Origin of the sequence: Brevundimonas goettingensis, assembly GCF_017487405.1 — a bacterium.
In the GTDB taxonomy this organism is placed as follows: domain Bacteria; phylum Pseudomonadota; class Alphaproteobacteria; order Caulobacterales; family Caulobacteraceae; genus Brevundimonas; species Brevundimonas goettingensis.
Genome location: NZ_CP062222.1, coordinates 1,383,167 through 1,495,257, shown reverse-complemented (window position 1 = coordinate 1,495,257; position 112,091 = coordinate 1,383,167). Strand labels below are relative to the sequence as shown.

Annotated in this window: 106 protein-coding genes, 3 tRNA genes, 1 other RNA gene and 3 pseudogenes (2 of these 113 running past the window's edge); 61 read left to right on the top strand and 52 right to left on the bottom strand. The window is 68.2% G+C overall.

Features of this window, described 5'->3' with window-relative positions; all coding sequences use genetic code 11:
- Together IFJ75_RS07430 and fumC are read right to left on the bottom strand one after the other, a co-directional pair.
- Positions 1-71, bottom strand: the start of a protein-coding gene (locus IFJ75_RS07430) for a type II toxin-antitoxin system CcdA family antitoxin (protein WP_207931960.1). Its footprint begins 178 nt before the window's first position; only the first 71 of its 249 coding nucleotides appear in the window; it begins with the start codon at positions 69-71; the stop codon falls past the left edge of the window.
- Between the two features lie 77 nt (positions 72-148).
- A complete protein-coding gene (fumC, locus tag IFJ75_RS07425) occupies positions 149-1,540 on the bottom strand; it encodes a class II fumarate hydratase (protein WP_207931959.1) in 1,392 nt (463 codons plus the stop codon).
- A gap of 98 nt (positions 1,541-1,638) precedes the next feature.
- Between fumC and IFJ75_RS07420 the strand changes: the two genes are divergently transcribed.
- The 5 genes from IFJ75_RS07420 to IFJ75_RS07400 all read left to right on the top strand — a co-directional run bounded on the left by IFJ75_RS07420 (position 1,639) and on the right by IFJ75_RS07400 (position 4,658).
- On the top strand, positions 1,639-2,244 hold the full coding sequence (locus tag IFJ75_RS07420; RefSeq protein WP_207931958.1) for a peptidylprolyl isomerase: 606 nt from the start codon (positions 1,639-1,641) through the stop codon (positions 2,242-2,244).
- Between the two features lie 45 nt (positions 2,245-2,289).
- Entirely contained in the window at positions 2,290-2,556 is a 267-nt protein-coding gene (locus IFJ75_RS07415) for a type II toxin-antitoxin system Phd/YefM family antitoxin (protein ID WP_207931957.1), read from the top strand.
- A gap of 13 nt (positions 2,557-2,569) precedes the next feature.
- Positions 2,570-2,983 (top strand): type II toxin-antitoxin system VapC family toxin, encoded by a 414-nt coding sequence (locus IFJ75_RS07410; protein ID WP_207931956.1) that lies wholly within the window; start codon positions 2,570-2,572, stop codon positions 2,981-2,983.
- Positions 2,980-3,336 carry a RusA family crossover junction endodeoxyribonuclease gene (locus tag IFJ75_RS07405; RefSeq protein ID WP_207931955.1) on the top strand — a complete coding sequence of 119 codons (357 nt, stop codon included), beginning with the start codon at positions 2,980-2,982 and terminating at the stop codon, positions 3,334-3,336. The genes IFJ75_RS07410 and IFJ75_RS07405 overlap by 4 nt, the downstream gene beginning before the upstream one ends.
- A gap of 80 nt (positions 3,337-3,416) precedes the next feature.
- On the top strand, positions 3,417-4,658 hold the full coding sequence (locus tag IFJ75_RS07400; RefSeq protein ID WP_207931954.1) for a sensor histidine kinase: 1,242 nt from the start codon (positions 3,417-3,419) through the stop codon (positions 4,656-4,658).
- Between the two features lie 76 nt (positions 4,659-4,734).
- On the opposite strand, the gene IFJ75_RS07395 is transcribed toward IFJ75_RS07400, so the two are convergent.
- The 5 genes from IFJ75_RS07395 to IFJ75_RS07375 form a co-directional block, all read right to left on the bottom strand.
- Positions 4,735-6,015 carry a hypothetical protein gene (locus tag IFJ75_RS07395; RefSeq protein ID WP_207931953.1) on the bottom strand — a complete coding sequence of 427 codons (1,281 nt, stop codon included), beginning with the start codon at positions 6,013-6,015 and terminating at the stop codon, positions 4,735-4,737.
- A 52-nt stretch (positions 6,016-6,067) separates the two neighbouring features.
- On the bottom strand, positions 6,068-6,865 hold the full coding sequence (locus IFJ75_RS07390) for a C13 family peptidase (RefSeq protein ID WP_207931952.1): 798 nt from the start codon (positions 6,863-6,865) through the stop codon (positions 6,068-6,070).
- Between the two features lie 111 nt (positions 6,866-6,976).
- Complete coding sequence (locus IFJ75_RS07385) at positions 6,977-7,471, bottom strand: SspB family protein (protein WP_207931951.1); 495 nt, start codon at positions 7,469-7,471, stop codon at positions 6,977-6,979.
- 108 nt (positions 7,472-7,579) lie between these two features.
- Positions 7,580-7,942, bottom strand: a transfer-messenger RNA (tmRNA) gene (ssrA, locus tag IFJ75_RS07380).
- Positions 7,943-7,944: 2 nt separating this feature from the next.
- Complete coding sequence (locus tag IFJ75_RS07375; RefSeq protein ID WP_207931950.1) at positions 7,945-9,195, bottom strand: hypothetical protein; 1,251 nt, start codon at positions 9,193-9,195, stop codon at positions 7,945-7,947.
- A 144-nt stretch (positions 9,196-9,339) separates the two neighbouring features.
- Between IFJ75_RS07375 and IFJ75_RS07370 the strand changes: the two genes are divergently transcribed.
- Both IFJ75_RS07370 and IFJ75_RS07365 read left to right on the top strand, forming a co-directional pair.
- The gene (locus IFJ75_RS07370; RefSeq protein ID WP_207931949.1) at positions 9,340-9,747 is read left to right on the top strand and encodes a BlaI/MecI/CopY family transcriptional regulator; all 408 of its coding nucleotides are present in this window, start codon (positions 9,340-9,342) and stop codon (positions 9,745-9,747) included.
- Complete coding sequence (locus IFJ75_RS07365) at positions 9,734-11,197, top strand: M56 family metallopeptidase (protein WP_207931948.1); 1,464 nt, start codon at positions 9,734-9,736, stop codon at positions 11,195-11,197. Before IFJ75_RS07370 ends, IFJ75_RS07365 begins: the two co-directional genes overlap by 14 nt.
- Positions 11,198-11,282: 85 nt before the next feature.
- Here IFJ75_RS07365 and IFJ75_RS07360 read toward each other — a convergent pair whose 3' ends face one another.
- The gene (locus IFJ75_RS07360; RefSeq protein WP_207931947.1) at positions 11,283-11,573 is read right to left on the bottom strand and encodes a hypothetical protein; all 291 of its coding nucleotides are present in this window, start codon (positions 11,571-11,573) and stop codon (positions 11,283-11,285) included.
- Between the two features lie 562 nt (positions 11,574-12,135).
- On the opposite strand from IFJ75_RS07360, the pseudogene IFJ75_RS07355 reads away from it, so the two are divergent.
- Positions 12,136-13,649 (top strand): annotated as a pseudogene (locus tag IFJ75_RS07355) (methyl-accepting chemotaxis protein).
- Between the two features lie 4 nt (positions 13,650-13,653).
- On the opposite strand, the gene miaA reads toward IFJ75_RS07355, so the two are convergent.
- The gene (gene miaA, locus IFJ75_RS07350) at positions 13,654-14,523 is read right to left on the bottom strand and encodes a tRNA (adenosine(37)-N6)-dimethylallyltransferase MiaA (protein ID WP_207931946.1); all 870 of its coding nucleotides are present in this window, start codon (positions 14,521-14,523) and stop codon (positions 13,654-13,656) included.
- Positions 14,524-14,595: 72 nt separating this feature from the next.
- On the opposite strand from miaA, the gene IFJ75_RS07345 reads away from it, so the two are divergent.
- From IFJ75_RS07345 to IFJ75_RS07335, 3 genes are all read left to right on the top strand, one after another.
- Entirely contained in the window at positions 14,596-15,666 is a 1,071-nt protein-coding gene (locus IFJ75_RS07345; protein ID WP_207931945.1) for an Mrp/NBP35 family ATP-binding protein, read from the top strand.
- A gap of 235 nt (positions 15,667-15,901) precedes the next feature.
- Complete coding sequence (locus IFJ75_RS07340) at positions 15,902-16,999, top strand: NADH:flavin oxidoreductase (RefSeq protein WP_207931944.1); 1,098 nt, start codon at positions 15,902-15,904, stop codon at positions 16,997-16,999.
- Positions 17,000-17,121: 122 nt separating this feature from the next.
- Positions 17,122-17,850, top strand: coding sequence for a sterol desaturase family protein (locus tag IFJ75_RS07335; protein WP_207931943.1), 729 nt, complete (start codon positions 17,122-17,124; stop codon positions 17,848-17,850).
- Here IFJ75_RS07335 and IFJ75_RS07330 read toward each other — a convergent pair.
- From IFJ75_RS07330 to IFJ75_RS07305, 6 genes are all read right to left on the bottom strand, one after another.
- Entirely contained in the window at positions 17,847-18,167 is a 321-nt protein-coding gene (locus tag IFJ75_RS07330) for a YbjQ family protein (protein WP_207931942.1), read from the bottom strand. The genes IFJ75_RS07335 and IFJ75_RS07330 overlap by 4 nt on opposite strands.
- 12 nt (positions 18,168-18,179) lie before the next feature.
- Positions 18,180-18,707 carry a dihydrofolate reductase gene (locus IFJ75_RS07325; RefSeq protein WP_207931941.1) on the bottom strand — a complete coding sequence of 176 codons (528 nt, stop codon included), beginning with the start codon at positions 18,705-18,707 and terminating at the stop codon, positions 18,180-18,182.
- A gap of 49 nt (positions 18,708-18,756) precedes the next feature.
- Entirely contained in the window at positions 18,757-19,425 is a 669-nt protein-coding gene (locus IFJ75_RS07320; RefSeq protein WP_207931940.1) for an aquaporin, read from the bottom strand.
- A gap of 95 nt (positions 19,426-19,520) precedes the next feature.
- Complete coding sequence (locus IFJ75_RS07315) at positions 19,521-19,832, bottom strand: nucleoside triphosphate pyrophosphohydrolase family protein (protein ID WP_207931939.1); 312 nt, start codon at positions 19,830-19,832, stop codon at positions 19,521-19,523.
- Positions 19,832-20,689 (bottom strand): alpha/beta hydrolase, encoded by an 858-nt coding sequence (locus tag IFJ75_RS07310; protein WP_207931938.1) that lies wholly within the window; start codon positions 20,687-20,689, stop codon positions 19,832-19,834. Before IFJ75_RS07310 ends, IFJ75_RS07315 begins: the two co-directional genes overlap by 1 nt.
- A gap of 31 nt (positions 20,690-20,720) precedes the next feature.
- Positions 20,721-21,572, bottom strand: a complete 852-nt coding sequence (locus tag IFJ75_RS07305; RefSeq protein WP_207931937.1) for a thymidylate synthase — start codon at positions 21,570-21,572, stop codon at positions 20,721-20,723.
- 227 nt (positions 21,573-21,799) lie between these two features.
- On the opposite strand from IFJ75_RS07305, the gene IFJ75_RS07300 reads away from it, so the two are divergent.
- Complete coding sequence (locus IFJ75_RS07300) at positions 21,800-22,654, top strand: hypothetical protein (protein ID WP_207931936.1); 855 nt, start codon at positions 21,800-21,802, stop codon at positions 22,652-22,654.
- A 26-nt stretch (positions 22,655-22,680) separates the two neighbouring features.
- Here IFJ75_RS07300 and IFJ75_RS07295 read toward each other — a convergent pair whose 3' ends face one another.
- A complete protein-coding gene (locus IFJ75_RS07295) occupies positions 22,681-23,238 on the bottom strand; it encodes a DUF924 family protein (RefSeq protein ID WP_207931935.1) in 558 nt (185 codons plus the stop codon).
- Here IFJ75_RS07295 and ilvC point away from each other — a divergent pair.
- The gene (ilvC, locus tag IFJ75_RS07290; RefSeq protein ID WP_207931934.1) at positions 23,237-24,253 is read left to right on the top strand and encodes a ketol-acid reductoisomerase; all 1,017 of its coding nucleotides are present in this window, start codon (positions 23,237-23,239) and stop codon (positions 24,251-24,253) included. The two genes, IFJ75_RS07295 and ilvC, sit on opposite strands and share 2 nt — an antisense overlap.
- Positions 24,254-24,378: 125 nt before the next feature.
- On the opposite strand, the gene IFJ75_RS07285 is transcribed toward ilvC, so the two are convergent.
- Positions 24,379-24,455, bottom strand: a tRNA-Pro gene (locus IFJ75_RS07285).
- A 270-nt stretch (positions 24,456-24,725) separates the two neighbouring features.
- On the opposite strand from IFJ75_RS07285, the gene IFJ75_RS07280 reads away from it, so the two are divergent.
- Positions 24,726-24,799, top strand: a tRNA-Gln gene (locus tag IFJ75_RS07280).
- An 87-nt stretch (positions 24,800-24,886) separates the two neighbouring features.
- Here the strand turns inward: IFJ75_RS07280 and IFJ75_RS07275 are convergent.
- Positions 24,887-25,108 (bottom strand): hypothetical protein, encoded by a 222-nt coding sequence (locus tag IFJ75_RS07275; protein ID WP_207931933.1) that lies wholly within the window; start codon positions 25,106-25,108, stop codon positions 24,887-24,889.
- A gap of 242 nt (positions 25,109-25,350) precedes the next feature.
- Positions 25,351-25,953, bottom strand: coding sequence for a sensor histidine kinase (locus tag IFJ75_RS07270; protein ID WP_207931932.1), 603 nt, complete (start codon positions 25,951-25,953; stop codon positions 25,351-25,353).
- Positions 25,954-26,088: 135 nt separating this feature from the next.
- On the opposite strand from IFJ75_RS07270, the gene IFJ75_RS07265 reads away from it, so the two are divergent.
- A complete protein-coding gene (locus tag IFJ75_RS07265) occupies positions 26,089-26,544 on the top strand; it encodes a response regulator (protein WP_207931931.1) in 456 nt (151 codons plus the stop codon).
- Positions 26,545-26,560: 16 nt separating this feature from the next.
- Here the strand turns inward: IFJ75_RS07265 and IFJ75_RS07260 are convergent, their stop codons facing one another.
- Both IFJ75_RS07260 and IFJ75_RS07255 read right to left on the bottom strand, forming a co-directional pair.
- Entirely contained in the window at positions 26,561-27,115 is a 555-nt protein-coding gene (locus tag IFJ75_RS07260; protein ID WP_207931930.1) for a GNAT family N-acetyltransferase, read from the bottom strand.
- Positions 27,112-29,334, bottom strand: a complete 2,223-nt coding sequence (locus tag IFJ75_RS07255) for a prolyl oligopeptidase family serine peptidase (protein ID WP_207931929.1) — start codon at positions 29,332-29,334, stop codon at positions 27,112-27,114. The genes IFJ75_RS07260 and IFJ75_RS07255 overlap by 4 nt, the downstream gene beginning before the upstream one ends.
- Before the next feature lie 79 nt (positions 29,335-29,413).
- Here IFJ75_RS07255 and IFJ75_RS07250 point away from each other — a divergent pair, with 79 nt between their 5' ends.
- Positions 29,414-30,229: a trypsin-like serine peptidase gene (locus IFJ75_RS07250; protein WP_207931928.1), complete on the top strand. Its 816-nt coding sequence runs from the start codon at positions 29,414-29,416 to the stop codon at positions 30,227-30,229.
- Positions 30,230-30,416: 187 nt separating this feature from the next.
- Here IFJ75_RS07250 and IFJ75_RS07245 read toward each other — a convergent pair whose 3' ends face one another.
- Positions 30,417-32,201 carry an acyl-CoA dehydrogenase gene (locus IFJ75_RS07245; RefSeq protein ID WP_207931927.1) on the bottom strand — a complete coding sequence of 595 codons (1,785 nt, stop codon included), beginning with the start codon at positions 32,199-32,201 and terminating at the stop codon, positions 30,417-30,419.
- A 125-nt stretch (positions 32,202-32,326) separates the two neighbouring features.
- Between IFJ75_RS07245 and IFJ75_RS07240 the strand changes: the two genes are divergently transcribed.
- From IFJ75_RS07240 to IFJ75_RS07225, 4 genes are read left to right on the top strand one after another with little or no spacing between them, the layout of a single operon-like run.
- Positions 32,327-32,875 (top strand): cytochrome b, encoded by a 549-nt coding sequence (locus IFJ75_RS07240; protein WP_207931926.1) that lies wholly within the window; start codon positions 32,327-32,329, stop codon positions 32,873-32,875.
- 17 nt (positions 32,876-32,892) lie between these two features.
- Positions 32,893-33,441: a YceI family protein gene (locus tag IFJ75_RS07235; protein WP_207931925.1), complete on the top strand. Its 549-nt coding sequence runs from the start codon at positions 32,893-32,895 to the stop codon at positions 33,439-33,441.
- On the top strand, positions 33,438-34,355 hold the full coding sequence (locus IFJ75_RS07230) for an L-threonylcarbamoyladenylate synthase (protein ID WP_225897096.1): 918 nt from the start codon (positions 33,438-33,440) through the stop codon (positions 34,353-34,355). Before IFJ75_RS07235 ends, IFJ75_RS07230 begins: the two co-directional genes overlap by 4 nt.
- 51 nt (positions 34,356-34,406) lie before the next feature.
- Positions 34,407-34,670, top strand: coding sequence for a hypothetical protein (locus IFJ75_RS07225; protein ID WP_207931923.1), 264 nt, complete (start codon positions 34,407-34,409; stop codon positions 34,668-34,670).
- A 1-nt stretch (position 34,671) separates the two neighbouring features.
- Here the strand turns inward: IFJ75_RS07225 and IFJ75_RS07220 are convergent, their stop codons facing one another.
- The 8 genes and pseudogenes from IFJ75_RS07220 to IFJ75_RS07190 all read right to left on the bottom strand — a co-directional run bounded on the left by IFJ75_RS07220 (position 34,672) and on the right by IFJ75_RS07190 (position 43,526).
- Positions 34,672-34,893: a hypothetical protein gene (locus IFJ75_RS07220; RefSeq protein WP_207931922.1), complete on the bottom strand. Its 222-nt coding sequence runs from the start codon at positions 34,891-34,893 to the stop codon at positions 34,672-34,674.
- 54 nt (positions 34,894-34,947) lie between these two features.
- Positions 34,948-35,355, bottom strand: a complete 408-nt coding sequence (locus IFJ75_RS07215; protein WP_207931921.1) for a DUF1801 domain-containing protein — start codon at positions 35,353-35,355, stop codon at positions 34,948-34,950.
- A 13-nt stretch (positions 35,356-35,368) separates the two neighbouring features.
- The gene (locus tag IFJ75_RS07210; protein ID WP_207931920.1) at positions 35,369-36,460 is read right to left on the bottom strand and encodes a patatin-like phospholipase family protein; all 1,092 of its coding nucleotides are present in this window, start codon (positions 36,458-36,460) and stop codon (positions 35,369-35,371) included.
- A gap of 18 nt (positions 36,461-36,478) precedes the next feature.
- Complete coding sequence (locus IFJ75_RS07205) at positions 36,479-37,297, bottom strand: 3-hydroxybutyrate dehydrogenase (RefSeq protein ID WP_207931919.1); 819 nt, start codon at positions 37,295-37,297, stop codon at positions 36,479-36,481.
- A 103-nt stretch (positions 37,298-37,400) separates the two neighbouring features.
- Positions 37,401-38,174 carry a peroxide stress protein YaaA gene (yaaA, locus tag IFJ75_RS07200; RefSeq protein WP_207931918.1) on the bottom strand — a complete coding sequence of 258 codons (774 nt, stop codon included), beginning with the start codon at positions 38,172-38,174 and terminating at the stop codon, positions 37,401-37,403.
- A gap of 74 nt (positions 38,175-38,248) precedes the next feature.
- Positions 38,249-40,300, bottom strand: a pseudogene (locus IFJ75_RS20255) (ATP-binding protein); the annotation flags it as partial.
- An 18-nt stretch (positions 40,301-40,318) separates the two neighbouring features.
- Positions 40,319-41,602, bottom strand: a pseudogene (locus tag IFJ75_RS20250) (PAS domain-containing protein); the annotation flags it as partial.
- Between the two features lie 505 nt (positions 41,603-42,107).
- Positions 42,108-43,526, bottom strand: coding sequence for an FAD-binding oxidoreductase (locus IFJ75_RS07190; RefSeq protein ID WP_207931916.1), 1,419 nt, complete (start codon positions 43,524-43,526; stop codon positions 42,108-42,110).
- Between the two features lie 55 nt (positions 43,527-43,581).
- Here IFJ75_RS07190 and IFJ75_RS07185 point away from each other — a divergent pair, with 55 nt between their 5' ends.
- The 4 genes from IFJ75_RS07185 to IFJ75_RS07170 all read left to right on the top strand — a co-directional run bounded on the left by IFJ75_RS07185 (position 43,582) and on the right by IFJ75_RS07170 (position 46,122).
- Positions 43,582-44,013, top strand: a complete 432-nt coding sequence (locus tag IFJ75_RS07185) for an NUDIX hydrolase (RefSeq protein ID WP_207931915.1) — start codon at positions 43,582-43,584, stop codon at positions 44,011-44,013.
- Positions 44,014-44,164: 151 nt separating this feature from the next.
- On the top strand, positions 44,165-44,530 hold the full coding sequence (locus tag IFJ75_RS07180) for a hypothetical protein (protein WP_207931914.1): 366 nt from the start codon (positions 44,165-44,167) through the stop codon (positions 44,528-44,530).
- A 151-nt stretch (positions 44,531-44,681) separates the two neighbouring features.
- On the top strand, positions 44,682-45,659 hold the full coding sequence (locus IFJ75_RS07175) for an SPFH domain-containing protein (RefSeq protein WP_207931913.1): 978 nt from the start codon (positions 44,682-44,684) through the stop codon (positions 45,657-45,659).
- A 4-nt stretch (positions 45,660-45,663) separates the two neighbouring features.
- Positions 45,664-46,122 (top strand): NfeD family protein, encoded by a 459-nt coding sequence (locus tag IFJ75_RS07170; protein WP_207931912.1) that lies wholly within the window; start codon positions 45,664-45,666, stop codon positions 46,120-46,122.
- A 10-nt stretch (positions 46,123-46,132) separates the two neighbouring features.
- Here IFJ75_RS07170 and rnhA read toward each other — a convergent pair whose 3' ends face one another.
- Positions 46,133-46,600, bottom strand: coding sequence for a ribonuclease HI (gene rnhA / locus IFJ75_RS07165; RefSeq protein ID WP_207931911.1), 468 nt, complete (start codon positions 46,598-46,600; stop codon positions 46,133-46,135).
- A 105-nt stretch (positions 46,601-46,705) separates the two neighbouring features.
- Between rnhA and IFJ75_RS07160 the strand changes: the two genes are divergently transcribed.
- The 4 genes from IFJ75_RS07160 (at position 46,706) to IFJ75_RS07145 (ending at position 50,101) form a co-directional block, all read left to right on the top strand.
- On the top strand, positions 46,706-46,924 hold the full coding sequence (locus IFJ75_RS07160; protein ID WP_207931910.1) for a twin-arginine translocase TatA/TatE family subunit: 219 nt from the start codon (positions 46,706-46,708) through the stop codon (positions 46,922-46,924).
- A 28-nt stretch (positions 46,925-46,952) separates the two neighbouring features.
- A complete protein-coding gene (tatB, locus tag IFJ75_RS07155; protein WP_404822079.1) occupies positions 46,953-47,549 on the top strand; it encodes a Sec-independent protein translocase protein TatB in 597 nt (198 codons plus the stop codon).
- Positions 47,546-48,433 carry a twin-arginine translocase subunit TatC gene (tatC, locus tag IFJ75_RS07150; protein ID WP_207931909.1) on the top strand — a complete coding sequence of 296 codons (888 nt, stop codon included), beginning with the start codon at positions 47,546-47,548 and terminating at the stop codon, positions 48,431-48,433. The genes tatB and tatC overlap by 4 nt, the downstream gene beginning before the upstream one ends.
- A gap of 129 nt (positions 48,434-48,562) precedes the next feature.
- On the top strand, positions 48,563-50,101 hold the full coding sequence (locus tag IFJ75_RS07145; RefSeq protein ID WP_207931908.1) for a putative bifunctional diguanylate cyclase/phosphodiesterase: 1,539 nt from the start codon (positions 48,563-48,565) through the stop codon (positions 50,099-50,101).
- Between the two features lie 74 nt (positions 50,102-50,175).
- On the opposite strand, the gene glnA is transcribed toward IFJ75_RS07145, so the two are convergent.
- Together glnA and IFJ75_RS07135 are read right to left on the bottom strand one after the other, a co-directional pair.
- A complete protein-coding gene (gene glnA, locus IFJ75_RS07140; RefSeq protein WP_207931907.1) occupies positions 50,176-51,585 on the bottom strand; it encodes a type I glutamate--ammonia ligase in 1,410 nt (469 codons plus the stop codon).
- A gap of 72 nt (positions 51,586-51,657) precedes the next feature.
- A complete protein-coding gene (locus IFJ75_RS07135) occupies positions 51,658-51,996 on the bottom strand; it encodes a P-II family nitrogen regulator (RefSeq protein ID WP_207931906.1) in 339 nt (112 codons plus the stop codon).
- Positions 51,997-52,110: 114 nt separating this feature from the next.
- On the opposite strand from IFJ75_RS07135, the gene IFJ75_RS07130 reads away from it, so the two are divergent.
- The 3 genes from IFJ75_RS07130 (at position 52,111) to IFJ75_RS07120 (ending at position 53,467) form a co-directional block, all read left to right on the top strand.
- Positions 52,111-52,929 carry an NAD(P)H-hydrate dehydratase gene (locus tag IFJ75_RS07130; protein WP_207931905.1) on the top strand — a complete coding sequence of 273 codons (819 nt, stop codon included), beginning with the start codon at positions 52,111-52,113 and terminating at the stop codon, positions 52,927-52,929.
- Positions 52,930-53,036: 107 nt separating this feature from the next.
- Positions 53,037-53,342: a hypothetical protein gene (locus IFJ75_RS07125; protein ID WP_207931904.1), complete on the top strand. Its 306-nt coding sequence runs from the start codon at positions 53,037-53,039 to the stop codon at positions 53,340-53,342.
- Between the two features lie 40 nt (positions 53,343-53,382).
- Positions 53,383-53,467 (top strand) — tRNA-Leu (locus tag IFJ75_RS07120).
- Positions 53,468-53,647: 180 nt separating this feature from the next.
- Here IFJ75_RS07120 and IFJ75_RS07115 read toward each other — a convergent pair.
- Entirely contained in the window at positions 53,648-55,216 is a 1,569-nt protein-coding gene (locus IFJ75_RS07115; RefSeq protein ID WP_207931903.1) for an amino acid permease, read from the bottom strand.
- A gap of 147 nt (positions 55,217-55,363) precedes the next feature.
- On the opposite strand from IFJ75_RS07115, the gene hrpB reads away from it, so the two are divergent.
- From hrpB to IFJ75_RS07095, 4 genes are all read left to right on the top strand, one after another.
- On the top strand, positions 55,364-57,796 hold the full coding sequence (hrpB, locus tag IFJ75_RS07110) for an ATP-dependent helicase HrpB (RefSeq protein WP_207931902.1): 2,433 nt from the start codon (positions 55,364-55,366) through the stop codon (positions 57,794-57,796).
- An 88-nt stretch (positions 57,797-57,884) separates the two neighbouring features.
- Positions 57,885-58,697 (top strand): DUF3667 domain-containing protein, encoded by an 813-nt coding sequence (locus IFJ75_RS07105; protein WP_225897039.1) that lies wholly within the window; start codon positions 57,885-57,887, stop codon positions 58,695-58,697.
- An 80-nt stretch (positions 58,698-58,777) separates the two neighbouring features.
- On the top strand, positions 58,778-59,782 hold the full coding sequence (locus tag IFJ75_RS07100; RefSeq protein WP_207931901.1) for a bile acid:sodium symporter family protein: 1,005 nt from the start codon (positions 58,778-58,780) through the stop codon (positions 59,780-59,782).
- A 54-nt stretch (positions 59,783-59,836) separates the two neighbouring features.
- Positions 59,837-61,138 carry an MFS transporter gene (locus IFJ75_RS07095; protein ID WP_207931900.1) on the top strand — a complete coding sequence of 434 codons (1,302 nt, stop codon included), beginning with the start codon at positions 59,837-59,839 and terminating at the stop codon, positions 61,136-61,138.
- Here the strand turns inward: IFJ75_RS07095 and IFJ75_RS07090 are convergent, their stop codons facing one another.
- The 3 genes from IFJ75_RS07090 to IFJ75_RS07080 form a co-directional block, all read right to left on the bottom strand.
- Complete coding sequence (locus IFJ75_RS07090; RefSeq protein WP_207931899.1) at positions 61,139-61,939, bottom strand: TrmH family RNA methyltransferase; 801 nt, start codon at positions 61,937-61,939, stop codon at positions 61,139-61,141.
- Positions 61,936-62,883 carry a class I SAM-dependent methyltransferase gene (locus IFJ75_RS07085; RefSeq protein WP_207931898.1) on the bottom strand — a complete coding sequence of 316 codons (948 nt, stop codon included), beginning with the start codon at positions 62,881-62,883 and terminating at the stop codon, positions 61,936-61,938. The genes IFJ75_RS07090 and IFJ75_RS07085 overlap by 4 nt, the downstream gene beginning before the upstream one ends.
- Positions 62,884-62,975: 92 nt before the next feature.
- Positions 62,976-64,424 (bottom strand): glycosyltransferase family 2 protein, encoded by a 1,449-nt coding sequence (locus IFJ75_RS07080; protein WP_207931897.1) that lies wholly within the window; start codon positions 64,422-64,424, stop codon positions 62,976-62,978.
- Between the two features lie 108 nt (positions 64,425-64,532).
- Between IFJ75_RS07080 and IFJ75_RS07075 the strand changes: the two genes are divergently transcribed.
- Positions 64,533-65,189: a TetR/AcrR family transcriptional regulator gene (locus tag IFJ75_RS07075; protein WP_225897038.1), complete on the top strand. Its 657-nt coding sequence runs from the start codon at positions 64,533-64,535 to the stop codon at positions 65,187-65,189.
- Positions 65,190-65,196: 7 nt separating this feature from the next.
- Here IFJ75_RS07075 and IFJ75_RS07070 read toward each other — a convergent pair whose 3' ends face one another.
- Positions 65,197-67,263, bottom strand: coding sequence for a lytic transglycosylase domain-containing protein (locus IFJ75_RS07070; RefSeq protein ID WP_207931896.1), 2,067 nt, complete (start codon positions 67,261-67,263; stop codon positions 65,197-65,199).
- A 112-nt stretch (positions 67,264-67,375) separates the two neighbouring features.
- On the opposite strand from IFJ75_RS07070, the gene dapA reads away from it, so the two are divergent.
- Together dapA and smpB are read left to right on the top strand one after the other, a co-directional pair.
- On the top strand, positions 67,376-68,269 hold the full coding sequence (dapA, locus tag IFJ75_RS07065) for a 4-hydroxy-tetrahydrodipicolinate synthase (protein ID WP_207931895.1): 894 nt from the start codon (positions 67,376-67,378) through the stop codon (positions 68,267-68,269).
- The gene (smpB, locus tag IFJ75_RS07060) at positions 68,269-68,754 is read left to right on the top strand and encodes an SsrA-binding protein SmpB (RefSeq protein WP_207931894.1); all 486 of its coding nucleotides are present in this window, start codon (positions 68,269-68,271) and stop codon (positions 68,752-68,754) included. Before dapA ends, smpB begins: the two co-directional genes overlap by 1 nt.
- 51 nt (positions 68,755-68,805) lie before the next feature.
- Here the strand turns inward: smpB and IFJ75_RS19665 are convergent, their stop codons facing one another.
- Positions 68,806-68,922 (bottom strand): hypothetical protein, encoded by a 117-nt coding sequence (locus IFJ75_RS19665; RefSeq protein WP_225897037.1) that lies wholly within the window; start codon positions 68,920-68,922, stop codon positions 68,806-68,808.
- A 248-nt stretch (positions 68,923-69,170) separates the two neighbouring features.
- Between IFJ75_RS19665 and dnaE the strand changes: the two genes are divergently transcribed.
- The 3 genes from dnaE to IFJ75_RS07045 all read left to right on the top strand — a co-directional run bounded on the left by dnaE (position 69,171) and on the right by IFJ75_RS07045 (position 73,925).
- Complete coding sequence (gene dnaE, locus IFJ75_RS07055) at positions 69,171-72,668, top strand: DNA polymerase III subunit alpha (RefSeq protein ID WP_207931893.1); 3,498 nt, start codon at positions 69,171-69,173, stop codon at positions 72,666-72,668.
- Positions 72,668-73,231, top strand: a complete 564-nt coding sequence (locus tag IFJ75_RS07050) for a DUF3224 domain-containing protein (protein ID WP_225897036.1) — start codon at positions 72,668-72,670, stop codon at positions 73,229-73,231. Before dnaE ends, IFJ75_RS07050 begins: the two co-directional genes overlap by 1 nt.
- 82 nt (positions 73,232-73,313) lie before the next feature.
- Positions 73,314-73,925: a DUF4142 domain-containing protein gene (locus IFJ75_RS07045; RefSeq protein WP_207931892.1), complete on the top strand. Its 612-nt coding sequence runs from the start codon at positions 73,314-73,316 to the stop codon at positions 73,923-73,925.
- 82 nt (positions 73,926-74,007) lie between these two features.
- On the opposite strand, the gene IFJ75_RS07040 is transcribed toward IFJ75_RS07045, so the two are convergent.
- Together IFJ75_RS07040 and IFJ75_RS07035 are read right to left on the bottom strand one after the other, a co-directional pair.
- A complete protein-coding gene (locus tag IFJ75_RS07040) occupies positions 74,008-75,234 on the bottom strand; it encodes a S41 family peptidase (RefSeq protein ID WP_225897035.1) in 1,227 nt (408 codons plus the stop codon).
- Positions 75,235-76,116: 882 nt separating this feature from the next.
- On the bottom strand, positions 76,117-76,494 hold the full coding sequence (locus IFJ75_RS07035) for an EF-hand domain-containing protein (protein WP_207931891.1): 378 nt from the start codon (positions 76,492-76,494) through the stop codon (positions 76,117-76,119).
- A 482-nt stretch (positions 76,495-76,976) separates the two neighbouring features.
- On the opposite strand from IFJ75_RS07035, the gene rpsB reads away from it, so the two are divergent.
- The 16 genes from rpsB to lpxB all read left to right on the top strand — a co-directional run bounded on the left by rpsB (position 76,977) and on the right by lpxB (position 93,670).
- Positions 76,977-77,867 (top strand): 30S ribosomal protein S2, encoded by an 891-nt coding sequence (rpsB, locus tag IFJ75_RS07030; RefSeq protein WP_207931890.1) that lies wholly within the window; start codon positions 76,977-76,979, stop codon positions 77,865-77,867.
- 104 nt (positions 77,868-77,971) lie between these two features.
- The gene (tsf, locus tag IFJ75_RS07025; RefSeq protein WP_207931889.1) at positions 77,972-78,910 is read left to right on the top strand and encodes a translation elongation factor Ts; all 939 of its coding nucleotides are present in this window, start codon (positions 77,972-77,974) and stop codon (positions 78,908-78,910) included.
- A gap of 161 nt (positions 78,911-79,071) precedes the next feature.
- On the top strand, positions 79,072-80,688 hold the full coding sequence (locus IFJ75_RS07020) for a M20/M25/M40 family metallo-hydrolase (protein ID WP_207931888.1): 1,617 nt from the start codon (positions 79,072-79,074) through the stop codon (positions 80,686-80,688).
- Between the two features lie 106 nt (positions 80,689-80,794).
- The gene (gene pyrH / locus IFJ75_RS07015; RefSeq protein ID WP_207931887.1) at positions 80,795-81,538 is read left to right on the top strand and encodes a UMP kinase; all 744 of its coding nucleotides are present in this window, start codon (positions 80,795-80,797) and stop codon (positions 81,536-81,538) included.
- 42 nt (positions 81,539-81,580) lie between these two features.
- A complete protein-coding gene (gene frr, locus IFJ75_RS07010) occupies positions 81,581-82,138 on the top strand; it encodes a ribosome recycling factor (protein WP_207931886.1) in 558 nt (185 codons plus the stop codon).
- A gap of 34 nt (positions 82,139-82,172) precedes the next feature.
- Positions 82,173-82,928, top strand: coding sequence for a polyprenyl diphosphate synthase (gene uppS, locus IFJ75_RS07005; RefSeq protein ID WP_207931885.1), 756 nt, complete (start codon positions 82,173-82,175; stop codon positions 82,926-82,928).
- Positions 82,928-83,746, top strand: a complete 819-nt coding sequence (locus IFJ75_RS07000; RefSeq protein WP_207931884.1) for a phosphatidate cytidylyltransferase — start codon at positions 82,928-82,930, stop codon at positions 83,744-83,746. The genes uppS and IFJ75_RS07000 overlap by 1 nt, the downstream gene beginning before the upstream one ends.
- Positions 83,743-84,939, top strand: coding sequence for a 1-deoxy-D-xylulose-5-phosphate reductoisomerase (gene dxr, locus IFJ75_RS06995; protein ID WP_207931883.1), 1,197 nt, complete (start codon positions 83,743-83,745; stop codon positions 84,937-84,939). The genes IFJ75_RS07000 and dxr overlap by 4 nt, the downstream gene beginning before the upstream one ends.
- A gap of 62 nt (positions 84,940-85,001) precedes the next feature.
- Positions 85,002-86,219 carry a M50 family metallopeptidase gene (locus IFJ75_RS06990; RefSeq protein ID WP_207931882.1) on the top strand — a complete coding sequence of 406 codons (1,218 nt, stop codon included), beginning with the start codon at positions 85,002-85,004 and terminating at the stop codon, positions 86,217-86,219.
- A gap of 29 nt (positions 86,220-86,248) precedes the next feature.
- Entirely contained in the window at positions 86,249-88,735 is a 2,487-nt protein-coding gene (gene bamA / locus IFJ75_RS06985) for an outer membrane protein assembly factor BamA (protein ID WP_404822078.1), read from the top strand.
- A gap of 37 nt (positions 88,736-88,772) precedes the next feature.
- On the top strand, positions 88,773-89,360 hold the full coding sequence (locus tag IFJ75_RS06980) for an OmpH family outer membrane protein (protein WP_207931880.1): 588 nt from the start codon (positions 88,773-88,775) through the stop codon (positions 89,358-89,360).
- A 16-nt stretch (positions 89,361-89,376) separates the two neighbouring features.
- Positions 89,377-90,396, top strand: coding sequence for a UDP-3-O-(3-hydroxymyristoyl)glucosamine N-acyltransferase (gene lpxD / locus IFJ75_RS06975; RefSeq protein WP_207931879.1), 1,020 nt, complete (start codon positions 89,377-89,379; stop codon positions 90,394-90,396).
- Positions 90,393-90,878: a 3-hydroxyacyl-ACP dehydratase FabZ gene (fabZ, locus tag IFJ75_RS06970; protein ID WP_207931878.1), complete on the top strand. Its 486-nt coding sequence runs from the start codon at positions 90,393-90,395 to the stop codon at positions 90,876-90,878. Before lpxD ends, fabZ begins: the two co-directional genes overlap by 4 nt.
- Positions 90,879-90,880: 2 nt before the next feature.
- Positions 90,881-91,669: an acyl-ACP--UDP-N-acetylglucosamine O-acyltransferase gene (lpxA, locus tag IFJ75_RS06965; protein ID WP_207931877.1), complete on the top strand. Its 789-nt coding sequence runs from the start codon at positions 90,881-90,883 to the stop codon at positions 91,667-91,669.
- 4 nt (positions 91,670-91,673) lie between these two features.
- Positions 91,674-92,525 carry a UDP-2,3-diacylglucosamine diphosphatase gene (lpxI, locus tag IFJ75_RS06960; RefSeq protein ID WP_225897034.1) on the top strand — a complete coding sequence of 284 codons (852 nt, stop codon included), beginning with the start codon at positions 91,674-91,676 and terminating at the stop codon, positions 92,523-92,525.
- Positions 92,522-93,670, top strand: a complete 1,149-nt coding sequence (gene lpxB, locus IFJ75_RS06955) for a lipid-A-disaccharide synthase (RefSeq protein WP_207931875.1) — start codon at positions 92,522-92,524, stop codon at positions 93,668-93,670. Before lpxI ends, lpxB begins: the two co-directional genes overlap by 4 nt.
- Here the strand turns inward: lpxB and IFJ75_RS06950 are convergent.
- Positions 93,667-94,743, bottom strand: coding sequence for a hypothetical protein (locus IFJ75_RS06950; RefSeq protein ID WP_207931874.1), 1,077 nt, complete (start codon positions 94,741-94,743; stop codon positions 93,667-93,669). The two genes, lpxB and IFJ75_RS06950, sit on opposite strands and share 4 nt — an antisense overlap.
- A 203-nt stretch (positions 94,744-94,946) precedes the next feature.
- Between IFJ75_RS06950 and IFJ75_RS06945 the strand changes: the two genes are divergently transcribed.
- The gene (locus IFJ75_RS06945; RefSeq protein ID WP_207931873.1) at positions 94,947-95,816 is read left to right on the top strand and encodes an aldo/keto reductase family oxidoreductase; all 870 of its coding nucleotides are present in this window, start codon (positions 94,947-94,949) and stop codon (positions 95,814-95,816) included.
- Positions 95,817-95,893: 77 nt separating this feature from the next.
- Here the strand turns inward: IFJ75_RS06945 and gltA are convergent, their stop codons facing one another.
- Complete coding sequence (gene gltA / locus IFJ75_RS06940) at positions 95,894-97,186, bottom strand: citrate synthase (RefSeq protein WP_207931872.1); 1,293 nt, start codon at positions 97,184-97,186, stop codon at positions 95,894-95,896.
- Between the two features lie 64 nt (positions 97,187-97,250).
- Positions 97,251-98,666, bottom strand: a complete 1,416-nt coding sequence (gene gltX, locus IFJ75_RS06935) for a glutamate--tRNA ligase (RefSeq protein WP_207931871.1) — start codon at positions 98,664-98,666, stop codon at positions 97,251-97,253.
- Between the two features lie 79 nt (positions 98,667-98,745).
- Here gltX and IFJ75_RS06930 point away from each other — a divergent pair, with 79 nt between their 5' ends.
- Positions 98,746-100,833, top strand: a complete 2,088-nt coding sequence (locus IFJ75_RS06930; RefSeq protein WP_225897033.1) for a ComEC/Rec2 family competence protein — start codon at positions 98,746-98,748, stop codon at positions 100,831-100,833.
- A 148-nt stretch (positions 100,834-100,981) separates the two neighbouring features.
- Here IFJ75_RS06930 and lexA read toward each other — a convergent pair whose 3' ends face one another.
- From lexA to IFJ75_RS06910, 4 genes are all read right to left on the bottom strand, one after another.
- Positions 100,982-101,677 (bottom strand): transcriptional repressor LexA, encoded by a 696-nt coding sequence (gene lexA, locus IFJ75_RS06925; RefSeq protein ID WP_207931869.1) that lies wholly within the window; start codon positions 101,675-101,677, stop codon positions 100,982-100,984.
- Between the two features lie 252 nt (positions 101,678-101,929).
- On the bottom strand, positions 101,930-102,733 hold the full coding sequence (gene trpC, locus IFJ75_RS06920) for an indole-3-glycerol phosphate synthase TrpC (RefSeq protein WP_207931868.1): 804 nt from the start codon (positions 102,731-102,733) through the stop codon (positions 101,930-101,932).
- Positions 102,730-103,770 carry an anthranilate phosphoribosyltransferase gene (gene trpD, locus IFJ75_RS06915; RefSeq protein WP_225897032.1) on the bottom strand — a complete coding sequence of 347 codons (1,041 nt, stop codon included), beginning with the start codon at positions 103,768-103,770 and terminating at the stop codon, positions 102,730-102,732. Before trpD ends, trpC begins: the two co-directional genes overlap by 4 nt.
- 4 nt (positions 103,771-103,774) lie before the next feature.
- Positions 103,775-104,365, bottom strand: a complete 591-nt coding sequence (locus IFJ75_RS06910) for an anthranilate synthase component II (RefSeq protein WP_207931866.1) — start codon at positions 104,363-104,365, stop codon at positions 103,775-103,777.
- Between the two features lie 121 nt (positions 104,366-104,486).
- Here IFJ75_RS06910 and IFJ75_RS06905 point away from each other — a divergent pair, with 121 nt between their 5' ends.
- On the top strand, positions 104,487-104,681 hold the full coding sequence (locus IFJ75_RS06905) for a peptidoglycan-binding protein (protein ID WP_207931865.1): 195 nt from the start codon (positions 104,487-104,489) through the stop codon (positions 104,679-104,681).
- On the opposite strand, the gene IFJ75_RS06900 is transcribed toward IFJ75_RS06905, so the two are convergent.
- The 4 genes from IFJ75_RS06900 to IFJ75_RS06885 all read right to left on the bottom strand — a co-directional run bounded on the left by IFJ75_RS06900 (position 104,678) and on the right by IFJ75_RS06885 (position 111,380).
- Entirely contained in the window at positions 104,678-104,848 is a 171-nt protein-coding gene (locus tag IFJ75_RS06900; RefSeq protein WP_207931864.1) for a hypothetical protein, read from the bottom strand. The genes IFJ75_RS06905 and IFJ75_RS06900 overlap by 4 nt on opposite strands.
- 86 nt (positions 104,849-104,934) lie before the next feature.
- On the bottom strand, positions 104,935-107,841 hold the full coding sequence (locus IFJ75_RS06895; RefSeq protein WP_207931863.1) for an ankyrin repeat domain-containing protein: 2,907 nt from the start codon (positions 107,839-107,841) through the stop codon (positions 104,935-104,937).
- A 66-nt stretch (positions 107,842-107,907) separates the two neighbouring features.
- A complete protein-coding gene (trpE, locus tag IFJ75_RS06890; RefSeq protein WP_225897031.1) occupies positions 107,908-109,443 on the bottom strand; it encodes an anthranilate synthase component I in 1,536 nt (511 codons plus the stop codon).
- On the bottom strand, positions 109,440-111,380 hold the full coding sequence (locus IFJ75_RS06885; protein ID WP_207931862.1) for a peptidylprolyl isomerase: 1,941 nt from the start codon (positions 111,378-111,380) through the stop codon (positions 109,440-109,442). Before IFJ75_RS06885 ends, trpE begins: the two co-directional genes overlap by 4 nt.
- Positions 111,381-111,563: 183 nt before the next feature.
- Between IFJ75_RS06885 and tpiA the strand changes: the two genes are divergently transcribed.
- Positions 111,564-112,091: the 5' portion of a triose-phosphate isomerase gene (tpiA, locus tag IFJ75_RS06880; protein ID WP_207931861.1), read on the top strand. It continues 222 nt past the right edge of the window; only the first 528 of its 750 coding nucleotides appear in the window; it begins with the start codon at positions 111,564-111,566; its stop codon lies beyond the right edge, outside the window.

Here is a 112,091-nt window from a genome sequence, read left to right as displayed (position 1 = left end):
GAGATGCCCAGCCGCCCGGCCTGTTCGACCAGCTCCGGATCGATCCCGATGTTCAGCTCGACCTTGCCCATGCCGATAGCCTAACGCGAAACGGGGACCGCGCCAAATCGGCCGATCCCCGTCAAGGTCGTCAGAATATGGCCTCGCCTCAGCCCGGCGAGATCATCTTCTCGGGGCGCACGGCCTCGTCGAACTCGGCGTCGGTCAGGTAGCCGCCCCCGACGGCTTCCTGGCGCAGGGTCGTGCCGTTCTTGTGCGCCGTCTTGGCGATCTTGGCGCAGATGTCATAGCCCAGCTTGCCGTTCAGGGCGGTGACCAGCATCAGCGAGTTGTTCAGGCCGCGCGCGATATTGTCCTCGCGCGCCTCGATCCCGACCACGCAGTTGTCGGTGAAGCTGATCGCCGCATCGGCCATCAGACGCACCGACTGCAGGAAGTTATAGGCCATCACCGGGTTGTAGACGTTCAGCTCGAAGTGGCCTTGCGAACCCGCAAAGGTCAGCGCCGCGTTGTTGCCGAAGATCTGCACGCAGACCTGCGTCAGGGCCTCGCACTGGGTCGGATTGACCTTGCCCGGCATGATCGACGAACCCGGCTCGTTCTCCGGCAGGGCCAGTTCGCCCAGACCCGAACGCGGACCGGAGCCCAGGAAGCGGATGTCGTTGGCGATCTTGAACAGGCTCGCGGCCACCGTGTTGATCGCGCCGTGCGAGAAGACCATGGCGTCATGGGCGGCCAGGGCCTCGAACTTGTTCGGGGCGGTCGTGAAGGGCAAGCCGGTGATGGCGGCGATCTGGGCGGCGACCTTTTCGGCGAAACCGATCGGGGCGTTCAGGCCGGTGCCGACCGCGGTGCCGCCCTGGGCGAGCTCCATCAGGGCCGGCAGGGTTTGTTCGATGCGCTTGATGCCGTTCTCGACCTGCTGGGCATAGCCGCCGAACTCCTGACCGAGCGTCAGCGGCGTGGCGTCCTGGGTGTGGGTCCGGCCGATCTTGATGATGTGGGCCCAAGCCTCCGACTTGGCCTTCAGCGCGGCGTGCAGATGCTTCAGGGCCGGCAGCAGCTCCTTGACCACCTGTTCGGCGCAGGCGACGTGCATCGCCGTGGGATAGGTGTCGTTGGACGACTGGCTCATGTTGACGTGGTCGTTCGGGTGGACCGGCTTCTTGGTCCCCATCTCGCCGCCCAGCATCTCGATGGCGCGGTTCGAGATCACCTCATTGGCGTTCATGTTCGACTGGGTGCCCGACCCCGTCTGCCAGACGACCAGCGGGAAGTGGTCATCGAGCTTGCCCTCGATCACTTCATTGGCGGCGGCGATGATGGCCTCGGCCAGCTTCGGGTCCAGCTTGCCCAGCGCCTGGTTGGTCTCGGCGGCGGCGCGCTTGACGATGCCCAGGGCGCGCACGACGGGCAGGGGCTGCTTCTCCCAGCCGATCTTGAAATTGCCCAGCGAGCGCTGCGCCTGGGCGCCCCAGTATTTCGAATTATCGACTTCGATCGGGCCGAAGGTGTCGGTTTCGGTGCGGAAGCTGGTCATGCGCGGACAAGGCTCTCAGGCGTGGCGAAAAATGGGGCGGGAAGATGCCGGGGGGTGTAGCACGGGCAGGCGAGGGGGCAAGGACGGAGCGATTCCTCATGCTGACGGCGATCATCCTGACCGGGCTTCTGGCCCAGACGGCCCCGGGTCCGGCCCCGGTTCCCGCCGAGGCCCGCGCCGTCATCCACACCGACCGCGGCGACATCGCCCTGACGCTGGACGCGGCCCGGGCGCCCGTCACCAGCTGCAACTTCCTGCGTTATGTCGAGGCAGGCCGGTATCGCGACGCCCGCTTCTTCCGCACCGTGGTCGCCTCGACAAACGCCAATCCCCACCCCATCGACGTCATCCAGGCCGAGACCACCGGCGGCAGCGACGACCCCGGCTTCGGCCCCATCGCCCTCGAACGCACCCGCGACACCGGCCTCAGCCACCTCGCCGGGACCATCTCGATGGCGCGCGGCGGTCCGGACAGCGCGACCTCCAGCTTCTTCATCGTGACGCAGGATACCCCCGCGCTCGACTTCGGCGGCGGCCGCAACGCCGACGGCCAAGGCTTCGCCGCCTTCGGCCGCGTCACCTCCGGCCTCGACATCGCCCGCGCCATCCAGGCCTCGCCCGCCGAGGCCGAACAGCTGACGCCACCGGTGAAGATCGGTTCCGTCGAGATGATCGGCCAAGCGCCCGCCGTATGTCGTAGCTGAGCGCTTCGATGGCGGGCTCATCCATTTCGTGATATGGCTAGACTTATGGCTACAAATTCCTCGATGCAGGTGGGAGTTCTGGAGGCGCGCAATCGCTTCTCCGAGCTTGTGCGCCGCGTGGCCTCCGGCGCCACGGTGACGGTGACGCGGCATGGTCAACCCATCGCCCGTCTGGTCCCCGCCGCACCCGAGGTGACCGAAGGCGAGGTCGAAGCCTTGATGGCCGACGCGCGGGCTCTTCGGAGTACGGCTGCCTTCAAGACGAACTGGCGCGAGAACAGGCGCGACCGCGACGAGGGACGCCGCTTCTGATGGGGCGTGACGCATGATCGTCATCGACGCCTCGATCATGCTCGCCTGGCTCTTGCCGGACGAGGATTCGGAAGCGGCCGAGCCCGTGATCGTTCTGGCCAGGACAGCCGGCGCGGTCGCCCCTGCGGTCTTTCCGCTCGAGGTCGCCAACGCCATGCGCACCAACATTCTGCGTCGTCGGATCGATAATGCCTACCGCGACAAGGCTATCAGCCAGTTCGAACGGGTGGGCGTAGCCCGCGATCTTGAAGCGTTCGAGCCTGAGGTTCTGGCCGAAACCATTCGCCTGTCGGATCTGCATGGCCTGACGATTTACGACGCCGCCTATCTGGAACTGGCGCGCAGGATCGATTGCCCCATCGGCAGCTTCGATACCGACCTGCGAAAGGCGGCCCAGGCGGAAAACGTGCCGGTCTATCCGCAATGAACGACGGCTGGATCGGGACCGGCAAGGTCCGCGCGCGCGAGACGGGCGAGGTGGTCGAGATCACCATCGACGGCCTGACCACCCAGGCGAAATACTACAAGCCCCTGGTCTACGAGTTCATGCGCAAGGAGTGGGCCTCACGCCCTTCCTACGGCGACTATGTCGTCGAGATCGCCATGGAGCATGTCGGCGACCCGCCTTGGATGGACCTCGACAACCTCGCCAAGGCCCTGCTGGACGCCATCAAGGGCTATCTGTTCCACGATGACTCACAGGTCGCGCGCTTGCTGGTCGAACGCCGCGAGGGCGAGCGCGAACGCATCACCATCCGCAGCTTCCCCCGAAAGGGGTAGCGATAAGTCAGACCTTAAGGATTGCAACCGAATCCTGCATACAACCTTGGGGCAAGGTCTGATGAACGGGGCGGCTGGATATGCAGGATGAGCGGTTTCGGGGCCTGATCGAGCTCCAGGCCAGCGTCAAGGACGCAGGAGCGGACCTGACCGCCATCATGCGCGCCATCGTCTCGGAATATTCCGTGATGCCCCAGGCCAACGGCATCGTGGTCGAACTCAGGGATACGGATCAGGTCTATTACGCGGCGGCCAGCGGCACTTCCGAGCATCTCGTCGGCCTGCGCCTGCCTGTGAACGGCAGCCTCTCCGGCCTGTGCATCCTGACCGGTCGCCCGCTCTCGTGCGAGGACAGCGAAACGGACGCCCGGGTCAACCGCGCCGCCTGTCGGCGGGTGAACCTTCGGTCCATGATCGTCGTCCCGATCCCGCATCAGGGCCAGACGGTCGGGGTCCTGAAATACTATTCCGCGGACCCGGCCGCCTTCAGCGACGAAGACATGATGCTGGCCCATCTTCTGGTCGGGCCGATCGCCGTCGGCTTCAGCAGCGTCGCCGAGTCCGACGCCCACCGGATCACCGACGAACTTCGTCGGCTCATCGAGATGAAGCAGGATTTCGTCGCCCGGGTGACGCATGAACTGCGCACGCCGCTGACCGCCATCAACGGCGCTCTGGGTCTGGTGGTCTCCGGCGCCGGAGGCGTGCTTCCGCCCCAGGCCGAGAACATCGTCGGGATCGCGGCGCGCAACGCCGGTCGCATGAAGCGGCTGGTCGACGATCTCCTGACCTTCGAGAAGGTCAGCGCCGGCCCGCTCGAGTTCGATTTCCAGCCCGTCAACGTCGCCCTGGCCCTGAGGGAGACCGTCGAGGACAATCAGGCCTATGCCGAACAGCACACGGTCGATATCCGGCTTGAAGCTCCGGACGACCCGCTCTGGGTCGTCGCCGACGCGCATCGGCTGACCCAGTGCGTCACCAATCTCCTGTCCAACGCCATCAAATTCTCGCCGCCGAACGCAGAGGTCCGGGTCAATCTGGCTCAGGCAGGCGACGAAATCCTGATCGCGATCACCGATCAGGGGCCGGGCGTCTCGCCCGCGTTCCGCGATCGGCTGTTCCAGCCCTTCGCCCAGGACAGTTCGGTCGTCCCCGTCGTCAGCACCCCGAGCACGGGCTTGGGCCTGGCCATCACCAGGACCATGATCGACCAGATGGGCGGGACCGTCTCTCTCGGCGACACTTCGGACCGGGGCGCGACCTTCGTCATCGCGCTCCCGCGAACGGAACCGCCGGTCGTGCTCAGCAAGGCCTCGGCGTGACCGTTTGAGGCGGCGATGACCTCGCGCGGGCGCTTCCCGGGAGGAGAGATAGGGCGCCGACGTCTGCCCAGCGACCCTACGGCGCGTCCCGTGCCCCCAGCACGCTGGACGCCGACAGTTCCGGCGCGACGACGGCGAGGTCATAGCCGCGAATGAGACCGCGCCACTCCGGCGTCAGGGCTTCCAGATCGGCGCCGCGCAGCCGGCGCAAATCCACCACGATCCAGTCGCCCGGCGGCGTGTCCGACGGGCGGGCCAGCACGACATCCTTCACCCAGTCGGCGTCCTCGCCCGTGGTGGAATCGAACGCGTGCACGGCCACCTGCCGGCCGACCCCGTTGTATCCGCCCAGCGCGCCTCTCGCGCCGGCGACGATCATGTTGAGGGAGGCCACGCCCGCGCCATCGGCGTGCTCGGCGACGAAATTGCCGACGTCGCGCTGCCCGAGTGGGTTGTAGCCCTTGTACAGATGATAGGCGCCGAACTTCATCAGCACTCGCGCCTGCGGAGCCTCGGCGAAATGCGCCGCCAGCGTCCGCTTCATCAGCCGCGCCCGGCGGCCGTTGGAATCGCCGGTACGGGCCATCGAGGACTGATAGATGGCGCGGGTTTCGCGCAAGGCCGCGAACAGCGCTTTGGCCCGGTCCCCGCCGTCCCGTGCGATGGCCGCCCCCGCCTCGTCCAGAGCCGCATCCGTCGCCTTGAACAGGAACATGTCCATGGGCGAGCCGGAGGTCAGCGCCGCCTGGGTCGCCGTCCGCTCCTGTTCGGCCAGGGCCTCGATCCGGGCGCGGGCGATCGGCCCCGGGCTGGCCGCCAGCATCTGTTCGAACAGATAGCCGCTGACGCCGAAGAACTCCTGGTCCAGTCCCCACAGCGCGAAGTCCGGCCCGGCGGCGGCGGCGCAATCAGCCGCTGTCTGATTTTCATCGCGGCCGCTCAGGAAGGCCATGGCGTCGGGATGGGCGCGCATGAAGTTGGACATCCGCTGTTCGCGGTCCGGCGCTCTCAGTCCGGCGTTGACCACCGCGGCGGCCTCCGGCCCCGTCTCGACGACCATGGCCGTCAGCCCGCCGGGCGCCATCAAGCGGCAGACGTTGGCGGTGAAGGCTGGGATCTCGCGGGAAAAATGACTCTCGCCGATCATGACGTACCGGCTGGCGTCCACCGCCTCCGAGAGGATCACGGCGCCCGGACCGGAGAAGCCTTGCGGCCCGACCGTCAGGGGCGACCCGGCCTGCGCCAGACGCTCGGCGAAGGTAGGGGGCGTGACGGTCTGGGCCCCGGTCTGGGCATGGGCGGAGGCCGCCCAAAGGCCCGCGAGCGCCACGGCGGACGCCATCGATCTCAGATTCATATCAAGCCCCTGCAACTCTACGGAGCGTCCTTGGGGTGATTCCTGCTCCGCTTCACCCCGCCGGACGCGCTGTGGCCGCGGCCACAGCCACAGGCGGCCCGCCTGGTGGCGCTTGCGGTGTGAACCTCAGCGTCGGCAGCAGGAACTGCATCGTCGAGCCGATCGAGACCTGGGGCTCGGAGCCCGGCGTCAGCGCCTCCGCCTCCTCGCGCCTCTTCACGCACGCACGCGTGGCGTTGGCCAGGGCGATAAAGTCCGAGGCCGTCGGCAGGCTGTCGATGATACAACCGTCGAAATAGGGATAGGTCGCGTCGGCGCCACAGCCGAACGACGTCCGGTCGCGGCGCGCGGCGGTGATGATCATCCGGTTCGGCGCCGCCAGTCCATCGACGAAGATGCCGGAGAAACAGGCCGAGACCACCAGCACCGTCGGCCGGTCCGGGCACCAGTTGCGCACCAGCTGGGCCATCATGGTGGGACTGATCTGCCGGTTGGGTCCGAACACCATCCCCTCGGGGGCACCGTGCGAGGTGAAATAGATCAGGCAGCCGCGCGTCGCCCGCGCCGTCGTCGCCGCGATAGCCTCGACCGCCGCGGCCGCCGTGACCGGATCGGGCACGTCGGGCCTCAGGGTGGCGTCATACATGTCGGCGCGGCTGAACCCGGCCTTGAGGAATCCGGCGACCAGATCGCGGCGGGCGTTGTCGAAGGCCTGGATCGGCTCGGTATGGCTGCGCCAGTCGCCGGCGACTATGACCGAGGCCCAGCCGGCGAACCGGCTGGCCGGGGCGGGTGTCGCGGTCTGCGCGGCGCAGGGCAGGGCGACCGCCAGCAGGGTGAGCCCGATCATCGCTGTCAGAAGGCGCCGCATGCTCAAGGACCCGTCCCCCAAGAAGGCTCGAACGGGTTCAGAGTATCGGCGTTATCGCGTCTGGAAAGCCCCGCCAGCGGGGTTCACGGACTATTTTTTGCGGAACTGGTCCAGGGAGACGACCTTGGGACCCGAATCGTCGCCCTCGGGCGGGACGGTCGCGGGGCGGGTCGGTTCCGGCGTCATGATGGCCACGGGCTCAGCCACCGTCTCCGGGGCCTCGAACTGCAGCAGGAACTGCACGCTCGGGTCGTAGAAGCGGGTCACGGCGTTGTACGGCACGGTCAGCACCTTGGGCATGCCGCCGAACTTCAGCATCACCGAGAACAGGTCGTGCTCGACGGCCAGGTCCCAGTACTGGTGCTGCAGGACGATGGTCATCTCGTCGGGATATTTGGCCAGGACGTCCGGCGGCACGCTGACGCCGCGGCCGCGCGTCTTGAAGGTGATGTAGAAATGGTGCTCGCCCGGGATGCCCGACGGGCTGGCGGCGCGTTCGAGCGCGGACCGGATCACGCCACGCAGCGCGTCCTGGGCCAATGCCTCATAGTGCATTTCGTCGACCGGGGGGGTGTCTTCCGCCATCTGATCCTCAGCGTCTGTGACGTGTCTGATAACCGCGCAGGTCGACGGGCGAAAGACGGGAAACAGGTTAAGCGCCGGGTTTCTGTTGGCGGGCGCTCGGGAGATAAGCGCCGGGGATTCTGTTGGCAGGCTCCCCGACAGGCCCCGCCCAGGGATCTGAACCCCTAGGACTTAAGATTCGAAATCAACCGAACCGCATTACGCGGCGAGGCGGACTTCTCCAGCGAAGTTATCGTTCGCAGTTAGAAAATGGCCCGATACGGTGGGCCAGGACGAGCGAAAGCAGTCTTCTTTACACGTCCGTCGATGCTAGTCGGCCCCGCATCTCCCACCGATAACGGGGAGCGATTGGTGGAGCCGCCGGGAATCGCACCCGGGTCCGGTCCGCTTATTACAAGCGCGTTTATCGCCATAGTCCGGGCGAACCCGGACGAAACCTATATAGGCCCAACCCGCCCCGCTTCCAAGGCCGCTCAGGCGACGGCGCCCGAATTGGGCTCCGGCTGGGCCTGCGGGTCAGGGTGAGGATCAGTGTCCAGAACGGCGTCATAGACCCGCGCAGCATAGGTGGTTCCGGCGATCAGGGCTCCGAATCCGGTCGCGGCCGTTCCAAGGAAGAAGACGCCTGTCCACGGGTTGAGCGCACCGAGGTTCAGGCTCCACTGCAACAGATCGATCGCACACCCGGCCGCGGTGAAGGGCAGAAGGGCCAGGATCATTCCCAGCGGCAAGCCCGGCCACAAGGCGCGCGTCCGGGACAGGGCCGCACCCTGATCGAAGGTCCGGTCGCCGAGCGCCAGGGCGATCAGTCTGAGGGCAAGGGCGGTCGCCAGGGCGATGAGGACGACGTCGATGCAGTGCCCGACCAGAAAGCCGACGACCTGCGGCGATCCGCCCAGTCTCGCGGCGATGGCCGAGGCCTGGAATGACAACAGCTCGTCCACCGCGCCGAACACGCTGAAGGCGACCCAAAGCCGCCAACCCACGCTCAGTGCCGCGCGGTCGGGCAGGGCGATCCAGTGTCGGGGCCGCTCGCCCCGCACCGTCCAGCGCGCCCAGGCCACGAGAACCGTCGGCGCAGAGATCACCAGCAGGAGAGCCAGCGGAAGCGCCAACAGGGCCATGACGGGCAGGGACCGCCCGGGCCACTCCGAACCGCTGTTGGCGGCGGTCACCGCGATCAGACCCGAAACGACCAGCAGCAGCACCCATGGGCCTACGATATGGAAGACGGCGCCGGCGTTGCGGATGACGGAGGCCGTGGCCCCCAATCCTTCCGACAGGCTGTCAAAGGGGCGGGCTTCGGCGCCGGCGTCCGGCCCGGCCCCGTCCCCGGCCTGACGGTCGGCCTCCGCGCGGACGGCGTCGACGTCCTTCAGCAGTTGCGGCAGTCTCGCGGTCATGAAGCCGGTTAGGGACAGGCTGGTGGCGACATAGAGGATCAGGCCGAAGCGGCCCGCCGGATAGGGGTAGAAGGGGGCGACGACCACGATCGCCACGCCAAGGACGACCAAAGCCCCGCCGATCGCCCTGATTGCGCGCCCGTGGCGTCCGACGAAGGCGATGCTGGCGGGGGAGGCGTTCAGTGCCGAAACCGCACAGATCAGGACCAGAGCCACGGCGGCAATCCCGGCGACGACCCCCTGTCCGGCCGGCAGCCAGAAGGCGAGGGCGGCCGCGATCACGGCGCCGCCCAGCATCACGAGGGCTGCTCTGGTTTTCACGGCATTCCCCCCTCGCCAGGTGGTCAGCGCCACCACCAGAGCGGGATCAACCGGCCCTGTCAAATCGCTTCGGGGTTGCTTTTGGCGACGGTTGACGTTCGAGAGCGACAATTGTAGCGTTAGCGCGACAAAGAGAGATTTCGCATGACGCAGGCCGCTCAGCTCAACCCGACGGACGCCGAACTCGAGGTGCTCAAATGCTTCTGGCGCGACGGCGACCTGTCCTCGCGTGAGGTGCACGACCGCGTCGCCGCCCAGCAGGACTGGACCCCGTCGACGACCCGGACGGTGCTGGAACGGATGCGGGCCAAGGGGCTCCTCTCGCGCCGCAACGTGCACGGGGTCGCCGTCTATTCCCAGACCCGGCCCAAGGTCGAGGTCCTGACCGGGCTGATGCGCCGCTTCTCCGCCTTGCTCGACATGGACAAGGCGCTGCCCGCCACCGCCTTCACCGGCAGCCAGTGGCTCGACGACGCCGATATCGCGGAACTCGAAACCCTGCTGAACGCCCCGATGGCCGAGACGGGGAGCGAAGACGATGGCCAACACTGAGCTGCTTGCCCTCTCTCTCGGACTGTCGCTCGGCCTTGCGGCGGCGACCCGGGCTCTGATGGGCCTGTTCGAGCGCAGCCCGTCCGATCCGGCCCTTCGCGAACGGGGCTGGGCCCTGGCCCTCTATCTGCCTGCCCTGCCCATCCTTCTGGTCGGCATCGCCGTGCTTCTGCCGCCGCTGGCCGTCCCCTTGCCTCCGGCGCCACAGATCCCTTCGGGACAGGCCGCTCTGGTGGTCGATGTCATCGTCCATCGCGGCGTGCTCTGGCTCCAGCCACAGACGCTGGCCCTGGCCGCTCTGGGTCTGGCGGGTCTGCTGTGCGCGGTGCGCGCGGGACAACTCGCCCTGCGCACCCTGGGCCTGCGCCGCTTCCTGCGCTCGACCCATCCGGCGCCCGCCGGGGTCCTTGCCGGGGTGGCGGAGATCGCCCGCCGCGCGGCCGTGCCGACGCCTGTCGTCCGCATCGCCGACGATGGCGCCGAGGCCATGATCGCCGGCCTGTTCCGACCCGCCCTGATCCTGCCCGCCGCCCTTGTCTCCGGGCCTGCGCTGGAGGCCGTCTGCGCCCATGAGATGGCGCATCTGCGCCGCGGCGATCATCGCGCCCTCTGGGCCGAAGAAATCCTGCTCGTCCTCATGGCTTTCAACCCCTTCCTCGGCCCGATCCGCGCCCGGCGCGCGGCGGCCCGGGAAGAGGCCTGCGACGCCGAGGCCCTCAGTCAGGCCAGCGAGGCCGCCCGCCGCGCCTACGCCCGCTCTCTTCTCGACGCGCTTCGCGTCTCGCCTAACGGCGACGCCGCGCCCGCACTCACGTTCACCAGCAGCAGAAGGATACTCGTCATGCGTCGCCTGAAAGCCATCCTGTCTCCGGTTCCCGTCTCGGGCGCCCGCCATCGCCGGACCCTGTTCGGCGCGGGCCTGACCCTCGCGGCGGTCGCCGGCGCCGGCTCCTTCGCCCTGGCGGGCCAGCGCGCGCCGGAGCCTCAGGCCCGTCCGGCCGCCGCCCCCGCGGCGCGGCCTCTCCCGGTCGCCCGGCCCGTCGCTCAACCCGCAACGTTCGTCTCGGCCCTGCCTGCCCCGGCTCCGGCGCCCGCCTCGGCCCTCGCGCCCAGGGCCGCGTTCGTCACCGCTCTGACGCCCGCTGAAACGCCCACCAACACGACCGAGGCGGCGCCCCTCACCAATCCGTCCTGGGCCCAGTCTCCGCGTCCGACCTGGCCCCAGGCCGCGGGCGCCGACGTGACCAGCGGCAGCGCGGTCGTGTCCTGCACCGCCCAGGCCGACGGCCATCTGACGGACTGCTCCGTCCTCAGCGAGGAGCCGGTCGGCGCGGGCTTCGGCCCCGTTGCCGTCGAGGCGGCTGAACAGGCCCGGCTCTCGCCCTCGATGATCGACGCGGGCTGGGCGGGCAAGACCATACGGTTCTCGGTCCGCTTCCGCCTCGGCTGATCGACGACCGATCAACAGCAACGCGGATGACAAAACGGCGGGGCCTGATCATCAGGCCCCGCCGTCGCATTTTCGGATCGGCTGTTTACTTGCCCCCGCCGTCGCGCTGGTTGCTGCTCGCGGTGTCGCGGTTGTTGCGGGCGTTGTCGCGGATCATGTCCCATTCCGCCCTGGTGTGGCAGACCCGTTCCGAGCGGCGCGAGCCGGGAATGGCCTGGCGGCGACAGATCTGCTCTTCCGGCTCCGCGGTGGCCACAGGCGCCTGGCCGGTGACGGTTGTCGCCGGCGCTTGCGCGGGGACGGGGGCAGGGGTCGCAGCAGGCGCGGCCTGCTGGCCGGAGGTGAGGGCGAAGGCGGCGAGGACGGCGACGATCATCAGACAACTTCGTGTGGTGATGGGACACGCAAACGTTGTTGCAGGAGCAAGGCGCAATTGCGGCAAAGCTGGCCTTGAAACCGACCTTTCCGATTAGATTACAGCTCTTTAATCCCTACGATGACGCCTTGCCGCGCGCGAGCCGGCAGGCGGCGGCGGACCGCGCGGTATCGCCCGTCACAAACGGCTGAAAGCGCTCCATCCGCCCCGAGGATCGCTCCGCGCCGCCGGCTCCAGAACGGGCGGAGGGTGCGCGCCCGTTCGCCGAATCGATTCGGCCCAAATCGCCTCCAACGGGGCGAACGACCGGGTGTTTGTCGCTCCAAGCCGATCCGCCCCCGGAATTCCATAAATTCAACGAGGACAACGATTTACTCCTGAAGTGCAAGCGCTGCCGCCGTTGGTTGAGCGCTGTCATATCGGAGGTTGTGCAATGCGAAGCAATTGCAAAATTGCGTAGCCTGGCCTCGCCCCGCAGGCGAAAATTAGAGGCTCGTTAGCAAAGATCGCCGCCACTGGGCCGGTCTTCCCCGCTTCCCCTTCACCCGTCCGAGGCTCCCCCATGCTGTTTCCTGATCGCGCTCGCGCGAAAGACGCTGCTGCCCGACAGGCCCGGGAACACCAGGCGCTCGCCGCCGCCATGGACCGGTCCCAGGCGGTGATCGAGTTCAAGCTGGACGGAACCATCCTCCAGGCCAACGCCAACTTCCTCAACACCCTCGGATATGCCGCGTCCGAGATCGAGGGCCGACACCACAGCATGTTCCTGCCGGCCGGCGAGGCCGGGTCCGCCGAGTATCGCGAGTTCTGGCGCGAGCTGAACCGCGGCGAGTTCATCGCGCGCAAATTCCTCCGCGTCGGCAAGGGCGGGCGCGAGGTCTGGATCCAGGCCTCCTACAACCCCGTGTTCGACGAAACGGGCAAGCCCGTGAAGGTGATCAAGTTCGCCACCGACGTCACCGCCGTGGAGCTTGAGGCCGCCCGCAACGCCGCCGCCCGCGACGCCGCCGAGGCCGAACAGAACGCCGTCGTATCGGCCCTCGCGACCAGCCTCACGGCCCTCGCCGGCGGCGATCTGACGACCCGGATCGAAGCCGCCTTCGAGGGCCGCTATCTGCAGATCAAGACCGACTTCAACGCGGCGGTCGACAGTCTGAAGCGGGCCATGAACGCCATTTCCGAGGCCACCGGGGGTCTGCGCACCGGCGCCGACGAGATCGCCAGCGCCTCCGACGACCTGTCGCGCCGCACCGAACAGCAGGCCGCCTCGCTCGAGGAGACCGCCGCCGCCCTTGACGAGATCACCGCCACCGTCAAGCGCAGCGCCGAGGGCGCCCGTCAGGCGGCCGGGGTCGCCGGTGGGGCCAAGGCCGACGCCAGCCGGTCCGGCGACGTCATGCGTGACGCTGTCTCGGCCATGAGCCAGATCGAGCAGAGCTCGGCCCAGATCACCCAGATCATCGGCGTCATCGACGAGATCGCCTTCCAGACCAACCTCCTCGCCCTCAACGCCGGGGTCGAGGCCGCACGGGCGGGGAGGCGGGCCGGGGCTTCGCCGTCGTCGCATCCGAGGTCCGGGCCCTGGCCCAGCGCTCCGCCGAGGCCGCCAAGGAGATCAAGGTCCTGATCTCCGCCAGCAGCAGCCAGGTCTCCCACGGCGTGCGTCTGGTCGGCGAAACAGGCGCGGCCCTCGACGGCATCGTCGCCCGCGTCGCCGAGATCGACACCCTGATCTCGGAAATCGCCTCCTCCTCCCAGGAACAGTCGGTCGGCCTGCATCAGGTCAACACCGCGGTGAACCAGATGGATCAGGTTACCCAGCAGAACGCTGCGATGGTCGAACAGGCCACCGCCGCCGCCAGCAGTCTGAAGACCGAGGCCAACCACCTCGCCGAGCTGGTCGCCCGCTTCGAGACCGGCGCCCGTGCGCCGCGCGCCGCCCAACCGGCTTCCGCGCGCCCGGCGCCCGCCCGTCCGGCCCCGGCCCGGGCTCCGGTCGCCGAGGCCCAGTCGCGGGTCGTCGCCTTCGCCCGCGGCGGCGGCGCGGCCCTCGCCGACGGCTGGGAGGAGTTCTGAACGGCTAGGCGCGCGGCCAGTCCGGCGTCTGGTTGCGGAACCAGGTCAGCTGACGCTTGGCGTAGTTGCGCGTCGCCTGCCGCACCTGGTCGATGGCGGTCTCCAGCGGGGTCTCTCCGGCCAGATGTGCGGCGAACTCCCGCACCCCCACGGCCTTCATCGCCGGCAGGACGGGATCCAGGCCGCGCGCGGTCAGGGCCGCGACCTCGTCCAGCACGCCCTGTTCGACCATGACCGCCACCCGGGCGTCGCAGTTGGCGTAGAGGGCGGCGCGATCCGGCTCGACCACCATCCGCTCATAGGTGCGGGGCTCCAGCAGCGGCTTCGTCGAGGCCTGCCAGTCGGACAGGGACCGATCCGTCGCCCGCGCCACGGCCCAGGCCCGGGTCAACCTCTGCCGGTCGCCCGGCGCGATGGCCGCCGCCGCCGGCGGATCGAAGGCCGTCAGCCTCAGCCGGAAGGCGGCCTCGCCCTCGGTGTCATAGAGCGCCCCGGCTTCCTCGCGCGCCTCGATCGGAATGTCAGGAATATCCGCCAACCCCTTGGTCAGGGCCGTGAAATAGAGGCCCGTACCGCCTACGATCAGGGCCGGCCGTCGCTCGGCGCGCAGCTCTTTCAGCATCGGCAGGATCGCCCGCGTCCAGCGCCCCACCGACCAGGCGTCGGCCGCGTCAGCCACCCCGTACAGCCGGTGCTCCGCCTGGGCCTCCTCTTCGACCGAGGGCCGGGCGCTCAGCACCCGCAGATCGGCATAGAGCTGCTGGCTGTCGGCGTTCAGGATCACGGCCCCGCTCTCCGCTGCCAGCGCGAGCGCCAGCTTCGACTTGCCCGAGGCGGTCGGCCCGGCGATCAGGGTTATCAGGGGTCGTGACAAAGGAAGGCTCGCAGCGGACGCCTTCGGGCGATAGAAGCAGCCGACTTCGCCTGCAAGCTTGAGAACAAGCCTTTGATCGACCGCGCTTCCGTAATCACCGTCCTCGACGCCATCCTCGACCCGAAGTCGGGGCAGGGGCTGGTTGCCTCCGGTCTGGCCAAGGGCCTCACCGTCGCCGACGACCGCGCCGGTTTCGCGATGGAGGTGCCCGTCGCCGACGCCGCCCTCTATGCCCCCGTCCGCGACGCGGCCGAGGCGGCGCTCCGGGCCATGCCGGGCATGACGCGCGTCTCCGTCATCCTCACCGCCGAGGCCGCGCCCGCGCAGGAACCTCGACGCACCGCCGGCCTGTCCTCGGCCGCCATCGACCAGACCCGCGCCAAGGCCCCGGTCCCGACCGACCGTCCCGCCCATGTCCGCCGCGTCCTGGCGGTGGCCAGCGGCAAGGGCGGCGTCGGCAAATCGACCGTCGCGGTCAACCTTGCCGCCGCCCTGTCCGCGCGCGGTCTCTCGGTGGGCGTGCTCGACGCCGACGTCTACGGGCCGTCCCTCCCGACCATGCTCGGCCTGTCGGGCAAGCCCGGTTACGAGGACGGCGCCATCGTCCCGCACGAGGCCTTCGGTCTGAAGGCCATGTCGGTCGGCCTCCTCACCGGCGCCGGCGACGCCATGGTCTGGCGCGGCCCCATGGCCTCCCAGGCCCTGACCCAGATGCTGACCCAGACCCGCTGGGGGACGCAGGCCCAACCGCTCGACGTCCTGGTCGTCGACCTCCCGCCCGGCACCGGCGACGTCCAGCTGACCCTGATCCAGAAGACCCCGCTCGACGGCGCCGTCATCGTCTCCACCCCGCAGGAGGTGGCCCTCGCCGACGCCCGCCGCGCCCACGCCCTGTTCCAGAAGGTCAATGTCCCGTCTCTCGGCCTGATCGAGAACATGACCGGCGACATCTTCGGCCGGGGCGGCGCCGAGGCCGAGGCCGCCCGCCTCGAGATCCCCTACCTCGGCGACCTGCCCCTGACCGCCGCTGTGCGTCAGGGTGGGGATGCCGGAACGCCAGTCGTGATCGCGGAACCGGACGGCGATGTGGCCCACCGGTTCGCCGGTTTCGCAGAAGCGGTGGCGGGGGCGCTGGGTCTCTAACCCACACACCGCTCATCCCGGCGAATGCCGGGATCCAGATCCAGACACCGTGCCTGCCGCAAGGGCGCTGACAACTTGAACTTCAAACGCCGCACGTGAATCTGGATTCCGGCATTCGCCGGGATGAGCGGTGAGGGGGGCGAGTCTTTCCGCTACTTGAGATTTTTCCGCAAGAAGGGTTTTCAAACGCAACCCTAACAGCCACCTTGTCGGTTCCACACCACGAGGATCTCCCATGAGCGTCGACGCCCTGTTCCGGCCTTTCCAGGTCAAGTCCCTGAAACTGCCGAACCGCATCGTCATGGCGCCCATGACCCGGTCCTTCTCGCCGAACGGCATCCCGACCTCCGACGTCGCCGCCTACTACCGTCGCCGGGCCGAGGGCGGCGTCGGCCTGATCGTGACCGAGGGCACGGTCGTCGAACGTCCGGCCGCTCGCAATGACGCCCGCGTGCCGGTCTTCCACGGCGAGGCCCTGCCGGAATGGAAGAAGGTGGTGAAGGACGTCCACGCCGCCGGCGGCCTGATCGCGCCGCAGATCTGGCACGTCGGCTCGGCCCGCGGCCAGGGCGCCGAGTGGGAGCCGCTCGGCAAGGTCGACAGCCCCTCGGGCCTCGTCGCTCCCGGCAAGCAGAAGTACGAGCCCATGACCGATGAGGACGTCGCCGACGTCATCGCCGCCTTCGGCGCCTCGGCCCGTGCGGCGAAGGAGATCGGCTTTGACGCCGTCGAGATCCACGGCGCCCACGGCTATCTGATCGACCAGTTCTTCTGGGGCGGTCTGAACGGCCGCGAGGACCGCTGGGGCGGCTCCACCATCGCCGACCGCGCCCGCTTCGGCGCCGAGGTGGTCAAGGCCGTGCGCGAGGGCGTGGGCGAGGACATGGCCATCATCCTGCGCCTGTCGCAGTGGAAGCAGCAGGACTACACCGCCCGTATCGCCGAGACCCCCGAGGGCCTGACCGAATGGCTGACGCCGCTGTCGGACGCCGGGGTCGACGTCTTCCACTGCTCGCAGCGCCGCTTCTGGGAGCCGGAGTTCGAGGGTTCGGACCTCAATTTCGCTGGCTGGACGAAGAAGCTGATCGGCAAGCCCACCATCACCGTCGGCTCGGTCGGCCTCGACGGCGAGTTCATCGCGGCCTTCGGCGGCGAGGGTTCGAAGCCCGCCTCGCTGGACGGCCTGATCGAGCGCCTAGAGCGCGACGAGTTCGACCTCGTCGCCGTCGGCCGCGCCCTCCTGGCCGACCCCCACTGGGTCGACAAGATCCGCGACGGCCGCACGGATGAGCTGCAGAATTTCGAACGGCAGGCGCTAGGGGTTCTGTACTAGCGGGCGGGACGCACTGCGGAGTGAAAGGTGCTAGTGAGCGAGGAGTGAGCGGTGGTGTTCGGTTCAGACCTGCTCTTCGCTCACCCCTTGCTCACTAGCGCTCCTCACCTGAACCAACAGCGATGCTCCTCGCCGTCCTGATCACCACAGCCTGGCTCAGCCTGATCATCGGGCTGCGCTATCTGCTGATCGCGGGCGGCGTCTGGTTCGCGCTGTGGGGCAAGGGGACTGGCCCGGGCTTAGCCCTCAACCGCGCCCCGCCGTCCCGCGCCCTGATCGCGCACGAGATCCGCTTCTCCCTGATCTCCACCCCCATCTACGCCTTCCCGGCGGCCATCGCGCTCGAGGCCTGGAAGGCGGGCGGTACGAAGATCTATCTCGACCCCGGCGCGTATCCGCTGTGGTGGCTGCCGGTCAGTTTCGTCTTCCTGCTGGTCGTGCAGGATGCGCACTACTACTGGACGCACCGGCTGCTGCACCGGCGCGAGGTCTTCCGATGGGCCCACGCCGCCCACCACCGCTCGCGCGAGCCCAGCCCCTTCGCCAGCTTCGCCTTTGATCCGGTCGAGGCGGCCCTGACCGCCTGGCTCCTGCCGGCCCTGACCTTCCTGATCCCGCTGAACGTCTGGATGCTGGCGGTCCTGCTCACGGTCATGACCGCCGTCGCCGTCCTGAACCATGCCGGCCGGGAGCTCTGGCCCGATCGCTGGGTCCGCTCAGGTCCCGGCGCCCAGCTCATCACCGCCACCCACCACAGCCGCCACCACACCCATATGAAGACCAACTACGGCCTGTATTTCCGCTTCTGGGACCGGCTGATGAAGACCGACGGGATGCCGGATTCCCGCTAGACCGGCTCGACGACGACTGCCGTCCCATAGGCCAGCACCTCGGTGATCCCGTCCATGATCTCGTTGGCGTCATAGCGCATGGCGATGATGGCGTTGGCGCCCTGGGCCTTCGCGTGTTCGACCAGCTCGTCATAGGCCTCCTGCCGCGCCATCTCGGCCAGTTTCACATAGACGCCGACCTTGCCGCCGAAGATCGACTGCATGCCGCCGACCCAGTCGCTGATGGCGTTCCTCGACCGCACGGTGATGCCGCGCGTCATGCCGATGTGGCGCACGATCCGATAGCCCGGCAGGTCGTTGGTGGTGGTCACGATCATCGGTCTTCTCCCTCAGAGCCGTTCCAGCACGCGGAAGGAAAAGGCGTGATCGTCCTTCTCGCCCGCCTCGCGCCGTTCGTTGGAAATCTCGCGCCAGCCGCCCTCGTCGAAGGTCGGGAAGAAAGCGTCCCCCTCCGGTTCGGCCTCGACCTCGGTGATGTAGAGCCGTTTGGCCCGCGGCAGGGTAGCCTCGAAGATAGCTGTGCCGCCGATCACGCAGACCTCGCCGATGTCGTCATCGACCGCCGTCTCGCGCGCGATGTCGATGGCCTCGTCCAGGCTGGCGCAGACCACGGCGCCCTTCGCCTTGCCCCGCTCCTCATAGGACAGGTCTCGGGTCAGGACCAGGTTCAGCCGGCCGGGCAGGGGCCGCAGCGGCAGGCTCTCCCAGGTCGTGCGGCCCATGATGCAGGGCTTGCCCATGGTGATCGCCTTGAACGCCTGCAGGTCGCTGCGCAGCCGCCACGGCAGGTCGCCGTCGCGCCCGATGACGCCGTTGCGCCCCCGCGCGACGACGAGGGCGATATCGGGGATCAGCATGGGCGCCTCCGGTCCTCGCCCGGTACGCCCGGGCCTTCAGGATCGATGCTTAGGCGTCCGGGTCCAGAACCCGCAAGCGAAACAACAGGCCGGCGATCGCGGCGCCGACCAGGGGGGCGACGATGAACAGCCACAGCTGGCCCAGCGCCTGGCCGCCGACCAGCAGCGCCGGCCCGAAGCTGCGCGCCGGATTGACCGAGACGCCCGTCACCTGGATGCCGACGATATGGATCACCGCCAGGGTGATGCCGATGGCGATGCCGGCGAACGGCGCCTCGCCCTTGGGCCCCGTCACGCCCAGGATGACCACCACAAAGATGGCCGTGGCCACGATCTCGAAGATCAGCGCCGCCTGCAGCGGATAGCCGCCCTGCACCCCGACACCCCAGCCGTTCTGACCCAGGCTCGCGGTCCCGGTCTTGGCGATCAGCGACAGCAGGAAGGCCCCCAGCAGGGCGCCGAAGAGCTGGGCGACCCAATAGACCAGCATCTCCTTGCCGCTCATCCGCCCGGCGACGAAGACGCCCAGAGACACGGCCGGATTGACGTGACAGCCCGAGATCGGCCCGATGCCATAGGCCATGGCCACGATGGCGAAGCCGAACGCCAGGGCCACCGCCAGCTGATCGAAGGGCGCCGGGCCCAGCACCGCCGCGCCACAGCCGAACAGCACCAGCACCATCGTGCCGAACAGTTCGGCGGAAAATTGCTTAACCACGGCGCCCCTCCAGAGCTCCCGCCCGCCTGACACGGGCGGTCGCAGGATGCGCCGTTCGCAAGGTGAAGCTATCGGGTCTTACCCCGGACCGTGTCTCAGGGTTTGGGCTCCAGCCAGCGCAGCCATTTGCGCCGCATCGCCGCCTCCAGATCGATCCCGACCCGGTCGCAATAGATCAGCAGCATGCCCATCACGTCGGCCGCCTCGTCATGCAGCGCCTGATCGTCCGCCGCCCCGCGCGCCCGCCCGCTCATCCGCAGATGCTCGGCCGTCAGCTCGCCCAGCTCTTCCTGCACCTTCAGCAACGCCCAGTCGCCCGAGGCCGCCTTGTCGCGGTCGATGCCGTGCTCGCGCGCATAGATGTCCGAGATGCGGACGACGTCTTCGGAGAGGCCCTTGAGGTCCATCAGCGCCGCTCGATGGTCACGCCGTCGGGGGCGGGCAGGGCGTTGAGCCGCGCCTTCGCCGCCGCATCGCCCAGCGCATAGGCGTCGAGGAAGGCCTCGGTCGCCTCGACGATCGTGGCGAAGTCGGCGTCATCGGCGCGGGCGATCAGCGAATGGTCGCCGTCCGCGAAGATCAGCAGCGTCTTGTCGCCGGCCGGGCTGCCGTCGAAGGCGGCGCGGTGGTCATGCCAGTCGGTCGCGAAGCCGGGCACCACATCCTTGTCGCCGGTGATGACCAGCAGCGGCTTGTCCAGCCCCTCCCAGGTCGTCGGCGTCACCAGCCCCTGGATGATCCCGGGCGAGGACAGTTCAATCACCCCCTTGATCTCGGGGTCGCCATGCGGCCCCGCCACGGTCACGGCCCCGCCCTCGATGGCCGAGATCAGCGAGCCGAACGAATGGCCCGCCGCGATCATCGGCTTGCCCGGCGCGATGTGGCGCGCCACGCCCCGGGCGACCGCCACATCCATGATCCGCGTCGAGAAGGCGGCCCGGTTGTCGTATTTGTCGTGGTCGGGATGCTGCAGGCTGTCGACGTGCAGCGGCGCCACCACCGTATAGCCGTGGCTCACCCACTCCGAGAGAATGCGGTGATAGGCGGCAGGCGCCGAGTTGAAGCCCGACGAGAAGACGATCACGCCCCGCTCCTCGGGCGCCGCCCAGACGCTGATGTCGATGGTCCGCCCGTCCGGCGCCGGGATCATCAGATGCCGGGCCTCGAAGGCGGGAGCCGCCGCTGCGGGCGCCGTCTGGGCGACAGCCGCCGTCATCGGCGCGACGGACAGGAGCAGGCCGGCGGCCAGGACGCGGATCAACATGGGTCGTTTCCGAAGCGAGAAGGAAGGCGGCTCAGACGGCGACGGCGGCCTTGATATGCGGCCAGGGCGCGTAGTCTGTCAGGGCGAAGTCGGCCAGCTCATAGGCGAACAGGTCGCGCTTGGGCGTGATCGTCATCGTCGGCAGGGCCAGGGGCTCGCGCGTCAGCTGCAGCTTCGCCTGGTCGACGTGGTTCAGATACAGGTGGGCGTCGCCGAAGGTGTGCACGAACTCGCCGGGCTCGAGCCCGACCACATTCGCCATCATCATCGTCAGCAGCGCATAGGACGCGATGTTGAACGGCACGCCCAGGAAGACGTCGGCCGAGCGCTGGTACAGCTGGCAGCTCAGCTTTCCATCCGCCACGAAGAACTGGAACAGGCAGTGACAGGGCGGCAGGGCCATGTCCTCGATATCGGCCGGGTTCCAGGCCGAGACGATGTGCCGGCGCCCGTTCGGATTGGTCTTCAGTCCCTCGATCAGGCGCTCGATCTGGTCGATGCTCTCGCCGTTCGGCGCCGCCCACGACCGCCACTGCTTGCCGTACACCGGCCCCAGCTCGCCCTCGGCGTCGGCCCATTCGTTCCAGATCGAACAGCCGTTCTCCTGCAGCCAGCGCACATTGGTCTCGCCGCGCAGGAACCACAGCAGCTCGACGATGATCGACTTCAGATGCAGCTTTTTGGTCGTCAGCAAGGGAAACCCCTTCGACAGATCGAAGCGGATCTGCCGCCCGAACACGCCCAGCGTCCCGGTCCCCGTCCGATCCCCCCGCTCGACCCCGTTCTCCAGGATGTCGCGCAGCAGGTTCAGATACTGCCGCTCAGGATGGTCCGGAGCGGCGGCTTCGATCCGCAGATCGGCATGGGTGAGGGCGACGGTCATGGGGGGAGAGTGACCCGCGAATCAGTCCGGCGCCAATCGGATTGAGGCCCATCTTTGGTGCGAGTTGTGGGTATCCCATCCCAAATTTCCGTCATCCTCGGGCTCGTCCCGAGGACCCATCTGTCCGAACGCAGGACCGCGAACGTCGTAAGCTCCCCTTCAACCCAGTGCGGTCCGCGTCAGTCGAACCATGGGTCCTCGGGACGAGCCCGAGGATGACGGAGTAAATGGATGGGGCGGGGGCAACCTCCATCGTCCTCCCTCAACCCTGCCCACCCACGTCCGCTTCTGACGAACCAGTGTTCTACAATGCTCAAATGGAACACTGGCGCTTCAACCCCGAAACCGACGCGGCCGATCAGGGAAACATCTGGGACCTGGCCCGGCGCGAATATCTGTCCGGCATGCGAGCCATCGACATCTGCCGGCGCTATGGCATGTCGCTGCGCTCCTTCCGCCTCAGGGCGCGGGTGGAGAAGTGGCGGCGCATCGACCGGCTGGACTGCGACGTCGAGCCAGAGGACGGCGAATATCATCCTGACGACGACGTCGGCTTCGCCGACCTGGCCGATCAGGTCTTCCTCAACATCCGCAAGGCCATCGGCGCGCGCCGGGCGGCCGAGGCGGCCTCCTGGATGCGGCTGTTCGACAAACTGGCCCTGCGCGCCCAGGGCGAGGTCATGTCCGAGCTGCCGGATTTCCCGCCGCCTCCGGAACCGGAGCCCGAGCCGGAGCGCGAACCCCTGCGCCTGACGATCATAGACGATCCGGAAAGCCTCAGTGATTCCAGCCCAGTGGAGCCGGAACCTCAGGATGCGTGTGAGGCCGTGCACCTTTTGCACCCTGTTTTTTCCGAGTGCAAAACCGACCCTGAGGCTGCCGCCGACGCCACACCGTCGCAGCCTGTCATGACTGGCCCCGTCGCGGACCCGGCCACTCCGGCAGAAGCCATACCCGCATGCGACACCCTCGAAGAGATCCAGCGCAAGGCCTTGCTTCTGCTGCGTTCCCGCCGCCTCGAACTCGGCATGGGCGTCAGCGACATCGACGAACAGCTGGCGGAGCTGGGCCCGGGGCCGTGACCTTGTCACCGCGGACCCGGCCGGAGCTACCCCGCGAACCCGCCCTCATTCAGGAACGCCTGTTCCTCCGCCGTCGTCTCCCGGCCCAGGCATCTGTTCCGGTGCGGGAACCGTCCGAACCTCACGATGATGTCGCGATGGATGACGGCATAGCGATCCACGTCCGGGATCTCCGCGCCCAGCCCGCCATCCAGCAGCACCCGAAGCTCGTCATGATCCGCCAGCCGCTCGGAATGCTCATAGGGCGTCAGGAAGAACTGCCGCATCTCCGGGTCGACCGCGTACAGATACCCGCGCGCCTCGGCCTGTTTCGCGAACATCAGGGCCAGCCCGTCGGTCGCGAACTGGTGGCCCGTCTGGCGGAAGCTGTTCCGCGGATACTGGTCCAGCAGGATCATCAGCCCCAGCGCCCCGTCGGCCGTCTCCATCCAGCCGTCCAGTTCGCGCCGCGCCGCCGCCCGGTGCCCCTCGGCGAAGGTCGTCCGGAACCGGTCGTCGAAGGCGTCGTCCTTGGCGTACCAGAGCTTCGGCCCCGCCTCTTTCCAGAAGGCGATCACGTCGGAAGGCGATAGAAGACCGGTCATGACCCAGACTCTATCCAATCCGCTCCCCGTCTTCCACGACCGCGACTGCGACCTGTCGATCATCCGCAACAAGCGCGTCGCCGTCATCGGCTATGGCAGCCAGGGACGGACCCACGCCCTGAACCTGCGCGACTCGGGCGTGGCGGACATCGTCATCGGGCTGAAGGCCGGCTCGGCGACGCGGGCGAAGGCCCTGGCCGACGGCTTCCCGGTGGCCACGGCGGGCGAAGCGGCGGCGGAGGCGGACGTGGTCGCCGTCATGGTCTCGGACGAGGCGCACCGCGATCTCTACCGCGACGAGCTGGAGCCGAATCTCAAGCCCGGCGCCGCCCTGATCTTCGCCCACGGCCTGTCGGTGCGTTTCGGTCTCGTGACGCCGCGCCCCGACCTCGACGTCATCCTCGATTCGCCCAAGGGCATCGGGCCGCGCATCCGCGATCTCTATGAGGCCGGGGAGGGCGTCTTCTGCCTGTTCGGCGTGCATCAGGACGCGAGCGGCGGCGCTCATGCGCTCGGCCTCTCCTACGCGGCGGCCCTCGGCTGCGGCCGCAAGGGTATCCTCGAGACCACCTTCGCCGCCGAATGCGAATCGGACCTGTTCGGCGAACAGGTCGTCCTGTGCGGCGGTGTGGCGGAACTGGTCGACGGCGCCTTCATGAAGCTGGTCGACGCCGGCTATCCGCCCGAGGTGGCCTGGTTCGAATGCTTCTACGAACTCAAGCTGGTCACCGACCTGATGTATGAGCGCGGCATCGCCGGAGCCTTCGCGAAGATCTCGAATACGGCGGAGTACGGCGCCTATCTGACCGGCCCGCGCGTCATCGGCGAGGCCTCGCTCAGGGCCATGGACGGGGTCCTGTCCGATGTTCGCGACGGGTCGTTCGTGAAGCGCCTCATGGCCGACTACGACGCCGGCTCGCCCGAGCTTCTCGCCAACCGCAAGGCGCTGGGCGAACGCACCATCGAGGCGGTCGGCGCCCATCTGACGGAGGCGGCCGCCAAAGCGAAGGACTGAAACGAAAAGAGCGCCCCGGGGCGAACCGCGGGGCGCTCTTTCGATCGTCTCCGGGGTCTCGGGAACCCCTTGCGTGCTCAAGCAGCGAACCCCCGAGGGGTGAGCGTTAGCACACTAGAATGAAATGGTCGGAGTGAGAGGATTCGAACCTCCGACCCCTGCCTCCCGAAGGCAGTGCTCTACCAGACTGAGCCACACTCCGACTTTGAAGCGCGGCTTATAACGACGAGGTTTCGCCGCCGCAAGCGGCCAAATCGCCTAAGCGAAAATTGCCTGTTCTCTCGCGCAGAAGGGGCGGACGGCTCCGGAGATTCGCTCCGTGGACCCCGCCTTGCGGTCACCCGCCTTCGCCTCGAAGGCCCGTCAGCACTGGAGTTTGGCACAAGTTCAAAACCCCTGTTGCATCCCGGAACGGCTTGGCGTATCTGACCGCCTCCCGAGGGGGCAGCCCCTCAGGAAACGCCGGACCTGCTGGGGAATGGTGTAATGGTAACACTCCGGTTTTTGGTACCGTCATTCTAGGTTCGAGTCCTAGTTCCCCAGCCATCCGCTTCTTTTTCCCGCGGCCTTCACTTGGTGACAGACCTGAAGGCGGGACCTGAGAAAACTCAGATAAATTTCTGATTTCCAAGATTATTTCTGCGGCCTGACACCGCGGGGTCGCCAGTCCTTGGCCCGGGCGAGCCAGCGCTCGCCGCGCAGGCGCAGCCGCTCGCGCTCGGCGGGGTCCTCGGCGGCCACAGCCTGGGCGAAGCAGATCCGACCCTGCTCGCGGCACGCCTCGGCGTCCAGACCGTCGCCCTCGCGCCGGTCCGGTCCCTCATAGCGATCCTTCTGTCCCGACGTCGGGGCCAAGGCGGCGACACTCCACGCGGGTCCCGCACGGCCCGCGCGGCATCCATGCCATGGACGGCCGCCCGGGGCTCTATCACCTTCGTTAGGGGCGGGGGTCCTATAACCAAAGACACGATGCGGCCGGGCCGGAGAGGCGGTATCCCTCATGCGCCGTCGGGGGACGGCGGGCGAGCCTGTGCCGCCGCGTCGCAGTCTGGCGGCCGGCTCGCCCCTTAGGCCCCTCCGGGGGGCTCCCTTCAGTGTCAGTGGACGGCGTCGCCGCTCAGCGGCAGGCGGACGCGCACCCCGACGCCCGCGCCCGGGGCCGTCTCGATCGACATCTGGCCGCCCAGATGCTCGACCAGCCCCTCGACCAGGGACAGGCCGTCGCCGGGCGTCAGCTCTTCCGCCCCCACGCCCGAATCGCGCACCACCAGGCTCACCCCGCCCGAGGCCAGGGAACAGGCGATGGCGATGGAGCCACGCCGCCCGTCCGGGAAGGCGTGGCGCACGGCGTTGGAGACCAGCTCGTGGACGATGATGGCCAGGGGCAGGGCGTGGGTGTCCGCCACCGACGCCTTGGCCGCCCGGACCTCGATGCGCACGCCCCGGTCCTCGACCGACCGCCGCCAGAAGCCGGCCGCGTCGCCCAGATAGGCGGCGAAGTCGACCGGCCCCTCTTCGCTGATTCGCCGGTTGAGCAGGGTCATGGCGGCCGTGACGTCGCTGAGCCAGGTCATGTGCCGCCGGCTCTCGGGGTCGGTCACCCGCCTGAGTCGGATGCCCACCAGGGCCTGCAGCAGCTGGTAGCCGTCCAGCAGGCGGCGACGCAGGTCGGCGATCTGGACGTCCGCGTTCGCGGTCATTCGGCCCCCGGGACGTTGAAAACTCGACAATTTCAATAGCCCAGCTTGAACCCTTTCGCCACATCCGCGTTGCAACTGTTCGGTAACCGACAGAGTAGTGCTAACGGTCTGTCGCGTGCGCGTACTGGGGCTGAAGTGGCTGACACACCCGACCTGCGGGTCATGATCGTCGAAGACCAGGCCATCCTCGCGATGGAGCTGGAACTGGTGCTTACGGACGCCGGTTGCGACGTCGTGGGCTGCGCCATGGACCGCGAGGGCGCCTTCGCTATCGGCGACCGCGAGCGGCCTGATCTGGCCCTGGTCGACGTCAACCTGCTGGACGGGATGACAGGCCCCCAGATCGCCCATCGGCTGGTCCAGGAGTACGGCACCGCCGTGGTCTTCCTGACCGCCAACCCCGAGCAGATCCCCGAAGGCTTCGCCGGCGCCCTTGGGGCCGTGTCCAAACCTTTCGACGAGATGACCATTCGCGCCGTGGTCGCCTTCGCCCGCCAGTTCATCTTCCACAAGACGGTGGGCCAGGCCCCGCGCCGGTTCCGTCTGGCGCCCTGGCTCAAGACCCCGCCGCGGGACATCGCCCCCCACTAGGGCGCCCCACCAGACCTCAGTCCAGCGGCATGCCCGGGGCGTCGGGCGCCGTCGTCTCGCCGCCGTTCAGACGGCGCTGCATGAAGACCACGTCCAGCCAGTCGTCGAACTTCCAGCCCACACCCTCGACCGCACCCATGGGGGTGAAGCCGCAGGCGGCATGCAGCTTGATGGAGCCCGCATTGGCGCTGTCGCCGATGACGCCCAGCATCTGGCGCAGGCCGACCGCCTCGCAGCGGGCGATGAGCTCCAGCAGCAGCGCCTTGCCGGCGCCGCGCCCATGGGCCGAGCTGAGGACATAGATCGAGTCCTCGACCGTGTAGCGATAGGCCGCCCGCGTCCGGAAGGGGCCGGCATAGGCGTATCCGACCACCACCCCGTCCAGCTCCGCAACTAGCCAGGGCAGGCCCAGCTTCAGGATTGCCGCCCGCCGCCCGGCCATCTCCGCCTGATCCGGCGCGGCGGTTTCGAACGTCCCGGTCCCGGTCAGGACGCCCTCGGCATAGATGGCCGTGATGGCCTCCAGGTCCGCGTCGACGGCGTCGCGGACCGCTGGTCCAGCCTCGCTCACGCCTCTTCCCAGCCCTTGTTCACGGCCCAGACGGCGAAGGCGTAGTCGTGGGCGATCTCCTTGAGGTAGTCGAACCGGCCGGACGAGCTGAAGTGGCCGGCGGTCATGTTGATCTTGAGCAGGATGGGCTTGCCCGAGGTCGTGGCGGGCCTCAGCCTGGCGACCCACTTCTCGGGCTCCCAGTAGGTCACGCGCGGGTCCGACAGCCCGCCCGTCGCCAGCACCGCCGGATAGGCCATCGGCGCCACCTGGTCGTAGGGGCTGTAGCTCATCATGTAGTCGTAGTCCTCGGCCGACTCGATCGGGTTGCCCCACTCGGGCCACTCGGGCGGGGTCAGCGGCAGGGAGGTGTCCGACATGGTGTTGATCACGTCGACGAAGGGCACCCCGCCGATGATCCCGGCCCAGAGGTCGGGCCGCATGTTGGTGATCGCCCCCATCAGCATCCCGCCCGCCGACCGCCCCTCGGCGACGATGTTCCCGGCGGTCGTGTAGCGGTTGGCGATCAGGTGCTCGGCGCAGGCGATGAAGTCGGTGAAGGTGTTCTTCTTGGTGTGGCGGCGGGCGGTCAGGAACCAGTTCCAGCCCTTGTCCGACCCGCCCCGGATGTGGGCGATGGCGTAGATGAAGCCCCGGTCCACAAGGCTCAGCCGGTTGGTCGAGAAGCTGGCCGCGATAGGCATGCCGTAGGAGCCGTAGCCGTAGAGCAGCAGGGGCGCCGAGCCGTCCACGGGCGTGGTCTTCTTCCGCAGCACGGTGATCGGGACCATCTGGCCGTCCGGCGCCGGCGCGTTCAGCCGCTCGACCACATAGTCGGCCGGATCGTGGCCTGACGGCACTTCCTGGGTCTTGCGCAGGGTCTTCGTCCGCGTCGCCATGTCGTAGTCGAAGGTCTGGTTCGGGGTCGACGGCGAGTTGTAGGCGTAGCGCATGACCGTGGTATCGAACTCGGCCGAACCGCCCAGCGACAGGGCGTAGGCGGGCTCGTCGACGGCGATCTCATGCTCGGCGCCGGCGCGGTCGCGCACGATGACGCGGCTGTTGGCCTCGGCGCGCTCCTGACGGACGAGGTAGTCCTTAAACAGGCCGAAGCCCTCGATGAAGCGGCCCGGCGCATAGGCGACGATGTCGGTCCAGTGCGACAGGCCCGGCGTCTCCGTTGGGGCCCCGACGATGCGGAAGTCGACGGCGTCCTCATTGGTGCGCAGCACCCAGCGGTCACCCCAGTGGTCGGCGTCATAGAGGCGGCCGGTGTGGCGCGGTTCCAGCACGACCGGGGTCGCGGTCGGGTCCGAAGCGGGGACGTAGCGGGCCTCCGACGTCTCCTGATTGGCGATGGAGACCAGCAGGAAGGCCTCGTCCGAGGTCACGCCCACGCTGATGAACATGCCGTCGTCGGCCTCTTCATAGACGAGGGTCGTCTCGCCGCCGCGCGCCGGGCGGCGGAAGATCTTGTCCGGGCGGCCGTTGTCGTCGCGGTTGGTCCAGAAGATCCACTGGCTGTCGGGCGAGAAGGTGAAGTTCTCAGTCGCGCTCTCGATCACCGCTGGCAGGACCTCGCCCGTCGTCAGGTCCTTGACGTAGATGCGGAACACCTCGGAGCCCTGGGCGTCCTCGGCATAGGCGAACAGGCTGTGGTCGGGGCTGTTGGAGGTGGCGCTGACCTCGGAATAGGCCTTGCCCTCGGCCAGGACGTTGGCGTCCAGCAGCAGCTCCGGATCGGGCGCACGGACGAAGTTGACGGTCACGTCGCGGCCATCCTCACGCCAGCTGCCCTGCCGCGCCGCGCGCATGTAGCGCGGGTGCTGCTCGCCGGTGCGGTACTCGACGTAGTACTCCCAGCTTCCATCCGGCGAGGGAACGGAACTGTCGTCCTCCTTGATGCGGCCCTTCATCTCCTCGAACATGGCCGCCTGCATGGGCAGCGTCGGGGCCATCATGGCTTCGCGATAGGCATTCTCCTCGGTCAGGTGTTCCCTGACGTCGGCCTTGATGATCGAGGGGTCGCGAAGGACCTGCTGCCAGGCGTCGTCCTTCATCCACTGATAGTCGTCGACACGGACCCGGCCCAGCTGTTCGATCCGCACGGGGACCTTCTTGGCGACGGGCGGGACGGGCTTTGAGGTCATGCGGGGCGGGCTTTCAGCAGAGGCGAGCGCGGGGAGGGCGGCGACGGCGCCGACGGCGGCCGTGCAGGTGATCAATTGGCGACGGTTCATGATATGGGGTCCCAAAGGAGTCGGCGCGACCTTGTGCGACAGCCGACCTCGCCGTCAACGTCCGCCGGAAGCGCCCTGAATGCTCGCCTACCAGACCCCGCCGGCGGTTGAAGCGCCTGCGCCCCCACAAGCCCCCGCTGCGGTAGCCCGCCATTGGGATCTGACCGTCGGCCTGATCAACGCCACCGTCCAGCTGGACCAGCCGACAGGCGCGGAGACCCGCACCGTCGGGACCGGCTTCCTGATCGACGCGCCGAAGCCCGACGGCACGCCGCGCATCGTCATGGTGACCGCCGGCCACGTGCTGGAGAAGATGCCCGATCCGGACATGCGGGTCGGCTGGCGCATCGCCCAGGCCGACGGCAGCTGGAAGTTCGATCCCCAGCCGCTGGAGATCCGCAACGAGGCCGGAACGCCCCTGTGGACCACTCTGGAAGGCCGCGACGTCGCCGTGATGGCGGTCGAGGTCCCCGAGACCTTCGCCAGGGCCGCCATTCCCCTGGCCTGGCTGGCCGACGCCGAGACCTTCGACGCCCTGGATGTCGGACCGGGCGACGAGCTGCTGGCGCTGGGCTTCCCGCGCGGCCTGTCGTCAAACCGGGCCGGCTTCCCGATCCTGAGGGTCGGGCGGGTGGCTTCCTACCCGCTGACGCCGGTCTCGGCCTTCCCGACCTTTCTGATGGACTTCACCGTCTTCCCGGGCAACTCGGGCGGGCCGATCTTCTGGACCCCCACGGCGCGGCGTCGCCCGGGCGCGACCGAGCCGGAGCATCCCTTCATCGCCGGTATGCTGAGCCAGGAGGTCATCGTCGGGACCGAACGGCTGGAGCTGGGCGTAGTGGTCCAGGCCCAGTACATCCGCGAGGCCATCGCCCTGCTGGATAGGGCCCCTTAGCGACGCGCCCTCTCCCGGCGGGAGAGGGAGGGCGCGCACGGCGGCGCAGCCGTCGTTCTGGCGCGGTCGGGTGAGGGGTTGGCCTGTCAGGTGACCCCCGACCACCGTCAACCCCTCACCCTTTCGGCTTCGCGCATCGCTGCGCTCTGCGAGCCTCAAGCCCTCTCCCTATGGGAGAGGGTAGCGATCAGGCCCCCAGCGCTTCCCGCGACATCTTCTTCAGCAGGTCGCCGCCCTGACCCACAGCGGCCAGACGGCTGGACACATGGCCCAGGACGTTGGCGGCATAGACCTCATAGAGGCCGAGCTTGCCTTCCAGCCAGGCCGGATCGCCTTCACCCGCTTCCAGCTTCGTCTTCGCAGCGAGAGCGCCCTTGGCCAGCATCCAGCCGCCGACCACGTCGCCCAGCAGCTTCAGATAGGCGTCGGCGGCGGCCAGGACGTCGGCGGCGCGCGCCGCATCGGCCTTGGCGTCCAGCAGCCACAGGGTGGCGTCCTCGACGGCCTCGATGGCGGTCTTGAAGCGTTCGACCGGCTTGCCGGCGTAGAGTTTGCCGAGCGCGGTCAGGGTGACCTTCATCTCGGCGATGACCGCCTTGGCCGCCTCGCCGCCGTCCATCGACAGCTTGCGGCCGACGAGGTCCATGGCCTGGATGCCGTTGGTGCCCTCGTAGATCGGGGTGATGCGGGCGTCGCGATAGTACTGGGCCGCGCCGGTCTCCTCGATGAAGCCCATGCCGCCGTGGATCTGGACGCCCATCGAGGCCACGTCGCAGCCGACGTCGGTCGACCAGGCCTTGGCGATGGGGGTGAACAGGTCCTCGCGGCCCTTCCAGGCCTTGCGGTCGTCCTCGGAGGCGGCGTGCTTGGCCAGATCGGCGGCGACGCCTGTGGAGAAGCAGATGGCGCGGGCGGCCTCGATCTTCGCCTTCATCACCGACAGCATGCGGCGCACGTCGGGGTGGTCGAAGATCGGGGCGTTGGCTTCGCCGGTCCAGATCGAGCGGCCCTGACGGCGCTCCAGCGCATAGGCGAGGGCGTGCTGGTACGCCATCTCGGCGATGCCGACGCCCTCGACGCCGACCGCGAGGCGGGCCGCGTTCATCATGACGAACATGTGCGACAGGCCCTGATTGGGCTGACCAACGAGCGTGGCGCGCGCGCCCTCATAGGACATGACGCAGGTGGGGGAGGCGTGGATGCCCAGCTTGTGCTCGACCCCGACGGGGCGGAAGTCGTTGCGGTCACCGAGCGAGCCGTCGGCCTTGACCTCGAACTTGGAGGCCAGGAACAGGCTGATGCCCTTGGGTCCGGGAGGGGCGTCGGGCAGGCGGGCCAGCACCATATGGACGATGTTCGGCGTCGCGTCGTGGTCGCCCCAGGTGATGAAGATCTTCTGGCCGTTCAGGGCATAGGTGCCGTCGCCGTTAGGCGTGGCGGTGGCGGTCAGGGCGCCGAGGTCCGAACCCGCGCCCGGCTCGGTCAGGACCATGGCCCCGGTCCATTCGCCGCTGACGAGCTTGGGCAGATAGACGGTCTTCTGCTCCTCGGTGCCGTGGGCCTCCAGCGCCTCGATGGCCGCCAGCGACAGCATGGGGCACAGGCCGAACGCCATGTTGGCCGAGTGGACGGTCTCATAGGCCGCCAGCTCCAGCGCCTTGGGCAGGGCCTGGCCGCCGGCCTCGATCGAGGCCGTCAGACCGGTCCAGCCGCCGGCCGCGAACTGCTGATAGGCGTCGGCGAAGCCCGGGGCGGCGGTCACCGCGCCATTGGCGTACTTCGCGCCCGCCAGATCGCCGGGACGGTTCAGCGGGGCCAGAACCTCTTCCGAGAAGGAGCCGCCCGCCTCCAGCACGGCGTTCATCAGGTCGAGGTCGAAGTCGGGGAAGGCCCCGGTGGCCTCGAGCTGTTCGACACCGGCGACGGCGGTCAGGCTGAAGGCGAGGTCGCGGACAGGAGCGCGATAGGGCATGGCAGGGCTTCCGGAAGATCACAGACTTTGGGGTCTTTTGCCGCCATGCCGCGACGGCACGCAAGCGGCTTGGCGTCGCCCGTCCGCTGGGCCAGTGTGCAGGGCTTGTCCGACGAGGAGTCTCCATGGCCGAACCGAGAAACCGCTATTCGACGGTGTCCTTGACCCTGCACTGGCTGACCGCGGCCCTCATCCTGTCTCAGATCCTGCTGATCAATGCGGCCGAGGCGGAGGGCGCCGACCGGGCGCTGTGGATGATGCTGCACAAGTCGGGCGGCATGGCCATCCTCATGCTGACCCTGATCCGCATCGGCTGGCGCTTCGCCAATCCGGCCCTGAAGCCGCCCGCCGGGATGCCCCGCTGGGAGGCCTGGCTGGCGAAGGGGGTCCACGTCCTCTTCTACGTCCTGCTGCTGGCCCTGCCGCTGACCGGCTGGCTGGCCGGGTCGGCGGCGGGCCGGAACTTCCAGTTCTATGGCCTGTTCGACTTCCCGCTTCTGCCGATCGGGGGCGGGCGGCCGCTGGCCAAGACCCTGATGGGCGTCCACGAGACCCTGCCCAAGCTGCTCTATGTCCTGCTGGCCCTGCATGTGCTGGGGGCTCTCAAGCACCAGTTCGTCAACCGCGACAACGTCCTGCACCGGATGATCCCCCTGATCCCGCGTCGGCCCTGAGGATGCGGCGACGGGCGGTGCTGCTGTCTCTGGCCGCCCTGCTGCCGTTCGCGTGGCCTGCCGGGGCCCAGGTCCGGCGCTGGATGGTCGATCCGGCGCGGTCGTCGATCACCATGCGGATCCGGGCCGCGGGCCTGACCCAGACGGGGCGTTTCGAGGACTGGAGCGGCGACATCCGCTTCGACCCCGCCGCGCCCGAGACGGCCAGGACGACCATTGAGGTGCGCGCCGCCTCCCTGCGGATGAGCGAGCCCGCCCTGACGGCGCGGGCGACGGGGCCGGCCTTCCTCGACGCCGCGCGCTGGCCGACGATCCGGTTTCGGCTGACCGGGCTGGAACGGGCGGGGCGTGAGGGCTTCACCGCCCGGGCCGAGGTCACCGTGAAGGGGCGTACGCGCGAGGTCCTGTTCCCGGCGGACTTGCGCGTGACCGGCGACGCGGCGCAGATGAGCGGCGGCTTCGTCCTGGATCGGGCGGCCTTCGATATCGGGATGCAGGGACCGTGGAACGCGCTGATGGGCAGGCAGGTGAGGGTGGAGGTCGCGCTGACGGCCAGAGCCGCCTGACCGATTCCGTCGACATCGCTGCGGCTGCGCTGAAGGCGGGCAAGCTGGTGCTGCTGCCGACCGAGACCGTCTATGGCCTGGCCGCCGACGCGTCTGACGCCACTGCCGTCGCCGCCATCTTCGAGGCCAAGGGCCGGCCGCGTTTCAACCCCCTGATCGCCCATGTGCCCGACGCCATGGCCGCGGAGAGCATCGCGGTCTTCGGAGAGGCGGCGCGCAAGCTGGCCGAGGCCTTCTGGCCTGGGCCGCTGACCCTCGTGGCGCCGGTCCGGGATCGAGGCGCGGTCTGCGACCTGGCGCGGGCGGGGCTGGACAGTGTCGCGGTGCGGGCGCCCGGCCACGCGAAGGCGCGGGCCATACTGTCGGCCTTCGGCGGGGCGGTCGTGGCGCCCTCGGCCAATCGCTCGGGACGGCCCAGCCCGACCACCTTTGCCGACGCGGTGGAGGAGACCGGCGCCTTCGCCGCCGCCGCCGTCGATGGCGGACCCTGCGCCGTGGGGGTTGAGAGCACCGTCGTCTCGGTGCTGGACGGCAAGGTCGCCCTGCTGCGCCCCGGCGCCGTGACCCGCGCGGAGATCGAGGCCCTGGTCGGGCCATTGTCCGACAGCGGGGAGGGGCATCGCTCGCCCGGCCGCCTGACCCTGCACTACGCCCCCGACGCCCCGGTGCGGATCGAGGCGGAGGCGGCCAGGCCGGGGGAGATTCTGCTTGGCTTCGGGCCCGACGTCGGCGACGTCCGCTGGAGCCTGAGCCCGACCGGCGACCTGCGCGAGGCCGCCGCCAATGTCTTCCGCCTGCTGCGCGAGGCCGACCGCGAGCATCCGGCGGGCATCGCCGTGGCGCCGATCCCGCTGACCGGTCTCGGCGAGGCGATCAATGACCGGCTGCGGCGCGCGGCGGGGTTTGTGGGGTAGGGCGCATCGTCGCATCCCGGAGCGACGCGGAGTCGCGCTAGGACGGATGTCATGAAACCTGCAGCCCTCGTTCTGACCGCCTTCGCTCTCGTCGCCGCGCTCGGGGCCTGCACCGACAGCAAGCGGGCGAGGAACGCCGCGACCTTCGGCGACACGCCGGCGGACATCACCTGCTGGACCTATGGGACCGAGACCTTCAAGGGCCGGTCGACCGGCAAGGTGGAGCGTGATGATGGGCGGATCGCCTTCGTCGACGCCGCCAACGGCCGCTACACGACCGTCGATGGGGAGTGCCGGGTCATCTATTCGAAGTGACCTAAGGCCGGGTCTTGATCTCCCAGTCCAGGCTCCAGCGGCCGGGACCGAAGGGCTTGAGCTCCGTCACCGAGGCCGTGACCTGACGGTCGAAGCCGTCCAGCACGACCGTGCGGCCCGCCACCGAGGCGATGGTCGCATTGGTCTGCCAGAAGGCGCCGCCGTCGTGTCGCATCGACAGGCGGATATGGACGGAGTCGTTCGGCTGAGGCGTGGCGGGCATAAGTGGTCCTTGTGAGGCGGGGCGGTGTGGGCCTCGTTGGCCTCGCCCGTCAACTCACATCCTGAGGCCCGGCAGTTCGGCCGCCTGCTTGATCCAGTCCCCGAACTGATCCTCGTCGAAGCCCTCTTCACGGATGTCGAGATATCGGACCTCGGCCTGTTTGGACGCGCCGGGCGGCATGGGCTCCAGCGCCGCGCCGCGGAAGAAGGCGACCTTCACATATTTGGCATAGCCGTGGAGGCTGACGAACCACTCGCCGGGGACCGTTCCGTAGAAGGGCGAGTTCCACTTCACCGCCTTGGCCACGCCGGGCACGACCTCGACGATCAGTTGGTCCAGACGCCGGGCAAGGGGCTGCTTCCAGCCGGGCGTGGCGTCGATCCAGGCCTGGACGGGTTCGTCGCCGTATCCCTTGGGGATCTGCGGATTGCCGCCGGAGAGGAGTTTGGGCTGGTCGGACATGGCGGGCCTATGGTCACGCGAACCGGGCCTGAAGGTCAACGCTGGAGCGGACGCCCACCTGATCGAAGCAGGTTGACAGCCATTCCTCGGCGGCCTGTCGGCCCTTGGCCTTGAGGCTGTTGAGATAGGTCCATTCGGTGTTGAACTTGGAGCCCAGTGACTGGTCGCCCAGCCAGCCGTCGGCCTCGATGGCGTGCATCAGGATGTGGCGATAGCGGCCGCGCGCGTCCTCCTTCAGCCGGCCTTCCTCGATCAGTTCCTGAACGAAGGCCACGGCGCGCAGTTCGGCGGCCAGAGGGGCGTTGAAGACCACCTCGTTCAGCCGGTCCATGATCTCGCCAGCGGCGCGCGGCGCCTCCTCGCGCTCGAACGGGTTCAGCGTCATCAGCAGGACGTCGTCGGGCGTGTCGGCATAGAAGAGCGGCCATAGCGGGGGATTGGCCAGATAGCCGCCGTCCCAATAGGGCTCGCCCTCGATCTCCACCGCCTGGAACAGATGCGGCAGGCAGGCCGACGCCAGCAGGACCTGATCGGTGATCTCGGCCGTGGTGAAGATCCGCGCCCTCGCGTGACGCACCGCCGTGGCGGCGACGAACAGCCTGATGTCCGAGGCCCGCACCGCCTCGAAGTCGATCGCGGCGTCCAGCACCCGCTTCAGCGGGTTCAGGTTGAAGGGGTTGAACTGATAGGGGCTCATGGAGCCGGCCAGGGTCTCCATCGAGCGCCAGGCCGGGGTGTCGGTCAGCCAGTTGGGGGTCATGGCCGAGGACCAGATGGAGCTGTCGCCGAAGACATTCCGACCGCCCGACTGGTTGGTCTCGCGCCACAGCTTGTCGAGGGAATTGCGGGCCTCGGCAGCCCCGCCCTTCGCCAGGCCCGACACCAGGGCCGCGCCGTTCATCGCCCCGGCCGAGGCCGCCGTCACCGCGCGGATGTCGAGGCGGTCGTCCTCCAGCAGCCGATCCAGAATGCCCCACTGGAAGGCGCCGTGGGCTCCGCCGCCCTGCAGCGCGAGGGCGATGGGCTTCTTGCCGTTGGGCGGTTCAGACGGCTTGGCCGCCGCAGCCTTTGCGGGGGTCGGAGGCTTGCGTTTGAACAGCGCCATCGGCCCTCGCGGTTTCGGCTATCGAGCGGTCCAGCCGCCGTCGATGGAGAAGCTGGCGCCCGTCGCCGAGGCCCCGAGGTCGGAGACCAGATAGAGGAAGATGCCGGTCAGCTCGTCGACCGTGACGAACCGTTTGGTCGGCTGGGCCTCGAGGATGATGTCCTTGAGGGCGACCTCCTTGGAGACGCCGTTCAGCCGGGCCTGATCGGCGATCTGGGCCTGGACCAGCGGGGTCTCGACGAAGCCGGGGCAGATGGCGTTGCAGGTGATGTTGTCCTGCGCCAATTCCAGCGCCACCGTCTTGGTGAAGCCGATCACCCCGTGTTTGGCCGCGACATAGGCCGACTTGAACGGGCTGGCGACCAGACCGTGGGCCGAGGCGATGTTGACGATCCGGCCGCGGCCTTGCGCCTTCATGATCGGGATGGCCGCCCGGGTGGCGTAGAAGGTCGAGGACAGGTTGATGGCGATGATCTTCTCCCACTGGTCGGCGGGGAATTTCTCGACGGACTCGACGTGCTGGATGCCGGCGTTGTTGACAAGGATGTCGACGCGCCCGAGCTCATGCTTGCCATAGGCCACCATGTCGGCGACCTCCTCGCCGCGCAGCATGTTGGCGGCGTGGTAGCGGACCTTGACGCCGCAGCTGGCCTCGAGCTCGGCGCGTGTGCGTTCGATCTCGGCCGGATCGCCCAGGCCGTTCAGAACCACGTCGCCGCCGCGCGCCGCCACGGCGCGGGCCAGGGCCAGACCGATACCGGAGGTCGAGCCGGAGATGACCGCCACCTGACCCGACAGGTCGTTGGGGTCGCGGTAAACGGGACGCTGGTTATCCATCGCTGGCGCTTTGGTCCGGTTGAACATGGCGGCGTTTCCGAAGGCTCAGTTTCTGCTTTGAAGACAGCCTAGTCGCTCACGGCGGCGAAGGCGACAGGGCGGATCAAGAATTTCCTGATCTGGTGAATATCCAGTCCGTCTCTGTCGAGAGCGACTTGTCGAACCGGTATCCGTCACGGTCGAACGCCTTGAGGTCCTCGGGGTTCTCGATGCGTTCGTCGATGGCGAAACGGGCCATGGTCCCGCGCGCCTTCTTGGCGAAGAAGGAGATGATGCGGCTTTCGCCGTCCTTGTTCTCGCGGAAGTTCGGGGTGACGACGGGGATCTTGAGCGCCTTGGCGTCGACGGCGCCGAAGTATTCCTGGCTGGCCAGGTTGACGAGGACCGGCGTGGCCTGGCCCTCGGCGTCGAGGTTCAGCTGTTTCGAGATCCTGTCGTCCCAGAAGTCGTAGAGGCTGTTGCCGCGCCGGGTCTTCAGCCGCACGCCCATTTCCAGACGATAGGGCTGGATCCGGTCCAGCGGACGCAGCAGGCCGTAGAGGCCGGACAGGATGCGCAGGTGGGACTGGGCCCAGTCGAGCGACTTCGCGTCGAGGCTGCGGGCGTCCAGACCCTGATAGACATCGCCGGCGAAGGCCATGACGGCCTGGACGCCTGCTTCGGTATCGGCCGGATCGAAGGCCTTGAACCGCTGCTGGTTCAGCTTGGCCAGGTCCTCGGATATGCCCATCAGCTTGCGAAGATCCGCCTTGGTCTGGCGCTTGGCGGTGCGCGACAGGCTGGCGATATCCTCGACAAAGCGCGGCGCGGTCGCCGGCAAGGTCGGGTCGGTCTCGGTGAAATCCAGCCGCTTGGCCGGGGACAGCACGATCAGCACAGGCGTCTCCAGAAATCAGACCCGCGAGATAGGCCGCTTCGGTGACGAATTGAACCTGATGGGACGATCTGTCCTCAGCGTTCGATCATCTCGCGGACCTTGTCGCCGAGGGCGGCCATGACGAAGGGTTTGGTCATGACCTCCATCCCGGGGTCCAGATGGCCGTTGCCGACGGCGGCGTTCTCGGCATAGCCGGTGACGAACAGCACCTTGAGATCGGGTCGAACCTCGCGAGCGGCGTCGGCGACCTGACGGCCGTTCATTCCGCCGGGCAGACCGACGTCGGTGATCAGCAGGTCGATGCGCGCGTCGCTGCGCAGGATTTCCAGCCCGGACGGACCGTCGGGCGCCTCAAGCACATGGTATCCAGCGTCGCCGAGCACCTCGGCGACCAGCATCCGCACCGTTTCCTCGTCGTCGATGACCATGACGGTCTCGCCGTGACCGCCGTGGACGACCGGCGGGAGGCTGTCCTCGTCCGGGGTCTCCAGCTCGCCGGTGTAGCGCGGCAGATAGAGGCACATGGTCGTGCCCTTGCCGAGCTCGGAATAGATCCGCACCTGGCCGCCCGACTGGCGCACGAAGCCGTGGATCATCGACAGGCCGAGGCCGGTGCCCTGGCCGAGGGGCTTGGTGGTGAAGAAGGGATCGAAGACCTGGGCCTGGACCTCGGGCGTCATCCCCGTGCCGGTGTCTGTGACGCAGAGGGAGACGTACTGGCCCGGCAGAAGGTCGCGGTGGCGAGCGGCCCGGTCATCCAGCCATTTGTTGGCCGTCTCGATGGTCAGGCGGCCGCCATCCGGGGCCATGGCGTCGCGGCCGTTGATGCACAGGTTGAGGAGGGCGTTTTCGAGCTGGGACGCATCGATGCGGGTGGTCCACAGACCGCCGGCGCCGACCACCTCGACCTCGACGTCCGGACCCACGGTGCGGCGGATCAGGTCCTCCATGCCGCCGATCAGGCGATTGACGTCGGTCGGCCTGGGATCGAGCGTCTGGCGGCGCGAGAAGGCCAGCAGGCGCTGTGTCAGGGAGGCGGCGCGCTGGGCCGAGCCCTGGGCGGCGTCGATATAGCGCTCCATCCCGTTCAGCCGGCCCTCGCCGAGACGTTTGCCGAGCAGTTCCAGACTGCCGGAAATCCCGGCCAGCAGGTTGTTGAAGTCGTGGGCGATGCCGCCGGTCAGCTGGCCGACCGCCTCCATCTTCTGCGACTGGCGCAAGGCTTCCTGGGCGGCCAGAAGCTGCTGCTCCCGCGCCTTGTCCTCGGTCAGGTCGCGACCGACGGCGATGAAGTTGATCCCGTCCGGCTCCGGCGCGACGGTCCAGCCGATCGGGGTCCAGACATTGTCCCTGGTCAGGATGCGGTTCTCAAACCGGGTCGGAAGACCCGTGCGCTGCATTTCCTCCAGAGCCGCGACCGTCGCCGGCAGGTTCTCCGGATCGATGATGTCGGCATAGGGGTTGGTCAGCAGTTCGTGCTCCGACCAGCCAAGGATGCGGGTCCAGGCTGGATTTACCGCCGACATGCCGCCGCCGTAGTCGGCGCGGGCGAGCATATCCTGCGATAGCAGCCACAGCCGGTCGCGTTCGGCCTTGCTGCCCGCGAGCAGGATTTCGAGCTGGCCGTTGAGGCGGGCCAGTTCCTCGCCTTGCTGTCGCAGGCTCGCCTCGCTTGTCCGCAGGGCCACCTCGGCCTTGCGGCGTTCGGTCAGGTCCTGGAACAGGACGGCGACCTGCCGGCGCTCGGGCGGTTCGACGCGGAAGGCGGACAGCTCCAGCCACCGCCCGGTCGCCTCGAGCTCCTGTTCGAAACGGATCGGAACACCGGTCTTCAGCACAGCGCCGTAGCGGGCGACCCAGGCGTCGGCTTCATCACCGACCATCTCGCGCAGCTTCTTGCCGACGACATGGTCGATCCCGGCCTGGGCGGCGTAGGCCGGGTTGGCCTCGACGTGGATGTAGTCGCTGTCCGGGCCATGCGGTCCATCGAAGAACTCGATGATGCAGAAGCCTTCGTCCATGGTGTCGAACAGCGTCCGATAGCGGGCCTCGCTGTCTTCCAGATCCGCGGCGGCGCGGGCGCGTTCGATGGCGATCCGTACCCTCGCGGCGACTTCGCGCAGCAGTTCCACGTCGCTGTCGGACCATCGGCGCGGCGTGACGTTGTTGACGAAGACGAGGGCGACGACGCGGCCCTGTTCGGTCAGGGGCATGTTGATGAAGGAGGACACGCCGATCCCGGCCAGGGCTTCAGCCGTGTCGGCCGTACGGGCGTCCGCCGTGGTGTCGGTCACGACGACGGTTTCGCCGCGCGCCAGATCGTCGATGTAGGAGCCGAAGTCGCGGAACTTCAGCGTTCCGGCGATGCTGGACATACCGGCCGCATTGTAGTCGCGGGCGATGGTCACCGTTTCGGCGGCCAGGTTCATGACGCCATAACCGGCCCGGGTGACGTTCAGAGCGCGGGCGAGGATCGCGGAGGACGCCTGGGCGATCTCTTCGGCGTCGGTCAAATCGCGCAGGGTGTCGGTCAGTTCCAGCAGGGCGGCCTGACGCGCCTCGATCTGCTTGCGCTCGGTGATGTTGGTGAACAGGATGGCGACGCGGTGCAGGGCCGGGTCGCCGATGCGCAGGGCCTCCACGTCGTACCAGCGGCCGAAGACATCGGCGGGGTTCTCGAACCGCGCCGTTTTGCCGGTGAGGGCGACCTGGCCGTACAGGTCGAACCAGTGCTGCTCCAGCCCCGGAGCAATCTCCGACACCCATTTGCCGTTGGCGTTCTGCAGGCCGGTCATTTCAGCGAAGGCCGGATTGCCCTCGACGATCATATAGTCGACCGGCCGCATGTCGGCGTCGAACTTCATCTGGATGATGCAGAAGCCGGTGTTGGTCGCCCCGAACAGGGTGTCGTAGCGGGTCTCGGTTTCGGCCAGGGCGGCGTCGGTGGCCCGGCGGTCGGTGATGTCGAAGGTTACGCCCGGGAACCGCAGCGCCTTGCCGTCCGCGTTGGTGATGATGCGGCCTTCGGCGGAGACCCAACGGATCTCGCCGTCCGGCTGGACCAGCCGGTATTCGGACCGGAACGGCGCACGCGTCTGGATGGCGCGCTCGACCTCTTCCCCGACCCGCTCCGCGTCATCGGGGTGAATGCCTTTGAAGAAGGCGCTGAGCGGTGCACCGTCGCGGGCCACAGCCGGATCGACGCCGTAGAGTTCGGCGAAACGTTCGTCGGCGACGACGCGGTCAGCCGAGATGTCCCAGTCCCAGGTGCCGATGCCGCGACCGGCCGACAGGGCCAGCTCCAGACGCTCGTTCGTTTCGGCCCGCAAGCGGTCAGCGCGAACCTTCTCCGTGGTCTCGACCACGGTGGCGATGACCCCGGCGGGCCGACCGTCCTCGCCGGGCACGGGCCAGTAGTCGAGGTTCATCCAGACCTGCTCGGGCTGCCCCGTGCGATAAAGCGTCAGCTCCTGATCCTTGTAGGCCAGGGTGCCGCCGGCCAGGCCGACCTTCATGACGTTGTCGTTGAAGTCCGCGACCTCGGGCCAGCCCTCGCGGACGTTGGAGCCGAGGAGTTGGGGGTGCCGTCCGCCGGCGAAGACGGAATAGGCGTCGTTGTAGAGCATCACGCCGGGCTCGCCCCAGAGCATGACGATGGGGACCGGGGAGGCGATCAGCAGGCCGGTGGCGGTCTTCAGACTCTGCGGCCAGGCGTCGATCGGCCCCAGCGGCGTCGAAGCCCAGTCATAGGCGCGAATACGCATGGCCATCTCGCCCGAATCCCTCAGGAAACCGGATCCGGCTACGGCTTGGGCGGCATCTTCGGACAGCGACGTATTCCCCAACGCTTCAGGATTTGCGAATCCCGATTTCGGTCAACGCGGAATGCCCGAAAAGGCTTCAGCGGGAAATGTCAGAACGGTGCGGAAGCGGTCAGAAGAGCACAGCCGGGTTCATGATCCGCTTCGGGTCGATGGCGCGGCGGATGGCGGCCATGGTCTCGACCTCCAGCGGCGACTTGTATTTGCGAACCTCGTCGGTCTTCAGCCGGCCCAGGCCGTGTTCGGCCGAGATGGAGCCGTCGTAGCGGGCGACGACGTCGTGAACGACCTGCGAGCCTTCCTTCCAGCGGGCGATGAAGGCGGGGATGTCCTCGCCGACGGCGGGCAGGATGTCATAGTGCAGATTGCCGTCGCCGACGTGGCCGAAGACCGAGACGCGGGCGCCGGGATGGAAGCGCTCCACCGCCGCCGTGGCCTCGTCGATATAGTCCGCGATGCGGCTGATAGGCACGGAGACGTCGTGCTTCCAGCCGCCGCCCTCGGGCTTGAGCGCCGCCGAATGCTCCTCGCGCAGACGCCAGAAGGCGGCGCGCTGGCTGTCGTTCTGGGCAATGGCGGCGTCGGTGATCAGGCCTTCCTCGAAGGCGACCTCCAGCAGGGCGTCGAGCTGGGCCTCGGCGCCGCCGGGCGTGCCCGAGGCGATCTCGATCAGCACCGACCATTCGGGAATGGGGTCGAGCGGCCAGCGGGTGTCGGGGATGTTCTTGATGACCAGTTCGGCGCCCAGACGCTTCATCAGCTCGAAGGCCTCGACCCCGCCGCCGGTCTCGGCGCGGGCGCGGGCCAGAAGTTCGACCGAGGCCGCCGCCGTTTCCAGCGCGACCATGGCGACCGCGCGCGACCGCATGACCGGATAGAGCTTCAGCGTCGCCGCGGTGACCACGCCCAGGGTGCCCTCGGCGCCGATCAGCAGCTGTTTGAGGTCATAGCCGGTGTTGTCTTTCCGCAGCCGCTTCAGACCGTTGAAGATTTCGCCATTGGGCATGACCGCCTCGATGCCGAGGACCTGATCTCGCATCATGCCGTAGCGCAGGACCTGGGTGCCGCCGGCGTTGGTCGAGATGACGCCGCCGATGGTCGCCGTGCCCTCTGCCGCGAGGCTGAGTGGGAAGAAGCGGTCCGCCGCCGCCGCATGCTGCTGGGCCTCGAGCAGGGTGATCCCGGCCTCCAGCGTCATGGCGTCGTCCAGCGGGGTCACGTCGCGCACGGCGCGCAGGCGGCGCGTGGACAGCAGGACCTCGCCATAGGGGATCTGGCCGCCGACCAGACCGGTGTTGCCGCCCTGGGGGATGATGGCCACGCCGTTGGCGGCGCAGATGGAAACGGCCTTCGCCACCTCCTCGGTCGAGCCGGGAGTCAGGAGGATCGGGGTCTCGCCGGTCCAGCGTCCGCGCCATTCGGTCAGGTGCGGGGCGAGGGTGAACGGATCCTGGCTCCAGCCCGCCGGGCCGAGGGCGGCCTTGAGTTCATCCAGTACGATGGGCAGTACGGCGGGAGAGGGCGCGGTCATGGGCGTCTTCTGTCAAAAACGTGCACGCGACGGAAGCCGAAAGCTATGCTGGGGCATGGATTTTGCGCCGAAGCCTCCGATTCCCGTGCCCGCCGTCGGCGTCGTCTGCCTGAGAGGCGAGGAGGTCCTGCTGATCCGCCGAGGCAAGGCGCCGAGAGCAGGGGAGTGGTCGCTGCCCGGCGGACGGATTGAACCAGGCGAACGCGCCGTCGACGCGGCCCTGCGCGAACTGCGCGAGGAGACGGGGGTGGAGGCTGACATCATCGGACTGGTCGACGTCGTCGACGGGATCTTTCCTGAGGCCGGCATGCACTATGTCCTGATCGACTACGCCGCGCGGTGGGTTTCGGGAGAACCCCTCGCGGGCGACGACGCCGCCGAGGCGCGGTTCGTGCGGCTTGAGGAGATCGACGCCCTGATCGACTGGGGCGAAACCCGCCGGATCATCCGCAAGGTGTTTGACATGACGGTCGGCCCGGCGAGGTGATCGCCGCCTCGCGCGGTATTCCAGGTTTGGAACGCAGCGAATTATGAAGGCTGGGTTTGGGAGCGAGAGGCGCAAGATAACGGTGATTCGGCAATCGTCGGGTCAGGGGGCTAGCCCGCCGGCGTCACGCCGGCCTTGGAGACCACGACCCATGATGAAGTTCGCGAAGGCGGCGCTTGCCGCCGCCCTGCTCACAATGGCGGCGCCCGCAGCGATGGCCGCGCCCGCCGTCGCTGTCGCCCAGACGACCGAGCCGGTCAGCTTCACGCTGAACAACAAGACCCATCACACCCTGGTGTCTCTCTATATCTCCAAGGTCTCCACCAACGACTGGGAGGAGGACATCTTCGGCAGCGAGGTGCTGAAGGCCGGCGAGAGCGTCGAGGTGACCATCGACGACGACCTGGAAGACTGCAACTACGACGTGAAGGCGACCTTCAGCGACGGCGACGACGTGATCGTGGCCGATCAGGACTTCTGCGAGCTGGACGGCGGTTCGATCGACATCACCGAATAGGCTACGGCGTACAAGGCACGATTGAGGGCGGTCTCTGCGGGGCCGCCCTTTTTGTTTCTTCAGGTTGTCGAAAACCGCTCGAACGCCGTCCGGTTTCCGTGGCGAGCCGTATGGCGAAGGTCTAGGATGAGTCTCGTAAGGGAGACTGTTCATGAGTTATGTCGCCATCGCCCTCGTGGTGATTTTCGCCTTCGTTCTACTGTTCAGCGTCATCAAGATCGTGCCGCAGGGGCGGGAATTCACGGTCGAACGCTTCGGCCGCTACACCAAGACCCTCAAGCCCGGCATCAACATCCTGACCCCGTTCGTCGAGCGGATCGGCCGGCGCATGAACATGATGGAGCAGGTCCTCGACGTGCCCCAGCAGGAGGTCATCACCAAGGACAACGCCATGGTGAAGGTCGACGCCATCGTCTTCATTCAGGTGATGGAGGCCTCCTCGGCCGCCTATCGCGTGGAAAACCTGCCCTACGCGATCACCCAGCTCTGCATGACCAATCTGCGGACCGTGGTCGGCTCGATGGAGCTGGACGAAGTGCTGTTCCAGCGCGACTCGATCAACAGCCGGCTGCTGACCGTCATCGACGCGGCGACCGAGCCGTGGGGCGTCAAGGTCAACCGGATCGAGATCAAGGACCTGACCCCGCCCGCCGACATCACCAACGCCATGGCGCGTCAGATGAAAGCCGAGCGCGAGAAGCGCGCCATCATCACCGAGGCCGAGGGCGAGAAACAGGCCGCCATCGCCCGCGCCGAGGGCGCCAAACAGTCGGCCATCCTCCAGTCCGAGGGTCGCAAGGAGGCCGCCTTCCGCGACGCCGAGGCCCGTGAACGCGCCGCCGAGGCCGAGGCCAAGGCGACGGCCATGGTGTCCGAAGCCATCGCCCGCGGTGACGTCAACGCCATCAACTACTTCGTCGCCCAGAAGTATGTGGAGGCCTTCGCCGAACTGGCCCGCAACCCGACCCAGAAGACGGTCATCGTCCCCGCCGAGATGAGCGGCCTGGTCGGCACGATCGCGGGGATCGGCCAACTGGTCGGCCTGGCCCAGGACCAGCAGTCGCGTCCGACGCCGCCCACACCGCCCGCGCCCGCCCGTCGCGGCGGCGCCGTACCCCCGAGCGCGTGACGCCATGAGCGCCCTTATCGACATCTACGCCGCCCAGCCCTTCTGGCTGTGGCTGGCGGTCGGGGTGGTCCTGCTGGGGATCGAGGCGGCGATCTCGACCGAATGGCTGCTCTGGCCGGCGGTCTCGGCCGGGGTGGTCGCCGTGGTCTGCGCCCTGGGTCTTCGGCTCGGCTTCCCGGCGGAGGCGGCCCTGTTCGCCATCCTGACCCTGGCATCGACATTCGCCTCGCGCCGGCTGGTGCAGCGGCTCAATCCGGATGAGCACCCGGACATCAACGACCGCGACGACCGCCTGATCGGCCAGCGCGCCCGGGTGGTCGAGGGCTTCGTCGACGGTCGTGGCCGGGTCTTCGTCTCGGGCGCGGAATGGCCCGCCGAGATCGAGGGCGAGCCGCCCATGGTCGGCGACAGCGTGGTGGTGGAGCGGACGACCGGCTCGGGCCTGAAGGTGAGGGTGGCCTAGGAGCGGGTCTCTAGGGGCGGGCGCGGGCCGCCGCCTTCATCTCGCTGATGCCGCGGTTGGCCAGTTCGTCGGCGCGCTCGTTGAGCGGATGGCCAGCGTGGCCCTTGACCCAATGCCATTTGACCTTGTGCTTCGCGCGCGCCGCGTCGAGCCGCTTCCACAGGTCGTCGTTCTTGACCGGCTTCTTGTCCGCCGTCAGCCAGCCGCGCGACTTCCAGCCCGGGATCCATTTGGTGATGCCGTCCAGGACGTATTTGCTGTCGGTGTGCAGATCGACGTCGCACGGCCGGGTCAGGGCCTCCAGCGCCATGATGGCGCCCACCAGCTCCATGCGGTTGTTGGTCGTCAGGGGTTCGCCGCCCGACATTTCCTTGGTCTTGCCCGCCGCCTGGAGAATCGCCCCCCAGCCACCGGGGCCCGGATTGCCCTTGCAGGCGCCGTCGGTGTGGATGATCACGTGATTTGAGGGGGCGTTCATGGCGGTGTGACTACAGCGTCGATTGCCGCGCCGCCAAGCAATAGCCTATATGGCGCCTGAAGATTTGTGACGGGGCCGAATCCGGCCCCTTTGGGAGACGCCGCCGTGGGCAGCATGAGCATCTGGCATTGGGCCATCGTCGCGGTCGTCGTGCTGCTGGTTTTCGGCGGACGCGGCAAGCTGTCCAACATCATGGGCGACGCGGCCAAGGGCATCAAAGCCTTCCGTGAAGGCCTGAAGGACGACGACAAGAAGGACGGTCCCTCGGACGGCGTGTCGAGCCTGCCGCGCACCGACGCCGAAAAAGAAGAGCTGAAGCGCTAGTCGCTACTGACCGGAAAGAGCCTGCAGCATGGGCGGTCTGGGTCCCGGTATCGGGGGCAGCGAGTGGTTCATCATCGGCCTGGTGGCGCTTCTGGTCGTAGGACCGGAGCGTCTGCCCGGCCTGTTGCGCCAATTGGGCAAGATGGTCGCCAAGGCGCGCGGCATGGCCAATGAGTTTCGCGCCAGCTTCGACGAAATGGCGCGTCAGTCCGAGCTGGACGAACTCCGCAAGGAGGTCGAGGCCCTGCGCACCGGCCAGAACAGCCCCGTGCGGCTGGGCGCCGATGCGGATGCTGCATTCAAGGGCATCAAGGACGAGTTCGACAAGCCGCTGTTTGTCGATACGCCCGCCGTCGCGCCCGTGGTGCCGGAGACTGTCGCCGAGCCGGTCATGGCCCCGTCAGCCTCGGAATGGCCTGACGGCGAGCCGGTGATGATGCCGGTGGCGACCCCGCCTCTGGCCGAGGCTGAGCCCGTCCCGCAGAAGACCCCCGCGAAGCGCAAGGCCGCGGCCAAACCCGCCGCGAAGACCTCTACCAAGGCCCCGGCTACGAAGGCGACGGCCGCCAAGCCCGCGCCGAAGGCCAAGGCCCGTGCGCCGCGCAACAGCAAGCTCGACCTATGACCTACGACCGCAACGAGGCCGAGATCGAGGCGTCTCGCGCGCCGCTGATGGACCACCTGATCGAGCTGCGCGGGCGGCTGATGGTCTGCGTGGCTGCCTTCGCCATCGGCTTTCTGGCCTGTTTCTACTTCGCCGCGCCGATCCAGATCTTCCTGATCAAGCCCTATCAGGCCGCGACGGCCATCCATGCCGTGGCCACGGCCCAGCACAAGCACGCCAATCCGATCGAACTGCTGGAAGTCACCTCCGGCCTGAAGCCTATTCCCAGGGACGGTCAGTCCGCCGTCGAACTGATCGCCACGGCGCCGCTCGAGCAGCTCTACAGCAAGATGAAGATCGCCGGCTTCGGCGCCATCGTCCTGGCCTTCCCGGTAATCGCCTGGCAGCTCTATCGCTTCGTCGCGCCGGGGCTTTACCGCAACGAGCGCGGGGCCTTCCTGCCGTTCCTGGTCGCGGCGCCGGTGCTGTTCGTCATGGGGGCGGCCCTGGTCTATTTCGTCATGCTGCCGTTCGTCATGCTGTTCACGCTCAGTCAGCAGGTCGCGGCCGAAGGCATCGCCGTGGTCCAGACGACCAAGATCTCGGAATATCTGAGCCTGGTGACCTCCCTGCTGCTGGCCTTCGGCCTGTGCTTCCAGCTGCCCGTCGTTACGACGCTTCTGGGGCTGGCGGGCCTGCTGACCTCCAACATCATGGTGGCGGGTCGCCGCTACGCCATCGTCGGGGTCGTGGTCATCGCCGCCGTGGTCACGCCGCCGGATCCGATCAGCCAGCTGATGCTCGCTGTGCCCCTGGTGCTCCTCTACGAAATCTCGATCTGGTGCGTGCGCATCATCGAGCTTCGCAAGCGCAAGGCGGACGACGCCGAAGGTCTGACGGCCTGATTCAGGCGTCGTTCGAGCCGGGCTCGTCCATACTACCGTCGGCATAGAGGCGGCCGGGCCTCTACTCCCGGTGTTTACGGCTTGCCAAGGATTGACGGGCACTCTGACGGTCTCCTGTCAGGATCCGCCGTGAGCCCTGTTCCCGCCCGCCAGCCGCTGGATATCCTCAGCACGGCCGCCGCCCTGTCGATCATGGCGTTGATGGTCGTTCTTCTGGTCATTGCGACGAACGATCCGGCGAACCGGAGCCTGGTCACGACAGTGGCCATCGGTCTGGGCGCTTCCGGCCTCATCCTGTACCGCCAGCTGCGCAAGAACCAGGGCGGGCTGAAGATGAGCGAGGCGCGGGCCCACTATTCCGCGACCCATGATCCCGTCACCCAGCTACCGACCAAATCCCTGTTTCTGGACCGGATGGGCGACCTGCCGGACGAGGCCCGGGTCGGGGTCTTCTGCATCGGCCTGGACCAGTTCGAGGAGTTGTACGACTTCCTCGGCCATGATGTGGGCGACCGGGTCATCGCCGAGCTGTCGAAACGGCTGGCCACCGTCTGTCCCGAGACCGACGCTGTGGCCCGCATAGCCGACGGCGTCTTCGCCCTCTACTGGCGCGACCTGACCCCGGCCAAGGCCGAGGGCGTCGCCGCCCAGCTGCTGCGCCTGCTGGCGGCGCCCTGCGAGGCCGCGTCCAGGGACACCGTCATCTCCGCCTCCATCGGCCTAGCCTTCTGGACGCCTGCGGACGGCCGGCCGGAGGAGGGGCTGCGCCGCGCCCGTCTGGCCATGGCCGGCGCCCGAAAGCACGGCGGCGCGGGTTGGCGCGCCTTCGATCCGGCGATGGACAGCGAACTGCGCGAACGAAAGGCGATGGAAGCCGATCTGCGCGCGGCCCTCGCACAGCCAGAGGGCGCCCTGACCCTGTCCTACCAGCCCCAGATCAACGCCAAGGGCGCCATGACCGGGGTCGAGGCCCTGATGCGCTGGAACCATCCGGTGCGGGGCGTCATCTCACCGACCGTCTTCGTGCCTCTGGCTGAAAACTGCGGCCTGTCGGAAGCCGTCGACCGGTTCGCGCTGAAACAGGCCTTCATCGACAGCCGCCGCTGGCCGTCGATCCGCACCGCCATCAACATCTCCGCCACCCAGGTCCAGGCCGGGGATCTGGTCGGCCTGCTGCAGGGCCTGCTGACCGAGACCGGCGCCTCGGCGAAGTCGCTGGAGATCGAGATCACCGAAAGCGTCCTGCTGTCCGACGATCCCGAGACCTATGAGACGCTGAAGGCCGTGCGCAAGATGGGCTTCACCCTGGCCATCGACGACTTCGGCACCGGCTATTCCAGCCTCGGCTATCTGAGGCGGTTCCCGATCGACAAGATCAAGATCGACCGGTCCTTCGTCACCCATCTGGGCATGCAGCCCGAGAGCGACGCCATCGTCCGCGCCATCGTCGAAATGGCCGAGGCCCTGGACCTGAAGGTGTTGGCCGAAGGCGTCGAGACCCGGGCCCAGGTCGACCGTCTGGCCATCGTCGGCTGCGGGGACATCCAGGGCTTCTATTTCAGCCGCCCGGTCGAGGCCGAGGCCATCGACCGCATGCTGGCCCGCGACGGCGGCCAGACGCCGCGGATTCAGGCCGCGAAGGGCGGCGCCAAGGGGCAGGCGGCCTGAACGGCGGTCCGGACAGGAAAAAGGCGCCGGACGTTTCCGCCCGGCGCCTTGATCGTCTCAACTGATCGGGTCGATCAGCAGCTGTAGTACATGTCGAACTCGACGGGGTGCGGGTGCAGTTGCAGACGCATCACCTCTTCCATCTTCAGCTCGATGTAGCTGTCGATGAAGTCGTCATCCATGACGCCGCCCTTCTTGAGGAAGGCGCGGTCCTTGTCGAGGCTGTCGAGAGCTTCCTTCAGCGAGCCGCAGACCTCGGGGATCGAGCCGCGCTCTTCGGGCGGCAGGTCGTAGAGGTTCTTGTCGGCGGGGCCGCCCGGATCGATCTGGTTTTCGATCCCGTCCAGACCGGCCATCAGCAGGGCGGTGAAGGTCAGATAGGGGTTGCCCATGGGATCGGGGAAGCGGGCTTCGATACGCTTGCCCTTCGGCGACGAGACCCACGGAATACGGATCGAGGCCGAGCGGTTGCGCGACGAATAGGCCAGCTTGACCGGCGCTTCATAGCCCGGGACCAGACGCTTGTAGGAGTTGGTCGTCGAGTTGGCGAAGGCGTTGATGGCCTTGGCGTGCTTGATGATACCGCCGATGTACCACAGGCATTCCTGCGACAGGCCCGCGTATTTGTCGCCGGCGAACAGCGGCTTGCCATCGCGCCAGATCGACTGGTGCACGTGCATTCCCGAGCCGTTGTCCTTGAACATCGGCTTGGCCATGAAGGTCGCCGACTTGCCGTAGGCCGCGGCGACGTTGTGGATGATGTACTTGTACAGCTGCAGGCGGTCGGCCATGGTCAGCATGTCCGAGAACTTCAGGCCGAGCTCGTGCTGGGCCGGGGCCACCTCGTGGTGGTGCTTCTCGGGCTGCATGCCCATGTCGCGCATGACGCCCAGCATCTCGGCGCGCAGGTCCTGGCCCGAATCGACCGGGTTGACGGGGAAGTAGCCGCCCTTCGGCCCGGGGCGGTGGCCCATATTGCCTTCGGTGTATTCGGCGCCCGTGTTGGAGGGCAGTTCGATCGAGTCATACGAATAGCTCGTGTGGCCCGGCTCGGTCGTCCAGCGAACGTCGTCGAAGATGAAGAACTCGGCTTCCGGGCCGAAGTAGACCACATCGCCCACGCCCGAGGACTGGATGTAGCTGAGGGCCTTCTTGGCCATCGAGCGGCTGTCGCGGTTGTAGGGCTCGCCGGTGTCCGGGTTCATGACGTCGCAGAACAGGAACATCGTCGTCGCCTGGTAGAACGGGTCGATGTAGGCCGTGGTCAGGTCGGGCTTGAGCAGCATGTCCGACTCATTGATGGCCTTCCAGCCCGCGATCGACGAGCCGTCGAACATGGTGCCTTCGTTCAGAAACTCTTCGTCGACCAGGTCGATGTCGAAGGTGACGTGCTGAAGCTTGCCACGGGTGTCGGTGAAGCGGACATCGACGTATTTCACGTCCTTGTCCTTGATCTCCTTGAGGATCTTGTCGGCCGCGCTCATTCTCGATGGTCCTGTTTCTTATGGGGAGGAAGCTGTGTCGTCGGGTCCCAGAAACCCTTCGACGGGGTTTGATCAAACGGCCTGGGCGCCGGTTTCTCCGGTTCGGATTCGGATGACGTCGGTGACCTCGGTGACGAAGATCTTTCCGTCGCCGATCTTGCCCGTGCGGGCCGCCGTCTGGATGGCCTCGACCACGGCCGGATAGAGGTCGTCGGCGACCACCACCTCGATCTTGATCTTGGGCAGGAAGTCGATGACGTACTCAGCCCCGCGATAGAGTTCGGAATGGCCCTTCTGGCGGCCATATCCCTTGGCCTCCAGCACAGTCATGCCCTGCACTCCGATGTCCTGGAGCGCCTCTTTCACATCGTCCAGCTTGAAAGGCTTGATGACGGCTTCGATCTTTTTCATTGCAATCCTGAGGCGGCTCTTGATTGGCCGGACGCTCGGGGAGCAAAGGGACATCGCATTGCAGCATAAGGCAAGCCCCATTTGTATTTTCCGTGTCAGAGGACCGACTGATAGATGACGGAATCCAACACCCCGGCTCTATGGCGCAATATTCTGCCGTGGCCCGGTCCGGACGCGCACAAACATCAAAGGGGCCGGCTGGGCGTGGTCTCCGGTCCCGCCTGGAATACGGGCGCGGCCCGGCTGGCGGCGCGGGCAGGTCTGAGGATCGGCGCGGGTCTGGTGCGCATCCTGTGTCCGCCCGGCGCGGCCCCGGTGATCGCCCCGACGGTGACCGCGATCATGATCGACGAATTCCTGTCGCCCGAGGCTCTCGGCCGGCTGGCCGATCCGCTGGACGCCGTGGTCATCGGCCCCGCGGCGGGGCTGGAGGAGGAGACCGGCTACAACCTCGCGGCCCTTGGTCGCACAGGCGCGGCCCTGGTGGTCGACGCCGACGCCCTGACCCTGTTCAAGGACCGGCCCAAGGCCCTGTTCGCCTGTCTGGACCGCGACGACGTCCTGACCCCGCATGAGGGAGAGTTCGACCGGGTGTTCCCGAACCTGCTCAAGCACGGACGCGAGACCGCCGCCTGGGAGGCCGCCCGCGTCGCGGGGGCCGTGGTGGTGCTGAAGGGCCGTGAGACGATCATCGCCTCGCCTGATGGCCGGCTGAGGATCAATCCGAACGGCAGCCCCTGGTTGGCCACGGCCGGCAGCGGCGACGTCCTCGCCGGAATGATCGCGGGCCTGATCGCCCAGCGGATGGACAGTTTCGAGGCCGCCTCTGCGGCGGTCTGGATGCACGCCGACGCCGCCGAACGCTTCGGTCCCGGCCTGATCGCGGAGGACCTGCCGGAGCTGCTGCCGGCAGTGCTGCGCGACCTGAAATAGGGCGAACGGCGCTCGTCGGCATCGTCCACAGAAACGGGAACGGAACGGCAACAAGCGGCTTGAGCCGATCCGCTCGCCTGCCTAGCCTTCGGGGCAGGAGGAGCGCCATGCACGATATCAGGACCGAAAGATTCGCCCGGCCCGGCCTGGGCGCCGCGCCGTCCACGGCGGCGGCCGGCGTGCATGTGACCGGCGCCCAGCTGGTCGTCGCCTGTGCGGGGTCCGGATGCAGCCACGAGATCCTGGTCGATCCCCAGCCCCTGTTCGGCGCGCGCCGCTTCTGGCCCGTCAGCGGCCGCTCCGAGCGGTTCCGCTGCCGCTGCGGCTCGCGCGAGACCCGGCTGACCTATACGGCCGGGGTGGTGGCGAACGACGACCCCGTCAATGAGGACGCGATTCGGCTGTGGGCGTAGACGCGAGCGCGGCCCGCCTGTAGAGCGGCGCTCCTACCGTGCGGATGTGGCGAAACTGGTAGACGCACCAGATTTAGGTTCTGGCATCGAGAGATGTGGAGGTTCGAGTCCTCTCATCCGCACCAACTCTTCCTTCTAGGGGCGCTAACGCTCGGGCTCGCGGAGCCTCGCTGCTTGAGCGCCATTCCGTTCCAGCGCGCTAACGCTCGCGACGCGGTCGCTCGCCGATTAAGCGCCTTGCGGCTGTATCCACCAACAAAAAAGGCCCCGGATCGCTCCGGGGCCTTTCTGTCGTTTCGGTCCGATCAGGTCGTCGCCGGCGGCGGCGGGATGTCGGCGTCGTCTTCGTGGACTTCCATCCGACCCTTGGCCATGTGGCTCTTGCGGTAGCCGTACAGGAAGTAGATCACCAGGCCGACGCCGCCCCAGATCGGCAGCACCATCTTGGCGTCGTGCGGCAGGTTCCAGAACAGGAAGGCGCAGCCGGCGGCCGAGATCGGCGCGATGATCCAGACCAGCGGCATTCTGAACGGCCGGCCACGGTTCGGATCCGTCTTGCGCAGGACCAGGACCGCGATCGAGACCATGAAGAAGGCGAACAGCGTTCCCGAGTTGGAGATGTCGGCCAGCTTCCCGACCGGGAACAGGGCCGCGGCGATGGCGACGGCGATCCCGGTGAACAGGGTCACGATGTAAGGCGTCTTGAACGTCTTGTGCATCTTGGTCAGGCCTTCCGGCAGCAGACCGTCACGCGCCATGACGAAGAAGATGCGGGTCTGACCATAGATCATCATCAGGATGACCGAGGGCAGGGCCAGCATGGCGGCCAGGCCCAGGGCGTTGCCGACCTGCGGGTGACCGATGACGCGCAGGACGTGGGCCAGCGCCTCGTTCGAGCAAACCAGTTGCTGGGCGTTGGCGGGCAGGGCGCAGGCGGCGACGAAGGCGGGCGAACCCGGCTCGACAGCCGCACCGCCGGCGCCGAGCACCGGCTGGGCGCCGATGGCGCCGGCCGCGCCGAGGGCGACCAGCAGATAGAAGACCGTACAGAAGGCCAGCGAACCGATCAGGCCGATCGGCACGTTCTTCTGCGGGTTCTTGGTTTCCTCGGCGGCCGTCGAGACGGCGTCGAAGCCGACGTAGGCGAAGAAGATCGAGGCGGCGGCCCCGACGACGCCCATGCCCGAATAGGCGCCGAACATGCCGTTAGGCGTGAAGGGCGACAGGTTGGCGGTGTCGATGACCGGGAGGGTCAGGACGATGAAGACCGTCAGGGCGATGACCTTGATGGCCACCAAGATGGCGTTGACGCGGGCCGATTCCGTCGTGCCGAGGATCAGCAGGCCGGTCACGGCGAGGGCCACGATGATGGCCGGAACATTGACGATGCCCGCCGAGAAGTCCGGCACCGGGATGAAGCCCTTCATGGCCCAGGTCGGTCCGGCGGATAGAAGATCAGGGAAGTTGAAATGTAGCCCGTTCTCTATCAAGCCCAGCACATAGCCCGACCAGCCGACCGACACGGCCGAGGCCGCGACGGCGTATTCGAGGATCAGGGCCCAGCCGACGCACCAAGCCAGCAGTTCGCCCATGACGGCGTAGGTATAGGTGTAGGCGGAGCCCGAAACCGGGGCCATGGCCGCCAGTTCGGAGTAGCAGAGCGCGGCGACCGCGCAGACCGCGCCGGCGATCACGAAGCTCAGCATCATGCCCGGGCCGGCCTTTTGCGAGGCGGCCGCGGTCAGGACGAAAATGCCGGTGCCGATGATGGCGCCGATACCCAAAAGGGTCAGTTGAACCGGACCTAGCGACCGATGAAGAGACTTCTTCTCGGCCGTGGCTAGAATCGCGTCTAGCGATTTAACGCGCCACATGGATTACCCCTCGACTTGTTGCCCCCGGCTCCTGCCGGTTTGGGCGGGACGCTAACCATGGAAACGGGCTTGTGCAACGCGGTATCAATCGGGTGACCTTGCGACGACGCTTTCATGACCGCCTGCGTTGCCGCTAGAGCGCGTTTGATGCTTCCGATTCATGCTGTTCTCGAAGACCTGAAGACCGCGATTGCCGGGTCGGACGCGGTCGTGCTGGCCGCGCCGCCGGGGGCGGGCAAGACGACGGTCGTGCCCCTGGCCCTGCTGGACCAGGATTGGCTGGGCGACGGCAAGGTGCTGGTGCTGGAGCCACGGCGTCTGGCCGCCCGCGCCGCCGCCGAACGTATGGCGGCGACCCTGAAGGAATCCGCCGGCGAAACCGTCGGCTATCGCACCCGGCTGCAGAGCCGGATCGGACCGAAGACCCGCATCGAGGTGATCACCGAGGGCGTCTTCACCCGCATCATCCTCGAAGACCCCGGGCTCGACGGCGTCGGCGCCGTCCTGTTCGACGAGTTCCACGAGCGCAGTCTGGACGCCGACCTGGGTCTGGCCCTGGCGCGGGAGAGTCAGTCCCTGCTGCGGCCCGATCTGAAGCTGCTGGTCATGTCGGCGACGCTGGATATCGCGGGGGTGTCGGCGCTGTTGCAGGGCGCGCCCGTGGTCGAGGCGCAGGGGCGGATGTTCCCGGTCGAGACCCGTTACCTGGGCCGCAACGCCGCCGAACGGTTCGAGGACGCCATGGCCCGGGCCTGCCGTCAGGCCCTGACCGAGGAGACCGGGTCGATCCTCGCCTTCCTGCCGGGGCAGGGCGAGATCCACCGCACCCTGCAGCGACTGAACGAACAGGTGCACGACCCGGCGGTCGATGTGGTCGCCCTGTACGGTGCGCTGGACAAGGCCGAGCAGGACCGGGCGCTGGGTCCGTCGCCGCCCGGCCGGCGCAAGATCGTCCTGGCCACCTCGGTCGCCGAGACCAGCCTGACCATCGAGGGCGTCCGGGTCGTCATCGACGGCGGCCTGTCGCGTGTGCCCCGCTTCGAGCCGTCCAGCGGCCTGACCCGCTTGATCACCGTCCGCGTCAGCCGGTCCTCGGCGGAACAGCGCCGGGGCCGGGCGGGGCGGGTGGAGCCCGGCGTCTGCTACCGGCTGTGGGACGAGGAACAGACACGCGGTCTGGTCCCGCATCAGCGGCCCGAGATTCTCGAGGCCGACCTGACCGCCTTCGCCCTGGATCTGGCCCGCTGGGGGGCGCGGTCGGCCGAGGAGCTGGCCCTGCGGGACCCGCCGCCCGCCGGCGCCTTCGCCGAGGCGAGGAACGTCTTGACCCGGCTGGGCGCGCTGGATCAGGCCGGCGCCCTGACCGACCATGGGAAGAGGCTGATCGGCATCCCCCTGACGCCCCGTCTGGCTCATCTGGCCGCCGTAGCCGCCGATGCGGGCGAGGCGATGCTGGGCGCGAAGTTGGCGGCGGTGCTGTCCGAGCCGGGGCTGGGCGGCAATGACGTCGATATCCGCGAGCGTCTGCGCGGGTTGGAGCGCGACCGCTCGCCCCGCGCCCGCGACGCGATGAAGCTGGCCGAGCGCTGGAGCCGGGCGGCGTCCCAAGGGCGCGGGAAGGGCGGTGACGGAGACATTGGAACCCTGCTGGCCGCCGCCTTCCCCGAGCGGATCGCCAGGGCGCGCGGCAAGCCGGGCGAGGTGCTGCTGGCTTCGGGACGCGGCGCCTTCCTCGATCCGACCGATCAGCTGGCGCGCGAGCCCTGGCTGGCTGTCGCAGAGGTCGGCGGCGGGGACGCTCGCGACCGTATCCGTCTGGCCGCGCCGGTCGATCCGGCGGCGCTGGAGGATCAGGTCACGGTCGAGGACCGGCTGACGCGCGAACCCTCGGGCCGTATGGTCATGCGCCGCATCCGGCGTCTGGGCGCCATCGTCGTCGACGAGAAGATCACCGGCGCCCCCGACCGCGCCGCCGTCACGGCCGCCCTGAAGGCCGAGGTCGAGCGCGACGGCCTGCGCGATCTGAAATGGGGCGAGCGGGCCTCCGATCTGCGCGCCCGGCTGGTGTGGTTGGCGGGGCTGGAGGACGGCTGGCCCGATATGTCGGAGGCCGGGCTTCTGGCCGAACGCGAGACCTGGCTCTGGCCCCTGCTGGAGACCGTCCAGTCGCTCGAGGCCATCTCCGACGGGGCGCTGGAACAGGGGTTGCGGACCCTGATCCCCTGGGACCGGCAGAGGGCGCTGGACGATCTGGCGCCCGCCCGGCTGGTCACGCCGCTCGGCTCTGCCGCCATCGACTATGCGGCCGAGGGCGGGCCACGCGTCGATATCCGGGTGCAGGAGCTGTTCGGCCTGAAAACCCATCCGACGGTCGGCGGTCATGCCCGCGTCGCCCTGACGCTCGCCCTGCTGTCGCCCGCCCGCCGTCCGGTGCAGATGACCAAAGACCTGCCCGGCTTCTGGTCCGGCAGCTGGGCCGCCGTCCGCGCCGAGATGCGCGGCCGCTACCCCCGCCACCCCTGGCCCGAAGACCCCGCCAACGCCGACCCCACCAGCCGCGCCAAGCCGCGAGGGACCTGAGGCGACGCCCGGGTGCGGATTTCTTCGCTCAGCTTAAGGGTGTGTTGAGCGCGATCGGCGAGCATGCGTCCTATCCCCGGAGGTCCGCGTGTCGACATTGCCTGAAATCGCTGAGGTGGCGCCGACATCGACCCTGCTGTGCCGCAACTGCGCGCACCCCGTCACCGGCCGCTATTGCGGAGAATGCGGCCAGACGGTCGTTCAGCGGGATCGGGTCCTCGACCTCGTCATCGAATGGCTGATGGCGTTTGCCCGGCCGGACGGGATTCTGTGGAGCACCCTGGGACTGCTGCTGCTCAATCCCGGTCGTCTTACGCGGGATTGGTGGGAAGGCCGGCGGACCTTGAGAATGTCGCCGGTCCGGACGGTGTTCGCCGTCGTGGTGTTCGGATCGATCCTGACCCTGGCCCAAAGCCTTGCCTGGCCCAGGAGCGACGGCGTCATCGGGTCGATCCTGCAATTGTTCGTCTTCCAGACGGCTGTGGTCGGCACTGCTGTGACGGCCCTGATCATGCCGCTGCTGCTGCCGTCACGGCTCAAGCGAACCTTTTACCAGCACGTCGCCTTCGCCCTCTACGAGAGCGCCTTCCTCGGGCTGGCGGCCTGTTCCGTTCTGGCGTTCATCGTGGTCTCCGGTCTGTCGGTTCAATACGTCGGCGACTTCGCCGTGGCCCGCCTTCTGATGAACCCGACGATGTCGCTGGCCCCGCTTGTGCTGCCGGTGCTGTTCATCGCGATCGTCGTCCACGGCGTGGCCCATGTGCGGTTCGCCTATGGGCTGTCCTGGTTCGGATCGGCGGCGCGGGTGATCGCCCTGGGGGTGGTGATGTTCATCGGTTCGATGCTGGCCTACGTCATTCTGCAGGTCACCGGGATCACCTACTTCCTCGTTCCGATCTAGCCGTGTGAGCACGGGGAGCGGTCACCGTTCGTGAGGCCCGGCCGGTTGTGCATCGCAGCGCAGAGGCCCAAAGCCTTCGCATGAGCACGTTGCGCCGCCTGATCGACCCCTATCTGCTGATGCTGATCGCGACGGTGGCCATCGCCGCCGTCCTGCCGGCGAGGGGGGAGTGGGCGGTCGTGGCGGAGTGGGTGACCACGGCGGCGGTGGCCCTGCTGTTCTTCCTGTACGGCGCACGGCTTTCGCCCGCGGCGATCTGGGCCGGGCTGTCGCACTGGCGGCTGCAGTCGATGGTGTTCGCCTCGACCTTCGTCCTGTTTCCCCTGATCGGCCTGGCGGTGAACGCCGTCTTCGGCCGCTTTCTGGCGCCCGAGATCGCGGTCGGGCTTCTGTATCTCAGCCTGCTGCCCTCGACGGTGCAGTCGTCGATCGCCTTCACCTCCATCGCTCGTGGCAATGTCCCGGCGGCCCTGTGCAGCGCGTCGCTGTCCAATCTGCTGGGCGTGGTCCTGACGCCGCTTCTGGTCACCTTCCTGCTGCCGGGCGCGAGCGGCGGGATCTCGCTGAAGGCGGTCGAGGACATCTCCCTGCAGATCCTGCTGCCCTTCGTCCTCGGTCAGGCGGCGCGGCCGCTGATCGGCGCCTTCCTGAGCCGCCACGCCAAACTGGTCGGTTACGTCGACCGCGGCTCGATCCTGCTCGTCGTCTATGCGGCCTTCAGCGCGGGCATGGTCGCGGGCATCTGGGGCAAACTGGACGTCCTCGATCTGGGTCTGGTCTTCCTCCTCAACATCCTCGTGTTGGGCGCCGTCATGGTGACCCTGACGATCGCCAGCCGCAGGCTGGGCTTTTCGAAAGAGGACGAGATCGCCATCGTCTTCTGCGGCTCCAAGAAGGGGATGGTCTCGGGCATCCCCATGGCCGCCATCCTGTTCGCCGGTCAGGCGGTCAGCCTGATCGTTCTGCCGCTGATGCTGTTCCACCAGATCCAGCTGTTCGTCTGCGCCGTCCTGGCCCGCCGTTACGCCGAACGGCCCGAAGGCGAACCGGCGCCGGTGAAGGAAACGGCAGAGCTTCCGGCTTGACCTGACCGGTCGCCCCGCGCATCCCATGCGGGAAAGAAGCCCGAGGATGCGCCCGTGACCCAATCCGACCTGCTGTTCGCGCCCAGCCCGGCGTCGACCCGCCGCGTGCTGTTCGCCAGCCTGATCGGCACGACCATCGAGTTCTTCGACTTCTACATCTACGCCACGGCGGCGGTGCTGGTGTTTCCGGCCCTGTTCTTCCCGGGCACCGACCCGGCGGCGGCGCAGCTGAGTTCCTTCGTGACCTTCGCCATCGCCTTCTTCGCCCGCCCCGTCGGCGCCGTGGTGTTCGGCCATTTCGGCGACCGGGTCGGGCGCAAGGCCACCCTCGTGGCCGCCCTGATGACCATGGGGCTGTCGACCATCGCCATCGGCCTTCTGCCGACCCATGCCCAGGTCGGGGTCATTGCGCCGCTGCTACTGGCCATCTGCCGCTTCGGTCAGGGCTTCGGCCTGGGCGGCGAGTGGGGCGGGGCGGTGCTGCTGGCGACCGAGAACGCCCCGCCGGGGCGCAAGGCCTGGTTTGGCATGTTCCCGCAGCTCGGCGCGCCCATCGGCTTCATCCTCTCGACCGGGGCCTTCATCCTCCTGACCAGCTTCATGGCCGAGGCGGACTTCCTGAGCTGGGGCTGGCGGATCCCGTTCGTGGCCAGCTCGATCCTGGTCTTCGTCGGCCTGTGGGTGCGGCTGCGCATCCACGAGACGCCCGAGTTCCAGAAGGTCGTGGCCAAGGCCGAGCGGGTGCGAGCGCCGGTCCTGACCCTGTTCGCCCGGTACAAGGGCGCCCTGGCGCTCGGCGCCCTGGGCGGGACGACGACCTTCGTGGTCTTCTATCTGCTGACCGTCTGGGGCCTGTCCTGGGCGACCGGCGAGCTGGGCCTGTCCCGGGCCGACATCCTGCCTCTGCAGCTGATCGGGGTGATGTTCTTCGGGGCCTTCATTCCCGTCGCGGCCCTCGCAGCGGACCGCTGGGGGCAGCTGCGCATCCTGATGCTGGCTTCGATCGGGATCGGCGTGTTCGGCTTCCTCATCGCACCGCTGTTCAATGCCGGGCTGCCGGGACTACTGGTCTATTTCGCGCTCGGCTTCGCCCTGATGGGCTGCACATACGGGCCGTTGAGCGCGGCCATGGCGCGGCCTTTCCCGGCGGCGGTGCGCTATACGGGGGCGTCGATGGCGTTCAACGTCGCGGGAATCCTCGGCGCATCCCTGGCCCCCTATGTGGCGACCATGTTGGGCAAGAGCTTCGGACTGGGCGCCGTGGGCCTCTATCTGACCGGCGCGGCCCTGCTGACGACCCTGGCGCTGTGGGCCATGACGCGGCTGAAGAATGAGGAAGGCGAGGGCGCTGCCTGATCAGACGCTGTCCGTCACCGCATAGACCATGATCCCGGTCGCGATGGCCAGGTTCAGGCTGTCGGCGCGACCGCGCATGGGGATCTTGACGTTGACGTCGCAGGCGGCGGCCAGGTCGTCGGTCAGCCCGGCCTGTTCATTGCCCATCAGGATCAGGGTCGGCCGGGCATAGTCGGCGTCGCGATAGCCGTGGGTGGCGTCCAGTCGGGTGCCGACCACGCTGGCCGGCCAGCCCTGACGCCAGGCCAGGAACTCGGCGGGCGTGGCCTTCGAGATGCTGACGGCGAAGACCGAGCCCATCGTCGCCCGCACCGCCTCGACCGAGAAGGGGTCCACGCAGTCGCCGATCAGGATGACGCCGCCGCAGCCGGCCGCATCGGCCGTTCGGATGATGGTGCCGAGGTTGCCCGGATCGCGCACCTGCTCCAGCGCGACCCAGCAGGGGGCGGCCTCCGGCTTGATGGCCGACAGGGGCGTATAGGCCTGTGCAAACACGGCCAGCACCGTCTGCGGGTTCTCGCGCCGGCTGATCTTTTCGAGGATCGGATGGGTGACGACGACGATCTCGCCGCCGGCCTTGAGCGTCGCGGCCTTCGCCCGGTCGAGCAGCGGATGCGGCCGCGCCTCCATCCCGACCAGCAGCATCGTCGGCGCCCGGCCCTGATCCAGGGCCTCGCCGATGAACTTGAGCCCTTCGGCCAGGAAGCGGCCCGTCGCCTCGCGTTCCTTGCGCATGTTGAGCGCGCGGACGGCCTTGACCGTGTCGTTGGTCAGGGAGGTGATGATGCGCTCATCCGTCATGCCGACCACCTGGCGAAGAAGCTCAGGCCGATGGCGCGGGCGTCACTTCCATCCCTGGGCGGGTCCTCGGACAGGGCCAGCTCGCCCCAGTCGATCCGGCCGCCCCGATCATGGGTCGCCTCGGCCATCAAATGGGCCAGCGACAGGCCCGAGATCCGCGCCGCATAGGCGTTGAGCAGCAGGAATGACGCATCATCGCCCAGCAAGGCGGCGCAGTCCTTCAGGAGCGCGGGCAGGTCCTCGAACAGCCGCCAGACCTCGCCCGTCGGGCCGCGTCCGTATTTGGGCGGGTCGAGGATGATCCCTTGATATTTGGCCCCGCGCCGGACCTCTCGCGCGACGTATTTGCGGGCGTCCTCGACGATCCAGCGGATCGGCTTGTCGGTCATGCCGGACAGCTCGGCGTTCTCACGCGCATAGGCGACCGACTTCTTGGAGGCGTCGACGTGGGTGACCTCGGCGCCGGCAGCGGCGGCCGCGAGAGACGCGACGCCCGTATAGCCGAACAGGTTGAGGATCTTCGGCGCTTTGTTCGTTGCGCTATCGTCCTTTGGACTACTTGAGCGCGTCAGGGTGCGAATGCGCGCGTCCATCCACTCCCAGTTGGCAGCCTGCTCAGGGAAGAAGGCGAGGTGGCGGAAGGGGGTGAAGCGGCCGATGAATTTCACATCCCGCCACGTCAGCGGGAAGGCGTCGATCGGGCCGTGTCTGTCGAAACGCCAGCGGCCGGAGTCCTCCTCCTCCTGCTGCGGATCGAACAGGGCGTTGGCGGTTTCAAAGGCAGAGGGGTCGCGCGGCGACCAGAAACACTGCGGCTCGGGCCGCACGACCGTGTGACGCCCGTAGCGCTCCAGCTTCCTGCCGTCGCCGCTGTCCAGCAGGGCGTAGTCGGACCAGCCGGTCGTCAGCAGGGTTTCGGGGGTCTTGGAAAGAACGGGGGCCATCGGGCGCTGCTTAGAGCATGATCGGTTTGGACGGAACCGCTTCGCGGGTCAGTCTGAAGCGTGAATCATGCTCTCACTTCAAATCCGGGGCGTCATGCCGCTTGTCGTCCAGCATCGACCTTGATGAGCGCCTCTTCCAGCTCCGACTTTCCCTCCGGCTCCCCGTCGCGGAAATGGGTGGTCTTGTCCCAGGCGAAGGGCTCGCGGACCAGCCGCCAGGCGGCGTGAACAAAGGCCAGGCTGAGCAGGGACCAGTAGGCGGGCGCGGCCATCATGTCGGTGGCGGAATAGGGCACATGGGCGCGCATCGCCCCGATCTTGCCCTGCAGCCAGGCCGCGGCGGCGCCCAGGACCAGGACGCAAAGGCCGAAGACGGGCGTCCCGGGCGACAGGCCGGCGGTCGCGGCGACCAGCATCGCCGTCATCACCCAGGCCAGGGTTGCGGCATGGATCGCCGCCGAGGCCAGGCCGACGCCCAGTGTCAGGGTGAGGGCCGCCGCACCCCGGAGACCCAGTCCGGCCAGGCTGCGGGTATGGACGCCCCAGGTCTGCATATAGCCCTTCAGCCAGCGGGTCCGCTGCGGCAGCCATAGCTCCAGGTCGCCCGGAGGGGTCTCATAGGTGGGCCGGGAGAGGACGCCCAGCGTCCAGCCGCCGCGCCACAGCCGAAAGCCCAGATCGGCGTCCTCGGTGACGTTCCAGGCGTCCCAGCCGCCCACGGCCCTCAGCACATCGGCGCGGAAGTGGTTGCTGGTCCCGCCCAGCGGGAAGGGCAGGCCCAGCCGGGCCAGGGCGGGCAGGGCGACCTCGAACAGGCTCGCGTACTCGACCGCGAACTGCCGGTCCAGAAACGGTGCGGCGTGATCGCAGCCCCGCCGCCGGATGCGCAGCGGCGCCTGGAGGCAGGCGAGGCGACGCGGGGTGTCCGCAGCGAAACGGGCGGCGGCCTCGCGCAGCTGGAAGGGATCGGGATCGTCCTCGGCGTCATAGATGGTCACCAGCCCGCCCCGGGCCTGGGCGAGGCCGAAATTCAGGGCGCGCGGCTTGGTCTGCGGCGCGCCCGGCGGCACGACCACGATGCGCATCCAGTGCGGTCGGTCGGCCTGCGCCGCCGCGGCGATCGTGGCCCCGTCATGGGCCTCGAGCAGCAGCAGGGCTTCCAGCCTGTCGGGCGGATAATCGATCTTCGCCAGCCGCGTGATCAACTGGCCGACCACCTCTGCCTCATCATGCAGGGCGATCAGCATCGTGTACCGCGGCCAGCCGCCCTTCGGCCGTATCATCTCCGATGGCGGTGCGGGGACGGCGTCGCGACTGATCAGGATGCTCGCGATCCGCCAGACCGCCAAGGCCACGAAGCCCATCTGGACGCCGAGGATCAGCCAGCCCGTCGCGGCCGCCTTCCAGACGAACAGGGCGCCGAGGGTGACAACCAGAAGAAGTGCCAGCGACAGGGCCTGAAAGACGCTGACGCCTCTCCAGACCGCGCTCTCGCAAGGGGAACAGCCCCCTACGGCCCGTTCTGGTCCGCCCCCCGTCATTTGAAATGGTTAACTTGGGGTTGCGTCCGAATCAACCCACACTGAGAGGTGATTGCCGCCCGCTGGCGAATGGGGCTATTCAATCTGCCCGTTCGTGGAGTTTCGTCCTTGTCCGACGCGCCGACCGCCAGCATCGCCCCTTCGGAAGCCACCGGCCGCTCGGCCCGAAAGCCCAAGGGCGAGGGCCACGTCCGGCGCGCCGAAATCCTGGCCGCCGCCGAGCGGATCTTCGTCGAGCACGGCTATGAGGGCGCCACGATCCGCAAGATCGCCGACGAGGTCGGACTGTCCTCCACGGCCCTTTACATGCACTTCTCCGAGAAGGGCGAGATCCTGCATGAGATCTGCCGAGAGGCCTTCGAAAAGCTGATCTGCGAGAACCGGGCCATCACCGCGGTCGACGAGCCCGCCGAGGTCAAGCTGCGCCACATGCTGGAGGCCTATGTGCGCTTCGGCTTCACCAATCCGAACGCCTATCGGCTGGTCTATCTGACCCGGCCGGTCGAGGCCCGTCACGGGGCCCAGTCGGCGGCCCAGCAGATGGGCGCCGAGCTGTTTCGCACCTTCGAGGACCTGCTGGCCCAGCTGATCGCCGCCGATCGCCTGCGCGTCGACAACGCCAAGCTGGCGGGCCAGGTCTTCTGGGCCGGGGCGCACGGTGTCGTGTCCCTGGTGATCACCAAACCCTATTTCGGCTGGGTCGAGCGCGACCTGCTGACCCGGACCATGATCGACGCCCTGCTCGAGGGCCTGATCAAGCCCTGATCAGGCGTCAGGGCGCGTAGGGTCTCGGTCCTGGGACTGCGCCGCGCGAGATGTCCGACGACAGGGTCAGGGGCGCGGAACCGCCGTTCAGCCGGGCCTTGTAGACCGACATATTCTCCATCACCCGCATCATATAGTTGCGCGTCTCGGTGAAGGGGGCGCACTCGATATAGTCGATGGCGGCGTCGGGACCGGTGCGCGGATCGCCGCAACGGGCCACCCACTGCGGCGGCCGGGCCGGACCGGCATTGTAGCCGACCGTCGTCATCAGCATCGAGCCGCCGTAGTTGTTCATCAGCTCGCCCAGGTGATAGCTGCCGAGCGTCATATTGTAGTCCGCGTCCCACAGCCGCTCGGCCGAATAGCCCATGCCCAGACGCCGGGCGACGCCTGAGGCGGTGGCGGGCAGGAACTGCATCATGCCGCGCGCATCGGCGCCGGAGCGGGCGCGCGGGTCGAAGCTGGATTCCTGACGGGTGATGGCCAGGGTGAACTCGAGTGGCGCGGCGCCACCGACCTGCGGCGGGATGCGGATCGGGTACATCCGCTCGGGCATCAGGATGCCGCGCTGGCTGGCCGCGCGGCCGACCATCATCGCCCCGAAGCCGTCGCCATAGGCGCGCGACAGGTCCATCAGCTGGGCCAGGTCGGTCGCGCCGGGAACGGTGTCGTCCAGGTGGTAGGCGAACACCCGGAACAGGCTCATCTCGCCCGTCTCGCCGAGGATGCGCATCGCCCGGACCACCTCATTGCCCTCGAACCGCGCCACGTCGGCGGAGGAGACGGCGGGGTCGGCCGGCAGGGTCAGGGTCGTATAGCCGGCCTTCTCGGCGGCCAGTTGGCCGTAGAAGGTCTGGATATGGGTCGCGCCGGCCCGGTACCACTGCTGGGCGCCGTTTCGGTCGCCTTGCGCCTCGGCCGCGCGGCCAAGCCAGTAGAGGGCGCGCCCTTGCGTGATCGGGGTCGAGGAGACATTGCGCAGGGTCTCGAAATGCCGCGCCGCCCGGGCCGGGTCGTTCAGCTTGGTCAGGGCCACCCAGCCCGCGAAGAACTCTGCGTCCACCTTGCGGTCGCCGCCGGCGAAGCCGTGGCCGGCCATGGCGTCATAGGCCGCCTGCCAGCTCCGGTCCTGCAGGGCGTCGAGATAGTAGTTGCGGCGCTCGCTCCACAGGGTCGACTGGCCGTCGGAATGCAGCGGTGCGGGCGGCAGATAGCGCAGCAGCTCATAGCCTTCGCGCTCGCGGCTGGCGCCGCGCAGGATGCGGACCCGCTCCAGCACCACATTCGGATCCAGCGCCTGGCTGGTGCTCAGGCCCGCGACGATGGCGTCGGGGCTGTAGGCTGTGCGCAGGGCCATGACCGCATTGGCGATGGTCGCGCGCTCGGGCGAGACGAGGTTCAGCATCGACCGCGTCGCCGGGCCGTGCGGCCCCGACAGCAGCATGTTCAGCCGCGCTTCGTGGTCGGCCGGGGTCAGCCAGTTGCTCCACTGGCCCAGGATACGGCTCTGGTTGGCGTCGTCGAACGACTGGGTCCGCCACCAGTCGGCGATCAGCCGGCGGGCGTCGTCGGTGCGGCCGGTCTGCTGCAGCGCCCAGGTCAGGGCGATGGCGCCCTGGACGGTCGTCGGCTTGCTGTCGCCGAAGAAGGCGAGGACGTCGTTAGGCTGGAGCCCGGCGCGGTCCAGGGCGATCTCTCCCGCGGCGCGGCGTCCTTCGGCCCGGGGCCAGCCTGCGAGCACCCGCTGGTCGCGCGACAGCTGGTCGTAGGACAGCTGGGTCGCCGAAGTGTCGACCAGGGCCCATTCGACGATCTTCCTCGCCGTCTGGTCGTTGATCCGGGCGATGGCGTCCTGGGTGGCGATGACGTTGCGGGCGCGGGCCGCGGCCAGGCCTTCGCGGAAGGCGGCGCCGTCGGAGGGGCTCAGCACACGCGGCTGGTTGGTCGGGTTCGGCGTCCCCACGACCTCCGAGTAAGGCTGGGGTCCGGTGTTCAGTTCCGACGTCGTCTGAGGCAGGCCGGAGGGAAGCGGCGCGAGGATCGCAAGAGCCGCGGCCAGGGTGGTCGCTATCATCGTTCGAACAAACCCCATTCAACCCGGTTGCAGCGGCCAAGCCGGCAACCTACCCTCTACCGCTTGATCCGGGCGCGCGTCGCCCCTTTCCCACGCAGGTAGAGTAGTTCCTATGACCGCACCCTTGTTCAAGGGCGTGATCACCGCCCTGATCACACCACTTCGTGACGGAAACGTGGACGAAGCCGCTTTGGAACAGCTCGTCGAGCGCCAGATCGCCGCAGGCGTGCACGGCGTCGTCGCCGTGGGCACGACAGGCGAGGGCGGCGGCCTGACGATCGAGGAACACAAGCGCGTGACCGCCCTGTGCGTGCGTGTCGCGGCGGGCCGGATCAAGGTCATCGCGGGCGCCGGCTCACCCGCCACCTACGAATCGATCGACCTGGCCGCCCACGGCAAGGCCTGCGGCTGCGACGGTTCGCTCGTGGTCACCCCCTACTACAACCGGCCGTCGCAGGCCGGTCTGATCGCCCATTTCGAGGCGGTCGCCGAGGCGGTCCAGCTGCCGCAGATCATCTACAACGTCCCGGGCCGCACGGGGGTGGACCTGTCGAACGAAAGCGTCGCGCGCCTGGCCGCCCACCCGAACATCGTCGCCATCAAGGACGCCACCGGCGACATGAGCCGCGCCAGCTGGATGCACGCGAACATCCTCTCGCTGGAGACGCAGTTCGACCTGATCTCGGGCGATGACCCCAGCTTCCTCGGCTATATGGCCCACGGCGGCGTCGGCCTGATCTCGGTGACCGCCAATGTCGCGCCCGAGGGCATGGTCGCCCTCTACAACGCCGTCATGGCCGGCGACTACGCCACCGCCCGCGTCTGGCAGGACCGGCTGATCGGCCTGCACAAGGCCCTGTTCCTCGACGCCTCGCCGGCCCCGGCCAAGTATGCTTTGGCGAAGCTGGGCCTCTGCTCGGAAGAGATGCGCCTGCCGCTGGTTCCGACCCATGACGCGGTCAAGCCGGCCATCGACGCGGCCCTGCTTGCCGCTGGCGTGAGCTGATGGCGCCGAAGAAGGACAAGGAGCCGATCTCGACGGCCAAGGTCATCGCCGAGAACCGTCGGGCGAAGTTCGACTACTTCCTGGAGGACAATGTCGAGGCCGGCATCATGCTGCTCGGCACCGAGATCAAGGCCCTGCGCATGGGCCGGGCCAATATCGCCGAGAGCTATGCGGCGGTGGAGGGGCGCGAGATCGTCCTGATCAACGCCGACATCCCGCCCTACGTCCAGGCCAACCGCTTCAACCACGAGCCGCGCCGGCCGCGGAAGCTGCTTCTGCACCGCAAGCAGATCGACAAGCTGATCGGCGCTGTCCAGAAGGACGGCCAGACCATCATCCCGATCCGGCTCTATCTGAACGACGACGGCAAGGCCAAGCTCGAGATCGCCCTCGCCAAGGGCAAGAAGCTGCACGACAAGCGCGAGACATCCGCCGAACGGGACTGGCAAAGGGACAAGGCGCGGCTGCTGCGCGACAAGGGCTAGGTCGGGTGAGGCCGGGTTGGGGGAGGGCGGCCGCGACCGCCCCCATGGCCGCTACTTCTTGCCCGGGATCTGGGTGAAGGGGGAGGTTCCCACGACGACGGCCGGTTTGGGCTTTTCCGCCTTGGGCTTGCGGACTTCCTTGTTGCTGCGCACCTGACCCTTGGCCATGATCGCTCTCCGAAACGCCTGCCGCCGGGAAGGCGGGTCGGGGCGTCAGCGGCCAGCCTTACGCGTCGTCCCTTGTTCTGTCCCGGCTTATCGAACAGCTGTTGACGAGAACGGAAACGGAACATAGAACATACCCGGAACACACAGTCTGGGGATAAGCCTATGTCGCGGTTGGTCAGAGATATGCTGTCGCTTGCATCGTGCGGCGGCTTTGTCTGGATGGTCTGGCAGGCGGCCCTGCTGGCGTCATGAGTCGCTTCCGGCCTGCCGACGAGGATCAGGCCATCACCGAAGCAGTCTCCACCACGGGTTTCGTCCATCTGAGGGTCCGCTCGGCCTATTCGCTGCTGGAAGGCGCGATCAAGGCGGGCAAGATCCCCAAGTTGGCGGCGGATGCGGGGATGCCGGCGGTGGGGGTGGCGGACCGCGCCAATCTGTTCGGCGCGCTGGAGTTCTCGGAAGCGGCCAAGGGCGCCGGGGTTCAACCCCTGATCGCCTGCGCCCTGCCGGTGACCGGCATCGGCGGCCGGGCGGGCGAGCGCTGGGCCAAGGTCCCGACCGTGGTCCTGATCTGTCAGGACACCACGGGCTGGGGCAATCTAGCGGCCCTGTCGTCCTCCGCCTATCTCGATGCGGGCGACAACGAGCCCGGCGTGCCGTGGGAGAAGATCGTCGCCCACTCCGAAGGGCTGATCCTGCTGTCGGGCGGCCCCGACGGCCCGGTCGATCCCCTCTACGTCCAGAACAAGACCGCCGAGGGCGATGCGGCTCTGACCGAGATGGCCCGGGTCTTCGGCGACCGCTTCTATGTCGAGCTGCAGCGCCACGGCCTGCCGCACGAGGGGCAGGGGGAACAGGGGCTGGTCCAGTGGGCCTATGCCAATGACGTGCCCCTCGTGGCCACCAATGACGTCTATTACGCCAAACAGGCCCAGGCGAAGTCGCACGACGCCCTGCTGTGCATCGCCGACGGCGCCTTCACCGGTCAGGAAGACCGGCGCCGGATCACCGACCAGCACTGGTTCAAGTCGGCCGAAGCCATGCGCGAGCTGTTCGCCGACCTGCCCGAGGCCTGCGACAACACCATCGACATCGCCCGCCGCTGCGCCTTCCTGGTGAAGACCCATGCGCCGATCCTGCCCCGTTTCGACACCGGGGCGGGCCGCTCCGAGGCCGACGAACTGGCTCACCAGGCGCGCGAGGGGCTGAAGGTCCGCCTGACCGAGGTCACGGCCGCGGTGCCGGAGGAAGAGTACTGGGCCCGTCTCGAATGGGAGGTCGGGATCATTCAGCAGATGGGCTTCCCGGGCTACTTCCTGATCGTCTCGGACTTCATCAAATGGGCCAAGGACCACTCGATCCCCGTCGGGCCGGGGCGGGGCTCCGGGGCCGGGTCGCTGGTCGCCTGGGCCCTGACCATCACCGATCTCGATCCCTTGCGGTTCGGCCTGCTGTTCGAGCGCTTCCTGAACCCCGAACGGGTCTCCATGCCCGACTTCGACATCGACTTCTGTCAGGAGCGTCGGGAAGAGGTCATCGACTACGTCCAGGCCCATTACGGCAAGGACCGGGTGGCCCAGATCATCACCTTCGGCACCCTGCAGGCGCGGGCCGTGCTGCGCGACGTCGGCCGGGTGCTGCAGATGCCGCTGGGCCAGGTCGACCGCCTCTGCAAGATGGTGCCCAACAACCCGGCCAATCCGGTGACCCTGGCCCAGGCCATCGATCTGGAGCCGCGCCTTAAGGAGGCGCGCGACGCCGAACCGGCGGTGAAGAACCTGCTGGAGACGGCGCTGGAGCTGGAAGGCCTCTACCGCAACGCCTCGACCCACGCCGCCGGCATCGTCATCGGCGACCGGCCCCTGGTCGAGCTGGTGCCCCTCTATCAGGACCCGCGCTCCACCATCCCGGCCAGCCAGTTCAACATGAAGTGGGTCGAGCCGGCGGGTCTGGTCAAGTTCGACTTCCTCGGCCTGAAGACCCTGACCACGCTGGACCGCGCCCACGGCTATCTGTCGCGGCGCGGCGCGGCGCCGATCTGGAACCAGCTGCCGCTCGACGACAAGACCACCTATGAGTTGATGGCCTCGGGCCAGACGGTCGGGGTGTTCCAGCTCGAGTCCCAGGGCATGCGCGACACCCTGCGCAAGATGCGCTGCGGCTCCATCGAGGAGATCACCGCCCTGATCTCCCTCTATCGGCCGGGGCCGATGGAGATGATCGACACCTACATCGACCGCAAGTTCGGCCGGGCCGAGGTCGACTATCTGCACCCCTCCCTCAAGGAGGTCCTGACCGAGACCTACGGCGTCATCATCTACCAGGAGCAGGTGATGAAGATCGCCCAGATCCTGGCGGGCTACTCGCTCGGCGAAGCCGACCTTCTGCGCCGCGCCATGGGCAAGAAGAAGAAGGAGGAGATGGACTTCCAGAAGGCGCGCTTCATCAAGGGTGCGTCCGAGAAGTCCGTGCCGGAGCAGCAGTCGGACAGCATCTTCGAGCTGGTGGCCAAGTTCGCGGGCTACGGCTTCAACAAGTCCCACGCCGCCGCCTACGCCCTGATCAGCTATCAGACGGGCTGGCTGAAGGCGAACGCCCCGGTCGAGTTCTTCGCCGCCTCCATGTCGCTCGATCTGTCCAACACCGACAAGCTGGCGGTCTTCTACCAGGACGCCCGCAAGTTCGAGGTGCCGGTCCTGGCGCCCGATGTGAACCGGTCCTCGGCTGACTTCGACGTGGCCTGGGAAGACGGCAAGGGGTCCGTGCTTTACGCCCTCGGCGCGATCCGCAACGTGGGTCTGGAGGCGATGAAGCATCTGGTCGAGGTGCGCGAGACCGGCGGCCGCTTCACCGACATCTTCGACTTCCTCGAGCGGGTCGATCCGCGCGCGGTCAACAAGCGGGCGCTGGAAGGCCTGGCCAAGGCCGGCGCCTTCGACAGCATCCACCCGAACCGGCGTCAGCTGCTGGAACAGGCCGACGTCCTGATGGCCTATTGCCAGAGCGTCGCCGCCGACCGGACCTCGTCGCAGGTGTCGCTGTTCGGCGCCGATCAGGCCGCCGCGGCCCGCCCGCGCCTCAAGAGCGTCGAGCCGTGGATCGGGCCGGAGCAGCTGGATCACGAGCTGTCGGCCGTCGGCTTCTATCTGTCCGGCCACCCGTTGGAAGACATGATCCCGGCGCTCAAGCGCAAGCGCGTCACCTTCGTCGCCGAGGCCACGGCCCTGGCCGAGAGCGGCCATGAGGCCTTCATGATGGCCGGGGTCGTGCGCCGACGGCAGGAGCGGGCCAGCGCCCGCACGGGAGAGAAGTTCGCCTTCGTCAACTTCTCGGACCCGACGGGCGAGTTCGAATGCCTGTTCCCGCCCGAGCAGCTGCGCAAGTGCCGCGAGGTGCTGGAGGTCGGGGCCTCGGTGCTGGTGCGGATCCGGGCCAAGTCCTCGGACGGGGAGGTGCGGTTCTTCGGCGACGACGCCTCCAGGCTTGACACCCTGATCGACGAGTCGACCGCGGGCATGCGGGTCCATGTCTCGGCGCGAGGCACGGACGCCGAGGCGATCCGAGCGCGGCTGGAGCGGTCGCAGCAGGCCTCGAAGGGCGCCAAGGGCGGGGAGATCACCCTGGTCGCCTCGCTGGACGGGCGGCGCGAGGTCGAGCTGAGACTGCCGGGCCGCTACCGCATGGACGCCGCCCTGCGCGGGGCGCTCAAGTCCGCGCCGGGCGTGCTGATGCTGGAGGACGCGTGATGTTCGGGGCCGTCCTCGCCGCCGTGCTGATGCTGGCCTCGGAGGCGGGAGCCGCCGCGTCCGTGACCGCCGTGTCCGGGGCCGCGCCCCTCATCGCAACCGCGCCGGTGACGGCCGTGACCGGCCAACCCGCCACGACAGGAGCCTCCATGACCGCTGCAGCCGAGACCCGCCACGCGCTGGGGACCTTCGACGTCAGCATCACCCCGGTCCAGCGTGCGCCGGACGCCGCGCCGGACGCGCCGGGCCGGATGACGCTGAAGAAGACCTTTCACGGCGGCCTGACCGGGACGGGCGTGGGCGAGATGCTGGCGACCATGGCCGGCGGGAACTCCGGGGCCTATGTGGCCATGGAACGCGTGACCGGGACCCTGGAAGGGCGCGAGGGGACCTTTGCCCTGGTCCACCGGGGCCTGATGGACCAGGGCGCGCAGGACCTGCTGATCACCATCGTTCCGGGCTCGGGCACGGACGGACTGGCGGGGATCACGGGGGTCTTCCACCTGACCATCGAGGGCGGCGAGCATCGCTACGACCTCGAGTACAGCCTGCCGGCGAACTGATCCCGATCCATCCCTGTCCGGTCGCGGACAAGGGAACGAACGGCGCCCGCAGCGGTTCTCCCCGGCAACCAAGGGAGACCCCATGATCCGTAACTTCGCCAAACCCGTCCTCGCCGCCGCCGCCGTCGCCGCCCTTCTCGCGGCCTGCAGCCAGCAGCAGACGGACAAGACCGCCGATGACGCCGGCGCCGCCGTCAACGCGGCCCAGGACGCGACCTCGACCGCGGTCGGCCAGACCTCGGCGGCCACCCTGGGCGCCAACACCGTCGGCGGCTTCGTCAACGGCCTGGCCGTCTCCGATATGTACGAGCTGGAAGCGGCGAAGATCGCCTACTCCAAGTCCGACAACGCCGACGTCAAGGCGCTGGCGGCCATGATCACGACCGACCACACGGCGTCCTCGGCCAAGCTGAAGGCCCTGGCCCCGACGGCGGCGCCGACCGTGGCCCTGCCGACGGCGCTGGACGAGCGTCGTCAGGGGCTGATCGACAACCTCAAGGCGGCTTCGGCGGCCGACTTCGACAAGGTCTTCCTGACCCAGCAGGCGGCGGCCCATGACGAGGCCCTGACCCTGCTGAACGGCTTCGCCGACAACACCGAGGCCCCGGCCCTGGCGGCGCTGGCCAAGGAGATCATCCCCAAGGTCACCATGCACCGTGACCGGGCGAAGGCCCTCCTGGACGCGATGCACTGACCCTCGGGCATCGCTGACAGGTCTCTGGGGAGAGAGCGGAGGGGCGGTCCTGCAAGGGCCGCCCTTCTTGCGTCTGGAGGGCTCAGGGGGCGGGGACGAAGGCCTCGCGGGGCGTGCCGGAGACGGTGTAGAGCCGCTCGGTCGGGAGCTTCAGCGTCAGGCCCGAACGGGGCAGGATCAGGTCCGAGACGGCGCCGCGCAGGCCCGCCATGGGACCGCCCGTGACCCGCGCGCCGAGCGCGTCGAAGCCGATGGCGAGGCCTTCGCCCATACTGCCGGTCCAGCGGCTGACCCGCACCGAGACGGGGCCGTCATGATGCTTGCCGGGGCGGGGCAGGACCTGTTCGACCCACTGGCGGGGTATGCCGGTCTCGCGTTCCTCGGAGGGCAGGTTGTGGACCTGATAGCCGGTCGCGGCGCTGACGAACCAGCCCATGACCGCGCGGGCGACGACGGTGTTGCCGCCGCTGGGGGTATCGGTCAGGTCGATGACGACGGGCTGGCCCGGCTGGGCTGTGGTCATGGCGGCGTCGAAGGCGGCGACCGTCCCGTTCTGACCCAGGCTGTCGTTGAACCGGATGACGAGGGCGTCGCGGTCGGTCCGGACGTCCAGCGGCGGACGGTCGGCGGCCCCGACATAGAGGTTCGGCAGGGTCAGGCGGCGGGTCCCGGCGGGCCCCGAGAAGGTCAGGTCGCGGGGCCGGTCGCGGCGGCCGGCGGCGAGGACGCGGGCGGCATAGGGCGCGCGCTCGCCCTCGGCGGTCAGGCCCAGAGGGCTCCAGAAGGCGGCGACGGCGTCGGCGGTCGGAGCGTCGCCGACGGCGGTCAGGCGGTCGCCGGGCCGGACGCCGGCGGCCTCGGCCGGAGAGCCGGCGCGGACGGCGGTGACGAAGTAGTTGGACCCGGAGGTCTCGATCCACAGGTCGCCATAGGTCGGCACGATGGCCCAGTCGTCGCTGAACGACCGGCCGGTGATGGCGTGGTGGTCGGCGAGCGCCGTCAGGGCGTGCTCGGCGTAGCGGAGCAGGGACCGGTTGTCGGAGACGGCCTCGGCCTCGGCCCGGAGCTGGGGCGTCATCGGCATGACCCCGCCGGGGAAGCGGTCGAGGTAGGCGTACTGGGCGTCGATCAGGGGCTGGATCGACAGGGCGTCCTCCCGGAAGGCGGCGGCGTCAGGAGCGGTCTGGAAGGCCGGGGTCTGGGCCGAGGCGGGCAGGGCGGTCAGGCCCGCGCCGAGGCTGAGGGCGGCGATGGCGGCGGAAACAGCGACGGTCGGAAAACGGGCGGGGACGGAAAAAACAGGGTGCAAGGCCGGCTCCGGGACAGGACGCGCCTTGGGTAACCGGCGTTGGGGAGGAGGGGTAGTTACGCTTTCGTCAGGCTGGCGACGCGCCGGATTGCACTCGAAAAAAACGGCGGGTGCAAAAAGTGCAATCGTGAAGGTCGGGGCGCAGGATTGGCCCGCAAGGTGCGGAATTCAAAGGATGCATAACCGGTGATGTTCTTGCACTCGGAGTGCAAGGGGGTGCATTGGGTTCGGGGATGTCAAAGACCGGAGGCGGGAGGTCGGGCGCAGTCTAACACCTCCAGGACCGGCGCCTAACCGATCGCGGCGCGAGCGCCGCAGGCCTTTGAATGCGGGCGGCTTTCTCAGCCCGGGGATGCGAACTGGAAGTCGCTGAAGGCTCAGGCTGTGATATCGACGGTGTCGCCGGCATCGGGGCGGCACAGCCTTGCGCGAGACGGTCGAAATCCGCCCGAAAAAGAGCCTAGGGACGATGCGCCCTGCGACCGTCAGGGGCTGAATGGGAACTGGTCAAAGACTGTGATTTTGGAGCGCCTAGAAGGGCATTGCGATGCCCCTCAACGGCTTCAACATCCTCCGGCGAAGCGATCAAGTTCAACGAAAGGTTAATAAATAGCCTTGCTACACCCCTAGGACGAGCACACACTTTATTCGTGCAGAATCGCCGCACGTTCCCGGGGGTAGAAACCTTGAAAATTAATCGTGTTCTTGTCGCTGCGGCCATCGCAGTCAGCGCCGCTCTCGTCCCGCATATGTCAGCAGCTTCTCCATCGGGGTGGGTCTGCGACTACCGGTACGAACCGCGCTGTACGTTTGGAGAAGGTGGCTCCTACCAATGCGAGTATGTTCTGGTCGCCTACGACTGTCGTGAAGGCGAGATCATCGTCAATCCGTGATCCCTCTCTGACAACGGCCAATCGCGGCGAGAGGAAGGAAGTGCTCGCTAAACTCTTTCCAATCGACGCGATTGTCTTTGTTCTGATCGACCGCATTCATCCACTGGCTTGTGCTGCTGCGGGTAGGCGCGAAGGGGTCGGAACCATTTCCGGCTGTCCCGACGGGCACTTCTTCGCCTGAGATGACGTCATCCTTGTCTCTATCCATCAAGCTGAAGAAGCGCCGATGGCGCTGCTCGGCGTCAGCCGCGCTGGTTCCATCCAGAATCGCGGCGCCTGTGACGCGCACTACCGGGATGTCGGTTCCCGGCATGGTCATTCCTGCCGGAACACAGGTTGCGATAGCGATAGTGGCGATAAGGAACAAGTGACGCTCCGGGAGAGTGTGGCCGAAGCAATCTCGCGGCATACGTGTTTAGATTGTTCTAACGTGCATGAATGCATGGAGCATGCGGACGCCGGACAAGGTCGTCCCTGCAGTGGCTGCTACCCCGCAATCTGCTGGAGGAAGGCCGTCCGGCCGTCCAGCGCCGGGGCCTGGTTTAAACTGGCTAAGTGGGGTGACCGCGACGGAAGATTTGGGGCCTTCGGGTCACATGCATCTGGCTCAAAGGGCTGGGTCCCCCATCTGGCTCAAAGAACTGGGTCCCCGCCGTCGCGGGGATGAGCGGAAGTCAGGTGTTCACACCCCCGCTTGCCTTTTCCGTCCAACCCCACTACATCCGCGCCCACTTCACACGCAGGCGTGGCGTGGGTCGGGGAGACATCCCGGTCCGGGCCGTTCCGAGGGAGGCAACCGCCTCCTTTTACCCGTCTGCGGCGGAATAATCGGAAAAAGGACTTCCAAAGATGGCTCTGCCTGAATTCTCCATGCGCACCCTGCTCGAAGCCGGCGCTCACTTCGGTCACCAGACGCACCGCTGGAACCCGAAGATGGATCGCTACATCTTCGGCGCGCGCTCGAACATCCACATCATCGACCTGTCGCAGACGATGCCCCTGTTCCACCAGGCTCTGGTGGCCGTGCGCGACGTCGCCGCGAAGGGCGGCCGCGTCCTGTTCGTCGGCACCAAGCGCCAGGCCTCGGACCCGGTGGCTGAAGCCGCCAAGCGCTGCGCCCAGTACTATGTGAATCACCGCTGGCTCGGCGGCACCCTGACCAACTGGCGCACCGTGTCGGGCTCGATCGCCCGCCTGCGCGAGCTGGAAGGCATCATGGACCGCGGCGGCGAAGGCCGGGTCAAGAAGGAACTGGTGACCCTGGGTCGCGAGAAGGACAAGCTGGAACTGTCCCTCGGCGGCATCAAGGACATGGGCTCCATCCCGGACATCATGTTCGTGATCGACACCAACAAGGAAGCGATCGCGATCCTGGAAGCCCGCAAGCTGAACATCCCGGTCATCGCCATCCTGGACACCAACTCGGATCCGGACGGCATCACCTATCCGGTGCCCGGCAACGACGACGCCGCCCGCGCCATCCAGACCTACTGCGACCTGATCGCCGACGCCGTCCTGGACGGCCTGGCCGCCGGCGCCTCGAACTCGGGCGTCGACCTGGGCGCTTCGGAAAACCCGGTCGAGCCGATGCTGGCCGAAGCCTCGGCTCCGGTCGCCGCTGACGCCGCCCCGGCCGGCACGGAAGCCGTCGCCGACGAACTGCTGGTCGCCTCGGGTGAAGCCCAGGACGCCACTTCGGACGCCAACGACGCCGTCGAAACCGAGCAAGCCGCGGTCTAAGCCGCACCCGGCTTTCTTCCGACGGTCAAACTGACATGCGGCCGGGCTAACCACGCCCGGCCGCTATCGCATTACGAATACCCATCGATACCAGGAGCTATACAATGGCTGAGATCACCGCCGCCCTCGTCATGGAACTGCGCGCCAAGTCCGGCGTGGGCATGATGGACTGCAAAAAGGCCCTCCAGGAAACCGACGGCGACATCAACGCCGCGATCGACTGGCTGCGCGCCAAGGGCCTGTCCAAGGCCGCCAAGAAGGCCGACCGCGTCGCTGCTGAAGGCCTGGTCGCCGTCGCCACGCGCGATGAAGGCAAGGGCGAAATCGGCGCCGCCATCGAGTTCAACTCGGAAACCGACTTCGTCGCCCGCAACGAGCTGTTCCAGAACGCCGCCAACCAGTTCGCCGTTCACGGCCTGGAGCACGGTTCGGTCGAGGACCTGCACGGCGCGGTTCTGGAAAACGGCAAGTCCGTCCAGGACGAAGTGACCCAGATGATCGCCACCATCGGCGAGAACATGCAGCTGCGTCGCGCCGCGCGTCTGGCCGTGTCGGAAGGCGTCGTCGCCTCCTACGTCCACAACGCCGTCTCGCCGGGCCTGGGCCGCATCGGCGTTCTGGTCGCCCTGGAAGGCGAAGGCGACAAGGCCGCCCTGCGTGAGCTGGGCCGCAAGATCGCCATGCACGTCGCCGCCACGGCGCCGCTGTCGCTGAACACCGACGACCTGGACCCCGCCGCCATCGAGAAGGAACGCGCCGTTCTGACCGAAAAGGCCAAGGAAGAAGGCAAGCCGGAAAACATGATCGACAAGATCGTGGAAGGCCAGATCAACAAGTTCCAGAAGGACGTGGTGCTGTCCAAGCAGCCGTTCGTCATGGACCCGGATGTGACCATCGAACAGCTGGTCGCCAACTCGGGCAAGGAACTGGGCTCGTCCAACCTGAAGCTGGCCGGTTTCGTCCGTCTGGCCCTGGGTGAAGGCGTCGAGAAGGTCGAAGGCCCGGACTTCGCCGCCGAAGTCGCCTCGATGATGCAGGGTTAAGCCCTCTCGTCATTCAAGACACGGAAGGGGCCGGCGAGCGATCGCCGGCCCCTTTTGCGTTTCCGGACATCACTTTGGAACGGGGCGGGTTTGCGAACCGTGACGGTTCCGGGCACAGAAGGGCCTCATTTGAGTCTGGATCGAAGTTGGGGCCGTTCTTCATGTCACGTCTGCTTGCCGCCGTTTCCGCCGCCGCCTTGTTTGTCGCCACGCCTTCGCTGGCGCAGGAGGTCGATCTGAACGCCGTCAACGGCATCGTCGACCAGGGCATGAACCACTCGCAGGTGATGCAGACGGCCCAGCATCTGACCGACGTCATCGGCGGTCGGCTGACCAACTCGCCTGCGATGCGCCAGGCCGAGGGCTGGACCCAGCAGCAGTTCCGCGACTGGGGCCTGTCGAACGTCCACGCCGAGGGCTTCGAGTTCGGCCGCGGCTGGTCGATCGTGCGCTCGAGCGCACGGATGATCGAACCCCGCCCGCTCGACCTGCACGCCATCCCGATCGCCTGGACGCCGGGCACCGGCGGAACGATCAGCGGCCCCGTGGTGGTCGCGCCGATCGCCAACGCCGGCCAGTTCGACGCCTGGAAAGGCAAGCTGCAGGGCAAGATCGTGATGATCTCGACCCCGGATACGGGCTCGGAGCCGGACACGGCGCCCTTCCTGCGCTGGACCGACGCCCAGCTGGCCGATCGGACGAGCTTCTCCCAGCCGCGCAACGACCCGGCGGCCGCCGAGCGCGGTCTGCGCAGCCCGCAGGCCGACTTCGCCGGCAAGCTGGACGCCTTCCTGAAGGCCGAGGGCGCGATCGCCCTGGTGCGGATGTCGGCGCGTGACGGCGACCTGCTGCACGGCACCGGCTCGGGCTATCGCGTCGGCCAGACCCCGACCGTGCCCGGCATGGAGCTGGCGGCCGAGGACTATCGCCGTCTGGCCCGTCTGGCCCTGAGCGGCACGGCGCCGACCCTGGAGCTGATGAGCGAGGTCCAGTACGACGACACCGACGTCAACGCCTACAACATCATCGCCGACATCCCGGGTTCGGCCCGCGGCGGCGAATACGTCATGGCCGGCGCCCACCTGGACAGCTGGGTCGCGGGCGACGGCGCCTCGGACAACGCCGCCGGCAGCGCGGTGATCATGGAGGCGGCGCGCATCCTGAAGGCGATGAACGTCAAGCCCAAGCGCACCATCCGCTTCGCCCTGTGGAGCGGGGAAGAGCAGGGACTGTGGGGCTCGCTGGCCTATGTGGACCAGCATCTGGCGACGCGGGCGCCGCTGAGCGATCCGGCCTTCGCCAACCTGACCAACAACCGCACCTGGCGCGCCCGCTGGCCGATCCAGCCGCGTCCCGGCTATTCGGACCTGGTCGCCTATTTCAACATCGACAACGGCTCGGGCAAGATCCGCGGCATCAACGCCGAGGGCAATATCGCGGCCGCTCCGATCCTGGAGAAGTGGCTGAAGCCGTTCGAGAGCATGGGGGTGACGACCGTGGGCCTGCGTCCGTCGGGCGGCACCGACCACGTCTATATGCAGACCGTGGGCGTTCCGGGCTTCCAGTTCATTCAGGACCCGCTGGACTACAACAGCCGCATCCACCACACCTCGGCCGACACCTATGACCATCTGAAGGCGGATGATCTGCGTCAGGCGGCCGTGGTGCTGGCCAGCATCCTGCTGAGCGCGGCCAACAGCGACGAGCCCCTGCCGCGCATGCCGCTGCCGACCCTGCCGACGCCCAGCGACCCGTTCGCCTATCCGGCCCCGAACTGAAACGATCCTGAAAAGATCGTATCCATAAGGCTTTGAAGCGAGGGGCGCCCTTCGTCTATAAGGCGCTGTCCCGAATCCGCGCCGCCCCTCGCGAAAGAGCTTTCCCATGTCCGACGTCGACCACGCCCCGAAATACAAACGGGTGCTGCTGAAGGTGTCGGGCGAGGTGCTGATGGGCGACCAGCCCTACGGCATCGACATGAAGACGGTCGCCGAGGTGGCCCGGGCCGTCGGCTCGGTCGCCAGCGAAGGCATCGAGATCTGCCTGGTGATCGGCGGCGGCAACATCTTCCGCGGTCTGTCCAAGGCGGCCGGAGACATGGACCGCGCCACCGCCGACCAGATGGGCATGCTGGCCACGGTCATGAACGCCCTGGCCATGCAGGCGGCGCTGGAGAAGATCGGCGTGCAGACCCGGGTGCAGAGCGCCCTGACCATGCCGGCCGTCGCCGAGCCCTACATCCGCCGCCGCGCCCTGCGTCATCTCGAAAAGGGCCGGGTGGTGATCTTCGCCGCCGGCGTCGGCGCGCCGTTCTTCACGACCGACTCGGGCGCCGCCCTGCGCGCAGCCGAAATGGGCTGCGACGCCCTGCTGAAGGGCACCAGCGTGGACGGGGTCTATACGGCCGATCCCAAGAAGGACCCGAAGGCCACCCGTTACGACACCCTGACCTATCAGCAGGTGCTGGCGCAGGACCTGCGTGTCATGGACGCCTCGGCCGTGGCCCTGATGCGCGACAGCGGCATTCCGATCGTCGTCTTCTCGATCCGCGAGGAGGGCGCGTTCCACCGCGTGCTGCGCGGCGAGGGCGCCTTTACGGTGATCAGCGACAACGCCCCGTCTGCCTGACTATATGGGCCGTCTGACTACAAGAGACTCGAGGAGACCATCATGGCCAAGCCAGATCTGAACACCTATCGCGAGCGCATGGACAAGGCCGTGTCCTCGCTGAAGGAAGAATACAGCGGCCTGCGCACCGGTCGCGCCCACGCCGGTCTGCTGGATCCGGTCTCGGTCCAGGCCTATGGCTCGAACTCGCCGCTCAACGCCGTCGCCGCGATCAGCGTGCCCGAGCCCCGGCTGATCTCGGTCAGCGTCTGGGACAAGTCGATGGTCGGACCGGTCGAGAAGGCCATCCGCGCCGCCGGCCTGGGCCTGAACCCCGTCGTGGACGGCCAGACCCTGCGCATTCCCGTGCCGCCCCTGACCGAAGAGCGCCGCAAGGACCTGGCCAAGCTGGCCGCCAAATACGCCGAGCAGCAGAAGATCGCCGTGCGCAACGTGCGCCGCGACGCCAACGACGACCTGAAGAAGGCCGAGAAGGCGGGCGACATCAGCCAGGACGACCAGAAGAAGTTGGAGACCGAGGTCCAGAAGGACACCGACGCCGCCATCAAACGCATCGACGAGACCTTGAAGACCAAGGAAGTTGAGATCATGCAGGTCTGAGGTCCGCCTCAGACCCTGCCAGGACGCAAATGAAATGACGGCACCCACCGCCGGTCTGCCCGGAGCCGCTGAAGGCCCCAAGCATGTCGCGCTCATCATGGATGGTAACGGTCGCTGGGCGCAGGCCCGGGGCCTTCCCCGCGCCATGGGCCACCGCGAGGGGGTCCAGGCCCTGAAACGCACCGTCCAGGCCGCGCCGTCTTTCGGGGTGGAATGCCTGACCGTGTTCGGCTTCTCGACCGAGAACTGGCGCCGGCCGGCCGAGGAAGTGTCGGACCTGATGGGTCTGGTGCGGTCCTATGTGGCCAGCGACCTGAACCGTCTGGCGCGCGAAGGCGTGCGGGTGCGGGTTCTGGGCCGTCGGACGGGGCTGCCGGCCGACATCGCCGCCATCGTGGACCGGGCCGAGGCCCAGACGGCCCACAACAGCCGCTTCCTGCTGCAGGTCGCCTTCAACTACGGCGGTCAGGCCGACATCGTCGACGCCGCCCAGCGCCATATCGACAAGATCCTGGCCGGGGAGGCCACGGGGCCGCTGGACGAGGCGGCCCTGAGCGCCGGCCTTTCGACCGCGGGGGGACCGCCCGTCGATCTGATCGTGCGCACCTCGGGCGAGCAGCGGCTGTCGAACTTCCTGCTGTGGGAAGCCGCCTACGCGGAAATGGTGTTCCAGAACGTGCTCTGGCCCGACTACGGCGCCGGCCCGCTGGGCGAGGCAGTCGAGCAATACCGCAACCGGGATCGCCGTTTCGGCGGACTGATGCCGCAACCGGCGCTCGCGACGGGCTGATGGCGCTCAAGGTTGGGGACATAGGCATTCGCGCCGCGTCAGCCGTCGTGCTGGCGCCCGCCGCCGTTCTGGCCACCTGGGCCGGGGGCGTGTGGTTCCTTGCCCTGATCCTGATCGCCTGCGCCCTGCTGGCCGTCGAATGGGCGATGATGAGCGCGCCCGGCGCCTGGCGGATGATGACCGGGGCGGTGGCCCTGGGCCTCTTCGCGGCGGTCGTGACGGCCCATGTCGGGCAGCTGTCGCTGGCCCTTGTGCTGCTGGTCTTCGGAGCCGGGGCCGCGGGCGTATTCGCGCGCAGCCGGGGGCAGGAGGCGTTGAACGCGGCCTATGGCGTCCTCTATCTGGGCTGGCCGGCGGTTCTGCTGATCTGGCTGAGGGACGACCATTCGCCGATAGGGCTGAACTGGACGGTTCTGGTCTTCGCCGTGGCCTGGGCCTCGGACATCCTGGCCTATCTGGTCGGCAGCGCCGTGGGCGGGCCGAAATTGTGGCCCCGCTTTTCGCCCAACAAGACCTGGTCCGGCTTCATCGGCGGGCTGGCGGCGGGGATGATCGCCGGCGCCGGGATGGCGCATTGGCTTGAGATGGGCCGGCTGAACATCTTATGGGGCGCGGTTCTGGGTCTGGCGGCGGCGCTGGCGACCATGGCGGGCGACCTTTGGGAATCGGGCTTGAAGCGGCGCTTCGGGGTCAAGGACGCAGGCAATCTGATCCCCGGGCACGGCGGGCTGATGGACCGGGTCGACGGCCTGATGTTCGCGGTCGTGGTGGTGGCCCTGGGCCGCTGGCTGGTGATCCTTCTGGAGCGGGCCGCGTGATACGGCGTCGTGTCAGCGTGCTGGGGTCGACCGGCTCGGTCGGCTGTTCGACGCTGGACCTGATGGATCAGGCCGAGGCGGCCGGAACCGGCGCCTTCGAGGTCGAGGTCCTGACCGGCGGCGGCAATGTCGCCCGGTTGGCCGAACAGGCCCGACGCTGGAAGCCGAAACAGGTGGTGATCGCCGACGAGGCGCGGCTGGGCGAGCTGCGCGACGCCCTGTCGGGGCTGGAGATCGAGATCGCGGCGGGGGATCAGGCGGTCGTCGAGGCGGCGACGCGTCCGGCCGACTGGATCATGGCCTCGATCGTCGGTGCGGCCGGGCTGCGCTCGACCTGGGCGGCGGCGGGTACGGGGGCGACGCTCGCCCTCGCCAACAAGGAAAGCCTGGTCTGCTGCGGCCCGCGCCTGATCGAGCGCATAGCCCGGAGCGGCGGAACCCTGATCCCGGTCGATTCCGAGCATTCCGCTATCTTCCAGGTGTTTCCGGCCGAGGCGCCGGAGCGCGTCGAGAAGCTGGTCCTGACGGCGTCCGGCGGGCCGTTCCGCAAGACATCGCTGGCCGATATGGCGCGGATGACGCCCGAACAGGCCGTGGCCCACCCCAATTGGTCGATGGGCGCCAAGATTTCGGTCGACAGCGCCACCATGGCCAACAAGGGTCTCGAGACCATCGAGGCCGCCTATCTGTTCGCTATGCCGGTGGAAAAGATCGACGTCGTGGTCCATCCCGAATCGGTGATCCATTCGATGGTCGAATACGTGGACGGCTCGACCCTGGCCCAGATGGGGCCGCCGGACATGAAGACGCCGATCGCCTGCGCCCTGGCCTGGCCGCACCGGCTGGCCTGGCCGGCGCCCAAGCTGGACCTGGCCGCCCTGGGCAGGCTGACGTTCGAGGCGCCGGATTACGAACGGTTCCCGGCCCTGAAACTGGCCCGCGAGGCCCTGACGGCAGGCGGTTCGGCCCCGACGGTGTTCAACGCCGCCAATGAGGTCGCCGCCTATGCGTTTCTTGACCGTAGGCTGGCCTTTCTCAATATTGCCGCAGTCGTCGCCGAAACCCTCGATCGAGCGACACGCTCGGGGATGGATTTCACGTCTGAAGACGCCTGCGACGCGGCCCTGGCCGTCGATGCGGAGATTCGGCGGATCGCGGAGACCATCGTCAGCGGACTGGCCATCGCGGCCTGATATGTCGATCTGAGGCGATTTGGGGGGCCGCCATTCCGGCGGTCGGGGAGTAAGAAACGCGAATGCTGAACGGTCTTGGGCAGATCCTGATCGCCATCCTGTCGGTGATGGTCGTGCTGACGCCTGTGATCGTCATCCACGAACTGGGCCACTACTGGGTCGCGCGCGCCTTCAAGGTGAAGATCGACCGGTTCGCCATCGGTTTCGGCCGCGCCCTGTTCAGCCGCACGGACAAGCACGGCGTCGAATGGCGCGTGGGCTGGATGCCGCTGGGCGGCTATGTGAAGTTCGCGGGCGATCTGGACGCCTCCAGCGTGCCTGACCAGGCCGGTCTGGCCGAACTGCGCCAGCGCGTGATCGCCGAGAACGGTCCGGGCGCCGAGCGCGACTATTTCCATTTCAAGCCCGTGTGGCAGCGGGCCCTGATCACCGCCGGCGGGCCGGTGGCGAACTTCATCCTGGCCATACTGATCTTCACGGTCATGTTCTCGATCCTGGGCAAGACCTTTAGCCCGGCCCGGGTCGCCGAGGTCGGGGCGGGGACGCCCGCAGCCGTCGCCGGCTTCCGCTCCGGAGACGTGATCACCGAGATCAACGGCCGCACGATCAAGGATTCCCGCGAGGTGACCGCCAAGGTCATGCTGAGCGCCGGGGATCCGATTCGCTTCACCGTCGAACGTAACGGCGCTGAAATGCTGGTCACGGCGACGCCCGAGCGCCGCATCGAGAACGACCCCGTCGCCGGTCGGATCAGCGTCAGTCGTCTGGGCCTGATCCTGGCCCCGACCCGAGGCGAGACCCGCCATGTGCGCTACAACCCGATCGAGGCGGTCGGGCAGGGGGTTCTGCAGACCAGGGACGTGCTGGGCACGACCCTGACCTATATCGGACGCATCTTCAGCGGGCGGGAATCCGGCGACCAATTGAGCGGCCCCCTGGGCATCGCCAAGGCCTCTGGCGCGGTGACCACTGCGGCCATCGCCGCCAACCCCGATCCGCTCGCCATCGCCATCAATCTCGTCTTGAGCATGGCAAGCCTTGCCGCCTTACTTTCGATCGGAATCGGCTTCATCAACCTGATGCCCATCCCGGTTCTGGACGGTGGCCACCTCGTATTCTACGCCTATGAAGCTGTGGCGCAGAAACCCGTGGCGGCCAGGGTTCAGGAAGCGGGATACCGGGTCGGTCTTGCTTTGCTGGCGGGTTTGATGTTGTTCGCGACCTGGAACGACTTGCAGAAGCTGAACCTGTTCAAATTCCTCGGCGGGCTCGTCAGTTGAGCCGACGCCAGCCCCCGATGGTTTCCCGTATGATGATGACCGACCGACGTGCTCCCGCCGCCATGGCCGCCCGCTTCCGAGCCCCGCTCTGCAGTGCGATGACCCTTGTCATCGCCGCCGGGCTGGGCGGAACCGCCATGGCGCAGACCGCGCCGGCTCCGACCCCCGCTCCGGCCCAGACGCCGCCTCCCGCTCCGGCGGCGCCCGCGTCCGCTCAGACGGCTCCGGCCCAGGCCGCGCCTGCCGCCGCTCCGGCGCCGCGTCCGGCCGAGACGGGTGTGGTCAACCGCATCCTGGTCGAGGGCAACCAGCGCATCGACCAGACCACGGTCCTGTCCTATCTGCCGATCCAGCCCGGCGACACGGTCGATTCCGTCCTGCTGGACGTCGCGGTCCGGACCCTGAACCGCACCCAGCTGTTCGCCAACGTCCAGATCGGCCTGCAACCGAACGGCGACCTGGTGGTCTCGATCGTCGAAAACCCGATCATCAACCAGGTGACCTTCGAGGGGAACAGCGCCCTCTCGGAGAAGAAGCTGAACGAAGAGGTCACCCTGGCCCCGCGTGGCATCTACACCCGCGCCAAGGTGCAGGAAGACGTCGGCAAGATCATCGAACTGTACCGCCTCTCGGGCCGCATTTCGGCGACCGTGACGCCCAAGCTGGTCCAGCTGGAGCAGAACCGCGTCGACGTCGTGTTCGAGATCGACGAGGGTCCGGAAACCGGCCTGCAGGCCATCACCTTCCTGGGCAACACCGCCTATTCGGACGGCGAGCTGCGCGAGGTCATGGTGACCAAGGAATCGGCCTGGTACCGGCTGTTCAGCTCCAACGACAACTACGACCCCAACCGTCTGGACTATGACCGCGAGCAGCTGCGGAAATTCTATACGAACCGGGGCTATTACGACTTCCGCATCGTCTCCGCCGTCGCCGAACTGGTCCCCGACGACCACGCCTTCGGCCTGACGATGACGGTGGACGAGGGCGACCGGTACAATTTTGGCAAGATCAACGTCGTCACCGAAAACAGCCGCCTGAACGCCGACTTCCTGAAGCTGCTGATCCCGATCCGGGAAGGCCAGCTGTACGAGAGCGACAAGATCGAAAGCTCGGTCGACGCCCTGACCTTCGCGGCCGGTTCGGCGGGCTATGCCTTCGTCGACATCAAGCCGAGCTACCGGGCCAATCCCGAGACCGACACCGTCGACGTCACCTTCAACATTTCCGAAGGCCAGCGGGTCTATATCGACCGCATCAATGTGGTCGGGAACACCCGCACCATCGACCCGGTCGTGCGCCGCGAGATGATGCTGACCGAAGGCGACGCCTTCAACCGCACCCTGATCGAGCGCTCGCGCAACAATCTGCGCGCCCTGGGCTTCTTCAAGGACGTGACCATCGACGAGGTGCGCGGCTCCGCGCCCGACCGCACCGTGGTCAACGTCAAGGTCGAGGAACAGCCGACCGGCGAGCTTTCGGTCGGCGCCGGCTTCTCCTCGGTCGACAGCTTCGTGGTCAACCTGGGCGTCACCGAGCGGAACTTCCGCGGCCGCGGCCAGAACGTCGTGGCCCGCGCCGAATGGGGCTCGCTGCGCCAGCAGCTGGACTTCCGCTTCACCGAGCCCAAGTTCCTGGGCCGCGACATCGGCGCCGGCTTCGACCTGTTCCACTCGCGCTATGACTTCCAGGACGAGTCGTCGTTCGACTATCGCTCGACCGGCGCGGGTCTGCGTCTGTCGTACCCGATTAACGGCTATACCCGCCTGAGCACCCGCTACTTCATCAAGGACGACGAGATCATCGTCCCGACCGGCTATTGCGCCACCGGCGGCGGCGGCTCGCGGGCCCTGTGCGAACAGGTCGGCGCCTCGCTGAACTCCTCGGTCGGCTATACGCTGGCGATCGACCGCCGCAACGACCCCGTGCGTCCGACGCGCGGCTGGAACGGCACGGTCCGTCAGGATCTGGCGGGCGTCGGCGGCGACGTGAACTACGTCAAGACCGAGGTCGAGGCCTCCACCTACTACGGCTTCACCCCGGCCTGGATCGTCAGCATCGACGGTTCGGTCGGCTATGTCAGCGGCTGGTCGGGCGATGCGGTGCGCATCAATGACCGCTTCTTCCGCGGCGGCAACACTTTCCGCGGCTTCGAGACGGCCGGCATGGGTCCGCGCGACCTGTCGACCAACGACGCCCTGGGCGGCAACTTCTACGCGGTCGGAACCGTTGAACTGACCGTGCCCAACTTCCTGCCCGACACCTACGGCATCAAGACCTCGCTGTTCACCGACGTGGGCACCCTGGGCGTGCTTGACGACCGCTACACCCTGACCTCGACCGGGGTGCAGGACACCAACATCGTCGACGACCTGTCGCTGCGCGCCGCTTCCGGCGTCAGCATCCACTGGAAGTCCCCGATGGGCCCGATCCGCTTCGACATTTCCAAGGTCTGGTCCAAGGAAGACTACGACCGTACGGAATCCTTCCGCTTCTCGACTTCAACCCAGTTCTGACAACCGCAGGTCCAAAAGGACCGCACAAAGGCCTGAAATGAAAACCCTGCTTATCGGCGCCGTCGCGCTGGCTTCGCTCTTCGCCGCATCGGCCGCCTCGGCCCAGACCGCCGGCCCGCAAAACCCCGGCCCGGTGATCCCCGGCGTCTGCGTGTTCTTCAACCAGCAGATGCTGGCCCAGTCGAGCGCCGGCCAGTCGGTCCAGACGCGCATGACCGCGCTGGCCAACGAAGTCCAGGGCGAGCTGCAGCCCTACGCCACCACCATCCAGACCGAGGCCACCGCCCTGCAACAGGGCGCGGCGACCATCCCTGCCGACCAGATGAACCAGCGCCGCCAGGCCCTGCAGGCCCGCGCCCAGGAAGCCCAGCAGCTGCAGCAGACCCGCGAAGAGGAGCTGCGTTACACCCTCAGCGAACAGCGCCGCCTGATCTCGGTCGCCGTCGAGCCGATTCTGGTCGCCATCTACCAGGAAAAGGGCTGCGGCATCATGCTGGACCGCGAGAGCGTCTTCATCATGAACCCCGCCATGGACGTCACGGGTGAAGTCATCACCCGCCTGAACGCCCAACTGCCCACGCTGACCTTCAACCGCATGCCGGTTCCGGTCCAGCAGGGCCAGTAAGGTCGGGAACGGGCGCATGCCCGATACCAGGTTCTTCGAGACCCTGCCGTCCCTGACGGCGACCGCCCTGGCCGAGATTATCGGCGGGACGGTCGTCCGGGGCGGCGAAACCGAGATCGCCTCCGTCGCGCCCCTGTCCTCCGCGGACCGGGGCGCGGTGTCGTTTCTGGGCGACCGCAAATTCGCAGCCGCCCTTGCGGAAACCAAGGCCGGCTGCGTGATCGTGCCCGCCTCGGCCGTCGAGGCGGTTCCCGAGGGCGTGGCGGTCATCACCTCCGGCGAGGCCCAGGCGGCCTGGGCGCGGGCGTCCCTGCGGCTGCACCGCGCCCGGACGCTGGACGCTGCGTCGAGCCGCGATGACGCCTGCGAGGACGACAGCGTCGTGCTGGAGCCCGGGGTGGTCATCGGCCAGGGCGCGCGCATCGGCCGGGGCACACGGATCGGAGCCAATACGGTCATCGGCCCGGGCGTGCAGATCGGCCGCGACTGCGCCATCGGCTCCAACGTCACGCTCGGCTTCACCCTGATCGGCGACCGGGTGAAGATCTATGCCGGGGCGCGGATCGGCGAGGCGGGCTTCGGCGCCGCCGGGTCGAAGGCCGGGGCGGTGGACATCCCCCAACTGGGCCGGGTGATCATCCAGGACGGAGTCACGGTCGGCGCCAACACCTGTATCGACCGGGGCGCCTATGACGACACCGTCATCGGCGAGAACACCAAGATCGATAACCTCTGCATGATCGGCCACAACTGCGTTCTGGGCCGCAATGTCCTGATGGCCGCGCACAGCGGTCTGTCGGGCTCGGTGACGGTCGGCGACGGCGTCATGTTCGGCGGCCAGGCGGGGGTCGGCGACCACATCACCATCGGCGACGGGGCGGCGGTCGCGGCCGGCGGCGGGGTCCTGGCCAACATCCCGGCGGGCGAGGTCTGGTCCGGCTATCCCGCGAAACCGCTTCGACAATTCTTGCGCGAAACGGTCTGGGTGTCCAAACAGGTCGCCCCGAAGAAGCGTACGAAGGAATCAGAGGGATGAGCGAAGGCTCCGAAACCGCCCCTGAAAACGTCAAGATCGACTATGCCGAGGTGATGCGGCGGCTGCCGCACCGCTATCCCTTTCTGCTGGTCGACAAGGCCGAGGACTTCGTGCCGGGGACCTCGATCACCGGCATCAAGAACGTCACCCACAACGAGCCCTTCTTCCCGGGCCATTTCCCGATCGATCCGGTCATGCCGGGCGTGCTGATCGTCGAGGCCATGGCCCAGACGGGCGCCCTGCTGATGTCCAAGACCATGGACGTCGCCGTGGCGGACAAGGTCATCATGTTCATGTCGATCGACGGGGTGCGGTTCCGCAAGCCCGCGCGGCCGGGCGACCAGCTGAAGATGAAGGTGATCGTGACCCGCGCGCGCGGCGACGCCTACAAGTTCCGCGGCGAGACCTTCATCGACGACAAGCTGGCCGCCGAGGCCGAGTTCATGGCCATGGTGGTCAAGGTCGACCAGCCGGCGACCTGATCATGACCACCATCCATCCCTCCGCCATCGTCCATCCCGAGGCCCAGCTGGCCGACGGGGTGCAGATCGGGCCGTGGTGCACCGTCGGACCCGGCGTCAGCCTAGCCGAGAACGTCACCCTGGTCAGCCATGTGGTGGTCCAGCAGGACACCGCGATCGGCGCCCGCACCATCGTCCATCCCTTCGCCGTCATCGGCGGCGACCCGCAGCACAACGGCTACAAGGGCGAGCCGGTGCGGCTGGAGATCGGGTCGGACAACTCGATCCGCGAGCATTCGACCTTCAACCGGGGCACGCCGCAGGGCACGGGCGTGACGCGCGTCGGCTCCAACAACCTGTTCATGACCGGCGCCCACGTCGGCCATGACGCGGTCGTCGGCAGCAATGTCGTCATGGCCAATAACGCGACCCTGGGCGGCCATGCCCAGATCGGCGACAAGGTCTTCCTCGGCGGCCTGTGCGCCGTGCACCAGAACGGCCGGGTGGGGCAGGGCGCCATCGTCGGCGGTCTGGCCGCCGTGACCCGCGACGTCATTCCCTATGGCTCAGCCTGGGGCAATCACGCGCAACTGCACGGGCTCAATCTGATCGGGCTGAAGCGCAAGGGCTATGGCAAGGACGCGGTGCGCCGGCTGCTGGCCGCCTTCCGCGACCTGTTCGAAGCGGATGGGGTGTTCGCCGACCGCCTGGACGGGGTCGAGCAGACCTATGCCGACCTGCCCGAGATCATGGAGATCGTCGCCTTCATCCGCGACGGCGGCAAGCGGCCGCTCTGTCTCCCAGGCGAGTAAGACGGTGAGCGCGCCCAAGCTCGGGCTCATCGCCGGGGGCGGGGCCCTGCCTCTGGCGATCGCGGCGCGCTGCGAGGCGGAGGACCGGCCGCTGTTCGTGATCCGCCTGACCGGTTTCGCCGATCCGCATCTGGTCCGCTATCCGGGCGCCGAAATCGGCATGGCCGAGCTGGGCAAGGCGCTGGCCGCGTTGAAGGCGGCGGGCTGCAAGGCGGTCTGTTTCGCCGGCACCGTCAATCGGCCCGATTTCAAGAGCCTGAAGCCCGATCTGAAGGGGGCGACCCTGCTGCCCGGCATCATCGCGGCGGCGACCAGGGGCGACGACGCCCTGCTGCGCAAGATCCTGTCGGTGTTCGAGAACGAGGGCTATGCCGTCGAGGGCGCCGACGACATCCTGGGCGGGGAGACGCTGGAGCCAGGGGCTCTGGGCGCCGTTTCGCCGACGGAAGACCAGCTGGCCGACCTGAGGAAGGCCCTGCATGTGGCGGAAAAGGCGGGGGAACTGGACATCGGCCAAGGCGCCGTCGTCTGTGACGGACTGGTGCTGGCGGTCGAGGCCCAGGAGGGGACGGACGCCATGCTGACGCGCGTCGCCGGCCTGCCCGCCGATCTGCGTGGGGCGGCCGGGGCGCTGAAGGGGGCGCTGGGCAAGGCGCCCAAACCCATTCAGGACCTGCGCGTCGACATGCCGGTGATCGGGACACGGACGCTGGAGCTGGCCCATGCGGCCGGGCTGGCGGGCGTCGGCGGGGTGGCGGGCAAGCTGATCCTGATCGACCGGCCGGCCCTGATCGAGACCGCGAACCGGCTGGGTCTGTTCGTCTGGGGGGAAGATCGGTCGGGGGACAGGTCATGAAGATCATGCTGGTCGCCGCCGAGGCGTCGGGCGATGCGCTGGGCGCGGGCCTCGCGAAGGCGCTGCGGGCGCGTGAGCCGGGCGTGACCTTCGTCGGGGTCGGCGGGCCGAAGATGGCGGCGGAGGGGGTGGAGAGCCCGTTCGACATCGCCGAACTGTCCATCCTCGGCTGGCTCGAGGGCCTGAGGGCCTACAAGCGGGTCAAGGCGCGGGTGGCGGACACGGTGGCGCTGGCGGTGAAGGAGCGGCCGGACGCCGTGGTCCTGATCGACAGCTGGGGCTTCACCATCCGGGTGGCCAAGGCGCTGCGCGAGGCCCTGCCGGGCGTGAAGCTGATCAAATACGTCGGGCCGCAGGTCTGGGCGTCGCGGCCGGGGCGGGCCAAGACACTGGCCGGGGCAGTGGATCACCTGCTGGCGCTGTACACCTTCGACGCCCCGTGGTTCGAGGCCGAAGGGCTGTCGACGACCGTGGTGGGGTCCCAGGCCCTGCATGTGGACATGGACAGCGCCGACAGGGCGCGGTTCCGCAAGGGTCGCGGGCTGGCGGCGGAGACGCCCCTGTTGCTGATCCTGCCGGGCAGCCGGCCGTCGGAGATCCGCCATATGACGCCCGTCTATGGCGAGGCGGTCGCCCTGCTGCGCCGGACCCATCCGGGGCTGGAGGTCGCCGTGGTGGTGGCGGGTACGGTCGCGGCCGACGTCACGGCCCGCGTCGCCGCCTGGCCGTTCCGCGTGCATCTGGTGCAGGAAGACGAGAAATACGACGCCATGCGCGCCGCGACGGCCGCGCTGGCGACCAGCGGCACGGTCTCGACCGAGCTGGCCCTGGCGGGAGCGCCGATGGTCATCGCCTACCGGTTCGACGGTCTCAGCTATGCGATCATGAAGCCCTTCTTCACGGGCAAGTTCGCGACCCTGTTCAACACCGCCGCCGACGAGATGATCGCGCCCGAGCTGATCCAGAAGGATGCGACGCCCGAGAAGCTGGCGGGGGCGGTCGCGGCCCTGCTGGACGATCCCGAGGCGCGCGCGGCCCAGTCGGCGCGTCAGACGGCGGCGCTGGACAAGATGGGCCGGGGCGGGCGCGATCCGTCCGAGATCGCCGCCGAGGCGGTGCTCAAGGTGATCGGCGCGCGCGGCTAGTCCTGCGCGACGGGCAGGACCTCGATCGCGCTCGAGGGGGTCATGACCGCCACCTGCATCCGGTCCCCGGCCTTGCCGGTCAGCATCAGCCCCTGAACGCGGCCGGCGTCACGCCAGCGTCCGCTCGCGGCCCTGAGGTCGGTGCGGCTGAGCTTTTCGGCGGCGATGTCGTAGCGGACCACGATGGGGCCGGAGACCGACGGGGCCTCGAAATACAGGGCCCCGTCCAGCACCGAGACCAGAGCCGGCTGCGATCCCACGTCCATCGGCAGGAGGGCGGCCATGTCGCGGACGACGAGCGTCGCCGGGCCGCGTCCCTGGGCGGTGTTGTCATCCAGGCGGTAGAGGGCGTTCTTGTCGGGGTAGAACTGGCGCAGCCAGGTCTGGCCGGTCGCCTGATCGCGAATGACGCCGCCGCCGCCGTGATTTTGGGTCTGGCACTGAAACGCATGGTCGGCCGGGGTGGTCGACACCTGCGTGAAGCCGTCGCCGCCGCGTTCGAGAACCCGCCATTCACAGGTCCCGGCGCTGCGAACCAGGACGACGATGCGACCGGTCGGCAGGATGACGATCTGGTCCGGGGACGACCGGTCGTCTGTGTCCGGCAGGTCAATGGACCGGAGCACGGCGCCGTCGGCCGACAGGGTGGTGATGCGCGCGAACCGCTTTCGGTAAGGCCGGGCGACGACCACATAGCCGCCGTCCGCGGGCGCGGCGTCATAGATCCGGGAATATTCCATCCGGTCAGCCGGCCGGATCAGGCGCAGGCGGCCGTCGGGACCGCGCGAGACGCAGGCGAGACGGCCCCGGTCGCCGGAGAAATAGTCGCCATGCACATCGGCCAGACCGCAGCCGAAGGGGGCGGCGGTCGCCGCGCCCGACAGACCCTTCAGCGCCGGCCAGCGCTCCGTGATGGGGAAGACGGGGCGGGCCGCCGACAGGGTCCAGCCTCCGGCGTCGTGCAGGAAGACCGGCTCGGCGCCCTGCGCATCGAGGCGCAGGGGCTCGATCCGGGTGGTCGGCGCAGCGCAGGCGGCGACCAGCAGGGCCGATGCGATCGCGAGAGGCCTCATGGTCGTTCCCTCCCTTGGGCGCGGCCGATACGCCGCCTTCTGGAGGGCAGCCTAGTCACGCAATCCAGAGATGTCATCGGCCTTAGCTTCGCCATACCAACGCAGCCATTGTTCGCCAGGGCGAACAGCCCATGCGGATTGGTCCGGCTTATCGCGCGCCTGTCGCGGGCCTAGCTTCCAGCCTCGGAACAAGGAGCTTTCCCATGACCATTTCCCCGATCGTCGGCACGTACACGATGGGCGACCGGACCGTGAAGCGGCTCGGCTATGGCGCGATGCAGCTGGCCGGGCCCGGCGTGTTCGGGCCGCCGAAGGATCACGACGCCGCCCTGGCCGTGCTGCGCGAGGCCGTGGCCCAGGGCGTGGACCATATCGACACGAGCGACTTCTACGGCCCCCATGTCACCAACCGGCTGATCAGGGAGGCGCTTCATCCGTATACGGATGACCTGACTCTCGTGACCAAGATCGGGGCGCGGCGGGACGAGACGGGCGCCTGGCTGCCGGCGTTTTCGGCCCCGGAGCTGGAGCGGGCGGTGCATGACAACCTGACCAATCTCGGGCTCGAGACGCTGGATGTGGTCAATCTGAGGGTCATGATGGGCGAGGCCCACGGGCCGGCCGAGGGCTCCATCGCCGAACTTCTGGGGGTCGTCGTCGACCTGCAGCGGCAGGGCCTGATCCGCAACATCGGCCTGAGCAACGTCACCGCGAAACAGGTCGAGGAGGGGCGGTCGATGGCCCAGATCGTCTGCGTCCAGAACCTCTACAACCTGGCGCACCGCGAGGACGACGCCCTGATCGACAGCCTGAATGAGGCGGGTATCGCCTATGTGCCCTTCTTCCCGCTGGGCGGCTTCAGCCCGTTGCAGTCGGACGCCCTGAACGCTGTGGCGGCGGGTCTGGGCGCGACCCCGATGCAGGTGGCGCTCGCCTGGCTGCTCAAGCGCTCGCCCAACATCCTGCTGATCCCCGGCACCTCGTCCGTGGGGCATCTGAAGGAGAACCTGGTGGCCGGCGATCTGGTGCTGGACGAGGCCGCCATGACCGCGCTGGACGCCATCGGGGGCTGAGCCCCGCACATCATCGCCCAAAGAAAAACGCCGGAGCTTTTGCTCCGGCGTTTTGCATTTCAGACCTTTCGGTCCGATCAGCCGCGAGCGCTGATCGGCACGAAGTCGCGTTCGGTCGGGCCGGTGTAGAGTTGACGCGGGCGGCCGATCTTCTGTGCCGGATCGGCCAGCATTTCTTCCCACTGGGCGATCCAGCCCACGGTGCGGGCCAGGGCGAACAGAACGGTGAACATCGAGGTGGGGAAGCCCATCGCCGACAGGGTGATGCCCGAATAGAAGTCGACGTTCGGGAACAGCTTCCGCTCGATGAAATACTCGTCGGACAGGGCGACGCGTTCCAGTTCCTTGGCGACCTGGAACAGGGGGTCGTTGTCAGCGCCGATGAGTTCGAGAATCTCGTCCGCCGATTCCTTCATGACGGTCGCGCGCGGGTCGTAGTTCTTGTAGACCCGGTGACCGAAGCCCATCAGCTTGTACTTCTTGGACTTAACGCCCTCGATGAACTCCGGAATCTTGTCCGGGGTGCCGATTTCCTTGAGCATCAGCAGCGCCTCTTCGTTGGCGCCGCCGTGCGACGGGCCCCACAGGCAGGCGATGCCGGCGGCGATACAGGCGAAGGGGTTGGCGCCCGACGAACCGGCCAGACGGACGGTCGAGGTCGAGGCGTTCTGCTCGTGGTCGGCGTGCAGGGTGAAGATCCGGTCCATGGCCTTGGCCATCTTGGGATCGACGACATAGTCCTCGGCCGGAACGGCGAAGCACATGCGCAGGAAGTTCTCGGCATAGGACAGGTCGTTGCGCGGCGAAACGAACGGCTGGCCGATGTGGTACTTGTAGGCGCGGGCGGCGATGGTCGGCATCTTGGCGATCAGGCGGATAGCCGAGATGTTGCGCTGGACCGGATCATGGATGTCCAGGCTGTCGTGATAGAAGGCCGACAGGGCGCCGACAGCGCCGACCATGATCGACATCGGGTGGGCATCGCGACGGAAGCCCTCGAAGAAGCGGTCGAACTGGGCGTGCAGCATGGTGTGCCGCGTGATGGTGGTCTCGAACTCCGCATACTGGGCGGCGGTCGGCAGCTCGCCGTGCAGCAACAGGTAGCAGGTCTCGATGAAGTTCGACTGCGAGGCCAGTTGGCCGATCGGATAGCCGCGGTGCAGCAGCACGCCGGCGTCGCCGTCGATGTAGGTGATGGCGCTTTCGCAAGCCGCCGTCGAGGTGAAGCCGGGGTCGAAGGTGAAGGCGTCGGTGGCGCCGTACAGCTTGCGGATATCGATGACGTCGGGGCCGGTGGAACCGGTCAGAACGGGCAATTCGACGGTCTTGTCGCCGAGGGTGAGGGTCGCCGATTTGGCAGGTTCAGTCATTGTAGCCCCTTGGAAATTAGTGCCCGCGCCGGGGAGACGCCGGACCCCTTGTTGTTCGTGAATGTCACTTAGTCTGTTGCAGCGCATCATCCAAGCGCCCGAGCGATTCTTCGCGCCCCAAAGCGGCAAGAGTTTTGGCGATGTCGGGCGAAATCCCGTCTCCGGTGAGGGCGGCGCGCACGGCCGGGCCGATCTTTCCGAAGCCGACGGCCTCTTCCTCGGCGAAGGCCTTGAGCTCGGCCTCGAGGGCGAAGACGTCCCAGCTGGCGAACAGCTTCAGCCGGTCGCGCAGGCGGCCGATACGCTCGCCCGACTCACCCGCCAGCAGGGGCAGAGCCTTTTCGAAGATGACCAGCGGACGGCGGCGCAGGACGAAGGCGGTCTGATCGACCAGCTCGTTGAGGGTCTTGGCGCGATCCTTGAGGAAGGGCATGGCGCGGGTCAGGCGTACCTCGTCGTCCTCGCCCAGGACATGGCCGCGCGCGAGGTGGAGGTCGAGGACCTGTTTGGCCAGGCCGTCATCAGCGGCCAGCCGCATCCAGTGGGCGTTGACGTGGGCCAATTTGTCGAAGTCCAGACGGGCTGGCGCCTTGCCGACGCCGGAGAGGTCGAACCATTCCTGCGCCTGTTCGTCGGAGAACAGTTCGTCATCGCCGTGGGCCCAGCCGAGGCGGGCCAGGTAGTTGCGCATGGCCTCGGGCAGATAGCCCATCTCGGCATACTCATGCACGGCCTGGGCGCCGTGGCGTTTCGACAGTTTCGCGCCGTCCGGCCCGTGGATCAGGGGGATGTGGGCGAAGCTGGGCCGGGGCCAGCCGAGGGCGTCATAGATCAACGACTGGCGAGCGGCGTTGTTCAGATGGTCGTCGCCGCGGATGACGTGGGTGACGCCCATGTCGTGGTCGTCGACGACGACGGCCAGATTATAGGTCGGGGCGCCGTCAGAGCGCAGCAGCACCAGGTCGTCGAGGTCGCCATTGTCCCAGCTGACCGCGCCCTGGACCTCGTCCTGAACCTCGACGCGGCCGGGCAGGGGACGGCGGAAACGGACGACGAAGGGCTGTTCGGCCTCCAGCCCGGCGGCGACGCGGTCGCGCCAGGGGGATTCGAAGCTGCGGCGCTCGGCCTTGGCCTCGTCGCGCAGACGGCCGGTCTCTTCGGCTGTGGTGTAGTCGCGATAGGCGTGGCCGCTGTCGAGCAGGGTCTGGACGACCTCGCGGTGGCGGTCGGCGCGCGAGAACTGGAACACCGGCTCCTCGTCGGCGAACAGCTCCAGCCAGCTCAGACCGTCGAAGATGGCCTTGACCGCCTCATCGGTCGAACGCTCGCGATCGGTGTCCTCGACACGGATCAGGAACTTGCCGTTGCGCCCCTTCGCGTAAAGGTAGTTGAATAGCGCCGTTCTCGCGCCGCCGATGTGCAGGGAACCGGTCGGCGAGGGGGCGAAGCGGGTGACGACGGTCGGGGAGGAAGAGGTCATGGCAGGGAGGTCCGTACGGGCCGCCCTTATACCGCCCGACGCGGCAAAGCCTAGCCTTCCAGACAGGATCGTCGCGTTCGTGCGCGACGAGGTCGGCGGACAGGGGCTGCGCTGGCGGTTGTGGGCGCCGGTGGCGTTCGGCGGCGGCTGCGCGATCTATTTCGGACTGAAGGTCGAGCCTCCGCTGTGGCCGCTGCTGGTCGCGGCGGGGCTGGCGGTCGGGCTGTGGCTGGCGGCGCGGGCGAGGGGGCTGCCGCGAGCGGCGACCCTGCCGCTGATGCTGCTGATGTGTCTGGCGCTTGGGCTGGCGGCGGCCAAGGTTCGGACCGAGCGGGTCGCGGCGCCGATCGCGCCGGAGCTGGACGCGCCGACCCTGATCGAGGCCTGGGTGCTGGACGTCGACAGTCCGGGCGCCAACGGACACCGGGTGGTGGTCGCGCCGGTGTGGATCCGGGGTCTAGAGCCCGAGGCGACGCCGATCCGGCTGAGGGCCACGGTGAAGGGCGATCCGCCGCCGCCGGGGACGCCCATCCGCCTGTTCGCCATCCTCAATCCGCCGCCGCCCCCGGCCAGTCCGGGCGCCTATGATTTCGGGAGAAACGCCTTCTTCGAGGGGATGGGCGGGACGGCCTTCGCCCTGTCGCCGACGCGGCCCGCCGTCCTGCCCGAGGCTCCGTGGGGGCTGAGGCAGGCGATGAAGGTGAATGCGATCCGGTTTGCGTTGGCGCAGAAGATCGTCGACCGGCTGGGGCCGCGCACCGGCGGGGTGGCGGCGGCCATGGTCACGGGGCACGAGACCTGGATCGCGCGCGAGGATCTGGACGCCATGCGCGATTCCGGACTGGCGCACATCCTGTCGATCTCGGGCTTGCATATGGCGGTCGTCGGCGGCTTCATCTTCTTCGCCGTGCGGCTGGGCGTGGCGGCCGTGCCGTGGGTGGCGCTAAGGGTGTCGGGCAAGAAGGTCGCGGCGGTCGCGGGCCTGATCGCGGTCGGGACCTATCTGGTGATCTCGGGCGCGCCGCCGCCGGCCGAGCGGGCGGCCATCACCTATTCCATCGCCTTCCTGGCCATCCTGCTGGACCGGCAGGCGATCACCATGCACGCGCTCGCGGTCGCAGCCCTGGTGGTGCTGGCGCTCCAGCCCGAGGCCATAGTGACGCCGGGCTTCCAGATGTCGTTCGCGGCGACGGCGGCGCTTGTGGCGCTGGTGGAGGCCTGGCCGGCGCGGGTGAGGGAGCTTTCGGCGCCCTGGCCGATCCTGATCGTCCAGAGGATCGGCGGATGGATCACGGCGGCGGTGACGGCCAGTCTGGTCGCGGGTCTGGCGACCGGACCCTTCGCCATGCAGCATTTCAACCGGACGGCCGTCTATGGGCTGGGAGCCAATCTGCTGACCTCGCCGATGGCGGATTTCGTGATGATGCCGGCGCTGGCGTTGGGGGCCTTGCTGGAGCCCGTGGGGCTGGGCGCGCCCTTCCTATGGGTGGCGGGCAAGGGGATCGAGCTGATGCTGGTCATCGGCCACTGGACGGCGGGCCTGCCGGGGGCGGTGAGGACGGTGGCGAGCGCGCCGGACTTTGTGCTGCCCATCGCCTTCCTCGGGGTGCTGTTCGTCTGCCTGTGGCGCGGGCGGCTGAGGTGGCTGGGCCTGCCGCTGGCGGCGGCGGTCATGCTCTGGCCCCGGGCGCCGACGCCCGATCTATGGATCGGCGACGGCGGGACCAATGCGGCGTTTCACTCAGGCAAGGAGGCGGTGGCGGTGCGCCCGGGCGTACGCGAGTTCGCGGCCGACCTGTGGTCGCGGCGGCGAGGACTGACCCTGACGGACCGTCCGGACGAAGGCTGGGTGTGCGGGCGGTTCGCCTGCGCGCCTCAGGTGCGCGATGCGGCGCCCGTGGCCCTGTGGTGGGGGACGAAGCCGCCGTCGGAGGAGGTGCTAAGCGCCATGTGTGGGGCGGCGCCGGTCGTCAGCGTTCGGGCGCGGGTGGCGACGGTTCCGGCGGGGTGCGCGGACACTCTGGTGCTGGACGGCGTCGATTTCGCGCGCGGCGGGGCGGTGGAGCTGTGGCGCGCCGGGTCAGATGGGGGCGCGGGCTGGGAGGCCGTCTGGACGGCGGATGTGCGAGGGGATCGGCCGTGGACGAAGACAAATCCTCTCCCATAGGGAGAGGGCTTGAGGCTCGCAGAGCGTAGCGATGCGCGAAGCCGAAAGGGTGAGGGGGCATGTCGCTCACCGGTGAGGGCGGAACCCCTCACCCTCTCGCCGCTGCGCGGCGGGTCCCTCCCTCTCCCTGTGGGAGAGGGTCAGGTATTCAATGATACTGGCGGATCAGGCCGACCAGCTTGCCCTGGACCTCGACCTGGTCGGGGCCGAAGATGCGGGTCTCGTAGTTGCGGTTGGCGGGCTCCAGGGCGATGGACTGGCCCTTCTTGCGCAGGCGTTTGAGGGTGGCTTCCTCGCCCTCGACCAGGGCCACGACGATCTCGCCCGAGGAGGCGGTGTCGACGCGTTTGATGACCACCAGATCGCCGTTGAGGATGCCGGCCTCGATCATCGAATCGCCTTCGATCTCGAGCATGTAGTGTTCGCCGGCGCCCAGCATGGCCTCGGGCACCTGATAGCGGCCGTTGTCGCCCTGGATGGCGGCGATGGGCACGCCGGCGGCGATCTTGCCGACCAGAACCAGTTCGCGGGTGTCGTTGGCGGCCTCGGACACCGGCGCCGAGCGTCCGCCGCCCTCGATCACCGCAGGGGTGAAGGGGGCGCGACCGCGAATCGGGCCCGTCGTCGCCTGTTCCGGCAGCTTGGTCACCTCCAGGGCGCGGGCGCGGTGGGCGAGGCGGCGGATGAAGCCGCGCTCCTCCAGCGCCGTGATCAGCCGGTGGATGCCCGATTTGGACGCCAGATCCAGCGCCTCTTTCATCTCGTCGAACGAGGGCGAGACGCCGGTCTCCTTGATGCGTTCGTGGATGAACATCAGGAGTTCGTGCTGCTTGCGCGTGAGCATGGGAGGAGCCTTCAGAACAAGACGTGAACCGTCGTCGATGTTCTGTAAGTGTTCTTCACTAATGTCAACTTAACAGGAGCGGCTCACCTCCCGACGCGCGGAGGTGCGTGGGGAGGACAGATCGCGCAGCGATCAGGAGGGGGCGACGCGATGTTTCCGGTGAGCGATTTTCAATACGGTGTAGCCCTTACCTGATCGTCGCTGCGCTCCGATCTGTCCTCTCCATTCGCCTTCGCGAATGGAGAGGTGAACTCAATCCAGCAGGGCCCGCGTCGCGGCCTCGACGTCCGGCTGGCGCATCAGGCTTTCGCCGACCAGAATCGCGCGGGCGCCGGCCATGCAGACGTCGGCGACGTCGTCAGGGGTGAAGATCCCGCTCTCGGCGACCAGAAGGGCGTTCTTCGGGGCCAGATGCGACAGGCGAGCGGTCGTGCCGAGGTCGACCTCGAAGGTGCGCAGGCTACGGTTATTGACCCCGATCAGGTCGCCGCCCAGCGCGACGGCGCGGCCCATTTCCAGCTCGTCATGGGTTTCGATCAGGGCGTCCATGCCGAATCGGCGGGCCTCGGCCAGGAGCTCGCCCGCCAGAACGTCGTCGATCATGGCCAGGATGATCAGGATGCAGTCGGCTCCAAGCGCGCGGCTCTCGGCGACCTGCCAGGGATCGACGAGGAAATCCTTGCGCAGGCAGGGCAGGGCGACCGCCGCCCGGGCCTGAACCAGATAGTCGTCGTCGCCCTGGAAGCTGGGGCCGTCGGTCAGGACCGACAGACAGGCCGCGCCGCCGGCCTCATAGGCTTTTGCGAGGGCGGGCGGGTTGAAGTCGGCGCGGATCAGGCCCTTGGAGGGGCTGGCCTTCTTGATCTCGGCGATCAGGGCCGGACGGCCGGGGGCGGCGTGTTTCTCGAGGCTGTGACGGAAGCCGCGCGGCATGCCGGCGATCATGGCCAGGGATTCGATCTGGTCTTGCGACTGGGCGGCCTTACGCGCGGCGACGTCCTCGCGCTTGTAGGCGGCGATCTTTGCAAGGACGTCTTCGCGAGGGGCGGCAGTCATACGAGGTCTTCGATCGGCAGGGGCGTGGAGGTGATGCGGGCGAGAGCGGCGAGGGCGTCGGCGGCCTTGCCGTCGTCGATGGCGGCGGCGGCGAGGGCGACGCCGGACTTGAGGTCATCCGCCTTGTCCGCGACGACGAGGGCGGCGGCGGCGTTGAGCAGGACAATGTCGCGATAGGGACCGGTCCGGCCGGCCAGAAGGGCGGTCAGGGCCTCGGCGTTGGTCTCGGCGTCGCCGCCACGCAGGGCCTCGATGTCGGCGCGGGGCAGGCCGGCGTCCTCGGGCGTGACGGTGAAGCGGCGGACGGCGCCGTCCTTCCATTCCGCGACCTCGCTGGGCCCCGTGGTGGTCAGTTCGTCGAGACCCTGGCCGTGGACGGTCCAGGCCCGGGTGGCGCCAAGGCGGCCGAGCACCTCGGCGAGGGGCTCCAGCAGGCGGGGATCATAGACGCCCATGACCTGACGCCGCGCGCCCGCCGGATTGGACAGGGGGCCGAGCAGGTTGAAGACGGTGCGGAAGCCGATCTCGGCGCGGACCGGGCCGACGTGGCGCATGGCGCCGTGGTAGGCGGGGGCGAAGAGGAAGGCGATGCCGGCCTCGTCCAGCGCCGCCTTCTGCTGGTCCAGACCGGCGGTCAGGTCCACACCGAGGACCCCGAGGACGTCGGACGAGCCGGATTTGGAGCTCATGGCCCGGTTGCCGTGTTTGGCGACCTTCAGACCCGCGCCGGCGAGGACAAGAGCCGCCGCCGTGGAGATGTTGAAGGTGTGGGCGCCGTCGCCGCCGGTGCCGCAGGTGTCGATGACGTCGTAGTCGTGGTCGAGCGTCAGGGCGGCCTTGCGCATCTCGCCCGCGAAGGCGGCGATCTCGTCGACCGTCTCGCCGCGCATGCGCAGGGCGGTGACGGCGGCGGCGACCTGGGCCGGGGTGGGCTCGCCGCGCAGACAGGCGGCGAAGAAGTCGCCGGCCTCGGTCGAGGTCAGGGGTTTGCCGTCGACCAGCTTGGCCAGCAGCGGCTTGAAACCACCTTCCGCCACAGGCTCAGACCATGGCCAGACGTTTGACGCCCGCCAGATCGAGGAAGTTGGCCAGCATCTCATGACCGTGTTCGGTGGCGATCGACTCGGGGTGGAACTGGACCCCGTGGATCGGCCGCTCGTGGTGCTGGAAGCCCATGATCTCGCCGTCCTCGGTCCAGGCGGTGACCTGAAGCGTGTTGGGCAGGGTTTCGCGCTGCACGGCCAGCGAATGGTAGCGCGTCGCGGTGAAGGGCGAGGGCAGGCCGGCGAACATGCCCTTGCCCTCATGGAGGATCGGCGAGGTCTTGCCGTGCATCAGGGCCTTGGCGCGCACCACGTGGCCGCCCATGGCCTGACCGATGGCCTGATGGCCCAGGCAGACGCCCAGAATCGGCATGTCCAGCGGCGCGGTGTCGATCAGCGGCAGGCAGATGCCGGCCTGGTCGGGGGCGCAGGGGCCCGGCGAGAGCAGGACGGCTTCGGGTTTCAGCGCCCAGGCCTCGGCGGTCGTCAGGTCGTCGTTGCGGACGACATGCGTCTCCGCGCCCAGTTCCGCGAGGTAGTGGACGAGGTTGTAGGTAAAGCTGTCGTAGTTATCGACGACGAGGATCATGCGGCGGTTCTAGGACCTGAAATCCTCCGCGCCAAGCCGAAGCTTGCTGCGGGCCGGGATAGACACCGGTCGTTAACCATCGCAGCGTCAGATCGGGTCCCTGCTGGATGAGTCCCAACGCGTGATCAACACCGCCGAGATCGAACAGGCCCGAGATCTACTGGTTGAGACGCCCGAGCGTCCGGCCAGTTCGCTGGGCGCGCTGGGCGCGGCGTTTCTGGCCGCCAGCGCCGCGGTGCTGCTGGCGGGCGTCATGGTGCTGGGCCCGGGCTTCGCGATCAAGGACCCGGTCTATCAGGGCCAGTTCGAGAACTAGCCCAGCCAGCCGCTGGTAAAGCCGAAGAAGACCAGGAGGAGGAGGGCGAAGACGATGGCGACGGCCGCCACCGACACGCCCAGAACCGAGGTCATGCCCTTCACATTCTCGCCCTGACGGGCCTCTTCCGTGGTCTCTTCGACGTGGTTGTCCTGGATGGTCGACATGAGCGATCTCCGTTCGTTGTTCACCAAGGAACGGCGGAGACGGCCTTTTTGATCCGTAGGGTGATTTCGCCAGAAGCGATCAGGCCCTAGTGAGCGCCGCCGGCGGCGGGAGCCGGGGCGTCGGGGTCGTTCTCGCCCTGAACCAGATCGAGATCTTCTTCAGTGGCCAGACGGGCCTGACGCGCGGCGTGATCCGCCGGCGCCGCCTGCGAGGCGCCGAGGCCGCCCAGCCGTTCGAGCACGGCCACGGTCGGCGGGCGCCGGTAGCGGCGCGCGCGGTCCAGCGGCGTCTGACCGTCGACATCGATCTGGTTGACCGCCATTCCGCCTTCGCGAACCAGAAGCTCGGTGGAGCGGGCGTCGGCGCAGCCCACCGCAACGGCGTGCAACGGCGGCCAGTGGGTGAAGTCGTCGGCGGGATAAACGGCGCTGAGACGCTCGCGGATCAGGATGCGGCCGGTCGAGGGCTTGCACGGCGTGCCCAGGGTCGACCAGTTCGACCAGATCCGCGCCGGATTGCGCGCCCTAGACAGGTCGAAGCCCGCCGCGATCAGGGCCTCGGCCGCGTCGTTGTAGCCGCTGTAGACGGCGCCGGCGAAGGCGGTCTCAAGGTTCTGGGGCCCATAGGCGCGCGCGGTCTCGCCCGCCAGCAGGGTGAAGGCGCGGAAATCGCGATCGACGGCCCGGTTGGGCAAGTTCTCATTGTCGATCGAACGGTCGCGCAGGAACAGGTCGTCAGGCAGGCCCGGGGGCGGATTGCCGAGATTTCCCGCTGTCTGAAGCGCACCGACAAGATTTCGGGCCCCGGCCTCGGCGAGATGGCGCAGCATGGCGGCGTCTCCGCGCCGGGCCGCGACAAGGACGAGCGACGTCCCGTCCGCGTCCTCGGGCCGCGTGGCGCCGGCCGTCAGCACCGCATCTGCACGGGCCTTGAAGGCGCCTTCATAGCGGGCCGTGCGGCGCGACGGATAGACATCGATCGGGCGGGCGCCGCGCCCCAGGATGGCCTGGACCATGGGCGCGGTTCCCGACCGGACCGCGACCGACAACTGGGAGACCTTGGCCCGCTCGTTGAGGTCGGACGCGGCGTCGACGATGGACCGGACGGCGGCCAGATCTCCGGCGCGGATGGCGGCGTGCAGCCGGGTGCGGATCGCGCCGGCCTCGCTCACACAGGCCAGAAGGGCCTCCATGTCGCCGACCCGGGCCGCAGCGGCGCAGCCGGACAGGCGGTCGGCAGGAAGAAGGTTCAGCTCGGCGCCGTAGTCCGCGAGGAACAGCAGGGCCTGAAGCTGCGCGCCTTGGGCTGCGGCGCGCCAGACGACGGCTTCAGCCTCGGACCGGGCGGCGTCGGCGCCCCGGCCACGGGCGTAGCGCAGCGCCAGGTCTTCATGCCCGCCGGTGATCAGCGGCTCGAACACCGACCAGGGGGCTTCGGCGTTGTCGAGGTCGTGACCGACATGGGGCAGCAGCCGGTCGATCACGGTCGCGTCCCCCGCGGCGACGGCGGCGACGAAGGCGGACTGAAGCTCGTTGATCGGATCGATGGAGACGACGGGGTCGCGCGCCCCCGGCAAGGTGTCGATATAGATTTCGCGGGGCGGGACGGGGTCGAGCCCGCCGGCCGCCGCCTGGGCGTCCAGAAGATCGAAGGCGCCGGCCTGGATCATCATCCCGGCCCAGGAACAGCCGTTGTTTTTCGACCGGTCGGGCCCGCCGCCCCAGGGGCCGCCATAGTCGCAGACACCGGGATCGCCCGTCATCCGCGCACCCCGGTCGATCAATCGCCGGGCCAGGGCGACGCGCTTCTGCGACAGGGCGAGGGCGAGCGGCGAGGGCGTATCGGGATCGAAGCGGGTCGGATCGGCGCCGGCGTCCAGCAGCGCCATCGCCATCGGTTCGTCGCGACGCCGCATGGCCCAGTCCAGGGCGGTCAGGCCGAGAGCGTCAGGGGCGTTGATGTCCTGTCCGGCCGGAACCTCGGCCAGACGGGCGGGATCGCCGGAGCGCGCCGCCTCGGTCCACCGGCGCACGGGGCCCGGATAGTGATCCAACGGCGCGACCAGGGTCTCGGCGCAGACGTCGGACCAGGGGAAGGCCGGGTCGGTGACGACGGCGCGGTTGTAGGCGGCGATGAAGGCCACCGAGGCGGAGGTGTGCTCGCGGTCGCCGGGCAGAACCACGTCCTGGTTGACGTGCCATTTGCCGACCATCTCGCGGGTCCAGCGCTTGCAATCCACGCCGGGCTGGCTCCAGCCCTGTGGCATGGGTCCGATCGAGTTGAAGGCGCCGAGACGCGCGTCGCCGCGCGCCACGGCGGCATGGGCCTCGGCGGCCGGGTCGCGGGCGTTCAGCCGGGCGATCTTGTCGGAGAGGGCCTTGCACCGGCGGTCCCGAGGCTCTTTGCAGTCGGGCAGGGCGCGACCACCCCAAGGTCGGCCACGGTCCCAGAGCAGGGACAGGGTCCCGTAGCGCTCGGCGCCGCCGCAGGTTTCCGCCGCCTGGGCCTGTGCGGCTTCGTGCGCGGCCAAGGCCTTGTCGTCGTCGTAGAGCGCGAAATCCGGGAAGAAGGCCGCGGTGTCGGCCGAACGCGCCTTCAAGGCCGTCACGCAGTGGTCGATGCGGCTCAGGCTGGCCGATGAGAAGCCGTGACCGGGAAGAATGATCAGGTTGGTGCGGCCGGGCGCGCCGTTGATGCCGGGGATATACTGGGTGATCTGGGTCGGAGCGCCGGCGGCGAGCCCCCGGCGGCGCAGGCCGGCCGCCCCGGCGGGATCGACGGCCACGCCGCGCAGCCCCTCGGCCTTGACGATGGACAGGGCGATCAGGGCGGTCTGGTCATTGGCGCGCGACCGGTCTTCCAGCGTCTCGATACGGCTGGAGAAGGCGAGCATCAGCGGATCGGCCGCGTCCGGGCCGGGGGGGGCGTTCGGCGAGGCGGCGACGCAACCCGCCAGGCAGAGGGCCGGAAGCACCGCTTTGAAAATCTTCACGCCACGCCCCCGACCGTTCCCTCCGCGCAACCTAGCAGTGCACGCGGTGGCCGCAATAAGGCGAAGCTAGACCTCGCCGGCGTCGTTGAGGGGGGCGCCCAGTTCGAAGCGCCAGGCGTCGGAGGCGGCGTTGATGGGGGCGCGGGCCTTGGCCTGGGTCTCGGCGTATTCGGCGGCGGGATCGCTGTCGGAGACGACGCCGGCGCCGGCCTGAACGAAGACTTGGCCCTGGGTGAACATGGCGGTTCGCAGGACGATGCAGATGTCTGCTTCCCCGCCCGCCGAGATATAGCCCACGCCGCCGCCATAGCCGACGCCGCGCTTGGTCTGTTCCAGCTCGTCGATGATCTCCATCGCCCGCACCTTGGGCGCGCCCGAGAGGGTGCCGGCGGGCAGGGCGGCCAGCAGGGTATCCACCGCGTCCAGCTTCGGATCGGCCTTGCCGATGACGTTGGAGACGATGTGCATGACCTGGCTGTAGCGCTCGACCACGAAGCTTTCGGTGACCTCGACCGTGCCGGGCGCCGAGACGCGGCCGACGTCGTTGCGGCCGAGGTCCAGCAGCATCAGATGTTCGGCGCGTTCCTTGGGATCGGCCAGCAGTTCGGCCTCCAGCGCCTTGTCGGCGGCGGGGGTGGCGCCGCGCGGGCGGGTGCCGGCCAGCGGGCGGATGGTGACCCCGCCGTCCTTGAGCCGCACCAGGATCTCCGGGCTGGACCCGGCCAGCTGGAAGTCGCCGAAGTTCAGATAGAAGAGATAGGGCGAGGGGTTCTGACGGCGCAGCGAGCGATAGAAGGCGAAGGGTTCACCGGTCCAGGGCGCGCTAAACCGGTGGCTGAGCACCACCTGGAAGATGTCGCCGGCGGTGATGTAGTCCTTGGCCGCCGCGACCATGCCGTTGAAGGCCTGACCATCGACCGGGGAGACGAAGGCCGGGACCTCGGCCGGGGTCGGGGCGCCGCGGCCGACGAGCGGACGACGCAGCCGGGCCTCGAAATCGTCGAGACGGGCATTGGCGGCGGTCCAGGCCTGTTCCGGACCGAGGCCGGCGTCCGGATAGACGGTCGCGACCATGACGATCTCGCGCCGCACCGAATCGAACATGGCCACCAGCGACGGACGGGTCAGGACGGCGTCGGGCAGGTCGAGCGGATCGGGATTGGGCGCGCCGAGCGGCTCCAGCAGCCGGACCATGTCGTAGCCGAAGACGCCGAACAGGCCGGCGGCCATGGGCGGCAGCTCGCCATAGGGCGTCGCCGTGAGGTCGAATTTCGTCGCCGCGATCAGGGCGCGCAGGGACTGGAGCACGGGCAGGGGTTCGGGGGTGAAGCGTTCGGCGGCGATGTCGGGGCCGCGCGCGATCTCGGCCGAGCCGCCCCGGCAGCGCCAGACCACGTCAGGATCGACCGTAATGATCGAATAGCGGCCGTTGAGCGCGCCGCCCTCGACCGATTCCAGCAGGAAGGCGTGGGTGCGGCCCAGGCCGACCTTCAGATAGGCGGAGACCGGGGTCTCCAGATCGTCGATCAGACGGCGAACCACGACCTGGGGCCGGCCGGCGGCCAGCCCCGTCGCGAAGTCTTCGTAGCCGGCCTCGATCACTGGGCGGGCGCGGGAGCGGTCGGGGCCGAACCGGCGGGGGTTCCGGCGGCAGGCGCGGCGACGCCCAGGGCCTGCAGGGCCAGGGCCGGGTCGTTCTTGGCCTTGGTGGAGCGGGCGGCGGCGGCGATGGCCTGTTCCGCAAAGCCCTGGGCCATGTTCTGGCCCATGCGGACGCGCAGCTGTTCGGCGACGGGGGCGGCCAGGGCCGGAACGGCGGCGTGGATGTTGTCGACGCGGCCGACCACGAAGCCGGCTTCACCGGCGGGACCGGAGAAGACCTGGCCCTTGCCCTGGCCGAACAGGCCCTGGAGCACGCCTTCGCCGAGCTCGGTCTGGGTCTGCTGGTTCTGCTGGGCCGAGCCGCGGGTGATCAGGGTAGCGCCGGCGGACGAGGCGACGGCGGCGATGTCCTGACCGCCACGGACGCGGCCGGCCAGCTCATCGGCCTTGGCGGCGATGCGGCGGGCGTTCTCGCGCTGGATCCAGGCCTGGGTCAGCGGGGCGCGAACCTCGTTGAGGGTCGGCAGGGCGGCCGGCTTGATGTCGTCCAGACGCAGGACGAAATACTGGCCCTGACCGGCGTCGATGACGTCGGACTCGCCGCCCTTCGACAGGGTCCAGGCGGTCGTCAGCAGTTGCGGCGGGGCGTTCATCGCCTGGCCGTTCGGCAGTTTGCCGTCCTGGGTGACGGGAGGCAGCTGGATGATGCGGGCGCCGATGGCCGCGACGGCCTGATCCAGCGTCTTGCCGTCCGAACGGGCCTTTTCATACTGCTCGACCTTGGAGAAGACCTGGGCCTTGGCGTCCTCGGCGCGCAGCTCCTGAACCAGGGCGGCGCGGCTGTCTTCCAGGGTGGCGGCGTGGCCGGGGGTCGCCGAAGTCAGTTTGGCGACGGTGAAGCCGACGCGACCCTGAATGGCGTCCGAGACCTGACCCGGCTGCATGCCGAAGACGGCGGCGGCGACGGCGGGCTCGCTGACGGCGCTGCGCGGGGTGTTGTTGAAGTCGGCCGGGCGGATGTCGCCATTGGCCTTGCCGGCGTCGGCGGGGCTCTGGCCGGCGCGCAGGGCCGCGGCGATCTTGTCGGCGGCGGCCTTGGTCGGGGCGGTCAGGGTGACGAAGGTCCGGGTTTCCGGCGTCGACAGCGAGTCCTTCTTGAAGTTGAAGCGCTCGACGATGCGGGCTTCCGGGATCGCGGCGGTCGAGGCGGCGGCCGACGGGGAAAACAGGACGACCGAGACCATGCGGAACTCGGGACGGCGCAGCTGGGCGGCGTTGTCCGAGATGAAGCTCTGCAGCTGGGCGTCGGTCGGGGCCGGGGTCGCGCCGACCATGGCCGGGGTGACCATGAACCAGCGGCCGTCACGGGTTTCCATGGCGCGGCCGGCCAGCAGGGCGCCGTAGATGCGCGGGACGCGATAGCCCGCCATCACGGCGGTGCCGGCGTGCTGGCTGGTGTACTGGTCGCGCAGTTCACGCTCGATCATGACCGGGGTGTAGTTCTTCTCGGCCAGGACCGACTGATACTGCTGCTCGTCGAACTGGCCGGTGACCGAGTTGAAGAATGCGGGAATGGCGCGGATCTGCTTGATCACCAGGGCCTTGCCCGGGCGGATGCCGACCCGATGGGCCCAGTCGAGGAAGCCCAGTTCCTGGGTCCGCTGCTCGAGGTAGCGGACGTGGACGTTCTCCTTGACCAGATCCTCGGTCGTCAGCGGGCGGCCGGCGCGCTCCTGCAGGCTCTCGCGGGCGCGGTCGAAATCGCTGCGGAACTCGGCCGCGTCGATCGTCCGGCTGCCGGCGTCGATGATGTGCTTGGGCATGATGCCCGAGAACACGTCCAGCTTCGCCCCACCGATCAGAAGGGCGACACCCACCAGGACCAGGAGGCCGGCGGCCCATTTGGACTTCGCGAAATTGCGGAACACGGAGATCATCGAGCGTACCTGAAGAAGCGGCCAGGAGAAAACGAGCGGCGCCGCTCTGGCCTATAGGCAGGGGGCGGCGGCACGGCAAGCGGACCCTTCGCAACCGGGTCGCGCGGGACGCACCCAGCGGCCTTGTGACGCGATTGCGGCAGCAGCTTGGCTTTGCAGGGAATCCTGCTTTAGGAAGGCCGCATGAAACAATCCGTGAAGTTGATCGCCGGCAACTGGAAAATGAACGGCGTGGCCGGTTCGCTGGCCGAGGCCGAGGCCCTTAAACAGGCGCTGGACGCCGAGCCCGCCGCCTGTCGTGTGGCCGTCTGCCCGCCCGCGACCCTGATCGACCGCGTCGCGACGACGGTGAAGGGCGGGGCTGTCGAGGTCGGGGGACAGGACTGCCATGTCGAGGTTTGCGGCGCCTTCACCGGCTGCGTCTCGGCCGAGATGCTAACCGACGCCGGGGCGAGCCTGGTGATTCTGGGCCATTCGGAACGCCGCGCGGGCTTCGGCGAGACCGACGCCGACGTCGCCGCCAAGACCGAGGCCGCCCTGGCCGCAGGGCTGGAGCCCATCATCTGCGTCGGCGAGACCCTGGAGCAACGCCAGGCCGGGGACGCGGTCGCCGTGGTCTCGGCCCAGGTGACCGGCTCTCTGCCGGAAAGCCTGTCCGGCGAGGCCTTCGCCGTCGCCTATGAGCCGGTCTGGGCCATCGGTACGGGCCTG

Bases quoted from the DNA above. Each gene is read 5' to 3' on its own strand.
- fumC (WP_207931959.1), bottom strand. From the start codon at position 1,540: ATGACCAGCTTCCGCACCGAAACCGACACCTTCGGCCCGATCGAAGTC.
- IFJ75_RS07420 (WP_207931958.1), top strand. From the start codon at position 1,639: ATGCTGACGGCGATCATCCTGACCGGGCTTCTGGCCCAGACGGCCCCG.
- IFJ75_RS07415 (WP_207931957.1), top strand. From the start codon at position 2,290: ATGGCTACAAATTCCTCGATGCAGGTGGGAGTTCTGGAGGCGCGCAAT.
- IFJ75_RS07410 (WP_207931956.1), top strand. From the start codon at position 2,570: ATGATCGTCATCGACGCCTCGATCATGCTCGCCTGGCTCTTGCCGGAC.
- IFJ75_RS07405 (WP_207931955.1), top strand. From the start codon at position 2,980: ATGAACGACGGCTGGATCGGGACCGGCAAGGTCCGCGCGCGCGAGACG.
- IFJ75_RS07400 (WP_207931954.1), top strand. From the start codon at position 3,417: ATGCAGGATGAGCGGTTTCGGGGCCTGATCGAGCTCCAGGCCAGCGTC.
- IFJ75_RS07395 (WP_207931953.1), bottom strand. From the start codon at position 6,015: ATGAATCTGAGATCGATGGCGTCCGCCGTGGCGCTCGCGGGCCTTTGG.
- IFJ75_RS07390 (WP_207931952.1), bottom strand. From the start codon at position 6,865: ATGATCGGGCTCACCCTGCTGGCGGTCGCCCTGCCCTGCGCCGCGCAG.
- IFJ75_RS07385 (WP_207931951.1), bottom strand. From the start codon at position 7,471: ATGGCGGAAGACACCCCCCCGGTCGACGAAATGCACTATGAGGCATTG.
- IFJ75_RS07370 (WP_207931949.1), top strand. From the start codon at position 9,340: ATGACGCAGGCCGCTCAGCTCAACCCGACGGACGCCGAACTCGAGGTG.
- IFJ75_RS07365 (WP_207931948.1), top strand. From the start codon at position 9,734: ATGGCCAACACTGAGCTGCTTGCCCTCTCTCTCGGACTGTCGCTCGGC.
- IFJ75_RS07360 (WP_207931947.1), bottom strand. From the start codon at position 11,573: ATGATCGTCGCCGTCCTCGCCGCCTTCGCCCTCACCTCCGGCCAGCAG.
- IFJ75_RS07340 (WP_207931944.1), top strand. From the start codon at position 15,902: ATGAGCGTCGACGCCCTGTTCCGGCCTTTCCAGGTCAAGTCCCTGAAA.
- IFJ75_RS07335 (WP_207931943.1), top strand. From the start codon at position 17,122: ATGCTCCTCGCCGTCCTGATCACCACAGCCTGGCTCAGCCTGATCATC.
- IFJ75_RS07330 (WP_207931942.1), bottom strand. From the start codon at position 18,167: ATGATCGTGACCACCACCAACGACCTGCCGGGCTATCGGATCGTGCGC.
- IFJ75_RS07325 (WP_207931941.1), bottom strand. From the start codon at position 18,707: ATGCTGATCCCCGATATCGCCCTCGTCGTCGCGCGGGGGCGCAACGGC.
- IFJ75_RS07315 (WP_207931939.1), bottom strand. From the start codon at position 19,832: ATGGACCTCAAGGGCCTCTCCGAAGACGTCGTCCGCATCTCGGACATC.
- IFJ75_RS07310 (WP_207931938.1), bottom strand. From the start codon at position 20,689: ATGTTGATCCGCGTCCTGGCCGCCGGCCTGCTCCTGTCCGTCGCGCCG.
- IFJ75_RS07305 (WP_207931937.1), bottom strand. From the start codon at position 21,572: ATGACCGTCGCCCTCACCCATGCCGATCTGCGGATCGAAGCCGCCGCT.
- IFJ75_RS07300 (WP_207931936.1), top strand. From the start codon at position 21,800: ATGGATGGGGCGGGGGCAACCTCCATCGTCCTCCCTCAACCCTGCCCA.
- ilvC (WP_207931934.1), top strand. From the start codon at position 23,237: ATGACCCAGACTCTATCCAATCCGCTCCCCGTCTTCCACGACCGCGAC.
- IFJ75_RS07295 (WP_207931935.1), bottom strand. From the start codon at position 23,238: ATGACCGGTCTTCTATCGCCTTCCGACGTGATCGCCTTCTGGAAAGAG.
- IFJ75_RS07270 (WP_207931932.1), bottom strand. From the start codon at position 25,953: ATGACCGCGAACGCGGACGTCCAGATCGCCGACCTGCGTCGCCGCCTG.
- IFJ75_RS07255 (WP_207931929.1), bottom strand. From the start codon at position 29,334: ATGAACCGTCGCCAATTGATCACCTGCACGGCCGCCGTCGGCGCCGTC.
- IFJ75_RS07250 (WP_207931928.1), top strand. From the start codon at position 29,414: ATGCTCGCCTACCAGACCCCGCCGGCGGTTGAAGCGCCTGCGCCCCCA.
- IFJ75_RS07245 (WP_207931927.1), bottom strand. From the start codon at position 32,201: ATGCCCTATCGCGCTCCTGTCCGCGACCTCGCCTTCAGCCTGACCGCC.
- IFJ75_RS07240 (WP_207931926.1), top strand. From the start codon at position 32,327: ATGGCCGAACCGAGAAACCGCTATTCGACGGTGTCCTTGACCCTGCAC.
- IFJ75_RS07225 (WP_207931923.1), top strand. From the start codon at position 34,407: ATGAAACCTGCAGCCCTCGTTCTGACCGCCTTCGCTCTCGTCGCCGCG.
- IFJ75_RS07220 (WP_207931922.1), bottom strand. From the start codon at position 34,893: ATGCCCGCCACGCCTCAGCCGAACGACTCCGTCCATATCCGCCTGTCG.
- IFJ75_RS07215 (WP_207931921.1), bottom strand. From the start codon at position 35,355: ATGTCCGACCAGCCCAAACTCCTCTCCGGCGGCAATCCGCAGATCCCC.
- IFJ75_RS07210 (WP_207931920.1), bottom strand. From the start codon at position 36,460: ATGGCGCTGTTCAAACGCAAGCCTCCGACCCCCGCAAAGGCTGCGGCG.
- IFJ75_RS07205 (WP_207931919.1), bottom strand. From the start codon at position 37,297: ATGGATAACCAGCGTCCCGTTTACCGCGACCCCAACGACCTGTCGGGT.
- IFJ75_RS07190 (WP_207931916.1), bottom strand. From the start codon at position 43,526: ATGACCGCGCCCTCTCCCGCCGTACTGCCCATCGTACTGGATGAACTC.
- IFJ75_RS07185 (WP_207931915.1), top strand. From the start codon at position 43,582: ATGGATTTTGCGCCGAAGCCTCCGATTCCCGTGCCCGCCGTCGGCGTC.
- IFJ75_RS07180 (WP_207931914.1), top strand. From the start codon at position 44,165: ATGATGAAGTTCGCGAAGGCGGCGCTTGCCGCCGCCCTGCTCACAATG.
- IFJ75_RS07175 (WP_207931913.1), top strand. From the start codon at position 44,682: ATGAGTTATGTCGCCATCGCCCTCGTGGTGATTTTCGCCTTCGTTCTA.
- IFJ75_RS07170 (WP_207931912.1), top strand. From the start codon at position 45,664: ATGAGCGCCCTTATCGACATCTACGCCGCCCAGCCCTTCTGGCTGTGG.
- rnhA (WP_207931911.1), bottom strand. From the start codon at position 46,600: ATGAACGCCCCCTCAAATCACGTGATCATCCACACCGACGGCGCCTGC.
- tatB (WP_404822079.1), top strand. From the start codon at position 46,953: ATGGGCGGTCTGGGTCCCGGTATCGGGGGCAGCGAGTGGTTCATCATC.
- tatC (WP_207931909.1), top strand. From the start codon at position 47,546: ATGACCTACGACCGCAACGAGGCCGAGATCGAGGCGTCTCGCGCGCCG.
- glnA (WP_207931907.1), bottom strand. From the start codon at position 51,585: ATGAGCGCGGCCGACAAGATCCTCAAGGAGATCAAGGACAAGGACGTG.
- IFJ75_RS07135 (WP_207931906.1), bottom strand. From the start codon at position 51,996: ATGAAAAAGATCGAAGCCGTCATCAAGCCTTTCAAGCTGGACGATGTG.
- IFJ75_RS07130 (WP_207931905.1), top strand. From the start codon at position 52,111: ATGACGGAATCCAACACCCCGGCTCTATGGCGCAATATTCTGCCGTGG.
- IFJ75_RS07125 (WP_207931904.1), top strand. From the start codon at position 53,037: ATGCACGATATCAGGACCGAAAGATTCGCCCGGCCCGGCCTGGGCGCC.
- IFJ75_RS07115 (WP_207931903.1), bottom strand. From the start codon at position 55,216: ATGTGGCGCGTTAAATCGCTAGACGCGATTCTAGCCACGGCCGAGAAG.
- hrpB (WP_207931902.1), top strand. From the start codon at position 55,364: ATGCTTCCGATTCATGCTGTTCTCGAAGACCTGAAGACCGCGATTGCC.
- IFJ75_RS07100 (WP_207931901.1), top strand. From the start codon at position 58,778: ATGAGCACGTTGCGCCGCCTGATCGACCCCTATCTGCTGATGCTGATC.
- IFJ75_RS07090 (WP_207931899.1), bottom strand. From the start codon at position 61,939: ATGACGGATGAGCGCATCATCACCTCCCTGACCAACGACACGGTCAAG.
- IFJ75_RS07085 (WP_207931898.1), bottom strand. From the start codon at position 62,883: ATGGCCCCCGTTCTTTCCAAGACCCCCGAAACCCTGCTGACGACCGGC.
- IFJ75_RS07080 (WP_207931897.1), bottom strand. From the start codon at position 64,424: ATGACGGGGGGCGGACCAGAACGGGCCGTAGGGGGCTGTTCCCCTTGC.
- IFJ75_RS07070 (WP_207931896.1), bottom strand. From the start codon at position 67,263: ATGATAGCGACCACCCTGGCCGCGGCTCTTGCGATCCTCGCGCCGCTT.
- dapA (WP_207931895.1), top strand. From the start codon at position 67,376: ATGACCGCACCCTTGTTCAAGGGCGTGATCACCGCCCTGATCACACCA.
- smpB (WP_207931894.1), top strand. From the start codon at position 68,269: ATGGCGCCGAAGAAGGACAAGGAGCCGATCTCGACGGCCAAGGTCATC.
- IFJ75_RS19665 (WP_225897037.1), bottom strand. From the start codon at position 68,922: ATGGCCAAGGGTCAGGTGCGCAGCAACAAGGAAGTCCGCAAGCCCAAG.
- dnaE (WP_207931893.1), top strand. From the start codon at position 69,171: ATGAGTCGCTTCCGGCCTGCCGACGAGGATCAGGCCATCACCGAAGCA.
- IFJ75_RS07050 (WP_225897036.1), top strand. From the start codon at position 72,668: ATGTTCGGGGCCGTCCTCGCCGCCGTGCTGATGCTGGCCTCGGAGGCG.
- IFJ75_RS07045 (WP_207931892.1), top strand. From the start codon at position 73,314: ATGATCCGTAACTTCGCCAAACCCGTCCTCGCCGCCGCCGCCGTCGCC.
- rpsB (WP_207931890.1), top strand. From the start codon at position 76,977: ATGGCTCTGCCTGAATTCTCCATGCGCACCCTGCTCGAAGCCGGCGCT.
- tsf (WP_207931889.1), top strand. From the start codon at position 77,972: ATGGCTGAGATCACCGCCGCCCTCGTCATGGAACTGCGCGCCAAGTCC.
- IFJ75_RS07020 (WP_207931888.1), top strand. From the start codon at position 79,072: ATGTCACGTCTGCTTGCCGCCGTTTCCGCCGCCGCCTTGTTTGTCGCC.
- pyrH (WP_207931887.1), top strand. From the start codon at position 80,795: ATGTCCGACGTCGACCACGCCCCGAAATACAAACGGGTGCTGCTGAAG.
- frr (WP_207931886.1), top strand. From the start codon at position 81,581: ATGGCCAAGCCAGATCTGAACACCTATCGCGAGCGCATGGACAAGGCC.
- uppS (WP_207931885.1), top strand. From the start codon at position 82,173: ATGACGGCACCCACCGCCGGTCTGCCCGGAGCCGCTGAAGGCCCCAAG.
- IFJ75_RS07000 (WP_207931884.1), top strand. From the start codon at position 82,928: ATGGCGCTCAAGGTTGGGGACATAGGCATTCGCGCCGCGTCAGCCGTC.
- IFJ75_RS06990 (WP_207931882.1), top strand. From the start codon at position 85,002: ATGCTGAACGGTCTTGGGCAGATCCTGATCGCCATCCTGTCGGTGATG.
- bamA (WP_404822078.1), top strand. From the start codon at position 86,249: ATGATGATGACCGACCGACGTGCTCCCGCCGCCATGGCCGCCCGCTTC.
- IFJ75_RS06980 (WP_207931880.1), top strand. From the start codon at position 88,773: ATGAAAACCCTGCTTATCGGCGCCGTCGCGCTGGCTTCGCTCTTCGCC.
- lpxD (WP_207931879.1), top strand. From the start codon at position 89,377: ATGCCCGATACCAGGTTCTTCGAGACCCTGCCGTCCCTGACGGCGACC.
- fabZ (WP_207931878.1), top strand. From the start codon at position 90,393: ATGAGCGAAGGCTCCGAAACCGCCCCTGAAAACGTCAAGATCGACTAT.
- lpxA (WP_207931877.1), top strand. From the start codon at position 90,881: ATGACCACCATCCATCCCTCCGCCATCGTCCATCCCGAGGCCCAGCTG.
- lpxB (WP_207931875.1), top strand. From the start codon at position 92,522: ATGAAGATCATGCTGGTCGCCGCCGAGGCGTCGGGCGATGCGCTGGGC.
- IFJ75_RS06950 (WP_207931874.1), bottom strand. From the start codon at position 94,743: ATGAGGCCTCTCGCGATCGCATCGGCCCTGCTGGTCGCCGCCTGCGCT.
- IFJ75_RS06945 (WP_207931873.1), top strand. From the start codon at position 94,947: ATGACCATTTCCCCGATCGTCGGCACGTACACGATGGGCGACCGGACC.
- gltA (WP_207931872.1), bottom strand. From the start codon at position 97,186: ATGACTGAACCTGCCAAATCGGCGACCCTCACCCTCGGCGACAAGACC.
- gltX (WP_207931871.1), bottom strand. From the start codon at position 98,666: ATGACCTCTTCCTCCCCGACCGTCGTCACCCGCTTCGCCCCCTCGCCG.
- lexA (WP_207931869.1), bottom strand. From the start codon at position 101,677: ATGCTCACGCGCAAGCAGCACGAACTCCTGATGTTCATCCACGAACGC.
- trpC (WP_207931868.1), bottom strand. From the start codon at position 102,733: ATGACTGCCGCCCCTCGCGAAGACGTCCTTGCAAAGATCGCCGCCTAC.
- IFJ75_RS06910 (WP_207931866.1), bottom strand. From the start codon at position 104,365: ATGATCCTCGTCGTCGATAACTACGACAGCTTTACCTACAACCTCGTC.
- IFJ75_RS06900 (WP_207931864.1), bottom strand. From the start codon at position 104,848: ATGTCGACCATCCAGGACAACCACGTCGAAGAGACCACGGAAGAGGCC.
- IFJ75_RS06885 (WP_207931862.1), bottom strand. From the start codon at position 111,380: ATGATCTCCGTGTTCCGCAATTTCGCGAAGTCCAAATGGGCCGCCGGC.